Genomic DNA, 115,343 nt, shown 5'->3' with positions numbered 1-115,343 from the left:
GGCCATGCGGGCCTGGGCGGTCAGCAGCGCCTGTTCAGCCTGTTTCAGCTCGGTCAGCGCCTTGGGGGCGGCGGCAAACATCTGCAGCTCGGCCTGACCGTCCAGATAGTCCACCATGCGGGTACGCATGGCCGATTTCTCGGCGATCAGCCGACGACCGGGTTGGCGCCCGAGGAAGTAGAACACCAGCGGCAGGGCTATCATGCCAAACAGCAGTATGGCGCCCAGAGTCAGGGCGAGACGGCCGTCGAAGAAGGAGAGGAAGAACACCAGGCCGGCGCAGCTGAGCAGGGCCGCGCCTATGGGGGTGACCAGACGCAGATAGACGTGATCCATGGCGTCTATGTCGGCTACCAGCCGGTTGAGCAGATCCGCCTGGCGAAAGCCGGCCAGGGTGCCGGTGGAGAGCGGCGAGAGCTTTTGCCAGAACCAGACCCGCAACCGGGTCAGCACCCGGAAGGTGGCGTCGTGGCTCACCACTCGCTCGCCCCAGCGACCCGCGGTACGGATGATGGAGAAGAAACGTACCCCGCCAGCCGGGGTCATGTAGTTGAAGGTGTCGCGGCTGGCGACGGCCAGCCCCGCCACGGCGGCGGCGGAGAGGAACCAGCCGGAGAGCGACAGCAGTCCCATGCCGGCCACCAGGGTCACCAGGGCCAGTAGCAGGCCCAGCGAGAGGCTCAGCCAGTGCTGACGATAGAGGCGCAGAAACGGCAATAGATCAGTCATCGAGAGAATCCCCCGGGTGTTGGGACAAGAGGCGGGCGAACGGGCCCTGCGCCCTGCTCAGTTGCTGGAAGTTGCCTTGCTCCACCAGCTGGCCGCGCGCCAGCACCAGTATCTTGTCCATCTTGGTCAATTGATCGAGGCGGTGGGTGATCATCAGCAGGGTCTGGCCCGCCATCGCCTGCTCCAGCGTGGTCATGATGGCGCGCTCCGAGTGGCGGTCCAGGCTGGCGGTGGGCTCATCCAGTACCATCAGCTGGGTGGACTTGAGCAGGGTACGGGCCAGGGCGAGACGCTGGGCCTGACCGACCGAGAGGCCGCCCGCCTGATCCCCGACCGGATAGTCGAGCCCCTTCTCCATGGCAAATTCCCAGGCTTGTGCCCGTTTCAGGGCGGCTTCCAGCTCGGCATCGCTGGCTGACGGCTTGGCCAGCAGCAGGTTGTCGCGCAAGGAGGCGTGGAACAGCTGCGGGTTCTGGGAGAGCCAGCCCAGCTGCAGCCGCCACTGGCTCATGTCGAGGCTGGCCAGCTCCCGGCCGTTGACCTTGAGCTCACCACGATAGGGGGCAAAGCCGAGCAGGGCGTTGACGAGCGAGCTCTTGCCGGCGCCGCTGACACCGATGAGCGCCGTGCGTGAACCCGCCTCCAGGGTGAAGTCGATGGGGCCGACCAGCACCTTGCCTTCGGCACTCAGTACTTCAAGGTCTTTGGCTTCGACCTTGATGGGGGTGTCGGCATGGAAAGGGGCCTTGCCAGAGGCTGGCTCGCTCACGTCGGCCTCAAGGAATTCCAGCAACTGCTCGGCCGCGCCTATGGCCTGCGCCTTGGCGTGGTAGTGGGCGCCAAGCTCGCGCAGCGGGGCGTAGAACTCGGGGGCGAGGAAGAGCACGAACAGGCCGGTAAACAGGGTGACCTTGGTGCCATAGTGGCCGAAGTTCAGGTGATCTATGTAGGAGAAACCGAAGTAGACAGCCACCAGCGCCACCGAGATGGCGGCGAAGAATTCCAGCACGGCCGTGCTCAGGAAAGCGAGGCGCAGCACCTCCATGGTGCGCTCGCGAAAATCTTCCGAGGCATCGCGAATGGCATCCCCTTCCGCCTGGGTGCGCATGAAGAGTTGCAAAGTGCGCAGCCCCTTGAGGCGATCGAGGAAGTGGCCGGAGAGGCGCGCCAGCGCCTGGAAGTTGCGGCGGTTGGCATCGGCGGCGCCCACCCCCACCAGGATCATGAACAGCGGAATGAGGGGCGCCGTGCCCAGCAGGATCAGACCCGCCGCCCAGTTGACCGGGAACACGGCCACCAGGATCACCACGGGAATAAAGACGGCAATGGCCATCTGCGGCAGGTAACGGGAGAAGAAATCCTGCATGTTTTCAATTTGTTCCAGCAGCAGGCTGGCCCAGCTGCCGGCCGGGCGTCGCTGGATATAGGCGGGGCCGAGCCGGCCGAGGCGAGTGAGCACCAGCTCGCGAATGGCCTGGCGCACCGCGCTGCCCGCCTTGAAGCTGGTCACTTCACGGCCATAGGCCAGCGCCGCCTTGGTCAGGGTGACCAGCAGCAGGGTAATGAAGAGGGGAATGGATTGTTCCGGAGTGGCTCCCTCTATGATGAAGCCATGCAACAGGGTCGCCAGCAACCAGGCCTGTGCCACCATCAGTATGCCCTGACCCAGACCAAAGCCGATGGAGAGACCGATCCAGCGTCGGCCGTGGCTCGACTGGTTGCGCAACCAGCCATAGAGATGTTTCTGAGTTTTCTTGTCCATTACCACCATCCTCGCGTCGAGTGGCGCAAGACTATCCTCGGCCCCCGGCATTGGCAACCTTGTAAATTCCCGGTGTTGAAAATGTTTGATGGAAAAAACAGCTTGCTGCTCATTAGTTGGTCGAACAGCTTGATTTATGGTAAAAAACAGCACTGCGGTGATTGCGCTCGGCGGCAAAATGCATATAGTAGAGGCCCTGACGCGGGTGTAGTTCAATGGTAGAACGGTAGCTTCCCAAGCTGCATACGTGGGTTCGATTCCCATCACCCGCTCCACATTCTGATCCCCGGTAACCAAGCCGTCTTGTTATTAGCGCACTGCTTCTCGACGTTCGTTTGATGCCTGGTATCTGCTGCGATTTTGATGCCTAGCGGGCATCGTATAATGGCTATTACCTCAGCCTTCCAAGCTGATGATGCGGGTTCGATTCCCGCTGCCCGCTCCAGCTTTCATGCAAAAAGCCCACTCCTGCGAGTGGGCTTTTTGTTTTCTGGCTCATCGGGTGTTGCCCGCTGTGCTTGCCTCGATCGCCGTAAACGAAAGAGGCGCCAACGGCGCCTCTCTTACCACACTGGGATCCGACGAGCAGGGATTATTCCTGTTCCAGCTCGCCACAGAAGCGGTAGCCTTCGCCATGTATGGTGGCGATGATCTCCGGGGTGTCATTGACGCTTTCGAAGTGCTTGCGAATACGGCGTATGGTGACATCCACGGTACGGTCGTGAGGCTTGAGCTCGCGGCCTGTCATCTTCTTGAGCAGCTCGGCACGGGTCTGGATCTGGCCCGGGTTTTCGCAGAAGTGCAGCATGGCACGGAATTCGGAGCGCGGCAGCTTGAACATGTCGCCAGCCGGGCTGACCAGTGCGCGGCTGTTGATGTCCAGTGCCCAGCCGTTGAACAGGTAACGTTCAACCAGCTTCTTCTCTTCGCCACCGGCGGCCACATTCATGGTGCGGCTCAGCAGGTTGCGGGCACGGATAGTCAGTTCACGGGGGTTGAACGGCTTGGTGATGTAATCATCGGCGCCGATTTCCAGACCCAGGATCTTGTCCACTTCATTGTCACGGCCGGTCAGGAACATCAGGGCTATGTTGTCATCTTCACGCAGCTCGCGTGCCAGCAGCAGGCCATTCTTGCCCGGCAGGTTGATGTCCATGATCACCAGATTGATGGTGTGGGCGGTCAGGGCTTGATGCATCTCGTCGCCATTGTTGGCTTCGAGCACTATGTAGCCTTCGGCCTCGAAGATGCTTTTCAGGGTATTGCGGGTGACCAGTTCGTCTTCGACGATCAGAATGTGTGGTGTTTGCATGAGTATTCCCAGATTCTTATCAGTTAGTTATCTAAATTTTAACACTCTTTGGCGTTACCCGACCGGTCCTGAAAATTTATTACGTCATCCTGGGTATGAATGTCAGGTCGGATTATCGCGAATTTGGCATCAGCGTTGGCAAACATCCCTGTGCCACACATAGGCTCTCAACAAGTCTGATCGAGAGAAGCCTGGAAAGGTAGTCCATTACAAAAGTGGCTGCATTTTATCAGTTAACAGGCGCATAACAACACTCTTTGCCGTCAGATAGCAACTTTTTAACTCTGGTTTGATATAGGTCAAACCCTGAGTTCACAGCATGATACTTGGGGTTGCCCCCATTTTCGCCCTTATAAAATGTAATGGAATGTAACATGTGGTTGACATGAATTTGTGGGAAAACTACAGAAAAATTTGTTTTATTGCACCCTTTGCGGCGCCGCAATGGCCCGCCTACGCCATAGTGACGGCCTGGAATCCGGCCAGTCGCGAGGTGGGAATGCGTCGTAATACCCGGCGCCAGCGGGCTCTCTGGCGGGTGATCGCGGCATCTCCCCGCATGATGGCCATGGGGCCCTGCTGGGGGAGCTCGCCCGATGAAAGTTGGCGTGAATCGTCGCTGTTGCTGGCTTCCTCCCGCGCTGAGGCCATCGATCTGGCAGCCCGTTTCGGCCAGAACGCCCTCTATTGGGTGGAGCGGGGGGAGCTCTGGTTGTTGCCGGTATTGATGAAAGGCATACCTCTCCATCTGGGCAGAATTGAATCCCACTGGATTGTCAGAGACCCGGCTTGATGAAAGAATGAGCGAATTCATGTCCATGGAAGGAAGCTTATGATGCTGGATCTACTGCCCGACCTCTGCGATCAACACGGCGATGCCCTGCAAGTGGCCGATCCGCTGTTCCACAATTTTGGTGGCAAGCCGCTGTTTTATGGCCAGGCGGTTACCCTCTCCTGCTATGAAGACAACAGCCTGGTGCGGGAGCTGGTCACTCGGCCCGGCCAGGGGCGGGTGATGGTGATCGATGGCGGTGGTTCGTTGCGCCGCGCCCTGCTCGGTGATCAGCTGGCCATCAAGGCGGCGGAGCAGGGATGGGAGGGGATCCTGATCCACGGCGCCGTACGCGACGTGGGCACCTTGGCGACGCTGGCGCTGGGGGTCAAGGCGCTGGCGGCCTGCCCGGTCAAGACCGAGAAGCGGGGTCAGGGTGAGCTGGATGCCGTGGTGTCGTTTGCCGGGATGACCATACATCCGGGTGACTACGTCTACGCCGACCTCAACGGCGTACTGGTGAGCGCCACCCGGCTCATCTGAGCGGTCAGAAGTTGAGGCCGACGCCTATGCTGAGGGACTGTTCCGTGCTGAAGGCGCTGACGCCATAGTTGGCCGTGATGGCCAGCTGCGGGGTGAGCAGCAGGCTGGTGTTGAGCTCCAGCAGTGTGCTGGCCTTGTTCACTTCCAGCTGCTTGAGCTGGCTGCCGATGTTCAGCGAGGGGGAGAGCTGATAACGCACCCCCGAGCTGATATTGAAGCCAGTCTGCTCGCTGTGGGTACCCACAGCCGGCCCGGCTTCCATGTAGAGGCTGACATCATCCTGTACCGGATACTGGTAGCCGGTGTTGATGAGCCAGAGATCGAAATTGTCGCTGTGATGGGACTGGCTGCCGAGCAGCACGCCGGAATAGCTTTTTACGTAGAGCTGGCTGTTTGCCTCGCTCTTGAGGAAATCCCAGTCGGCGGCCTGGGCACCGAGGCTGAGGCATGAAGCGAGTGCGATGATGAGTGGTTTGACCATTCTTTTCCCCTCCCTGGGTCCGGAACAGGAATACAAGCATGGCACATGCCAGCTGCTAGTAAAGGCAACCCAGATCACAATAAAACAGTTTTAATCTGCCGCCGACTCATGATAAACAGGCCACCATCATCACTTTCCTTCCCCTATTTCTCTCACATCAAGAGGTGAACCCATGAACAAGAAACTGACCCTGCTGGCCGCACTGGCACTGGGAGGCTGCGCCATGGCAACTGGTTCCAATCTGGCTCAACTGCAAGCCTCCACCTGGCAGCTGCAGGGGGCGAGCGGCGATACCTTCACCCTGCAGGTTGCGGGTGACAAGGTGGCGGGCAAGGGCGGCTGCAACCGCTATTTTGGCGGCATCACCCAGCAGGGTGACGGTGTATTGACGCTGGGGGCCATGGGCTCGACCCGCATGATGTGCATGGGCGATCTGGCCGGCAAGGAGATGCTCTATCTGCAGAAACTGGAGAAGGTGGCAACCTTCAAGGTCAGCGGCCAACAGCTGGTGCTGAGTGATGCCAACAAGGTGGCGCTGCTCACCTTCGATGCCATGCCGGCCGCCAAGTAACTGATATTCCTGTCAGAGGCTGTCGTAGCGCGAGCAGGCAGCCGCGATCAGCAAGGGACGCCGCGGCGTCCCTTTTTCAATGCCGTTTTGCGGCTTGTGCCAGCAAGCATCGCAAGATGCATCGCATCTTGAGTCACCGGCAAGGCGCCACGAGCTAATCCTCATCCCCCCCGCTGGAACTTGAAGCGCTTCTTGCGTCGATAGGGATAGACATCCTCGAACACCCCCACCTTGATGTTGCTCTGCAGCATCTTCCAGTAGTTGGCGTCGAACATCTCCTTGTGCAGCTGCATCATGATCTCCCGCACCTGGGGCTTTTGCAGCAGGAAGGTGGCGAACTCCTCGGGGAAGATGTCGTTGGGGGCCACCGAATACCAGGGCTCGGCGCTCCATTCATCTTCCGGGTAGCGCGGTGGCGGGATCTGGCGGAAGTTGCACTCCGTCATGTAGCAGATCTCGTCGTAGTCGTAGAAGACCACCCGGCCGTGGCGGGTGACGCCGAAGTTCTTGAACAGCATGTCGCCGGGGAAGATGTTGGCCGCCGCCAGCTGTTTGATGGCGTTGCCGTACTCCTCCAATGCGAGCCGGGTCTGCTGCTCGTCCGCCTTGTCCAGATAGAGGTTGAGCGGGATCATCTTGCGCTCTGTGTAGAGGTGCTTGATCACCAGCTTGTCGCTGGTGATGGTGAGCGCCGAGGGGGCCACCGTTTTCAGCTCGGTGAGCAGCTCGGGGGAGATGCGATCCAGGGGAAACTCGAAGTTGGTGAACTCCTGGGTGTCGGCCATGCGACCGACCCTATCGTGCTGCTTTACCAGCCGGTACTTGGCCTTCACCTGCTCGTGGCTCACGTCCTTGGGCGGGGTGAACTCGTCTTTTATCACCTTGAACACAACGTCATAGGAGGGGAGGGTGAACACGCTCATCACCATCCCCTTGATGCCGGGGGCTATGACGAACTGCTCCCGGCTCTGGGCCAGGTGCTGCTGATAGTGACGATAGAGTTCTGTCTTGCCGTGCTTCTGGCAGCCGATGGCGTTGTAGATCTCGTAATCGGGCTTGTGGGGCATGATCTGGCGCAGAAACACCACAAACAGCGCCGGCACGGGGGCGTAGACCATGAAGTAGGCGCGGGCGAAACCGAATACGATGGAAGCCAGCTCAGGCTCGAAGATGACGGTATCCACATAGATGCTCTGGCCTGTGCTGAGCAGCGGCAGAATGAAGGGGAATACCTGTCCCTTCACCCGAATAAGCCCCACCAGATAAGCCCCCTTGTTGCGGTAGAACACCTCCTTGAGCAGCTCGATGGCGAACGGCTCTTCATGCAGGATCTGCGGGCCGTTCTCGGCAAGATGGCGGTGGATGTCGACAATGTCGCGCTGCTTGTCCTCGTAGGGGAGGGTGAAGCTGTAATCCCCCAGCATCTGGCTCAGGGTCTGCGGCAGGTGGGCCAGATCGGTGCGATAGACCCGCAGCAGGGCGCTCAAGTCGGGATGCTCTCCCCGGCTGCGAAACGGGTGGATGTAGAGGTTCTCGTCGCGAATGTTGCGATGGCGGAAGATGCGGCGATAGACGGAGTTGAAGAAGGACTCCGCTACCTCGAAGTTGTCACAGCGGGGCAGCAGATCGCTGAAGGCGCCCTTTACCCGCTTGAGCAGCTCCTGAGTGGCGTGATGCTCCCCCATCATCTGCTTGATCAGGGCCGTGGTGGCGCCCACGTGGTGGTCGTAGAGGCGAATGCGCTCGCGCCCGGCGAGCTGCACTCCCAGCCAGTCGCTGTTCTCGAAGCGGCTCTTGCTGCCCTGGGTTATCTCGAGAAATCGGCTGTAAAACGACTCGAAGCGCTGCAAGATAGTCTCGGCGACGGCCTGTTCCAATGGCTGCTGCATCTCTCTCTTCCTTGTGATGTGTCGGCCGGTATGGCGGCTGAGTCCGGGGCTGGTCTGTCGTCCTGTCCTTGCCCTGCAAGCGCTCAATCCCTCGCGGCATTCATGCCGAGAATGGCTGGCAGTTTGTTCACACGTCTGGCCACTATGGCAACATTCAAACGTCTGTTCAAGTGGCAATTTCGGGGGATAAACGGTAGATTGCGCCCCTGTTTTGCCGACCATTTGCCGCCTGTTCGAGCGGTCGGCCTGCCCAAGAGGAAACCCAATGAAACTCTATTTTGTGCTGGTGGCACCTGCCCGGGCACCCAACGTCGGGGCCGCCGCCCGCGCCATGAAAACCATGGGCTTCGATGCCATGCGACTGGTGGCGAGCCGGGTACACGAAGAGGAGGAGGCGAGCTGGGTAGCCCATGGGGCGCAGGACATTTTGACCAACGCCGAGGCATTCGACACCTTGCCGGAGGCGCTTGCCGACATGGATCTGGTGATCGCCACCACGGCCCGTCAGCGCGGCCGCTATCAGCACTACCTCACCCCGGGGGAGATCCGCGAGCAGATCCGCGCCAAGCCATCGCTCGGCAAGGTCGCCATCGTATTTGGCTGCGAGGAGTCGGGCCTCTCCAACGAGCAGCTGGCCCACGCCGACCTGCTGAGCTACCTGCCGCTCAAGGTGAGTTACCCGTCGCTGAACCTGGGGCAGGCGATCATGCTGTATGCCTACGAGATGAGCCAGTTGCTGGATGAGCCGCAGGCTGTAGCAGAAAATTTTGATAACGCCGGGCAGGTTCGTGTACTGAAACAAAAAACAGCAGAAATACTTGGTGAACTCGGAGTTTCTCAGGATGAAAAACTACATCAATGGGTAATGGACCGAGTGCCCATGCTGCCGCAGCGGGATTTGAATATGCTGCATCTGCTCTGTAAAGACCTCGCCCGCAAACTCGGCAAAGAGGTTTAGGTTGACAGCCTTGCTGTCGGCGCGGTATTGCTAAAAGCCAGCTTCGTTCAAGAGTGTTCGTCATGCAGTTATTCACCAACGTCATCACCACCATTATTACCGGTACCACCACAGGTGGCACTGGGGCCGGTTGATGCGCTGACGAACAAGCACAGAAATCAAAAAAGGCCCGTACCCACCCAGTACGGGCCTTTTTGTTGAGTTGTTTTTAGACCGTTTTCAGATCAATTTGCAGGGTTCACAGGGAGATAAGCGATGAGAGTGTTGAAGTTTGGCGGGTCGTCACTGGCCGACGCAGAGCGTTTTTTACGGGTAGCCGATATCGCGGTCAATACCCACGGCCAATCCCAGGTTGCCCTGGTGCTGTCGGCACCGGCCAAGGTGACCAATCACCTGGTCGCCCTGGTGGAGCAGACCAGTCGCGGCATGGATGCCAGTTCCACCCTGTTTGAAATCAACGGCATCTTCTCCCGCCTGCTGGCCGGCTTGAAGGCCGCGTATCCGGCGCTGGATGACAAGGCGCTGCAGGCCCGCCTCACCGCCGAGCTGGATCAGGTGGAGCGGCTGATGCAGGGCATCCGCCTGCTGGGGCTCTGCCCGGACAACGTGCAGGCCCGCATCCTGAGCCGCGGCGAGAACCTCTCCATCGCCTTCATGCACGAGTTGCTGCGAGTGCGCGGCCTCGAGCTGGATATCATAGTACCGGAGCAACTGTTGGCCACCGACGGCGGCTACCTCGAAGCTCACGTCGACATCGAGGCCTCCCGCCTGCGCTTTGCCGCCAAGGGGCTGCGTTCCGATTGTCTCTACCTGATGCCGGGCTTCACCGGCGGCAGCGACAAGGGTGAAACCGTGCTGCTGGGCCGCAATGGGTCGGATTACTCCGCCGCCGTGCTGGCCGCCTGCGTCGATGCCGAGTGCTGCGAGATCTGGACCGACGTGGAGGGCTGCTACAACTGCGACCCGCGCCTGGTGCCGGACGCCTATCTGCTGAAAACCCTCTCCTATAAAGAGGCGATGGAGCTCTCGTATTTTGGCGCCAAGGTGCTGCACCCGAAAACCATAGCGCCGGTGGCCCAGTTCCACATTCCCTGCCTCATCAAGAACAGCTTCAACCCGCAGGGGCCGGGCACTCTCATAGGTGTCGAGCAGGGGGATGACGACCTGAAGGTGAAAGCCATCTCGGATCTCTCCGGCATGTGCATGTTCAACGTCTCCGGCCCCGGCATGAAGGGCATGGTCGGCATGGCCGGCCGCATCTTCTCCGCCGTCTCCCGCGCCGGGGTCAGCATAGTCCTCATCACCCAGTCATCCTCCGAGTACAGCGTCAGCTTCTGTATCCACAGCTATGACAGCGACAAGACCCGCAAGGTGCTGGAGCGCGAGTTCGAGCTCGAATTCAAGAACCAGCTGCTGGATCCGCTGGAGATCATGAGCGATCTCGCCATCATCTCCCTGATCGGTGACGGCATGCGCACCAGCAAGGGGATGGCGGCGCGCTTCTTCACCTCATTGGCTCAGGCCTCCATCAATATCGTCGCCATCGCGCAGGGCTCGAGCGAGCGCTCCATCTCCGCCGTGGTGCGGGATCGCAAGGTAGCGGAAGCCATAAAGGCCTGCCACCAGAACTTCTTCGGCAGCCAGCAGTTCATCGATCTCTTCGTGGTCGGTATCGGCGGTGTCGGCGCGGCCCTGGTGGATCAGATTGCCCGCCAGCAGCCGGTATTGGCCGAGCAGGGCACAGGCCTGCGGGTAGTGGGCATCGCCAACAGCCGCCAGATGGCGGTCAACAAGGATGGGCTGAACCTCGCCAACTGGCGTGAACAGCTGGTGGAGGCCCGCGACAGCTTCAGTCTGGAAGCGGTGCAAAAGCTGGTGGAAGAGAGCCACCTCATCAACCCGGTGATCGTCGACTGCACCTCGAGCGAGGCCGTCGCCGTCCAGTACGCCGACTTCCTGGCCGCCGGTTTCCACGTGGTGACCCCGAACAAGAAGGCCAATACCGGGTCGCTCGATTACTACAAGGCGCTGCGCCGCACCGCCCGCCAGACTCGCCGCAAGTTCCTGTACGAAACCAACGTGGGTGCTGGCCTGCCGGTCATCGAGAACCTGCAGAACCTGATCAAGGCCGGCGACAAGCTGCGCGCCTTCGACGGTGTGCTGTCCGGGTCGCTCTCCTTTATCTTCGGCAAGCTGGACGAGGGGATGGCCTTCTCCGACGCCACCAAGATTGCCCGCGGCAACGGCTTTACTGAGCCGGATCCCCGCGACGATCTCAACGGCATGGACGTGGCCCGCAAGCTCTTGATCCTGGCCCGCGAGGCCGGCATGGCGCTGGAACTCTCCGATGTGGAAGTGGAGCAGGCACTGCCGCCGGGCTTTGACGTGAGCGGCGACGTGGAAGCCTTTATGGCCCGCCTGCCGGAAGCTGACGGCTGGTTCCGCGACCAGTTCGCGGCCGCCCAGCGTGAAGGCAAGGTGCTGCGCTATGTAGGCTCCATCGAGGGTGGCAAGTGCAAGGTCGCCATCAAGGCGGTCGGCGCTGACGAGCCGCTGTTCAAGGTGAAAGACGGGGAGAACGCGCTCGCCTTCTTCTCCACCTACTACCAGCCGATCCCGCTGGTGCTGCGCGGCTATGGCGCCGGTACCGAAGTGACCGCCGCCGGCGTCTTTGCCGACGTGCTGCGCACCCAGAACTGGAAGCAGGAGTTGTAAGCATGAGTTCAGACATGTACCAGAGCGGTAGCGTGGTGGCCTATGCCCCGGCCTCCAGCGCCAACCTGAGCGTGGGATTCGATGTGTTGGGGGCGGCGCTCGCCCCCGTGGATGGCTCCCTGTTGGGGGATCGGGTCCAGGTGAAGGCGGCTGACGTGGCGTTCGCCCTCTCTTCCGTGGGCCGCTATGCCCACAAGCTGCCCGACGATCCGAAAAAGAACATCCTCTATGATTGCTGGCTCGCCTATGGCGAGGCGCTGGAGAAGCGCGGCATCAAACTCAAGCCCCTCGAAATGGTGCTGGAGAAGAACCTGCCGGTGGGCTCGGGTCTGGGCTCCAGCGCCTGCAGCGTGGTGGCGGCACTCGAAGGCCTCAACGCCTTCCACGGCGCGCCGCTCAATGAGCACGACCTGCTGCTGCTGATGGGGGAGATGGAAGGCAAGATTTCCGGCTCGGTCCATTACGACAACGTGGCCCCCTGCTATCTCGGCGGCATGCAGCTGGTGCTGGAAGAGCACGGCGTCATCAGCCAGGGCATACCTGTGTTCGAGCAGTGGTACTGGGTGGTCTGCTATCCGGGTACTGTGGTGTCGACCGCCGCTGCCCGCGCCATACTGCCTGCGCAATATCGCCGTCAGGATTGCCTCACCTACGGTCGTCGGCTGGCTGCCTTTGTGCACGCCAGCTACACAGGGCAGGAGGGGTTGGCCGCGAGCGTATTGAAAGACGTGATTGCCGAACCTTACCGCGCGGCGCTGATCGAAGGTTTCAACGAGGTGCGGGCCCAGGCCGCCCAGAACGGGGCGCTGGCCACCGGCATCTCCGGCTCGGGCCCCAGCGTCTTCGTGGTGATGAAGGATCTGGCCCAGGCCGAGCGCATGAAGGATTGGATGGACGCACATTTTGTGCACAACGAAGATGGATTTGCCCGGGTCTGCAAACTGGACATGACCGGGGCACGGGTAACAGGAAGCGAGCTATGAATCTTTACAATATCAAGGACAAGAGTGAACAGGTGAGCTTCGCGCAGGCGGTGCGTCAGGGGCTGGGCCGCGATCAGGGTCTCTTCTTCCCCGAGGTGATTGCGCCGCTGGCCGATGTGGACGCCCTGCTGGCGCTGCCACTCGTGCCTCGCTCGGCACGCATCATCAGCCACCTGCTGGGGGACGAGGTGCCTGCGGCCAAGGTCAGCGAGCTGATCGACGCCGCCTTCACCTTCCCGGCACCCCTGGTGAAGCTCAAAGATGGCACTTATGCCCTTGAGCTGTTCCACGGCCCGACCCTGGCTTTCAAGGACTTCGGCGGCCGCTTTATGGCCCAGTGTTTGGCCGCGTTCAGAACCAACGACAAGATCACCATACTCACCGCCACTTCCGGTGACACAGGCGCCGCCGTGGCCCACGCCTTCTATGGCCTGGAGGGGATTGAAGTGGTCATTCTCTACCCCAAGGGCAAGATCAGCCCCTTGCAGGAGAAGCTCTTCTGCACCCTGGGCGGCAACATCCGCACCATCGCCATCGACGGCGACTTCGATGCCTGTCAGGCGCTGGTGAAAGATGCCTTCGACGACGAGGAGCTGAAAAAGGCGATTGGTCTGAACTCCGCCAACTCCATCAATATCAGCCGCTTGCTGGCCCAGGTCTGCTACTACTTCGAGGCGCTGGCCCAGCTGCCGAAAGCGGATCGTGCCAAGGCGGTCATCAGCGTACCGTCCGGCAACTTTGGCAACCTCACCGCAGGCCTGATTGCCAAGGCGCTGGGGCTGCCGGTGAAGCGCTTTATCGCCGCCACCAACGCCAACGACACAGTGCCGCGCTACCTGAAATCCGGTCAGTGGGAGCCGCACCAGACAGTGGCAACTCTGTCAAATGCCATGGATGTGAGCCGTCCCAACAACTGGCCACGGGTGGAAGAGCTGTGCCGCCGCAACGGCTGGGCGCTGGAGACTCTGGGATCCGGCATGCGTGACGATGCCCAGACTCGCGACGCGCTCAAGCGCCTGCATCAGCTCGATTACCTGTGCGAGCCCCACGGCGCCATTGCCTGGGATCTGCTGAACGAGCAGCTTGGGCAAGACGAGGTGGGGGTCTTCCTCTGCACCGCCCATCCCGCCAAGTTCAAGGAGTCGGTGGACGAGATCCTGGGTCTCGATGTGCCGCTGCCCGGCCCGCTCGCCAAGCACGCCGCCCTGCCGCTGCTCTCTCACAACCTGCCAGCGGAGTTTGCTCGCCTAAGGGCCTTCCTGCTCGGTTAAGTTGATTGCCAATCCCCCGACCTCGGGGGATTTTTCTATCCGTTACTTTCTATCCGTGACAGGGTGGGCAAGCCGCCCCATATAAGGAGTGAAGATGAGTCAGCATCCCCTTCGAACCCTCATTGAGACCTGCGACGCCGCCATCTCCCGGCGCGATTTCGACGCCCTGATGGCCTTCTACGCCGAGGACGCCGCCCTGGTGGTCAAACCCGGCATGGTGGTGCGCGGTATTCCCGCAATCCGCCGTGCCTTCACTGCGATCTCGGATTACTTTCAGGGGCAACTCAAGGTGGAGCAAGGCGCCATGGAGGTGATCGAGGGGGCCGACAATGCGCTGGTGATCATGGAGACCCGGCTCAATTACCCGGATAGTCAGGGGGGCCTGACTGATGAAACCCGCCGCGCCACCTATGTGTTTCGCAAAGAGGCCGATGGGCAGTGACGCTGCACCATAGATAGCGCCTACGGGACCTCGTTGTTGGATGTAATCCTATAAGTTACAGCATCCTGCTGATGGCGATGGTCCAACAGCCCGAGTTGCGGTTGCTAGATGAGCTGGACAGCCACCAGGATAACGCCTCTCGCCAGTTGCTCACACAGGTGCTGACTGATTACCCGGACACATTGCTGCTGCTCTCCCACGATCCCGAGTTTGTTACGGGAGTGGGGATTGGGCGGGAATATACCCTGGGTAGGGAAACTGGGGAATCGATAGTTTAGAAAATTAAGTGCCCGAAATTTTTCCCTAATATTCTGGATTATCCCCCCATATGGTTACGAAAAAATAGCTATTGGTTGACATACAAAGCATGGGTGAATACTATCCATGCAAAATGAAAATGATTATCATTTGCGGGGTCGTATGATTATGAATATACTTAGATTCATCCTTATTTTTTATTTTCAATCAGTGTTCATGCTTTTCCATTGACGGAGGAACAGCGTGCAAAACTACATCATGAGATAAGGATAAGCCCTATCAAAATAGCAATAGATCCTTTGCGATGTGGTTGGGTGGGGAAACCATACTTTATTTTGAAAGCTGGTAGTAAACGCTGTAAAATTTTTAACAGGCCACAAAATGATCATGTTCAGCCTGAAGTATATACACTGGTAAATATGACATCGGAGACTATAAAATTCGCATCTATTGCTGGCGCTGCATATTTATAACCCAATGATATGACAGTATCATATGGCCGTTTTATTTTAGATTCAGAGCGTGACCATGCAGTTTACAATATTTTTCCTAAGCTCAAGGAAAAGTTAATTTTGATTGGAGAAACATCATTTAAAGATGGTGATAGAGTAGCATATAAGGATAATAAAAACTTAACACTATCATACTTCCATGATGCTGTTAGGAGAAAAGAGTTGATGTATATAGAACCGAGTGGCATGCATCCTTCTGGGTATAGTAATGCATATGGTTATATTATTAGAGGCGCTGGCATGGTATTTGTTGCTGCTGCACAAGGAGCTTCGCTAGCAGCATTTGGGGCAATTGCAGAGTCGTATGCCTTTGGAGAAGATTTGGACATGTATAAACTATCCGTTTTAGCTACAGGAGGAGCTGCTGCCGGTGTAGTTGAAAAGTTCACAAATAACCCTAAGCTTGCCGCTGCTATTGGTGCCTCTGTTGTCGGTGGATGTGCATCTTGCCATCTAAAAAGTAATGAATGGCCAGAGTAGTATATTCTCCTATGGTCTTTCTATATTTTATGGTGGAGTGAGAATTGCTGGTTGCGCTATTTATTTTTGCTATTTACCTTGTCGTGAGCTGTATACTGAAATTTGTGTGTGTTCATCTTTTTAAAATGATGATGACAAGACAGTTGCAAGTGTATATATTTTACTTTTCAATCATTACTGGCTTTATTCTTGGGCTTCGAGTAGAGGCGTTCGTATGTTGTTTAGTGGGGGCTGGATAGTAATAGTTTCTGGGATAAATTGGGTCACCCACCTTTTTGGCAGCGGCGTAACCCTGTACTTGGCTTGAGATGAGAGGTCACTGTCGAGGGGTGAGCCATGACCATTGCCCGTTTACGTCAGATCAGCTTGCAGGATACGCCTTACTACCATGTGGTCAGTCGCTGTGTACGGCGGGCTTTTCTGTGCGGGGAGGATGTTCATTCTGGCCAGAGTTACGAGCATCGGCGCCAGTGGGTAGTCGACAAGCTGGGCCAGCTGTCGCGGCTGTTTGCCATCAGCGTCTGCGCCTATGCGGTGATGAGCAACCATTATCATCTGGTGCTCAAAGTGGAACCCGATACAGCTGCCAGCTGGAGCGAGCGGGAGGTGGCCGAGCGCTGGGCAGCGCTGTTCCAGTGGCCATTGTTGGTACGGCGCTGGTATCAAGGGGAATCCTTGATTGAGCCCGAACTTATGGTGGTGCAGCAACTGATAGAGGAATGGCGGGAGCGGCTTTATTCCATCAGCTGGTTTGTGCGGCTGCTCAATGAAACCCTGGCACGGCAGGCCAATCGGGAAGATGGCTGCAAGGGCCATTTCTGGGAAGGGCGCTTCAAAAGCCAAGCTCTGCTCACCGAGTCGGCCCTGCTCGCCTGCATGGCGTATGTGGACCTCAACCCGATACGGGCTGGATTGGCCGACCGGCCCGAGCAGAGCGATTACACCAGTATCAAACAGCGTCTCGAGAAAGATCCCGGCACCGATGTTTTGCCACCACTATTGCTGCCGTTTGCCAGTAAGTGCGAACCTGACGGCCTGCCCTATGCCTTTTCTGACTATCTGATGCTGGTTGACTGGACCGGCCGTGCAATTCGGACCGACAAGCGGGGTTATATTCCGGCCCGCCTGGCCCCAATCTTGGTGCGGTTGGGCCTTGATGGTGCCCGATGGCTGAAACAGGTGATGCTGTTTAGGCGACAAGGGCTCAGAGTTGTGGGAGACAAGGCACATTGTCAGCAGTTCGCCCACCACTGTGGTCAACAACGATGTCACCAGCCACCGTACTAATCCGCTAGACCCTGTCTTCTCCCCGTTTTTGGCATATGTTCCGGTGTCAGGCATTGCCATGTTTGTGCAAGTGATCTGTCAGGTAAAAACCACTCGCTTGTCCAATTTTTACTGTTTTCTTGGTGTCAGCATTCATGATTGCAGAGATAGCCAGCCGAGCAGTGGCTGCCTCAGAAAGGTGGGTGTCCTAGATTTTGCTCGGTGAAGATGAGGTTGGGGTCTTCCTCTGCACCGCCCATCCCGCCAAGTTCAAGGAGTCGGTGGACGAGATCCTGAATCTCGATGTGCCGCTACCCGGCCCGCTCGCCAAGCACGCCGAGCTGCCGTTGCTCTCCGTTAATTTGCCAGCGGAGTTTGCCCGATTAAGGGCATTCTTGGTTGAGTAAGGCAGGTTGAGCAAGACTGGTTAAGCAAGATAGCCGGGTGCTGAATGGCAGCCATAAAAAATCCCCCGATATCGGGGGATTTTTTTATTTTCTACCTTTGGCAAGGAAGGGGGACTCAAACTCTGCCAGTTTATGACTTCCCTCGATTCTGACTTTGTTACCTGAGTCTGGGATGTGTCATCAGAGAGGAGATAACTAGATCTGTACATATAATCTGTACAGATAATGTGGGCTGTATTGATAAATGTTTGCCACGCATAGGACTAGTTTAAATAATTTTTTGGGGGTACATTTAATCTGTCGAAATGTTTATTGGTAATTATATTGTTGTTTTATCTCGAGTTTTTTAATATGTGTCAATGCATGTATAAATTTTTTATTAGCGCTTAAAGTCAAACGTTTTGGTAAAAAAACGCTACAGCCTTAATTATGAAGTTTGCAGAAATATAAGAGCCATAGGAATGAATATTATCATTTTTTTCTGCGTTACCTAGATCAACAACAGTTTTAGCACATATACAAGGTGGATTGTATGGGGAAAGCTCAGCAGATCTTTTTATTGCAAAGACTTCCATGTCAAGAGCATTTACCTTTCTATGTAGCTCTTGAATTTCATCCATAACTTGTTGATTTGCTATAACAGCAGAACCACTAGTAAATATTCCTATTTCTGGTTGATGAGGTTCACTTGGCCGTGTACCCCTAAAACCATCTTCAAGATCCGTGAGTATATCGTCAGACTGTAAAAGAGACTGTAGCTTCATAAGGGTAATATTGTCAGTTGTAACTTGATATTGTTCATGTAAGAATTTATCTGATGTTCGTTTACCAGATTGATATTCATAAGCCATTTTAGAGATAAAGAGCTGTCCCATATTAGCTCGACCTTCAAAACCTCCACATATACCACTCATACATACAAGGGATGGTTTGAATCGTTCAATGCACAGGCTTGCGACAGCTGCAGCATTAACAAGTCCCATTTGAGGTAATAAGACAACACTTCCTTTCTTTTTGCCTATATTAATGTCATAACAGTCTACTCCACCTCTTAGAACACTATGGCCTGGAGTCAATACGATATAGGGTTTTCGTTCTTCATTCAAAGCACAAAAAACTAAAAAATCCAACTTTAAATTCTTATTGAGTTGAATAAGGAGGTGATTTAATGTGGATTTCCAACCATCCTCATTTGAATAGTCAGCCAAAATACACCCATGAGCTTCAAACTTGTTTCTTAACTCAGGGAAGTCATCTGGATATGAGCTTATTGCTAATAAAAGAGCGTTGTTATTTCCAGATTTTATTATCGACTCTAAAATTGCCTGACCATTTTGATATGCTGTGCCTTTGTCAAGGCTAGGAAGTTTACAATCTATAATAAATAGATCTATATCATTTTTTTGATATGCAGCAAAGTCAGTCATTGTACTTGCGCGAGTTATTTCTTGAGGTGAAATCCCTCTGGTTTTTAAATGATTTTCTATCTTTTTTGCTTTAATATTGTCATCTTCTATCAGCATTACTTTCATTGAATTCCCCTTAGTATTGATACGATTTTTTGCAATGTTGATACAGATTTATAATGGTATAATACAGCACCAATTACACTTTGGTTGTAACGCTCATTAATTATTTTAGGAGAGTCTTTGAGTTTAACTCTAGTTCCTCCAATATAAAAATCTGGGTACTGAGTGACAATTATTATTTTCGTGGATTTTTTCGTGGATTTTAAAGCACGGAGAACTTCAATACCACCTTGGACTTGATCGTGCCCTTTCTTATTATCATCAGAGCTTTCTCCAAAAGTAGAAAGTGCCATATCTAAAATGATTAAATCATAATCAGATTTCATTACGCTGAGGACTGCACTACTAACACCATCCACTATTTCAGGAGGAGAGTTATAAACATCAATAACACATTTGTATATTTCATCACGTTTATGTATCTCATCTTCAACCAGTAAAACTCTCATGTCATTACTCCGAATGTACGTCATCAGTTGCAGTTTCCATATGCATAATAAAACCTAGTTTCAATTGCCTTGTTTCATCGTTACCAGAACAGCTTATTGTATGATTACCTTCACTTGTTCGCGTGATGAATTTAATTTTTTTGATACCAGAATATCCTTCGGTAACCATATCTACACCAGTCTCTTCAGACTTAATAGCATTTAGTATTCGTTGTTTTGACTCTATATACATAGATTCGGAAACCGTAGACGATATATTAATTGATACAGCTTCCAGTATCGTTTCAGAATCTATTTTAATTACGCTGATATCAACAGATATTCGAGAGTTATCCTCACCATGTTTATGTGCATTTTGAAGTAGTACTGCTAAGCAGTCATATAGTCTATGAACGCTTATTCCAGTGTATTTAGTATCAATGGCCTCTCCAAAAAAATCTACTGAGTTTTGCCTATTAAGATCGATGAGAATTATTTGGCACAGATCTCTTACTGATGCAGATATGAATCCTGTTTGAGGTACTTGAAACCAGTCTGCGACCTTCCTAAATACCTCATTGACTGCTTCATGAAGCTCAGCCTTTATTTGTCCTTCAAGATGACCATCACTAGAAAAATATTTCTCTATAGAGGCGTTAGCTTCTTTCAATAGAGTTGTTTTGATAAATCTTGCAGCACTTTCAAGCTGGGGCGTAATTTGTCTCCAACAAAATGAAATGATTAAATCATTTAGGAGCTCACTACTACCGGCTGTCTGCAGTGTATTGGATAGCTTCCTAATATTATCTTTGGTCGTTGAGTCGTTTAAATCTAGTGTTGAATTAAAAAGTGATCCACTTGGTTTAAATTGAAGATGGTCACGTCTTAGCTTGTCTATTATTGATTTATAGGAGCTCATCCAAGCATCAACAGTTCTACGCATGGCGATGTTAGACATTATATTACGATACTCATTTTTTCTCAGTACTGAGTCTACAGTATCTATGGTTACACCATCTAGTGTATTGTGTCTAATTCGGCGACCTAAATATGATTGAATGCCAAATTCAGTATTCAAACAGAATTGTTCAAAGGCGTCTTTGGCAATTTGTGATATTAGTGGTTCACTTTGAGTATTTATTAATAGGACTAACACGCCAAGTTTACTTCTAGCTTCAATGCTTGGAAAAAGAGACCTATATTGCTCAGTTGAAACGGTAGGGTTGCTATCTAGCCATTTTTTCATTGCGATACTATCGACATACATTCGACTGCTATCAAAATATTTTTGAAGCTTTGATACTTTTGAGCGAGTTGTAATGCTGTCAGCTTCAATGATGTACTCTATCCTATTTAGTTTTTGGCCGACAGCTCTTAATATCTCACAGCGTATCTCTGCTGCTTGTGAAGCATTAGTTACTAACGTATACATTTTTTCCAAGGTTACTTCATCTAGTGAACTAACAATGTAGCTTGCAATCTGTGGTGAGTCGTTAAGTAGATAATTTATAAAATCTAAAATTGAACCATTATGTACACTATTCACGTGCCAAATAAAATCAGTTCTAAAATCAAAGTCTATGTCAGGATCTATAGATTTCTTTCTAAATAAAGCAAGGGCTAGAACTGCGACTAAACTTTTAGTTTCTTGTGGGGCTGTGTCATATATAGCCCTCATTTCCTCTTCGCTTAAAAGCGTCTCCAACTCAATAGTGTTTTCAAAAATAAACTTAACATCATCTTTTGACAGTTCTAATAAATTTGCCCTATCGTTGATCAACCGTAAAAACAAGTATGTTCTATAGACGACATCCATACTATTAATAGGTTTGTCTTTCAGGGGTGAGTTGTCCGGTAATAATAAAAGCGATTTGTCATAAAATGGAACCGATAATTTATAAGCCTTGTTTTCGAAAAAGTCAGCAAGTAGGCGAGCACCAATAACCCGGTCCATATTATTCCTATAAGTAGAATATCTTGGGTACTCTATAAAGGCGGCTGATGTACGATAGATATCTAGGGAGTCAACATGTTCTTCATTCTGCTGTTTGTAATATTCTGTGACAATGCATGTATCCATGCATTTATTCGATGTATTAATTAAGTGATGGATCTTTTCGAGAATGTTCCTGTCAAGATGTTGCTCAAAAATGTCAACTGCTAACTTAAATTCATTTTGGAGATTTAAAATTATTATCACAGAGTGAATTGTATCGATAAGGCATGATTGTGTGGCTCTAAGTAAAAAACTAGCAATATCACTATCATTTAAAGGGGTTGGGATGAAATTACTGAGAGTTATGAACTTTCTAATATCTCTACCAGTTTTCTCAATTAATGCACTTCCTCTTCTTTGAGCTACTTGGAAGAGTGATATTTTAGGGCTCAAATTTTCAAGTGCACTAAAATGTAATCCAGTGTTTTCTTTATGACATATGTTATCTTCTATTTTTGTGATTAACTCCAGAGATGTCGGCTCTAACTCTCTAGCACTTCTTACGTATGCTAACTTATATGATAAAAAATTGGATGCTCCATATCTTTCACTAAATTCCAATAATATCTGTAGTGCTGTGTCCGTATCCATTGTAGTTAATGGTAATAGCTTTTCCATGAATTTAAGAACTTCATCGGAATCATTCTGTTCGGAGTTAATATATCCAATGGTGTAACGAATTTCCTTTTTAAATTCCAATGGGGAAACTGACGTTAGTTTAAATAAGTCACTACTGGTTTTTTTTCTAGCACTACCTAGAAGACCATCTGAATTGTTTAAGATTGCACCTATTAATTCGCAATCATATAAATTGTTACCCCTTCTTATTTCATCTATTTCAATAGGGCCTACGTCTGTCTTTATTATATATCCTCGCAGAAGGTTTCTTTTTTCTGGATTCCTTATTTTTGATATGAGGTGGTATATTTTAGGTGTTCGAAAAACTTTAGGTGTATGGAATTCATTCATATGTATTAGAAGCCTTTTATAAGAGATGTATATGTAAATGTTTATCGAGCGTATAAAGGATGTTGAAATGCTAATGACATCGCAAAATTGTCTAATTTTAAGTTTTCTGAAAGAATTACTATCTCTGTTACCTTACCGGTAGCGAATAGAAACCCACGCTACCGCCCCTGGATTACAGCTTCCAGTGCGCTTCATCGGCCAGCGGGTGGGGCCCGGATGGTGCTGTAGGCGCCGAATGACCAGCATATGCCCAAGCCTCATACGCAAACCAGTCAAAAATTGACGTAACTATCAGGAATATCTGCGTTTTATGCGCCAGTTCAAGAAATCGCAGAGGCAGAGCACGGGATTCTCATGGCCCTTGATTTTATTGGGGTTGGCAGGCGTGTTGGGGAAGAGTGGGGCTGGCGTGCCGTTGGGGAGGCTGGCTGGGGGCAATCCCGCGCTGCCAATCGGCGTTATAGTGCGGGCGATGGTTGCCCGGCTTCCGGCCGCTTGGCTGGCGATGCGGGGGATCTGCGGCAACAATCAGCAGTTGCATATACATCACAATAAGGAACGTCATATGAAGCGTATTGCCATCCTGTTCGGCCTGTTTTGCAGCGGTGTACTGCTGACCAGCACGGCCTTTGCCCAAGATAGCGCCCAGTTGCAGTGTGCGGCGCAGGCTGCAGCCAAGAAGCTGAACGGCGCTGCCAAGACCAGCTTTATCGGCAAGTGCGTCAAGGATGCTGCCGCTACTGAACCGGCCAACGGCAAGGCAGCCCAGTGCGAAAAGGCGGCCGCCGACAAGAAGCTGGCTGGCGCCGCCAAAAACAGCTTTATCCAGAAGTGCGTGAAAACCGATGCGGCCACCGACAAGACTGCCCAATGCGAGAAGGCTGCCGCTGACAAGAAGCTGGCAGGCGCGGCCAAGAACAGCTTTGTCCAGAAGTGCGTCAAATCGGCATAAGCCGACAGGTTGACAGTGCATGCTAGCGGGGGCCATCAGGCCCCCGTGCTTTTTGGGGCGGGAATGACGAATGGAGCGGAGCACTAGGCTTGTACTGGGGCGGCAATAGCGACACTATTGACTCCTTTTATGGGTTCCGCAGAGGTGCAGCCATGACCTGTCGTGACCGGACGAGGCGTTGGCGAGCCACATTTGTGCGGGATTACGCGGGATAAAAGGGAGCAGAGCAGGATGATGGAAGGGACGGAATGGCGCTGGCTCAATGAACCGGCCCAGTGGCACCTGACCAGCGATGGCTTGCTGGTGGTGACGGACCAGCAGACCGATTTTTGGCGCAGCACCTGGTATGGCTTCGAGCGCCACAGCGGGCATCTCTATGGTTGTGAGGTGGCGGGGGAGTTTACCTTTCAGGTCTGCGTCGAGGGGGAGTTCACCACCCTCTACGATCAGGCGGGTCTGATGCTGCTGCAAGACGACGCGCACTGGCTCAAAGCGGGGATCGAGTACAACGATGCCCAGCCGATGATTGGCAGCGTGCTCACCAATCCGCGCTCTGACTGGGCCACCAGCATTTTCACCGGCAATCCGCGCCGCTTCTGGCTGCGGCTGACCCGGCTGGCCGACTGCCTGCGTTTGCAATACTCCACCGATGGCAAGGTGTGGCCGCTGCTGCGCCTCGCCCCTTTCCCGCCAAGCGAGCGCTGCTTTATCGGGGTGATGTGCTGCACCCCGGAGCGGCAGGGGCTGGCGGTGCGCTTCTCGGATCTGCGCCTCACGGCTCCTCTTGGCAAGGTGCTGCATGACCTGAGCTAGGTCAGCGTTTGTTGGCGCAGTGAAAGCGTTAACCGGCAGAACCAACAATGTCATCGGCCCGTTGCGCCAGTAGCAGGGTCTATCCAGCGGGAGGGCAGTCGCTCTCCCGCTTTTTTATGCCGGTTGCCCAGCGCGTCAGGAATGGCGGGTGACTGTGGCGGGCAAGCCGTAGCAAGCAACGTCGAAAAGCATGCAGCACGCAATGCAGCAGACAACAAGTTGCCGGAACTGGGATCTCGATCGGGGTAACAGGACTTTTGTCCTGCAAGGGGAGGCCGGGCGGGGGCTAGGATGCGCTCATCCACACGAGTCAAACTGGAGCACAACAACAATGACAGCTCATATCAATGCCAACCCGGGCGATTTCGCCGAGACCGTTATCATGCCGGGGGATCCGCTGCGGGCCCGCTATATCGCCGAGACCTTTCTGACCGATGCGCGCGAGGTGACCAATGTACGCAACATGCTGGGCTATACCGGCTACTACAACGGCCAGCGCATCTCTGTGATGGGCCACGGCATGGGGATCCCCTCCATGGTGCTCTACGCCCACGAGCTGGTGAACGACTTCGGGGTCAAGCGCATCATCCGTATCGGCAGTCTGGGGGCGACCCAGCGCCACGTGCAGATGCGCGATGTGATCCTGGCGCAGGCGGCGGGCACCGACTCCCCCACCAATGCCAAGCGCAGCGCCGGCTATCAGATGGCGACCTCGGCCGATTTTTCCCTGCTGCACAAGGCGTTCACCAAGGCGCAGGAGAAGTCGATTCCGGTCAAGGTGGGCAATATCTTCACCGGTGACCTCTATTACGATCCGGACGAAAACCTCATTCCGGCGCTGGAGAAGTTCGGCGTGCTCGGCATCGACATGGAGGTGGCCGGTCTCTACGGGCTGGCCCACCAGCAGGGGATCGAGGCGCTCGCCATCCTGACTGTCTCCGACCACTGCCTGACCGGTGAAGAGACTACGGCCGAAGAGCGGCAGCTCTCCTTCAACCAGATGATCGAGCTGGCGCTGCATACCGCGCTGTAAGCGCTGCCGCTCAGCCAGCCCTGCCCGCACCCTGTACCTTATGAGAGATCCAATATGAACAATAAGCTCTCCCTCACTGCCATCAGCTTCCTGGCCAACTTCGTGATGGCCGGTTTTGCGACCCAGTTCGGCATGCTGATCGAACCCATCGCCGCCAAGTTTGGCGCCGATGTCAATCAGGTGGCCTCCATCTTCTCCCTGCTCAACGGCGGGGCGCTGGCGGGCACCATTGCCGCCTTCTTCCTCATCGAGAAGGTGGGCCTCAAGCGGATGACGCTGCTCTGCTACGGCCTGATCGCGCTGGCGGCGGCCTCGCTCCATCTGACCGGTTCCCTCTATGTGGTTATGGCGGCCATGACGGTGATTGGCCTGTGTGGCGGGGTGGGGCTCTGCATTGCGGGAACCCTGGTGGTGAGCGTCTGGAAGGCGCGGATGCAGAGCACCATGCTGGTGGTGCAGGATGCTACCTTCAACGTGGCCGGGGTGGTCTTCCCGCTCATCACCACTTACACCCTGACCCACGCCATGGCGTGGAGCTGGAGCTATCTGGCGGTGGGCGTGGTGGCGCTGGCCACCATGCTGGTGGCGGTGCTGACCAATTTTCGCAGCTGCGAGGCGGGGGGCGAGAGCGCCGGTAACGAGCACTCGGAGTGGAACCTTGGCATCATCAGCGGCGGCTTGGGGCTCTTTCTCGGCATGTTGGCGCTTTACACCTTCCTCACCTGGGCGCCCATGTTCGTGAAGAACAAGTTCGGCATCCCCTTCGAGGAGGCGGGCAACATCATCACCCAGTACTGGACGGCGGCCCTGCTCGGCGCCCTGGTCTCGACCGCTATCGTGACCCGCATTCCGATCCGCACCTTCCTGCTGGTGATCATCACCCTGGCGATGGGGATGACGACCTTGATCGTTACCACCGACAACCTGAGCCAGCTGCCTTACCTCACCTATGGTTACGGCTTTGTCTGCGCCGCGCTCTACAACGCCTTTATCGCCTACGGGGTGTCGTTTGTGCGCCAGGCATCGAGCAAGAACGTCTCCTATATCCTTATCAGTGGCAGCGCGGGGGCCATGTTCAGCCCGGCCATCAGCGCCCTGCTGGAGCAGGTGATCGGCTTGCAGGCAGTGATGTACGCCATCCCGCTGATCTACGGCCTGATCCTCGCCATGCTGGTGGCCTCGCTGCGCATCGCCCGGCCCCAGCCCTGTCTGGCCTGAGTTGGGGAGTGAATAACAAGAGGGGCGGTATCGACCGCCCCTTTTTTATTTTGTGTTGGGCTGGGTGGTTATGGCTGTTCGAGAAACCCCTTGAGCCCCGCCAGATCGCGGATCTGCAACCCCTCTTCACCGCGCTCCACCAATCCCTGATCCATCAGCTCCTTTACTGCCCGTCGGTAGACGCGGTCCGTGGTGCCGAAGCGTTCCGCCTCCTGATACCCCTTGCGAAAGCCGCTCACCGGGTTGTGGTGACAGTGGCTGTGATAGAGGTCGAGGGCGATGTTGTAGCTGATGGGGTAGAGCATGCGGCAGGTGAAGATATCCACTGTGTCCTGATAGTCGATGGCAATCGCTGTGGCGAAGAAGAGCGCCACCTTGGGGTGGGCGACCAGCGCCTGCTCCAGCCGTTCGCCGTCGATGCGAGCCACCTGAAGCGGCTCCTCGGCCATGATGTCGAGCTGGCAGCGATAGCCGGTGAAGAACTCCATCTCGCCAAACAGCTGGTTGTCGCACTCCAGGGTGCCGAGTTGAAAGCGGCGGCCGTTCATGGCGGTGTGGCCCATGGCGATGCGGCCGTTTGGCACCAGCACCAGATCCCGCAACGGCTCCCCCTGGCGCATCAGAGGCTCCCCCTCGGAAATAAGGCGCCGCTCCATGATGCAGGAGCTGACCACCTGTTCGATGAGATCGTGGCCGGCTTGCCAGTGGGGCTGGAAGCGCCCCTTGAGAAGGGGTTTGAGTTGCATGAAGTGCGTGCGCCTGCTGAAAATAAGCGGCTATTACAGCACGTTAGCCAGGCCCGATTCCAGCACTGCCAAACAGACCCGGCCCCTGCTCAACGAGATCAGCCTATTCACTGCTGTTGTCGACGACGACTCTGGCGCGTCCCGCCTCCTTGGCTTGGTAGAGCTGGCGATCTGCGGCCTCAAGCAACTGCTGTGGCGAACTTGCCAGAGTGGGTATGCGGGTGACGACGCCCAGGGAGATGGTGACCACCTTGGCTACGTCCGAGGCGAGGTGCTCGATGGCCAGCTCGCGCACGGCGACGCACATGCTTTCGGCGATATGGACTGCACTGGCCAAGGGGGTGTTGGGCAGTATGCATGCAAACTCCTCGCCGCCGTAGCGAGCCACCAGGTCGTGTGGCCTGCCCACCCGTTCGGCCAGTACTGATGCGATGGCTTGCAGACATTGATCTCCGGCCTGATGGCCATAGTGGTCGTTGTAGCGTTTGAAATAATCGACATCGAGCATGATGAGGGAGAGTGGCGTGCGGTCACGACAACCCTGGCGCCACTGCAGCGCTAGACCATCATCGAACTGGCGCCGGTTTGGTATGCCGGTGAGGCCGTCCAGCATGGCGAGATTGCGTAGCAAGTCCCCCTGCATTTTCAGGGTCAGGTGGGCCTTGACTCTGGCCCTGACAATGTTGGGGCTGATGGGCTTGCTGATGAAATCAACTGCACCGAGTGCCAGACCATACTCCTCATCGGTCTCTTCCTGCTGGGCCGTGATGAAAATAATGGGAATGCTCTGGGTATCGGGATCCTCCTTGAGTCGCAGGCAGACTTCGTGACCGCTCAGACCTGCCATGATGACATCCAGCAGTATGAGGTCTGGCATCAGGTTGTGACAAAGCGCGATGGCCTGTTCCCCGCTGGTTGCCATGAAGACGTCGCACTCCTCGCGAAAGAGTTGGTGCAGTAACCGTATGTTGATCGCCTGATCATCAACAATCAGCAACTTGGGGCGGCGGGTGATGGGCAGGTTCCAGGGCATCAGTGCGGGCTCCGTGGCTGAAGATTCAACAGTGTGTGCCATAGGGTGAGGGCAGCGGTGAAGTCCAGATTGTCGATCAGGGTGGCGAATTGACTGAATGTGGTGCCCAGATGCGGTGGCGTCTTGCGCCCGAGCGCGTCAGCCAACTCGACAGCCTCCAGATTGCCACTCTCCAGCAAGCTCATGATCTCCTGCATGGCTGCCTGCCACTCGGCGAGTGGCAGGGCATCAGCCTGTGTCTGGAGGGGGCGCAGCAGCGGGGAGGTGAAGGTCCGGTTCAGCCGTTCAGTGCTGAGCCAGGCGGTCTCTTGCAACTGAATGAACCAGCTTTCGTCGTTCAAGATTTGCCTGGCCTGCTGCTCGTCTGCGTGCAGCAGGGTTTGCTCCTGTTCTCTGGCCTGGGCAGCCAGTCTGCTGGCCCCCATGGTACTGGCGCTGCCCTTGATGGCATGCAGTGTGGCGCAAACCTCTTTGACTTGTCCGGTCGTAATGGCCTGGTTCAAGGCGACCAGCTGTTCCGCCAGGTCCGGACCGAACAGGCTCAGGATCCGGTGTAGCAGTTCGATATCGTCATCAAAGCGCTGGCGTATGATGGACTCGGCCTCTAACAGGGCCTCACCCGTATCGGGTGTTTCTACCAAGGTCGGGGCCTGTGTGGCGGTCGCTACCCTGCCGGTTTGTACCAGCAAGGTCGAGACCAGCGGTTCCAGGGCGATGGGTTTACCCACGTGCTCATTCATGCCGGCGGCCAGGCAGAGTTGGCGATCCGTTTCCGATACATTGGCGGTCATGGCGATGATGGGCAGATTGGTAAACTGTGGATGGGCACGGATCTGACGTGTCGCTTCCAGTCCGTCGATATCCGGCATTTGCATATCGATCAGCACGGCGTCAAAAGCAGGGTTTTGCTGCAATACCATGGTCACGCCATCCCGCCCGCACTCGGCAAGTTGTACCCGGGCACCCTCGCAGCCAAGCAGCTCGAAGGCAACCTGGCGATTGAGAATATTGTCTTCCACCACCAGCAAGTGAAGGCCGCTCAGCCGCCGGGTATGCTGCATTGGCCCGCTTGGGGTGGTGTCGCGCCCATGGATCGCCTGATAAATGGTGTCTGCCAGCTGTTTTGGCGTCACCGGTTTGGTCAGCAGGCTGGTGAAGGGGGTAACACCTGACTGGTGAGACTCGGTAAGTATCTCGTGGCCATAGGCGGTGATCATGATGATCTTGGGCGCAGGATGCAACGCTGCCTGCTGTTGGATCCGTGCGGCGGCGCTCAGTCCATCCATATCCGGCATGCGCCAATCCATCAGGACAATGTCAAAGGGATGTCCCTGATCGTGAGCCTCGCTGACCCGCCGTATCGCATCTTCACCGGAGTGAACACACTCTGCCTGCCACCCCAATAACGACAGAGTGCGTTGCAGCAGCTCTGTTGCCATCTCACTGTCATCGGCAACCAGGATCTTCAACGAGGGGTCCAGACCGTGGCAGGCCTCTTTGATTGACTGGGATTCGGCCTGTGCCAGTGTGATGTCAAACCAGAAGTGACTGCCACGCCCCGGCTCGCTTTCGACCTGCAGCTCCCCTCCCATCAGGGTGATGAGGCGCTTGCAGATAACCAGCCCCAGCCCGGATCCGCCAAAACGGCGGCTGGTAGAGGTCTCGGCCTGGGTGAAGCTTTCAAAGATGCGTTCCAGCTGGTGGGGGCTGATCCCGATGCCACTGTCGGTCACAGACATGCGCAGGGTCACAGCCTGCTCATGATGGGCCAGCAGCGCTACTTTGATGATCACATGCCCCTTGAGGGTGAACTTGAGGGCATTGCCCGCCAGGTTGGTCAGGACCTGTTGCAACCGCATGCTGTCACCAATGAGGTGATTGGGCAGGCGGGGGTCGATATCAAACATGACGTCGATCTGCTTCTGACTTTGGTTGCCATCCAACACTATGGCCAGATCACGCATCAGGCTTTCGATGTCAAAGGCATGCAAATCGAGCTGCAACTTGCTGGCCTCGATCTTCGAGTAGTCGAGAATGTCGTTAAGTAGGCCCAGCAGGGATTTGGCTGCCGAGTGTGCCTTGACCACATAATCAAGTTGGCGAGAGGTCAGGTCTGTGTATTGGATCAGTTGCAACATACCCAGCACGGCATTGAGCGGAGTGCGTATCTCATGACTCATGTTGGCCAGGAAAGAAGACTTGGTCTGACTGGCCGCATCGGCCTGCTCCTTGGCATAGAGCAGGCGTGACTCCAGCTCGGTCTGGGCCGTAATGTCTCGGTTGAAACCTATGACGCGAAGGGCCTTGCCTGTGCTGTCTCTCTCCACCTTTGCGCCAGCTTGTATCACACGCTGTTCACCACTGGATAATGTTACCCTGAACACGGGGTCATAAACCCCGGTCCCGGCCACGGCCCGTTGCAGGCTGTCGGTAGTGGCCGCCACATCGTCCGGATGTACCCGGCTCGCCCAGTGCTGATAATCGAGCCCCTCATTTCTGAGTGCCAACGGCAGGTCATAGATCTCGAACATGCGGTCGCTCCAGATCAGGGCGTTGGTCTCAAGATCCCAGGACCAGATCCCCAGTTCGGCCACCTCTGCAGCCATTTGCAACTGATCACGGGTCGACAGGATCTCCTTGCGTTGTGCCAACTGCTGGGTCATGTCGGTGATGATGCAGACGAACATGGTGGAACCCGCGGCTTGCATCATCCCAATTGACATTTGCAGGGGGAACTCGGACCCATCATGCCGCAGACCAATAAACTCCTTGCTCATGATGCTGGCCAGATTGATCTGAGTGAATGAATGAAAAAATGGGACATCTGTCTCGGCGTTATCCGTTGCTTTCAACAAATCTTCAATCCGCTTGCCCTGGGCTTCTTGTGACTGATAGCCGAAGGTGCTCTGTCCGGCTGGGTTGAGGGACTGAATGATGCCCTCTTGATCTATGGTCAGGATGGGATTGACCGCCGTATCCAGGATGGCTCTAGTGATTTCAAGGCTCTCTGCCAGCTTTTTCTCGGCCGCCTTGCTCTGGGTTATATCCAGCCCTATGCCCAGATAGCCACGGCTTTCGCCCTGTGCATCGCGGATGGCCGTGATCACCAGGGTTACGGGGAAACGTGTGCCATTCTTGCGCACATAGGTCCATTCCCGGCTCTCGGCCCCATCCCGCTCAGGTTTATAGATGAACACCTGGAAGCCGCCGATTTGCTGGCCATACTCACTGCTCAGTTCGGTACCGCGTGCCATCACCTCATCACGAACGTGAAAAATGCCCGGTGTCTGCGTACCGACGACCTCGTCGGCACGGTAGCCAAGGAGTCTTTCTGCCCCTTCATTGAATAGTGTGATGGTGCCCTCAAGGTCGGTCGCTATGATGGAGATGGCAGAGGCTGAACGCAGCACATTGCTCAATAACACATTGATCTTGCTCAGTTCAGCCGTACGCTCCGCGACCTGATTCTCCAGATTGGCATTGAGCACCAGTATTTGCTCCTCTGCCTTCTTCTGCGCCGTGATGTCCCTGATGGTTTCTGAGATACCGACTATCTTGCCCCGGTTGTCATAAATGGGGGAGATGGAGATGGACAGATCCAGCATGTGTCCGTCTTTGTGCTGACGGCGGGTGTGGAAGCTGGGGATCTTTTGCCCCTGCCCAACGCTTGCCAGAAGGGCTTTCTCGTTGGCGTCATCATCACGGGTACCGAACAGTTCAGCACTGCTGTGCTCTAGGGCCTCCTCGGCCGAGTAACCAAACAGATCTTCTGCCCCCTTGTTCCAGCTCACGAGGATGCCATTCGGTGTCTTGGCGATGATGCCATCGCTGGCGCTGGCAACAATGGCTGCCAACTTGGCCTGGTTTTCAATGACCCTGAGGCGCTGTTGCTGACCAATAGCCCGCATGCGGAAGACCAGCATGGTCAGCAGGGTGATGATGCCGCCGGTGAACAATATGATTAACGGTGAGGTCTGCTGGAGTCGGGTCAGATAGAGGGCGTGAGCATTGAGGGAAATCAGCCAGAGGCGGCCATAAATGTTCCGCTCGGTGGTGTGTGTCATGACGATATGATGAGGATTGTTTGATTCTTGGGTGAGGGCGCTGGTGTAGAAGGGCTTTGCCTGTTGCGTTGCAGTGATATCACTGAGGCTGATGTGAAAGGTGTCGCTTTCCAGATGCAAGGCGCCTAGCACCTCCTCTGTCAGTAGAGGGGCGTAACTCCAGCCAAACCCTGCTTTTTCCCGCTCATTGCTGGTGGCGGGTGTGGTCACGGTGCGATAGATAGGCATCATGATCAGAAAGGACTGCAATGGCTTGCCCGTGGCTTGAATCAAGGTAATAGGGGCGGTCAGTCTGACTTCACCACTGCGAATGGCAGAGAGTGCGGCCTCGCGACGTGACGTTTCGGAGGCAATGTCCAGTCCGATTGCCGCCTGATTACGGGATTCCGGCTCTATGTATTGGATGATGAAATGCTCACCGTGATAGGCCGACAGCTGTTGAATGGTGAAACCTGGCCGCCCATCCTTCTGGACGTAGTTGATGAAGTTATCGAGGTCGGCATTGCTGACCCGTCTGATAAACCCGAAGCCGCGAGCGCCGGGAAATTCTTTGTCCACGTCTCGGGTCAGGCTATAGCGAACGAAGTCCTGATGACTGAAGTCATGTTCGCCAGCGGTTAAAATCGCACCACGTACCCCCCTCAGCCCATATTGATAAAGCTCTATCCGGGTCTTTATGGTGTCAGCGATGTCTTCCGTGGTGGCGGCGATGGCCACCTGAGCCTGCTTGTCATTGTTGTATTGGAGGAGAATTGCGCCAAGCAGGGAGAGCAGAAGGCCGAGGCATAAGATCAGGATCGCACTCCTGTTCAAGATAAAAAAGGGGTGGTGATTGCTCACGTGGAAGCCTCCCTGCTTCACTGGAACGCACCAGACATGTGCGCTCGGCCTTGTCAGCCAGAGTAACGTTAACTCATTGGAAGTAAAACTTAATATCCAGCATTTAGAGACAAGGGCGCGGAGAGTGGTGCCCGTGTCTGGTTAGAAGATGGTATCAAATGGGTTTCAACATAGCTTAATACCAATCGCCACCTTCCGCTCAGAGCAGAGGTTGCTGAGAAGCGGCCTGCATCCGGTCATGCAAACCGGTAAGAGCCCATATAGAGGCTGCCGCCATCCCAGCTGTCGTGCAGCTTGTGGGGCTTGTCCTGGCCGGCGGCCCCCAGGGCCACAAACAGCGGGCGCAGGTGATCGTCATGGGGGTGTGCTTCCACCGCTCCCGGGGCGCGCGTTCTGTACTCTTCCAGCGCGGGCCTGTCACCCTCGCTCATTGTCTGCTCCAGCCAGTTCACAAAATCGCTGGCCCAGCCGGGGACGGGCGAGTTGTCCGGCCCGAGAGCCCGCAGGTTGTGGGTAATAGCGCCGGAGGCCAGTATGCCTATCCCCTGTTCGCGCAGGCTCTGCAGTGCTTCCCCCAGTTGCCATAGCTGGGCTGGGCTGAAACTGGCCGGAATGGAGATCTGCACCAGGGGGATCTCGCTTGCCGGATCCATCAGGGAGAGCGGCGACCAGACGCCGTGATCCAGCTCGCGGCGCACCTGTGTAGCCGGCAAGCCCGCCAGCATCAGCTGATCGCCTACCGCCTCCTGCAACCACAGCGGACTCGTTGCCGGCCAGCGAATATGGTAGAGCGGCTCCGGAAAACCGTAGAAGTCATACATGAGCGCCGGATTGGGCTCGACGTTGATCTGCAGGTCGGTGCGGCTGAACCAGTGTGCCGAGATCACCACCAGTCCCTTGATATCGCCAAGGCGCAATGTTTTCAGGAAGTGGGTGGCCGGCTGGTCGCGCAGAACCAGATCCGGAGCGCCGTGAGAGATAAACCAGACGGGGGCGATAGACATGACAAGACTCCATATAAGCTGTGTCGGTACGCATTGCGTACCCGAAACCGGGGTCAGGGCGTCGGGCCACTGACGATGGGGTCATTATCTGCCTGGGATGCAAGGTTAACAATCTAGCGCTATGTATAAGCACTGTTCACCATTGGTTGATAGTAACAGTGGTTGGCGTGACAAGGCTGGGCCGCAGACAAGCAGAAACAACAAGGCCAGCGCAGTGCGCTGGCCTTGTCATAAGGCGCTGTCGAGGGACGGACTTACTGGATGCCCAGCAACTCAACGTTGAAGATCAGCACGGGCGCTCAGTGGGATCTTGCCAGCGGCACGATTGGCATAAGCCTGCTTATTGAATACCCAGCAGCTCAACGTTGAAGATCAGCACGGGCGCTCAGTGGGATCTTGCCAGCGGCGCGATTGGTATAAGCCTGCTTATTGAATACCCAGCAGCTCAACGTCGAAGGTCTGCACGGGCGTTCAGTGGGATCTTGCCAGCGGCGCGATTGGCATAAGCCTGCTTATTGGATACCCAGCAGCTCAACGTCAAAGATCAGCACGGATCCCGGCGGTATCTTGCCAGCAGCACGGTCGCCATAAGCCAGATTGGCGGGGATGTAGAAGCGGGTCTTCTCACCTTCCACCATCAGCTGTACCCCTTCGGTCCAGCCGGCGATCACCTGATTGAGGCCAAACTCGATGGGCTCGCCACGGGCGACCGAGCTGTCGAACACTGTGCCGTCCAGCAGCTTGCCCTCGTAGTGCACTTTCACCTTGCTGGTGGCGGTGGGGTGAACCGTGCCGCTGCCCGGGGTCAGCACCTCGTACTGCAGGCCGGAGGCCGTGGTGGTCACCAGGGGTTTGTCTTTGTTGCTGGCGAGGAACTCGGCGCCCTTGCGCACATTGTCTTGTGCCAGCTTTTTGTTGTTGCTGCTCGAGTAGAAGTAGTAGGCGACACCGGCAACCAGCAGCGCGATCAGAATGAATTTCATCAGTTTTTCCTTAAATGCAATGAAGGCGGCATCTTATCCCAGTCGGGGAGGGAGGGCGAGTCGGGACGCGGGAGGATGTGACGCAGCAGACAGACGACGAGGGGGCCAGGAACCGGCCCCCTCGCCCCATGAGGGCGGATTACTTCGCCGCCACCATCATCAGGGCGGGCAGGGCGAAGAAGAGGCCCGCCACGTAACCCAGCGCCAGCAGCTTGTTCTCGCTGCCCACCCGGGCCAGCCCCTCGGCGGCCCGCACCGGCAACTCGCGCAGGAAGGGCACGCCATAGATGAGCGCCACGGCGAACAGGTTGAACAGCACGTGCACCAGGGCTATGGTCAGCGCCAGCTTGGCCCCGGCGCCGCTGATGGCGGTGGCCGCCAGCAGGGCCGTGATGGTGGTGCCTATATTGGCGCCCAGGGTGAAGGGGTAGAGCTGACGGGTGCTGAACAGGCCGCTCCCCGCCAGCGGTATCATCAGGCTGGTGGTGGTGGAGGAGGATTGCACCATGACGGTGACCAGGGTGCCGGAGGCGATGCCGGTCAGCGGACCACGGCCCAGCGCCTTGTGCAGCAGATCCCGGGCACGCCCCACCAGCACCCGTTGCAGCACTTTGCCGAGCCAGGTGACGCAACCGAGGATCAGCAGTATGCCGATGAGGATGGTGGCGATGGCGCCGCCCTTGCCCGGCAGGAAGGCGACCAGGCCGTCGATGAAGGTGAGGGCGGGGGAGATGAGGGGCTTCATGAAATCCATCCCCTGCATCGAGATGTCGGCGGAGCCCACCAGCAGGTTGGCCAGCGCCTCGGCGCTCTTTTGCAGCAGGCCGAACATCAGCTCCAGCGGCAGGAAGATGAACACCGCCAGCAGGTTGAAGAAGTCGTGGACTGTGGCGGCGGCGAAGGCGCGGCGAAACTCGGCCCTGTCCCGGATATGGCCCATGGAGACTATGGTGTTGGTGATGGTGGTGCCGAGGTTCGCCCCCATCACCATGGGGATGGCCATGCCGATGGGCAGGCCGCCGGCCACCAGACCGACGATCACCGAGGTGACAGTGCTGGACGATTGCACCAGCGCCGTGGCCAGTATGCCGAGCAGCAGGGCGACGAAGGGGTTGCTCGCGAAGGCGAAGATCTGGGCCGCGCCCTCGGCGCCGCCGGAGAAGCCCTTGAAGCCGTGGGAGACGGCGCCGACGGCCACCAGGATCAGGTAGATCAGGGTGATGACAGCGAGCCAGTTGAACAGTGGGCCGGGACGACGGGTCTGCTGTTGTGCGAAAGATGGGGTGCTGTGCATGAAGCCTCTTGGGACAGTCTGCGTGAAAATGGACGGGCGCATTAGACCAAGGCTCCATGACAGAAATATGACAAAGTGACACTTTTATGATGGTTTGATGACATGGCGGCAGGGTGCCGTTCGCGGGGTAACGAGGGGCGTATCGCCGCCCATGGCGGACAACCGGTGTCGGAGCCGGAGCCGATTTTGGCCCGTTTGGCGGCGTGCGGGCCCAGGTGCTTGCACCCGGGAGTCAGGGTTATATGCTGGCCTCCTTTCCTTCCCTCAACGAGAGTGATGTTGTTATGCGAGCATGGGTACTGTGTCTTTCCCTGGGTCTGCTGTCTGCCGGTGCGCAGGCCAGCGTGTTCAAGTCCGAGTGCAACCTCGACAAGGCCGTCAAGAACGAGGCGCTCAATGCGACCCTGGGGGTCAAGGGCAACTGTGACACCGACAAGCTGGTGCGCCAGCAGAAAGAGAAAGCCAAGGCGGAAGTGAAGAAGAACACCACTGACGTGCTGGACAAGAAGACCGCCGGCCTCAAAGAGGGCAAGAGCGATGTGAAGGCGACCCAGCACAAGGTCAACCAGGCCGGGCAGCAGCTCAAGCAGACCCAGCAGGATGTGAAGGCGGTAGCCAAGGATCCGCTCAAGGCGGCCGCCACCGCCGTGATCAACCAGGGCTGATCAGCCGGCCAGCTGCGGGCATGGCAGGCCGGCGCTGGCTGGGTGAAAACAAGAAGGGGAGCCATGGCTCCCCTTCTGCTTTCTTGCTGTGTGGCTCGGTCCCTTATTGGGAGTCGGCAGTCTCTTCGTACTGACGGAATGGAATGCGGAACACGGCGAGGCGCAGGAACAGGTAGGTTACCCCGAGACCCGCCCAGATCAGGCCCAGCTCCAGCGAGCTCTGCTCCAGGTTAATCCAGAGCGCCCCGATAGTGGCGGCGCCGAGCAGCGGCAGCAGCAGGTAGAGCAGGTGATCCTTGATGCTCTTGTTGCGCTTCTCGCGTACCCAGAACTGGCCTATGACCGACAGGTTGACGAAGGTGAAGGCCACCAGGGCACCGAAGTTCACCAGCGCCAGCGCGGTATCCAGATCGAACGATACGGCGGAGAGGGCCAGGCCGCCCACCATCAGCACGTTGATGGCCGGGGTGCGGTATTTCGGGTGGATATAGCCAAACACCCGCTCCGGGATCATGCGATCGCGCCCCATCACGTAGAGGATGCGCGATACCCCTGCGTGCGCCGCCATGCCGGAGGCCAGCACGGCGACCGTGGTGCACACCAGCACCACGCTCTGGAAGAAGGCGCCGCCGACGTAGAGGGCGATCTCGGGCAGCACGGCATCGGGCTCCTTGAAACGGGCCAGATCCGGGAAGTAGAGCTGCAGGCAGTAGGAGACCACCACGAAGATGACGCCGCCGATGAGCGCGGTCAGCACTATGGCGCGCGGTATCACCTTGCCGGCGTTCGGGGTCTCTTCACTGAGCGAGCTCAGACCGTCGAAGCCGAGGAACGAGAAGCAGAGGATGGTGGCACCGGTAAACAGCGGCACCACGCTGGCGGATTCGAAGTGGAACGGCCGGCTGCTCATCAGGGTTGCCGCGCCTTCGCCGTGATAGATGCCCCAGCCCATCAGACCGATGAAGAGGGTGATGATGGCCAGCTGGATCACCACTATCAGGCCATTGAAGTTGGCCACCAGGTTGATGCCGCGCAGGTTGAGGAAGGTCATTACCGTCACCAGACCGAAGATGAAGATCCAGGGGTCGACACCCGGGAACATGGCGGTCAGGTAGATCTTGGCCAAGAGGATGTTGATCATCGGCATGAACATGTAGTCGAGCAGGGAAGACCAGCCCACCATGAAACCGACGTAGGGGTTGAACACCTTCTGGGCATAGGTATAGGCAGAGCCCGCAGAGGGGAACTTGCGCACCAGATGGCCATAGCTGAACGCGGTCAGCAGTATGCCGCCCAGCGCCAGCAGATAGGCGGTGGCGACCCGGCCCTCGGTGATGTCACCGACGATGGCGAAGGTATCGAACACGGCCATGGGGGTCAGATAGGCGAGGCCCATCACCACCACCTGCCACATGCTGAGGGTTTTCTTCAGACGAACGGGTTGCTGCTGGCTCATTCAGGCTTCCTCCTTGCACGGACGGCAGGAAGTGGAATGGCTTGAGGCCATGGGACCGGGTTCTCGCGTACTCACAACATCGGTATGCAAACCACAGACGTTGGTCGCGCGGCGACCAAAGCAGGTTCCGGTGGCGACCGGAGACAAAGCAAACAAGAGCCCCATGTTTTTCCTCATTGCGGCATTAGGTTCATCTGAACCTTGATATCATTTCCGGAATGGTTCCGGCCTCGAGTGGTATTGATTTTTTTTCAAAATGAAAATAACCGATGTGGGATCACATCGGTTATGAAAGCGGCGGGATTTTGCCCCAGATGGGGGGGGAAGACAAGCCACTAAGGCCATTCCAGGCAAGAGAATTATCAATGACCTGGTTTATATCAATAAATGGCGTCCGCTCCCGGGTGTGGGAGATGGACGCCAGCCCAGATGTGGCAGGGGTTGCGGCTCAATAGGTCGGCAAGGATACGCGCCAGAAGGTGGTGCGCAAAAACAGATAAATTCCCCCTATGGCAGCCCAGATAAGGCCGAGGATAAGGGAGGTTTGTTCCAGATTGAACCAGAGAACCGCGACAGTCCCTGCCCCGCACAGGGGCAGCACCAGATATTGCAGGTGATCCCTGAGGGTCTTGTTGCGCCCCTGACGCACGTAATAGCAGGCGATCACCGACAGATTGACCACGGTAAAGGCCACCAGGGCGCCGAAGTTGATCAGGGCCAGGGCGATTTCCAGATCGAAGCTGATGGCCGACAGCGCCAGCAGGCCCACCAGCAATATGTTGAACACCGGGGTCTGCCACTTGGGGTGTATGTAGCCGAAGGTGCGCTGGGGCAGCACCTTGTCCCGCCCCATCACGTAGAGGATGCGGGAGACCCCGGCGTGGGAGGAGAGCCCGGAGGCCAGCACGGCCACGCAGGCGCACACCAGCACCACGCTCTGGAACAGCTTGCCGCCCACGTAGAGGGCTATCTCGGGCAGCACGGCATCCGGCTCCTTGAAGCGGGAGGCATCCGGGAAGTAGAGCTGCAGGGCATAGGCCACCACCACGAAGATGAGGCCCCCCAGCAGCGCGGTCAGGAAGATGGCCTTGGGGATCACCTTGCCTGCCTCCGGCGTCTCTTCGCACAGGGCGCTCAGACTGTCAAAACCCAGGAAGGAGAAACAGAGGATGGTGGCGCCGGTCAGCAGCGGCAGCACCTCGGCGTTGGCGCTGTAGACGGGTTGCAGGCTGACGGCGCCGACCCCTTCACCCTGGGCTATGCCATAGCCAATCAGGGCCAGGAACACCACTATGATGGCGATCTGGATCAGGATTATGATGCCGTTGAGGTTGGCCACCAGATCGATGCCGCGCAGGTTGATGAGGGTCATCAGGGCCGTCATGGCGCAGATGAAGATCCAGGGCTCGACGCCGGGGAAGAGGGCGCTTAGATAGATCTTGGCCAGCAGCATGTTGATCATCGGTAGGAAGACATAGTCCAGCAGGGACGACCAGCCCACCATGAAGCCCACCACGGGGGAGAACTCCTTCTGGGCATAGGTGTAGGCCGAGCCCGCCGAAGGGTAGTGACGCACCATCTGGCTGTAGCTGGTGGCGGTAAAGAGCACGCCGACCAGGGCCAGCAGGTAGGCGGTGGTGACATGACCGTGGGTGATGTCGGTGACGATGCCGAAGGTATCGAACACCACCATGGGGGTCATGTAGGCCAATCCCATCACCACCACTTGCCACAGGGTGAGGGTTTGCTTCAATCGAGCCGGGCGTGGAGCCATTGGCCTATCTCCTTGAATTCGGTGCAGGTTTCCCGCGCAGCGGGCAGGCGCAGGATCCGTGACAGGGGGGCCTCGGCCTTGGAGGGAGCCAAGCGCTCCTGTCATCATTTTTTGGGGCGGCGATGATACCGTATGAGCAGGCCGTCCGCGATGGGCGGCCTGCGGTTATCTGACGGTATTTTTCGCACCGACTGGCAAAACGGCGCGGATCTAGCCTTGACTGGCGGCCGTGAGTGCCTGTTCCAGCAGACCCAGCCCTTCCTCGATCAAGGCCGGGGAGGCGGTGAGGGGGGCCAGGAAGCGGATGACGTTGGCCCGTACGCCGCAGGAGAGCAGCACCAGCCCGCGCTTGCCCGCCTCGGCCACCAGCCGTTTGGTGAGATCCGGATCGGGTTGGCCGGCATCGCGTCCCTTGACCAGCTCCATGGCCACCATGGCGCCGGGGCCTCGGATGTCGCCGATGCAGTCGAAGCGTTCCGCCAGCTGGTGCAGGCGGGCCTTGATCTGCTCACCCTGGGTCAGGGCTTGCTGGTTGAGCCGCTCCTCCTCGATCACCTCCAGCACCGCCAGGGCGGCGGCGCAGGCGATGGGCGAGCCCGCATAGGTGCCCCCCAGACCGCCCGGCTTGGCGGCGTTCATGATGGCCGCCTTGCCCACCACTGCCGAGAGCGGGAAGCCGCCGGCCAGGCTCTTGGCGAGCGTCATTATGTCCGGCTCTATGCCGCTGTACTCGGTGGCAAAGGTCTTGCCGGTACGACAGAAACCGCTCTGGATCTCGTCGCAGATGAGCACTATGCCGTGCTGATCGCACAGCTTGCGCAGGCTTTGCATGAAGCTTGGGGAGGCGGCATAGAAGCCACCCTCACCCTGCACGGGTTCGAGAATGATGGCCGCGACCCGGGCCGGCTCTATGTCCGAGCTGAAGCAGAGATCCAGCGCCGCCAGGGCGTCGGCCTCGCTCACCCCCAGGTAGTCGCTCGGGAAGGGCAGGTGATAGACCTCCCCCGGGAAGGGGCCGAAGCCGGTCTTGTAGGGCACTACCTTGCCGGTCAGCGCCATGCCCATCATGGTGCGGCCGTGAAAGCCCCCCTTGAAGGCGATGGTGCCGCTGCGACCCGTGTGGGCGCGGGCTATCTTGATGGCGTTTTCCACCGCCTCGGCGCCGGTGGAGAGAAACAGGGTGCGCTTGGGGGTGGATCCTGGCACCAGGGCGTTGAGCTTCTCGGCAAGCTCGATATAGCCGGGGTAGGGGGTGACCTGGAAGCAGGTGTGGCTGAACTTTTCGAGCTGTTCACGCACCGCCGCCACCACTTTCGGGTGGTTGTGGCCTGTGTTGAGCACGGCGATGCCGGAGGCAAAGTCGATGTAGCGGTTGCCCTCCACATCCCACAGCTCGGCGTTCTTCGCCCGCTCGATAAACACCGGCAGCAGGGTGCCGACGCCGTTGACCACGGCGGCTTCACGGCGGGCTTGCCAGGCCTGGTTGTTGTTTGCATGACTCATGTTTTCCTCCATGAGGGGCCAGGGGCCCCTGTCTCAATGATGGCGAGCCTCCCCGGCGGGGAGCACTCACTTCGTCCTTGTCTTGCTGTCTGTCTGCGCTGGCACTATCCCGCCCTGCAGGGCGGGCCCGGTTTGCTCTCCCCCTCGGGGAGACCGGGAGGGCCGGTATAAAACCGCCCCTAGCGAATGCCGCCAAAGCAGAGGTATTTGGTTTCGAGGTACTCCTCCAGCCCCTCGGCCGCGCCTTCACGACCGAGACCCGACTCCTTGATGCCGCCAAAGGGGGCCAGTTCGGTGGAGATGATCCCCTCGTTGATGCCCACCATGCCGTATTCCAGCTGCTCGGCCACCCGCCATACCCTGGCTATGTCGCGGCCATAGAAGTAGGCGGCGAGACCATAGGGGGTGTCGTTGGCGATGGCGATGGCCTCGGCTTCGGTCTCGAAACGCACCAGCGGGGCGACCGGGCCGAAGATCTCCTCCTGCAAAATGGGGTTGCGCTTGTCGACCTTGCCCAAAATGGTGGGCTGGTAGAAGAGCGGGCCGGCGGGATGGGCTTCGCCCCCCAGCAGCAGCTCGGCCCCGGCGGCGGTCGCCTGCCTGACCAGCTCGGCCACCTTGCTGGCGGCGGCCGGGTTGATCAGCGGGCCAATCTGGGTGCCCTCGCTCATGCCGTCCCCCACCTTGAAAGCCTTGACCGCGGCGGTGAGCTTCTCGGCGAAGGCGTCGTAGACACCGGCCTGCACCAGGATGCGGTTGGCGCAGACGCAGGTCTGGCCGGCGTTGCGGTATTTGGAGGCGAGCGCCCCGGCGATGGCGGCATCGAGATCGGCGTCGTCAAACACTATGAAGGGGGCGTTGCCACCCAGCTCCAGCGACAACTTCTTCATGGTGTCGGCGCACTGGCGCATCAACAGCTTGCCGATGCGGGTGGAGCCGGTGAAGGAGAGCTTGCGCACTGTCTTGTTGTTGCACAGCTCGTTGCCCACCGCGGCCGCCTGATGGCTGGTCACTATGTTGATGACCCCGGCAGGAATGCCCGCCTGCTCCGCCAGTGCCGCCAGCGCCAGCGCACAGAGCGGTGTCTCGGCGGCAGGCTTGATGACTATGGTGCAACCGGCGGCCAGCGCCGGGCCCGCCTTGCGGGTGATCATGGCGATGGGGAAGTTCCAGGGGGTGATGGCGGCGACCACGCCCACCGGCTGCTTGATGGTGGCCAGACGCCGGTCGCTGGAGAAACCCGGAATGGTGCGGCCATAGGCGCGCTTGCCCTCTTCCGCGAACCACTGGATGAAGCTGGCGCCATAGGCCACTTCCCCCTTGGCTTCGGCCAGCGGCTTGCCCTGCTCGCAGGTCATGATGCGGGCCAGCTCATCCTGGTTGGCCAGGATGAGCTCGAACCAGGCGTAGAGTTTGTTGCTGCGCTCCTTGGCGGTGAGCGCCGCCCAGGCCGGTTGGGCCGCGTGGGCTGCCTCGATGGCGCGGCGGGTGTCTGCCTCGTCCATGTCGGGCACCTGGGTGATGACCTGACCGGTGGCCGGGTTGTGCACCTCGAAGCGGTGCCCGCCATGGGCCTCGCACCAGCGGCCACCTATATAGGCAAGGGATTTGATCAAGGAGAGAGCAGGTTGTGATGCTGACATGAGAAGCCTCGATTGTGGGTCAGGGTGGTCACGTCATCCCGTGCTGCCACCGTATAGAATAATAAGCACAGGAAGACCATAAATTGAGCTGAAATGTTTTTCAAGTGTTAAATATATTTGAGTAAACTGGGCTGTACATGCTAGAAATGGAGCTGTCAGGGCGATTTTACCGGTTTTTGCGGTGTTGGGTGTGCAAAATAATGAACGGCATGCGCCGTGCAGGATAACGAACACACCCGACAGATTGACCCGTTATTTTAACCGGGTGCGCCATCGAACAGATCGGCCGCCACACATGTTCGCAGGCACACAAGGAGGTGGGCGATGCAGCAACCACAAGGAAAAGAGGCAAGGTGGCAGACCATGACGGATAACCCGTTGATGGGCAAGAGCATGGGGGAGCGCCTCGCCGCCACCCGCCGTCGTCTCGGGCTCTCCCAGCGGCGAGTCGCCGAGCTGAGCGGGCTGACCCATGGCGCCATCTGCATGATAGAGCAGGACAAGGTGAGCCCGTCGGTGGCCTCCCTGCAAAAATTGCTCAACGTCTATGAGCTGCCGCTGTCGCGCTTCTTCGCCGAGGAGGAGGGACGCACGCCGAGCGTGGTGATCAAGGCCGATCAGCTGATCGAGCTGGGCAGTCAGGGGGTTTCCATGAAGCTGGTGCACAACGGCAACAACCGTCGCCAGCTCGGCTTCATGCTGGAGACCTATGCCCCCGGCACTGACACCGGCGGTCAGGTCAAGCATCTGGGGGAGGAGGTCGGAACCGTGCTGGAAGGGGCCGTGACCCTGACGGTAGCCGGCCAGGCCTATCAACTCAGTGCCGGGGACAGCTACGTGATCGACACGGGCGAGCCCCACAGCTTCAGCAATCCGTCGGGGCAGGTCTGCCGCATCGTCAGCGCCCATACCCCGGCCAACTTCTAGTGTTGAGACTATGTCTCGTTTGGGAAAAGAACCGGTAAGGAAACAGGATCATGACCGAGCATGTAAACAGTTACTACGCAGCCAGTGCCAACAAACACGCGCCCTATCCGACCCTGACCGAGCAGCTTGAGTGTGATGTCTGCGTCATAGGCGCGGGTTACACCGGCCTCTCCAGCGCGCTGCATCTGGTGGAGAAGGGCTATTCGGTGGTGGTGCTGGAGGCGGCCCGGGTGGGTTTTGGCGCCAGCGGTCGCAACGGTGGCCAGATAGTCAACTCCTACAGCCGCGACATCGACACCATAGAAGCGAACTGCCCGCCGGATCAGGCCAGGCTGCTCGGCTCCATGTTGTTTGAGGGGGGCCAGATCATCCGCGAGCGGATCCAGCGCTACAACATCCAGTGCGACCTGCAGGAGGGCGGGGTTTTTGCCGCCGAGACCGAGCGTCAGCTGCATGAGCTCAAGGCCCAGCAGGCCCGTTGGCAGAAGTGGGGCAACGACAAGCTGGAGCTGCTGGACGGGGACGGGATCCGCGAGGTGGTCGCGAGTGATCGCTACGTCGGCGGCCTGCTCGACAAGAGCGGTGGCCATATCCACCCCCTCAACCTGGCGCTGGGGGAGGCGGAAGCCATCCGCATGCAGGGTGGCAGGATCTTCGAGCAATCCGCCGTCACCAGCATCACCCCGGGCCAGCCCGCCCTGGTCAAGACCGCCAAGGGGGCGGTGAAGGCGCGCTTCGTGGTGGTGGCCGGCAACGCCTATCTTGGCAACCTGGTGCCCGAGCTCGCCGGCAAGAGCATGCCCTGCGGCACTCAGGTGGTCGCCACCGAGGTGCTGGGGGAGGAGCGGGCCCGCTCCCTGTTGCCACAAAACTACTGCCTGGAAGATTGCAACTACCTGCTCGACTACTACCGTACCTCGGGCGATCACCGGCTGATCTACGGCGGCGGCGTTGTCTATGGCGCGCGGGATCCGGCGGATATCGAGCGGCTGATCATCCCCAAGATGCTGAAAACCTTCCCGCAGCTGGCGGACGTCAAGGTGGAGTACACCTGGACCGGCAACTTCCTGCTGACTCTGTCGCGCCTGCCGCAGTTTGGCCGCATCGGCCCCAACATCTATTACATGCAGGGTTACAGCGGTCACGGCGTCACCTGCACCCATCTGGCGGGTAAGCTGCTCTCCGAGGTATTGAGCGGTCAGGCGGAGCGCTTCGATGCCTTCGCCAAGCTGCCGCACTACCCCTTCCCCGGCGGTCGCCTGTTCCGCATCCCCTTCACCGCCGCCGGCGCCGCCTGGTATACCCTGCGCGACCGCTTGGGGGTGTAGGCGCCGCCGATTCTGCCGCAACTTATTGGTGTGGGCAGAAGCCAGAAACGACAAGGCCACCGGACGGTGGCCTTGTTTTTTACTCTGTTGGCGACAGGCGCCTGACTCACTTAGAGATAAAAGGCCTCAACGGTGCCTTTCAGAGTGATCAGAATGGGCTGACCGCGACGATCCAGCGCCTTGGGGGAGGGGATTTTTACCCAGCCTTCGCTGATGCAATACTCTTCGACGTTGGTGCGCTCTTTGCCATTGAGTCGAATACCAATCTGGTGTTCGAAACAGGCGGCGACATGGTGCGGGCTGCGCGGGTTGCCTGCAAGGCGATCCGGCAGGGCCGGCTTGGTGTTGGTATCGCTCATCAATATGACCTGAAATGGATAAAAAGTGCGTCATTGTAGAGAATGCAGCCATGGCATTCAAGGTGGCCAAAACGTGTGCAACCATCCCCTCTTCCATGCTGGATGCGAGATTGAACCTGTATATTCATGGGCGATGAGGCCGCCCTCTTCTGTGACTGCCAAGTCGCAGGCAGGCGGCTGTTTCATGCTTGCGATCATGCTCAACTGCGTATCACCTGAGCCGTGCCTCGCTCTGTTTTCTGAAGGCGCTGGGGGTCAGGCCGGCGATGCGGGAAAACTCGCGATTAAAGTTGGATTTGGTCTGAAAGCCTGCATTCATCAATATATGGGTAATGGTCTCATCCGTGGTGAGCAACGCCTGTTTTGCATGCTCGATTCGATATTCATTGACCACTCTGGAGATGCTCTTCTGGTGTATCTGGTTGACCGCCATCGAGATTTGCTTGGCGGGAATACCCAGCTTGCGTGACAGCGCTGCCAGGGTCAGATCCGGGTCAAGGTAGCTGGCTTTTTCTCGCATCAATCTATCCACTCTTGCCACGATCTCGTCGGCCCGCTCTTGTGTCAATAATGACTCCGAACTTGGTGCCCTGGGAATTTCCGGCTGGGCAATATCATCGACTGCGGGGGTATTGACGCTCACCATGATGACGGCAATTGCCAGCACGGGCAGCAGCACCAGGTGAGCGAGCGTCAAAATATAAAGGGAATATCCGCCCTGATTAACCGCAAGGTCGAGTGAGATAGCCGCATCTATCATGGCAGAGAACAACAGCATCCAGCCCGCCACCTGCTCTGCCCTTTTCACGGCTTCCCAATGGCTGAACGAGACATGGATAAGCAGCGGCTCTTTGGCGGAGTAGCGTACCAGCGCGATGCCATAAAACAGATAAATGGCTGTAATGATCCCATCCAGTGGCAAGGCGAGAAAGGGGTGAGTGAAGAGACTGACGGCAACCAATATAGGTCCCGCAACATGGTGATAAGCGACCCTGTGGGTGTCGGTGGCTGCATGGGTAAAAATGAGCCAGGCGGCCACAGGGATCAGTGAGGCAAGTAGTGGCTGGGCCATGCTGAAGAGCGCAACATCGAATGTCCAGCGCAGCCCAACCAGCCCGGTGGTGGCCGCACAGAGCGCCAAAAACAGGCAAGCCGCTTTTGCTTGGTCGGCCAATCGCACATACAGGATCACCGCCAGCAAGACCAGCAGCAAAGAGACAACAAAGGGTACGGGAATTGCGAGCATAACCGATCCGGATCCCAGTCATGGTGGTGAAAAGATAACGTCATGCCAGCATAACGATTTGCATCCAGGTAAAGAAGAATGTCGCGGACAAAGACGGGTTTTAGCACGTCCTAAAACCGGTTTCAGGACGTCTACCGCTGCGTTAGCCCCCAGGATGGGTGACCAAATAACGCTGGAGATAGCCTGAATGTGCTCTTTTTATTTACTCGCGTGGCGCCGCTATGCTGATTTTTCCGGTCGCTCCTCCAGAAAGGAGTTCTGGATGTTCATGCTGGTTCATGTGCTGGTTACCCTGATGTGCATCGCATTGGATGTGGGCATCAAGGGTCTGAGAGGCTTGGAGGTTGGTTATAGCGTGGTGAGTACCATCCCCATGGTCGCTGTTATAGTCCGCCGGCTGCACGATATTGATCGCTCGGGATGGTGGGGATGGATCTTTTTTGTCCCTGGCGTGGGTCCCTTTGTGTTGATCTATTTGCTTGCTCGGCAAGCTTGTTCAGGCCATCTATCCGTAAGGGGGGTATCATGAAACATTGCCTCTTGTTGCTCATGCTGATAAGTCCGGTCGCACTCGCTGACGCCGTCAATATTCACCCATTCCCCAAGGGGGCGCAGGGTATATTGTCGGTAGAGCGTCTGACCCAGGGGAAACTGTTGTGGCTGCAGGGCCGGGTTGGTGAGGGAAGCTATACCCGTGTTGATGGCGAAGGGCGTCACTGTACCATCAAGGTGCCGGTTGCAGTGGGTCGTGTTGCAAATACCGGGTTGGGGATAGACGCTGTGGAGGGACTGTCAATCATTGTGATGAATAAGCAGTTAAGCGAAGCCTTAATCAAGGGGGAGCGCATTAATAGCAACGAATGGCAGTTTGTTGCGCTGGCGGAACCTCGCGCCGCAGATGGCTACATAGTAAAAGGCATAGCGGCAGATGAAGGATTCGTGCTCAATTCAAAACGGCGCTGGATTTCCTGGCTATTGGATGAGGCGCCCATGCAGCATTGTCAGTAACCGCATGGAAAAACACCGCCTGTGGGCGGTGTTTGTCTATGGGCCTTATTGGGCCAGGGATTTTAGTTGCTGCTTGTCCGGCGGGTTATTCCAGTCGATGGGGCCGTGGGTGAAGCGGTACTGCAGGCGCGGCAGGCTGGTCTCCAGCCACTCTTCCCGAAAATAGGCATAGCCCTGATCCCAGTCAGGATCGTTCGCCCAGCCGGTTTGCAGGAAGTAGAGCCGGGTGCCCTGACCTTCCGGCACGAACCGCAGGCTGACCTGGGTCTTTTGCAGGCGAATGTGGGGCAGGGAGGGCGGGAAATTCCAGCTGAAGCTGAGCAGGTCATGGGGCATGACGGCCATCACCCGGCAGCCTTCGCTGCCACGTTCACCCAGTGGGGCATCGGGTCTGAAATAGATCTCGAACGGACCATTCGGTTCGGGCACCATCAGACATTCCGGCGCCAGGAAGCTGCGCAGGCCGCTCTCGGTTGTCCAGGCACGCCAGACATCGTCGATATGGGCCGGAACAAAGATGTTACCTTCTATCTGCTTGTTATCCATAAATCAGCGAGCCTCAAACCATCCATACATGGGACTCAGGCAGTATAGCCCCACGGGCGATAAAATGGACAGAGGTGTGTCACATCCGTGCCATCCGTCGGCCAGCCGTGCTGGTCTGGCAATTTGACATGATGTGGCGATCCATCGACAGTGGTGCCAGGTGATCATAGTGACGAGGAAGGCTTGATGATCAGAGTGATGCGAGAGACAGACACTCCCTACTTGGCGCAGTTGTTTCTGAAAGGGCGGCGTCAGACCTTTCACTGGGTCGATCCTTCCCACTTTCGGCTGGAGGATTTCGACGAGCAGACCCGGGGCGAGCAGATCTGGGTGGCCGAACAGGGCGGTGCCCCCTGCGGGTTTGTCTCCATCTGGGGGGATGAGAGCTTCGTGCATCATCTCTATGTGTCGGCCGACTGGCATGGGCAGGGGCTGGGGCGAGCCCTGCTTGCCCAGGGATTGGCGGCGTTCCAGAAACCGGCCTCGCTCAAGGTGGCGACCCATAATACGGCTGCCCTGGCCTTCTACCATCGCCTGGGCTGGCAGAACACGGAGGAGACGGGTCACTGCGAGATCACCGGCCCTTGGCGTCGACTCAGCCTCGAATAGTGCTCGTCAGCGGCAGGTAAAAATGAGGATGACGAATGTCAGGGGCCATGAGCCCCTGACGACAATATATAGCGTCAATCGTCTACCTTGAGTCTCGTGTGGGTGGCATGGGTTTTAACAGCCGTGGCCAATTGTAAAAATAGCTGACGCAAGTGTGATGAGAAATATACCTGGGCGGTCCATGCCTATTTGCCAGGCCGGTATGGGGGAATTGTGCCGAGCGTGATCAGCTGGCCTTGCGCAATGACCAATGGGTGAATAAAGTTGCTGACATATTCAGCCAATAGTTTTTTGTTAAGAAAGTGACAGCAGCTATAAAATCATTATGTTGTTATCAGACAGGCATGCTATTCTCAAGCTGTGTTATCCCTGTGACAAACAAAAATAATTCTGTGAGGAAGTAATGAACGAGTTTCTGAAAGTTCTGCTGAACATTCGCAGCCTGCGCGCTGCCATCCGTGAATTGCCGTTTGAACAGCTGCAAGAAGCAAAAGAAAAGTTTGAGCTGGTATATAACGAGCGTGCCGAGTCCGTTGAACAAGAGCGTGCCGAACAGGAAGAGCGTCAGCGCAAGCTGAGCGAGTTCACTGAAATGCTGCAGCAAGCCGGTATCGACCCGCGCGAGCTGATCAACAGCGCCGCCGCTCCGGCTGCCGCTGCTGGCGCGACCAAGAGCAAGCGTGCTCCGCGTCCTGCCAAGTACAAGTACCAGGAAGACGGCCAGGAGAAGACCTGGACCGGTCAGGGCCGTATGCCGAAAGCCATTGCCGAGCAAGTTGCGCTGGGCAAGGATCTGAATGATTTCCTGATCTGATCCATTGGATCTGTCATGAATGATGCCGCCCGCGAGGCGGCATTATTATTTGTGCTCACCGAAACTCTCTCCTGTCAATTCCCCACTCATTTTGTACCACCCCGTTTGTCGTCGTATGACGCATCGGTTCAGTCCATGTGTTTGCCTCCTTTATTGGCCGATTAATTGTGATCCGTCTGCATCTGAGTGGTGATGTTGCGCTCTATTTTATTGCAGCGTGCTTGTCGACCACTCGTGAGAGTCAATCTGTTGGACTCATATAGCCCGGTGCATATTCTTCTCTGCCATTCCCCAGAAAATTAGGGGGCATTAAGCTGCCCGCAAGCAAGCCGCGCTTCTTTTTTACTCATTGGGCTTGTCTGTGCCATTAAGCCAGCTGTTTTTCAGTTTTATCTGGTGCAGCATAATGGGGCGCCGCTATACCGTTGTTTATCATGGCTAGGGATATTTTCTTTATCCCCTGCGGACCCGGATATCCAGAATATTCAACCTGAACGGATCACCCGGGTCGTGCGGGCGTGGCGAGGGAAGGGGGAGAGACAGGGGAAATCAGGCTCCCGCGGGGGGAGCCTTCCCGGGTTCAACTGGCCAGCTGGGCATCCCAGATCGCCTTGCCAGGCTGGACTTTGACGCTGTGCTGGCGGCGGGCCTCCACGGCATCGGCCAGCATGGCGAGCAGGGTCTGGGTATCGTCCCAGCACAGGCAGGCGTCGGTGACCGATTGGCCGTAGGCGAGCTGGTTCAAGGGCGCAGGCTTCTGGCTGCCCCCTTGCAGGAAGCTTTCGACCATGACGGCGGCGATGGCGTCGCTGCCTTCTCCCAGTTGACGACAGAGCTCCCCCGCCACCCGGATCTGGTTCTTGTGCAGCTTCTGGCTGTTGCCGTGGCTGCAGTCCACCATCAGGCGGTGGCTGAGCCCCTGCCGCGTCAGTCGTTCGGCGGCATCCTCCACGTCGCTCTGGTGGTAATTGGGGCGCGTACCACCGCGCAATATGATGTGGCCGGCCGGGTTGCCTTCGCTCTTGATCACCACAATGCCGCCCTGACTGCCCGGCGCGGTGAACAGGTGGGAGGCTTCACTGGCCTGGATGGCATCGATGGCCACCCGGATATTGCCGTCCGTGCCGTTCTTGAAGCCGACGGGGCAGGGCAGGGCCGAGGCCAGCTGCCGGTGTACCTGGGACTCGGTGGTACGGGCGCCTATCGCCCCCCAGCTGATGAGATCGGCCAGATAGAGGAAGCTGGTGGTATCGAGAAACTCGGTGGCGGTGGCCAGCCCCAGCCGGTTGATGTCGAGCAGCAGCTGGCGCGCCAGCCGCAGGCCATGGCCTATGTCGTTGCTGCCATCAAGATGGGGGTCGAACACCAGTCCCTTCCAGCCGACCGTGGTGCGGGGCTTCTCGAAGTAGGTGCGCATTACTATCTGCAATCTGTCTTGATAGGCGTCGGCAAGTCGCGCCAGCCGCTGGGCGTAATCGAGGGCGGCGAGCGGATCATGGATGGAGCAGGGGCCTATCACCACCAGCAGACGATCGTCCTCTCCCGTCAGGATCTGGCGAACCTGCTGGCGATGGTGCGCGATCAGCGCCGTGGTCGGGGCGGGACAGGGATGAAGTGCCAACAGGTCGGCAGGAGTGGGGAGAGCCTCCACCGCGAAGGCGCGCATTACCGAGTTCAAAACTGCCATCTGGATTACCTTGCTGTGCAAACGGGAGTGAATGACGTGCGCGCCACGCCCGACCCCTGAGGTCATGGCGAGGGTGCTGCAATGGGGCATCATCACTGTTTATTGTTGAGAGTGATTATCATTATCTTGTTGTCTGTCTCAAATGCAAGCACAACCGAGCGGATCACCAGAATGGGGGGAGAGGGGTAAAAACGGGGGCGGGCAGATAGCCATCAAGCCCATGACCGGCAGGCCATGAGCTTGATAATGGGAGGAAAAATGTGGGGGATCAGCTGTCCATCACGTCGTGACGGGCGTGGTGATAGGCCTCTTCATCCTTGCCTTGACGCCAGTAGGGCACGGCGTAGACGCGCGTGCGATCCACCTCCAGGGTGCGCCTGACGTGACGGCGCAAGGGCACCACCAGCCCCTCTTCGCCGCCGAACCAGAAGTAGCTCGCCTGCTCCTGCATCGGCAGGGCGGTGAAATAGGCCACCAGCGGTTCGGTTTGTTCGGGGGTGCCGATAAACCAGCGCAGGCTGACGCCGGCCGGCAGCGACAGATCCTGTACATCTTCCTGATAGGGCACCAGCAGGGCGATATGGCCCTGGGCGTCGGCGGGCATCACCTCCGCCATGGCGCTGATGGCGGGCAGAGAAGTGAGATCCCCCGCCATGTAGTAGTGCCGGGCGGGTTGCAGCATGGGATCCGGGCCGCCCGGGCCCGAGATGGCCAGCAGATCGCCGGGTTGTGCCTCAAGGGCAAAGCGGCTGGCGGGGCCGGCATCGCCGTGCAGCGCGAAGTCGATGTCCAGCTCCAGCGCCTCGCGGCGAAACGCCCGTATGGTGAAGGTGCGCATGATGGGGCGCTGGCTCGGGTCTTCCCAGCGCGGCCCTTGCGGGGTGGGCGTGGGCAGCACGGCATGGGCCTGGCCTGGCTGGGGCAGCATGATCTTGATATGGGCGCCGCCGCAGGTGAAGGGGTAGTCAGCGAGTTCCGGGCTGGTCAGGCAGACTCGGCGCAGGTGCGGGCTCACATCCCGGATGTGTTTGACCGTGAGCAGACGAGGACGATTGACCGGGGCGGGCTGAGACATATGGATACTCCTGACTGATAATGGCGCCCATTTTTCATTAAATGAAAACTATTATCAATTGCTTTGTGTGGCAGTCCATCAGGAAGGGGGCATGAAAAGGGGGAAAAAACGCCGCCTCTCATGGCATGAGTGGCGGCGCCGCCAGGGCTTGGGTTAGCTGCGATCGCTGCCCCCCAGCGCCTTGTAGATCCTGGCCATGGTGTTGAGCTGCTCCTTCTGCTGACCGAGCAGGGCGAGCTCGGCATCCCACAACCGGTTCTGCTCATCCAGCCAGGCCTGCACTCCGGTGGCACCGGCCTGGAAACGGGCCTTGGCCAGCCGCTCCGCCTCTTTGGCAAACGCCAGCTGCTCGGCCAGATAGCTCAGGCGCTGCTCGCCATGATGGCGGGCGGCCAGGCCATCTTCCACTTCCACCAGGGCAGTGTAGAGCTGCTTGCGAAACTCGGACTCGGCGATCTGGTAGTCAAGCTCTGAGCCCGCGATGGCGAGCCGGGTCTTGTTGTATTCGAGGAAGGGCAGCGCCAGGGTGGCGCCCAGGGTGCCTACCGGGTTTTGCAGCACCTGGGTCAGGGTATCCGAGCTGGTGCTGGCCCCGCCGGTGAGGCTCAGGGTGGGGTAGAAACCTGTGCGGATCTCGTCCCCTTTCGCCAGTGTCTTGCGCAGCCGCAGCTCGGCGGCGCGCACGTCGGGGCGCCGTGCCAGCACATCTGCCGGTATACCGACTGCCAGCGACGGCGCGGGCGTCGTCGTCAGTGCGCTCGGGGCAAATGGCAGCGGGCCACTGCTGCGACCGAGCAACAGCCGCAGGGCGTTGCGGGCCTGTTCCTGCTGCATCAGGAGCGAGCTGAGTTCCGCCTGCTTGCCCGCCTTCTGCTGGCTGGCCTGCACCAGATCAAGCCGGGTGACGGCGCCGGCCTGGTATTTGGCCCGGGTCAGTTGCTCGGCGCGGGCATAGTTGGCCAGTTGTCGCTCGCCCAGACTGACGGCCGAGCCGAGATAGGCCAGTTGCCAGTACTGCTCCAGCGCCTTGCCGATCAGCATCAGACGGGTGGCCGTCAGATCCTGGGCGGAAGCCTGGGCTTCCCAGCTCGCCTGATCCCGCGCCGAGGCGAGCCGGCCCCACAGATCCACCTCGTAGCCGAGGGTCAGGGAGGGGCCCATGCTGCCGCTGGCCTTGCCACTCTTCAGATCCTTGGTGCCGTTGGCGCCCAGGCTGGCATTGACCGAGGGGGTCAGGTTGGTATCGGCGAGATCCGCACCCAGCAGTGCGCTTCTGAGCCTCAGTCCGGCGACCTGCATGTCGGGGTTGGCGGCCAGCACGGCCTCCACCAGCTGATCCAGCGCCGGATCATGAAACCCTTGCCACCAGAGGCCGGTTTGCTGCCGGGTGAGACCCTCGTCTGGCTGCTGCCAGCTCGGGGCCAGCGCCAGATCTTGTCTGTGATAGCTGCTCTGCTGGCTGCAGGCGCTCACGCCTGCGGCAAGGGCGAGGCAGAGCCCCAGTCTGGATAAGTTGTGCATCGTCATTCCCTCGCCAGCGCCTCGACCGGATCGAGCCGGGCGGCATTGCGGGCGGGCAGGTAACCAAACAGGATCCCGATGAGCGAGGAGCAGCCAAACGCCATCAGGATGGAAAAGAGCGAGAATTGCATCTGTATGCTCTCCACGAACAGGGAGAAGAGCAGGCCGATGAGCAGGGAGACGCCGACCCCGAGCATGCCGCCGAGCAGGCTCACCATCACCGCCTCGATCAGAAACTGCTGCAAAATGTCGGACTGGCGAGCGCCGACCGCGATGCGGATCCCTATCTCGCGGGTACGCTCTACAACTGAGACAAGCATGATGTTCATCACCCCGACCCCGCCGACGATGAGGGAGATCACCGCGATGGCGGAGACCAGCAGCGTCATGGTGGCCGTGGTCTTCTCCACCGATTTTATGATGCTGTCGCTGCTGAAGGTGAAGAAGTCCTTCACCCCGTGGCGCTGGGTCAGCAGCTCGATGGCAGCCTGTTCGGCAAGGGCGGGTTGCACCCCGTCCTTGACCCGTATGGTGAGCTGGCTGAAGTGGTTCTGGGAGATGAGGCGACTCATCACGGCGCTGTAGGGCAGCCAGACATTGACCGACTGGCTGCTGCGGCCAAACCCCGTCTCCTCTTCCACCACGCCTATGATGCGCACCGGCAGGGTGCCGACCAGCACCACCTGGCCGACGGGATCTTCCTCGCCGAGCAGGCTCTTTATGGTCTTGCCATCCACCACGGCCACCGCGGCCCGGTTCTGGATGTCGCGTTCGTCAAACAGGCGGCCGCTGGTGAGTTTCATCCCCTTGACCCGAAAGAAGTCGCTGCCGACTCCCACTATGCTGCCGCTGCTGGTCTTGTTGCGATAACGCAGCTGGCCGGGCGAGGCGATCTGGGGGCTGGCCCCTTCCAGATAAGGCTGGCCGAGCAGGGCATCGAGATCCCGCTTGTTGAGGGTCTGGATGCTGGCGGCCTTCTCATCCCCCCAATCCTTGCCGGGGAAGATGTCTATGGTGTTGGTGCCCATGGCGTTGATCTGATCGATCACCTTGGCACGGGCGCCCTGACCGAGCGCAACCACGCTCACCACGGCGGCTATGCCTATGATGATGCCGAGCATGGTGAGGAAGGTGCGCATGCGGTGGGCCAGCATGGCGTGCAGCGCCATGCGCCCCGCCTCGCGATAGCGATCCCAGTCGTTGCCACCGGCCCTGGCGGCGGGTGGGGCGGGCTGAAGGGGGGCTGTGGCCGTGGCCGGTTTGCCGCTGTCTTCCAGTACCCGGCCATCGCGCAGCGTGATGATACGATCCGCGTGGCTGGCCACCGCCATGTCGTGGGTCACCAGTATGATGGTGTGGCCCTGGGCGTGCAGCTCCTTGAGGATGGCCATCACCTCCTTGCCGCTCTGGCTGTCAAGGGCCCCCGTGGGTTCGTCCGCCAGGATCACCTCGCCGCCGTTGGCCAGCGCCCGGGCGATACTGACCCTCTGCTGCTGGCCGCCGGAGAGCTGGCCCGGGGTGTGATGGCTGCGATCGCTCAAGCCCAGCCGTGCCAGCAGGGCTTGGGAGCGCGCCTGCCGTTCGGGACGGGAGGCGCCGGCATAGACGGCCGGGATCTCCACGTTGGCGGCGGCATTGAGGTGCGGCAGCAGGTGGTAGCGCTGAAAGATGAAGCCAAAGTGGTGGCAGCGCAACCGGGCCAGGGAGAGGGCGTCCAGGGTGGCTGTGTCCTGGCCCCGGAACAGGTACTGGCCCGCGCTTGGACGATCGAGGCAGCCGAGCAGGTTCATCAGGGTGGATTTGCCGGAGCCGGAGGCGCCGACGATGGCGATCATCTCCCCCGCCTCTATGGTCAGATCCAGCGGATGCAGGACGGTAACCTCCTGCTCCCCGCTCTGATAGCGTCGCTCTATGCCCTTGAGCTGGATCAGCGGCTCGCTCACAGCATTATCTCCATGTCACCGTCGCTGACTGGCTTGCCCTGGCCCAGAGTGACCTTCTCCTGCTCGCTCAGGCCGCTGACCACCTCCACCTTGATGTCATCCTTCATGCCGGTCTTGATGCGGCGCGTCTCTTTCTGATCGTCATCCTTGAGCAGGGTGACCTCGTACTCGTTCTCCCCCAGCTTCTTGCCAAGGGCCGTCTGTGGAATGGTCAGCACCTGCTTGCGCTCGCCGAGCACTATGGTGACTTGCGTGGTCATGGCGACCCGCAGGGTGTGATCCAGGTTGGGCACGTCGAACAGGGCGTAGTAGTAGACGGCAGCATTGCTGGTAGCCGTGGTGCTGGTGGCCTGCTCGTTGATGTTGGTGGGGGCCAGCTCGACCGTGCGCAGGGTGCCGTGATAGCGGGTGTCCGCATCCCCCATCAGGGTGAAATAGACCGGCATGCCGGCCTTGACCCGGGTGACATCCGCCTCCGAGATCTGCGCCTTCACCGTCATTGTCTCCAGGTTGGCGAGCTTGAGCAGGGTGGGCACCGTCTGGCTGGCGGCCAGGGTCTGGCCCTGGCGGGTCACTATGCTGACGACTGTGCCATCCATGGGGGCCAGAATGCGGTTATAGCCCAGCTCCGTCTTGGTGCGATCCACCTTGATCAGCGCATTCTCGATCTCGGCCTGGGCGCTCTGCAGCTCGGCCCGGGTGACCGCCAGCTGGGCTTCGGCGCTCTCCAGATCGGCGCGGGAGCTGGCTTCCTGCCTGAACATCTGCTGCTGACGACGCCAGGCCAGTTCGTTTTGCTTGAGCTGCGCCTGCTTGATCTTGAGCTGGGCGCGGCGACTGGCGAGATCCGCCTCGGCGGTCTTGAGGTTGTTCTGGGCGAGCAGCGGGTCTATCTCGGCCAGCAGCTCCCCCTGCTTGACGCTCTGCCCTGCCTCGACCGCCAGATAGGTCACCTGACCCGAGACCTGGGCACCCACATCCACCTGCTCTATGGCCTGCAGTACGCCGCTGGCCAGCACAGTCTGCTCCACATCCTGACGAGTCACTGGCGCGCTCAGCACGGGCTCGGGGGCCTTGTTCGGCCAGGCCAGCCAGGAGATGGCAGCCAGCGGGAGCAGGATGAGCAGGGCGAATTTTCGCTGCTTGGGGGTTATGTTCATTTATCACCTGAAAGAAACGTGCGAAGGCGTGCAAGGGCAATATCCTGCAGCAAACGAGGCTTAAAAAACAGCGATGAATATGTAAGGAAACATGTAGATAGCCTTGTCATTACCGGCCTTGCCTGCCGTCAGGACAGTGGCTGGGGGGCGGCCTGGATGGACAGGGGGGCGAGGTGCAAGGGCGTGCGGCGAGGGGGAATAACGCGAGGCGATGCCGTGTTGGCAAGCGGCGCCCACCCGTGGGGTGGGCGCCAGGCAGATCAGCCGACGGCCTTGAGCTGTTCGGCGTAGGGTTCGTGGCAGATCTGGATATCGATCGGCAGCTTGTAGATGAGCAGGCGGGCCAGTGACCCTTCCATCCAGTGGTGGCGGCTGCCCACCAGCAACAGATCCGCCGGGTGCGCGTCCAGCCAGCGCTTCAGATCGGGCACCACGTCATCGACCACCAGACACTGGTAATCCACCGGGTGCTGCAGGGTGGTGATGAGCTCGCTGATGATGGCCTTGGCATCCAGGGTACCCTGGGCACTGCGTTCCTCCTCGGACAGTGACAGGCTCTTGCGGCGCATCTTGCTGCTGTGGGTCAGGTGCAGCAGGGTCAACTCACCGCCCATTCCCTGTACCAACCGGCTTGCTTTGGCCAGTGTCTCCTGCTCGTAATCCTTGCCTTCCAGCAACAGCACAATATGGGTTGAGGTCATAAGCAGTTCTCCTTGGCATGGCGCGGGGCACCGGGGACAAATTGTCTGTCCCCTACCACTGTGTTCCCGCTATGTGTCGCATAGAACGAACCGGTTTCGCGCGTCTGGCGTCACTCTTTGTCGGTGATGCATCGCAAAGCCATGTTCGTTCACATCATCATAACAGACTGAGTTGAATGGAAAATGAAGGGAACCCTGCTTTTTGACGGTTCATTGGTCTGTTGGCAGTGAAAAACCTGACAGGGCAGCATGTTTGCACTGTGGATGGGCGTCAAAAACCAGGATCCTGTGGTTTGGCATCGATGAGATTACGGGGGGAGGGGGACGGTTTGGGGCGTGCGGGAGGCGGTGGTAAGAGTGGGCGATTGAGAGTGGAGAGGGAGCCGGCCCTGGGCCGGCGCCCTCTCCACTGAACTCAAACCGGGTCTGAGGAGAGATACTGGGTCAGCCAGGGCAGCCCCTCTTTCTTGCGGCTGACGGCGCCGGCCAGATGAGTCGGCTGCTCGGGCAGTATGCCCTTGCTGGCGAAGTAGAGCAGGCTGCCGCCCTTGGCCAGATCGGTCAGCATCAGCACATAGGCATCCAGCTCATCTTGCTCCAGCCGGTCTTGCATGGCCTGCGCCAGCTCGGCCTGGCGGGTGTGGATCTGCGCCGGATCCATCACGCAGATCTGGCTGATATAGAGCTTGTAACCGGCGATCTGGTACGCCTTCTCGTCGGCGACGAGCAGCTCTGTCATAGGGGCGTCACCGAGCTGGGTACGCCGCTCCAGCAGGGTCTGGGCGAAGGGCTCCAGCGCCAGATCGGCCAGGGGCAGCAGCGCATTGACGGCGGCGCGATCACGGGCCGTGGTGGTCGGCGAGGTGAGGCTGAAGGTGTCGCTGATGATGGCCCCTAGCAGCAGGCGAGCCTGGGTGCGAGAGAGGGTGTCATAGCCCATCAGCTCCAGCAGGACGGTGGCGCTGCAACCCACGGCCCGGATCCAGGCATCGAGCGGGCCCCGGGTGATAAGTGTGCCTATCCTGTGGTGATCGATCAGCCCCTGCACGTCGGCCTCGGCCAGCCCCTCCGGCCCCTGCTCCAGCTCGCTGAAATCCACCAGAAACACAGATTTGTTGGCCACGCTGCCTTGCAGCAGGGGCGGGGCATCGACCCCGGCAGTTTCCAGAATGAAGCGGGTTTCGGCTATGGGCTCACCCAGGGCATAGGCCTGGGCCTGCCGGCCCTGACGATTGAGCCAGTCGGCGGTGACCAGGGCGGTACAGATGCTGTCGCTATCGGGGTTCTTGTGGCCAAACACATGGAGCATAAAGACATTCCTGACGTTGGAGGCTAGCCTGGCCGAGATCGCGATGACGCAGATCGGGCAGGGGGCGCGGATAAGATGGCTAAACGGAGTGAGGGCTTGCCCCCAGTCTGGTTTCACTCTATGCAGCTGTGCTACTTCTGGCAACCAGGCTGATCCGCTAGCCCCTTGCTGCCCCCTGTCGTGCGGGTGGGCGGAGCCGGTCATGGCGAGCACCTTGTTGCAGACCCAGACCCAGACCCAGACCCAGACCCAGACCCAGACCCAGACCCAGACCCAGACCCAGACCCAGACCCAGACCCAGACCCAGGAACTTGGCTGCAGCTCAGGTGTTGTCCTGTCTACCGCTGGCGCCAGTGCCGGATCCGGGTCAGAGAGGCTGCTCTGATATTGGTTGGCCAGCCAGAGGAAGGGATTGTGGGAGAGGAAAAGAGCATGAGGCAATGAGGGCGGAGCAACAAAAAAGGGAGAGCCCAACCCTGCGGGTCTGGCGCTCCCTTTTACTGCCTGCCTGGAGATGCTTGCTCAGGAGGCCAGCAGCTCGCGGGCGTTGGCCAGGGTATTGTCCGTGATATGGTCGCCGCCCAGCAAACGAGCCAGCTCCTTGAGGCGGGCTCCCTGATCCAGCGCCTGCATCTGGGTCTCAGTTGTCTTGCCGTCCGTGTGCTTGCTCACCACCATGTGCTGGTGGCCCTTGCCTGCCACCTGCGGCAGATGGGTCACCACCATGACCTGAGTGGATTCACCGAGCTGGCGCAGCAGACGACCCACCACGGCGGCGGTGGGGCCGCTGATCCCCACGTCCACCTCATCGAAAATCAGGGTCGGGGTCGAGACCTTGCGGGCGCTGATCACCACTATGGCCAGGCTGATCCGAGACAGTTCACCCCCCGAGGCCACCTTGCCGAGCGGCTGGATCGGTTGCCCCGGGTTGGTGGTGACCATAAATTCCACCCGATCGATGCCGAGTGGTGACAGGCTGCTCTGGGCATCCGGTCGCACCTCGATGGCGAAGCGACCGTCCGGCATCGCCAGCTCGTGCATGCTGGCGGTCACCTTGGTGCCTAGCTCCTGGGCGTAACGCTGACGGCTCTGGCTCAGGGCCTCGGCGGCCTGCACGAAGGCGAGGCGGGCCTCGGCCAGTTCATCTTCCATGCCCTCGAGGCGCTCCTCGTCGGAGTTGAGGCGGGCGAGATCACTGGCCAGATCCTGATGATGCAGGGCCAGCTCGGCCGGTTTGACATGGTGCTTGCGGGCCAGATTGATGGCTTTGGAGAGGCGGGCTTCCAGCTCGTTGAAGCGTTCGGGATCCAGTTCAAGCCGATCCAGATAGCTGCGCAGCTCGCTGTGGCTCTCCTGCACGCCTATCATCGCCTCGTTCAGCATCTCCAGCACAGGGGTGAGGCGGCTGTCCATGCCCACCAGACCCTCGGCCTTGTCGACGGCGACCTGCAACAGGCCGGCGATGGTGGTCTCTTCGTTGTCATAGAGCAGATCGAGACAGGCGCCGCACTCCTGCATCAGCTCGGTGCCGTTGGCGAGCCGCTGATGTTCCTCTTCGATCGCCTCGAACTCTCCCGGTTGCAGGGCGAATTCGTCCAGCTCCTGTACCTGATATTCGATGAGCTGGCGGCGGGCCTCCCGCTGTTGCTGTTCGGCCTTGAGGCGATTGAGCTCGTTTTGCAGCTGGCGCCACAGCTGATAGTGCTGGCGCACTTCGTCCAGCAGCAGGTGATGGCCGGCGTAGCCATCCAGCAAGCTGAGCTGGTAGTCGGGTTTGAGCAGGAGCTGGTGGGCGTGCTGGCCGTGGACGTTGACCAGCAGTTGACCCAGATTCTTGAGCTGGGTCAGGGGGACGGGCACCCCGTTGATGTAGCTGCGGGAGCGCCCCTCGGCGGAGAGCACCCGCCGCACTATGCATTCGCCTTCGTTGTCCAGCTCGTTGGCGGCGAGCCAGGCGCGGGCGGCCGGGTTGCCGTCCAGCAGGAAACGGGCGCTGACCTCTGTCTTGTCGCTATCGGGGCGCACCATGCTGGCCTCGGCCCGCTCGCCGAGGCAGAGGCCGAGCGCGTCTATGGCGATGGATTTACCGGCACCCGTCTCACCCGTGATGCAGGTCATGCCGGGTTGCAGATCGAGTTCGAGAAACTTGACGATGGCGAAGTTGTTGACGGTCAGCTGGGTCAGCATGGTCTCATCCTGTATGGGCCAACATTACTGTGTATGCATCCAGTATATACTGGTTTTACATACAGTAAAGAGTCGGCCCGCAACAGGATGGACAAGGAAGGGTTGAAAAGCGGCTTAGAACAGCTTGCTGCCCCAGCCGAGCTTGTTGCGCAGCACGTGGAAGTAGCTGTAGTCGAGCGGGTGCACCAGGTGCAGCTTGTGGCTGCTCTTCTTGATGAGGATCTCGTCACCCGGGTGCACCGCCAGGGTGACCTGACCGTCGCAGCTCACCTGCATGGCGTCATCCTGGTTGTCCGGCGAGACCAGCAGCCGTACCTCGCTGTCCGCATCCAGCACTATGGGGCGGCTGCTGAGGGTATGCGGAAACATGGGCACCAGTGTGATGGCGTTGAGCTTGGGGGTGAGGATGGCGCCGCCCGCCGACAATGAGTAGGCGGTGGAGCCGGTCGGAGTGGCGACTATGATGCCGTCCGAGCGCTGGCTGTACATGAAGCTGCCATCGATATAGACCTCGAACTCGATCATGTGGGCTATTTTGCCGGGGTGCAGCACGGCCTCGTTCACCGCCAGGTTGCTTGATTTACGCTCCCCGTGGCGATAAACGGCGGCCTCCAGCAGGAAGCGGTGTTCACTCTTGTAGTGGCCGGAGAGCACCTGTTCCAGCGGCAGCAGGTAATCCTGCGGCGACAGGTCGGTCAAAAAGCCGAGATTGCCCCGGTTGACGCCGATCACCGCCACATCGAACCGTGACAGCACCCGGGCCGCCCCCAGCATGTTGCCGTCGCCGCCGACGACGATGGCCAGATCCGCCTGCTCACCGAGCTGGACCAGATCCATCACGTTCTCATCCATGATGCCGAGGGTGTGGGCCACCCGGCTCTCCACCAGCACCCGAAAACCTCGGGTAGTGAGATATTGATGCAGACCGGTCAGGGTCTGGTTGGCCCCTTCGTGGTGGGGTTTGCCAATCAGGGCAATGGTTTTGAACGGAGAATCCATATGCTGTCGGGTCTGGGATGAGTATTGGGGGGAGTATACCGCGCTTTGTGGGGGATTTGTCTGCTGCCGGCGTCTACTGGTGGGCATAGCGCCATGAAAAGTGGCAATTTGGCCGTTGGCTCGGCTCATTGGCGACGATAGCGCCCTTTTCCCCTTGAAAGCCGGGGCTGCGTCCCCATAATAGCGCCATTACAGGGTCTGTTAGCGACTTGTCGCGCACCCGAACGTCAACAGACCCTAACAAGCAACCCTGAAATTGGAGATGTCATGAACCACGAAGAACAAAAGGTTGAAGCGATGGAGCAAGTGGAAGTCCAGCCAGTCGAGCCGACCGATGTAGACAGTGAAGTGACAGCCGAGCAGGCCCGCATTGCCGAGCTGGAGGCCCAACTGGACGCCGCCCGGCTGGCGTCCAATGAAGAGCGCGAGCGTGCCATTCGTGCCGTCGCCGAGATGGAAAACCTGCGTCGCCGCGCCGCCCAGGACGTGGAGAAGGCTCACAAGTTTGCGCTGGAGAAATTCGCCGCCGAACTGCTGCCGGTACTGGACAACCTGGAGCGCGCCATCGAGCTGGCGGACAAAGAGAACGATGCCCTCAAGCCCATGATCGAAGGGGTCGAGCTGACCCTCAAATCCATGCAGAGCTCGGTGGGCAAGTTTGGCCTGAATCCGCTGGATCCGCTCAATCAGCCGTTCGATCCCAACGCCCATCAGGCGATGAGCATGATCGAAAATGGCGAGCTGGCACCGAACACCGTCATCGCCGTGATGCAGAAGGGCTACGAGCTCAACGGCCGGGTGATCCGTCCGGCCATGGTGATGGTCTCCAAGGCGCCGGCCTGAGAGTCATCGCTGTGCTGAGCCCGCCGCTCGGCGGGCTTTTTATTGATAGCGGCGCCATTCTGCGTATTCAGTGGCGCCATTTGGCAAGCATTCAGCCGTAAACAGGGCAAGAATGCGCGGTTTTTTGAGGGCGGGGCTTGAAGCGACAACTTGAGACCCCATATAGGTTGCAAGGCCGCGGCGGCACAAAAAATTTGATGCCGGGAGCTTGAAAGCCACTCTGGCTGCCCCCACCTAGCCGTTAACGCATTAAGGCGAGTTCCTCGCCAGTTTATTCAAAGTATTTGGAGATTCGTCAAATGGGTAAAATCATCGGTATTGACCTGGGTACTACCAACTCCTGCGTCGCTATTCTGGATGGCGACACCGCTCGCGTGATCGAGAACGCAGAAGGCGATCGTACTACTCCGTCCATCATTGCCTATGCCGATGATGGCGAGATCCTGGTTGGTCAGCCGGCCAAGCGTCAGGCCATCACCAACCCGAAGAACACCCTGTTCGCCATCAAGCGTCTGATCGGTCGCCGTTTCGAAGATGAAGAAGTGCAGCGTGACCTGAAGATCATGCCGTACGCCATCGCCAAGGCTGACAACGGTGATGCTTGGGTTGAAGTGAAGGGCAAGAAAATGGCACCGCCGCAGATCTCTGCCGAAGTGCTCAAAAAAATGAAGAAGACCGCCGAGGATTACCTGGGCGAGCCGGTGACCGAAGCTGTCATCACAGTACCGGCCTACTTCAACGATGCCCAGCGTCAGGCTACCAAGGATGCCGGTCGCATCGCGGGTCTGGATGTAAAACGCATCATCAACGAACCGACTGCCGCGGCTTTCGCCTACGGCGTGAACAAGGTCAAGGGCGAGCGCAAGGTTGCCGTGTATGACTTGGGTGGCGGTACTTTCGATATCTCCATCATCGAGATCGACGAAGTCGAAGGGGAAACCACCTTCGAAGTACTGGCGACCAACGGTAACACCCACCTGGGTGGTGAAGACTTTGACAACCGCGTCATCAACTATCTGGTAGACGAGTTCAAGCGTGAGCAGGGCATCGACCTGCGCAACGACCAGCTGGCCCTGCAGCGTCTGAAAGATGCCGCCGAGAAAGCCAAGATCGAGCTCTCTTCCGCCCAGCAGACCGACGTGAACCTGCCGTACATCACCGCAGATGCCACAGGTCCCAAGCACATGAACATCAAGGTGACCCGCGCCAAGCTGGAGTCCTTGGTGGAAGACATGGTGAAAGACTCGCTCGAGCCGGTCCGTACCGCCCTGAAAGACTCTGGTCTGGCCGTTGGCGAGATCGACGACGTCATCCTGGTAGGCGGTCAGACCCGCATGCCTATGGTGCAGAAGACAGTTGCCGAGTTCTTTGGCAAAGAGCCGCGCAAAGACGTCAACCCGGACGAAGCCGTGGCCATGGGTGCTGCCATCCAGGGTGCCGTACTGTCCGGTGACAAGACAGACGTACTGCTGCTGGACGTCACCCCGCTCTCCTTAGGGATTGAAACCATGGGCAGCGTGATGACGGCGCTGATCGAGAAGAACACCACCATCCCGACCAAGAAGTCCCAGGTGTTCTCCACCGCCGAAGACAACCAGTCTGCCGTGACCATTCACGTGCTGCAGGGTGAGCGCAAGCGCGCCAGCGACAACAAGTCCCTGGGCCAGTTCAACCTGGAAGGTATCCGTCCGGCTCAGCGTGGCCTGCCGCAGATCGAAGTGACCTTCGACATCGATGCCAACGGTATCCTGCACGTCTCTGCCAAAGACAAGGAGACCAACAAGGAGCAGAAGATCACCATCCAGGCTTCCTCCGGTCTGTCTGATGAAGAGATCGAACGCATGGTACGCGAGGCGGAAGCCAACGCGGCCGAAGACAAGAAGTTTGAAGAGCTGGTGCAGACCCGCAACCAGGCTGACGGTCTGGTCCACTCGGTCCGCAAGCAGGTAGCCGAAGCCGGTGAAGCCCTGCCTGCCGACGACAAGACCAAGATCGAAACCGCATTGAGCGAGCTGGAAGCCGTCATCAAGGGTGACGACAAGGCGGTCATCGAAGCCAAGCAACAGGCGCTGATGGAAGCCTCCCAGAAGCTGATGGAGATTGCCCAGCAGCAAGCCCAGGCTCAGGGCGCTGGCGCCGATGCCGGTCAGTCCTCTTCTTCCGCCAAGGCTGACGACGACGTGGTCGATGCCGAGTTCGAAGAAGTGAAAGACGACAAGAAATAAGCCACACCCAGATGGGCAGAGTCCGCTCTGCCCATCGGCTTGAACGATGAATTTACGGGCGTTGGGTGACCAACGCCCGTCTGCATAACTGTTTACGTAGCAACAGGATCAGTATGTCAAAGCGCGATTTCTATGAAGTGCTCGGGGTATCGAAAGATGCCGACGAGCGCGAGATCAAGAAGGCGTACAAGCGTCTGGCGATGAAGTTTCACCCGGATCGCAACCAGGGTGATGCCGCCTCCGAAGAGAAGTTCAAAGAGGTCAAGGAAGCCTATGAGGTCCTGACCGATGCCAACTTGCGCGCCCGTTATGACCAGTACGGTCATGCCGGCGTGGATCAGAGCCAGGGTGGCGGTGGCCACGGTGGCTTTGGCGGCGGAGCCGATTTCGGTGATGCGTTCGGCGACATCTTTGGCGACATCTTTGGCGGTCGCAACGGCGGCGGTCGTCGTGGTCCGGCCCGGGGTTCCGACCTGCGCTACACCATGGAGCTGACCCTGGAAGAAGCGGTGCGCGGCGTCTCCAAGGAGATCAAGGTACCGACCCTGGTCCACTGCGAGGTCTGCAACGGTTCCGGCGCCCACACCGGCAGCAGTGCCCAGACCTGCCCGACCTGCCACGGTGCCGGTCAGGTGCAGATGCGCCAGGGCTTCTTCGCGGTGCAGCAAGCCTGTCCGCACTGTCACGGTCGCGGCAAGATCATCAAGGATCCGTGCCGCAAGTGCCATGGCGAGGGTCGCTACCAGAAGACCAAGACACTGTCGGTGAAAATTCCGGCGGGCGTCGATACCGGCGATCGCATCCGTCTCTCCGGCGAAGGGGAAGCGGGGGAAGCCGGGGCTCCGGCCGGGGATCTCTACGTACAGGTGCACGTCAAGGAGCACGAAATCTTCGTGCGTGACGGCAACAACCTCTACTGCGAAGTGCCCATCAGCTTCACCGCCGCCGCACTCGGTGGCGAGATCGAAGTGCCGACCCTGGATGGCCGCGTCAAGCTCAAGGTCACTCCCGAGACCCAGACCGGCAAGATGTTCCGCATGCGGGGCAAGGGCGTCAAGTCCGTGCGCTCCGGCCAGGTGGGGGATCTGATGTGCAAGGTGGTGGTCGAGACCCCGGTCAAGCTGACCGAGTCCCAGAAAGAGCTGCTGCGCCAGCTGGACGAGTCGTTCAGCGGTGCCGCCGCCAAGACCCACAAGCCGAGATCGGAAGGCTTCTTCGAAGGGGTGAAACGCTTCTTCGACGACCTGACCCGCTGATGGCAGCCGGTCCGGCACCAAGATAGAAAGAGGGAGGCATGATGCCTCCCTCTTTTTTTTGTCGTCTTGATCCGAGCGCTATCGCGACCCGTCATCCCGATGTGCAGAGCTGTCCATATCAGGCGCCGACCAGCGTGCTGCCGAGGAAGGCATAGGCGAAGCCAAAATAGATCAACACACCCAGCAGATCCATGATCGAGGTGAGCATGGGGGAGCTGAGGGTGGCCGGGTCAGTGCCTATCTTGCGCGCCACGAATGGCAGAGCCAAACCGAGCAGGCTGCCAACGACGGTCACCGTCATGGCCGACAGGCTGACGATCAGCACTATGTCCCAACCTATGCTCTTGCTCCAGAATGCCATCACGCCTTCCAGCACGGCGACACCCACCCCCAGCGCCACGGCCACGGGCAGATCGCGACGCAGTACGAAGAAGAAGTCACGCAAGCTCAGCTTGAGCTGCCCCATGCCCATAGAGCGGATCACCAGGGTGGCAGACTGGCTGCCCGCGTTGCCGCCCATGTCGATGATGGGGGCAATGAAGGCGGCGAGGATCAGGACCTCGCTGAGCAGATCCTCCTGGGCCGCGACCAGATTGCTGGTGAGAATGCCAAAGATGGTCAGTACCGCCAGCCAGAAGAAACGGGCATTGAACATGCTCAGTGTGCTGGATGCGCGAAGATCGAGTTCGGGGCCACCCAGAGCCGCCGTGCCACCGAAACGGGCAATGCGGTTGGCGTCCTCTTCCTCGGCCACATCCATCGCATCATCCACAGTGACCATGCCGAGCAGCTGCCGGTCATTATTCAACACCGGCAGGGCCAGCAGGTTATAGCGGGCTATCATGTCCGCGGCGGCTCCCTTGTGGGCATCTGCCTGAATACTCACCAGCTCCCGCTGCATGATGCTTGATATGGGGGCCTTGCTGTCGGCCAAAAAGAGCTCTCGCAGCGAGACAACCCCGATGAGGCGGCGCATTTCATCCACGACATACAGGGTGTAGATGCTTTCTCTGTCAGCGGCTGTGCTGCGCAGGCGCTGCAGCCCCTCGCCCACTGTGATGTCGGCTGGCAGGCTGGCACAATCCGAGCTCATGATGGAGCCGACCAGGCTGTCGGAGTAAGAGGCCAGTCGTTGGGTATCCTCCCGCTCTTCCTCCGTCATCGCATCGAGCAGTATCTGGCGCAAGGCGGCGGGCAGACGATTGTAGAGGTCGGCCCTGTCATCGGGGGAGAGGCGGGTGCACAGCTCCTCCAGCTGGGTCTTGGCCATGGAGCGCACCAGACTGGCCTGAATGTCGCTGGGCAGATGGCGGAAGATGCGAGCGGCCCGCAATGCAGGCACCAGGCTGAGGAAGGTGTGAATATGCTTGTCTGTCAGGCGCTTTATCGCTTGAGCCAAATCGACTTCATGAATATTCAGGCTCAGGCTCTGGATCCCCATGCGATCCTTGTTTTGCAGCAGTACGTACAGCTGTTGGTGAATATCTTGGTATTGCATTTATATATCCTTTATTACATCAGCCGGAAAAATGGCAAATAGAGTCCCGACTGACATCACATCAGCAAAAATAGATAAAGAAATAACACCCGAAAATTAACTCGGGCTAGTCGCCAGTACAGGCTCCAGGGTCAGGGTCCATAAGGCACCTCCTGATTGATGTAGAAAACGGCCATATTCTTGCCCGTCATGGGCAACGAAGGGGGAACTGAACAGGTGCAACGCTCGGCAAGCGTGCAGCAAGGGAGACCGGATGGCGAGACGGACGCAACCCGGTGAGCGGCGGCTGCCATGTCCCCTGCGGTTTCGCCGGCAAGCCGCATGGCCACTGACCCTCGGCAAACCGGGCTCGCCATTGGCAACTCGCGCCATGGGCGGAGCAACATGGGTTGATGGGTAGACAGCGGTAATGACATGCGGATCCTGATATCAGGAGAAGATCCATGCAGGCATGATTGACGGCATCCAGCGGGTGACCCTGGATGGCGCAAGTAATAGACATCGAGTGAATACAGGGAAGGGGTGCACTCAGGTGCAAATAAACCGCTCTCCGCATAGCGCGAGATAGCGGCAGAAGACTCTGCGGGATCTCGCGACTCAGGTATTGGCTGACGAGCTCAACAACCTACTGTCATCTGATGAATTGCCCACTGATGGTCTCCGTTATTAATCAATGCGGCGATGCTACTGGAATGACACTTATTGGTAAATAATTAATCCACCGACAGAAACATTTAGAAACAACTTTATTGATATCATGATGATTAATGGGTGATGTCAGTGTACTCAGGTGAGTATAGTTTTGGCGTCTATCTTGTTATGGACAAACAGGTTGCAATAAAAGCAGTCAAGCTTTTTATTTAAAGGACTATTTTATGAAAAAATGTATTTTGGCAATTGCTTTATTCCATTTGATGTCTGCAAATGCTTTTGCTGGGAATAAAGACGATACATGCAAAGCCTATCGTGATGCGGCAGCACAGAGTTGCAATGCCGGATCTGGTGGCATTTCAGATGGTTCCATGGGTGCCTGTTTTGGAGCGCAACTCGGGCTGATTTTTCGCGGCTGTTGAGAAAGCTGGCAGCCAGGATCTGAACTGATAGGTTGACCCCGCCGAGTGGCGGGGTCAATTTTTTAGCGTGTATCGTATGTCTTCGACTTGCCTACTGGCTTCTGTCGGGCGTGTCAGCTAAATCAGGTCGCTTCAATCTGATCTTGCAACATATGAGACGTTAACGTAACCGTTCACCGGCAGGGGCTTGATGCACACAACTCGGCAGGGAGGGGGTAATCCGTTTTCTCGATGCAAGCTCGGACGACTGCGCGAAGCCATTCCTGAGGACAACGCCCCAGTCGTTTGGCTGTCTCCACCAACGACAGTATTCGCTGTGGCGAAACAATTCCCCACGATGTGAACACATGCCGTAGCTCCCTTTACGCCATAGCACATAGCCGCGTAGCGCCCGTTCCGCCTCGTTATTCGTCAGCGGGATATCGTCATCACTCATAAACCGCCACAGCATCTCGTCATCCTTGATTAGCCACTCACTGCGGCCCCGGTAGCGCTTCGAGCACAGCACGGTTCCTTGCGCTAGCTCTGCCGATAGCGTCTGAGTCGGTGCAGATACGGCTCCTTGCCGAGGTCGCCATTCTCATAACGGTTACTTTGGATCCGCCCTATTGAGTGGATCCCGATGAGGGATCCACCTCACAACTCCCGCCAATTTCCCCTGTACAAATGTTATCCCGCTCACAGAGTGGCTGAAACGGTTTAGCTGTCGTATTGAGTTAGCTAAAGCGGTTTAGCTATGCTCTCTTCGCCGATAAAAACAGAGCCCGATCGGGCAACACACGACAGGTGAGGAAGATGATGATGTTCAAGAGCAGATTGGCGCTGGCGGTAGCGCTGGGATTGGGGATGAGCGGCCCGCTGTGGGCGGCCGAGGGCGGTATCGAAGCCAGGCTGGCGGCGCTGGAGGCGCGGGTACAGGCGGCCGAAGCGCGAGCCGAGGCGGCGGAAAGTCGTGCCAGTCAGGCCGAGGTGAAGGCGAGTGCGGCAAGTGAGCAGGCCCAGGTCGCCAACAGCCGCAGCCAGAAGGTGGATGAGAAGACGGCGGGGGCGCAGGGCTTCGAGTTTCACGGCTATGCCCGCTCGGGCCTGCTGGTCAACGGCAATGGCAACGGCGGGCGCGGCGGCCCTTACATCACGCCGGCCGGATCGGTGGGCGGGGCTGTTGGCCGGCTTGGCAACGAGGATGACACCTACATGGAGGCCAACCTGCAGAAGACCCAGACCTTCGCCGATGGCAGCTGGGCCCGCTACAAGCTGATGCTGGCCGATGGCGTGGAGACCAGCAACGACTGGACCGCCAGCGATTCGAGCCTCAATACCCGCCAGGTGTTTGCCGAAATCGGCAATCTGGCGAGCTTCGACGGCCCCTTCAAGCATGCGGTGTTGTGGGCGGGCAAGCGCTTCGATCGGGACAACTTCGACATCCACTGGCTCGACTCGGACGTGGTGTTCCTGGCCGGGACCGGCGGTGGCGTCTACGACGTGCAGCTGGCCGACAGCTGGAAGGCGAACTTCTCCCTCTATGGTCGCGACTATGGCGACATCAGCGCCAGCGGCCTGTCGGACATAGAGAGCCATATCCTCACCATGAACAACCGCTTTGGCAACTGGCAGTGGATGCTGAACGGCCTCTCGGCCAAGGACAACGAGGCGCGCATCAACGACGGTGGCAAGGGAAGCGAGGCGGCGAACAAGGGGGCGCACACCCTGCTGGCCTATCATGCCGACAGCTTCTTTGGCATCAACCCCGGCTTCTCCAAGGCGGCGATCCTCTACGGTCATGGCCTGGGGGCCGAGCTCAAGGGGCTGGGCTCCGACAGCGAGCTGCTGCCGGATGCCGATGCGGTGCGAGTCGCCGTGTTTGGCGCCACGGATCTCAACCCGCGCTGGCGTTTCGCCCCGGCCCTGCTGGCAGAGCAGAGCCAGGATCGTTACGTAAAGGGGGATGAATACCAGTGGCTGACCCTCAATACCCGGGTGGCCCAGGTGCTGAGCCAGAACGTCGAGCTGGTCTACGAGGCAAGCTGGCAGTACATGGATCTCGATCCCAAGGGCTACAAGGGCCGCCAGGCGGTGAGCGGCAACTTCACCAAGCTCACCTTCGCCCCCACCTTCAAGGCGCAGACTGCCGGTTTCTTCGAGCGCCCCGAACTGCGGGTGTTCGCCAGCTGGATGGACTGGTCATCCGAGCTCGACAACTACGCCAGCGACGACGCCATGGGCCAGAGCAACTTCACCGCCGGTGGCGAGTGGAACTTTGGCGTGCAGATGGAAACCTGGTTCTAGTTCGTTATCCCGATCACAAAAATGGCAGCCGGTGCCGAGATCTGTTGGTTGGCTAAATCGGTTTAGCTGATAATGAAAGCCAAGAGATGAGGGCCTGGCCCCGTCAATGAATCCTGTGCAGCAGTGGAGTAGCAAGGTGACGAATCGTGTGTGGGTAATGGGGGATGCCGTGGTGGACTTGATCCCGGAAGGGGAACTGCACTACCTCAAGTGTCCGGGCGGCGCCCCCGCCAATGTGGCGGTCGGGGTGGCACGGCTTGGCGGTGATGCGGCCTTTATCGGCCGGGTCGGTGCCGATCCCTTCGGTCGCTTCATGGCCGAGACCCTGGCGACCGAGGGGGTCGATATCGGTCACCTGACTCAGGATCCGGCCCATAACACCTCGACCGTGCTGGTGGCGCTCGATGAGGCAGGAGAGCGCAGCTTCACCTTCATGGTGCGCCCCAGTGCCGACCAGTTCCTCGAACCGGCTGACTTGCCCCGCTTCGAGGCAGGGCAGTGGCTGCTCACCTGCTCCATCGCGCTCGCCAACGAGCCGGTGCGCACCAGTTGCCTGCATGCCATGGCAGCCATCAAGGCAGCAGGCGGACGGGTCTGCTTCGACCCCAACCTGAGGCCCGAGGTGTGGGGCAAGCCCGCCGAGATGCTGCCGCAGGTAAGCGCGGCCATCGCCCTGGCGGACGTGGTCAAGCTCTCCGGCGAGGAGCTGCAACTGCTGAGTGGCGAGGATGAGCTGGCCGCGGGGCTCGCCACCCTCTCGGGCCCGGCGCTGGTGCTGGTGACCCGAGGGGCGGCCGGAGTGGTGGCCCGCCTGGATGGCGAGTTGCTGGAGTGGGTGGGGCAAAAAGTGACCCCGCTCGACACCACGGGGGCGGGGGATGCCTTCGTCGCCGGTCTCCTGGCCGCGCTGGCGCAGGGTGAGCGATTGCCCACGCTGGCCGAGCTGCCCGCCATCCTGGCCCAGGCTCACGGCTGCGGGGCGCTCGCCACCACCGCCAAGGGGGCCATGACGGCGCTGCCGACCCGCACAGAACTGGATGCCTTTTTGCGATCAGGCGCAAGCGGCTGTTGATCTGCGGCTAGAAGCCCGGGTCGACAGCCCCTACTCTCATGTGACAAGGGCCCGCCAGCATGGCGGGTCATAAGAGGAAGAATATGAATATCAGTGCGATAGCCAAGGATCTGGTGCCCCTGCTCGGGGGCAAGGAGAACATCGTCAGCGCCGCTCACTGTGCCACCCGGCTGCGGCTGGTGCTGGCCGACGACAGCAAGGTGAACAAGGCCGCCATTGACAAGCTGGACGGGGTAAAAGGCTGCTTCAGCAACGCGGGTCAAATTCAGGTGATCTTCGGCACAGGTCTGGTCAACAAGGTCTATGCCGAGTTCGTCGCCCTGACCGGTACCGGCACCGCCAGCAAGTCAGAGCTGACCGACATGGCGACGGCCAAGCTTAATGTGGCCCAGCGGCTGGCGCGGACGCTCTCCAACATCTTCGTGCCCATCATTCCGGCAATCGTCGCGTCCGGACTGCTGATGGGGCTGCTCGGCATGGTGCGCACCTACGGCTGGGTCAACGCCGACAGTGCCCTCTTCGTCATGCTCGACATGTTCAGCTCGGCGGCCTTCATCATTTTGCCGATCCTGATCGGATTTACGGCGGCGCGTGAGTTTGGCGGCAACCCCTATCTGGGGGCCACCATGGGGGGCATCCTCACCCATCCGGCGCTGACCAACGCCTGGGGTGTGGCCGGTGGTTTCAAGACCATGGATTTCTTCGGTCTCGATGTCGCCATGATCGGCTATCAGGGTACCGTCTTCCCTGTGCTGCTGGCGGTCTGGTTCATGTCCCATCTGGAGAAGCAGTTGCGCAAGCGCATTCCGGACGCGCTGGATCTGATCCTCACGCCGTTTCTCACCGTCATCATCACAGGTTTCGTGGCGCTGCTCTTTATCGGCCCGGCGGGTCGAGTGCTGGGGGACGGCATCTCCTTCGGTCTGAGTGCGCTTTATGAGCAGGCAGGCTGGCTGGCGGGGCTGGTGTTTGGCGGCACCTATTCCCTCATCGTCATCACCGGCATCCACCACAGCTTCCATGCCATAGAGGCGGGGCTGCTCACCAATCCGGCCATAGGCGTCAACTTCCTGTTGCCCATCTGGGCCATGGCCAACGTGGCGCAGGGGGGGGCCTGTCTGGCTGTCTACTTCAAGACCCGGGATCCGAAAATCAAGGCGATTACCGTGCCGGCGGCCATGTCCTGCCTGCTCGGCATCACGGAGGCGGCGATCTTCGGCGTCAACCTGCGTTACATCAAGCCCTTCCTGGCCGGTCTGCTCGGCGGTGCCCTGGGCGGTGCCTACGTGGTGGCGGCCAAGGTGGGCATGACGGCGGTGGGGCTGACCGGCATTCCGGGCATGGCCATAGTCCAGCCCATGAGCCTCATCCACTACGTCATCGGGCTGGTGATCGCCTTTGGCGCCGCCTTCGCCGCCTCCTGGCTGCTCAAGTACAAGGTGGAGTGATGAAGGAAGTCGATCTCCTCAACCAGGTTGTCCGGTCCTTGCTGGCCGGACAGCTCAAGGCGGCGGCCGATCCCCATAGGCCCCGCTGGCATCTGGCAGCCCCGGTGGGGCTGCTCAACGACCCCAACGGCTTCATCGAGCACGACGGGCGCTACCACCTCTTCTACCAGTGGAATCCGCTCGGCTGCAGCCACAGCAACAAAGGGTGGGGTCACGTCACCTCGACCGATCTGCTGCACTGGCAGCACGAGCCGGTGGCGCTCTTGCCCACCGAAGTCTATGAGAGCCACGGCTGCTACTCGGGCTCGGCGGTGAGCGACGAGCAGGGGCACCTGACCCTCATCTACACAGGCAACGTCAAATACCCGGATGGCAGCCGCACCGCCTATCAGTGTCTGGCCCGCGCCGACGGTGAGGGCGGTTTTGCCAAGCTGGGTCCCGTGCTGGAACTGCCCGCAGGCTACAGCGGCCATGTGCGCGATCCCAAGGTGTGGCACGACGGCCAGCAGTGGCTCATGGTGCTGGGGGCCCGCACTCTGGATGACAGGGGCGAGGTGCTGCTCTATCGCGGCGAGACGCTGGACAAGTGGCAACTGGTGGGCCCCATCGCCGGCAGCGGGCGCGGTGGTCTGGGGGACTTTGGCTATATGTGGGAGTGCCCGGATCTCTTCCCGCTGGCCGATCGCCATCTGCTGATCAGCTGCCCGCAAGGGATTGCCCCGGTGGGGGAGGATTATCGCAATCTCTACCAGTGCGGCTGGCTGGCGGGCCATTTCGACGGGATGCAGTTTGCCCACGGGGATTTTCACGAGCTGGACAGAGGCTTTGAGTTCTATGCACCGCAAACCACCCTGGACAGTCAGGGGCGCCGCCTGCTGTTTGGCTGGCTGGGGCTGCCGGAGGAGAACGAGATGAGCCAGCCCACCATCCCCTATGGCTGGATCCATCAGATGAGCTGCCCGCGGGAGCTGTTCTGGCAAGACGACTGGCTCTGCCAGCGGCCGGTGGCCGAGCTTGCCGCTCTCAAGGGGGAGTTGACCCGGTTCGACGGGACGCCCGGCGAATTTGTGGGGCTGGCCATTGACTCGGCCTGGCTCGATCTGGATCTGTGCGGTGAGGGGAGCCTCTGGTTTGGCGCCGTGGCCGAGCTGGTGTGGCAGCCGGGGCGCATCACCCTGCGGCGCCAGAACTGGCAGAGCGGGGAATGGGAGACGCGATCCACCCCCTGGCTGGGTGGGCGGATCACTGTGCTGTGCGATCGTTCCAGTCTGGAGTGTTTCATCGATGGCGGTCGCCACAGCCTGTCGGCCCGCTACTTCCCCGGTGAAAAGCCGCAGCTATCGGCAGGGAACGCGGGCGGGGGCTGCAAAATTTGCCTCAATCACTGGCCGCTGTCGGCCTGCCTAGTACAATAGCCCGGTGCTAGTCAGCCGGGAGGCCAGGTGGAGAAGAAGAAACGGATCACGATTGCCCAGATAGCCGAGTTGGCGGGGGTGTCCAAGGCGACCGCCAGTCTGGTGCTCAACGGCAAGAGTGCTGAGTACCGGATTGCCGATCAGACCCAAAAGCGGATCCAGGCGGTGGCGGATGAGTGCCACTACCAGCCGAGCTTTCATGCCCGCGCCCTGCGCGAAACCCGCAGTTACACCTGGGGTCTGGTGATCCCCGATCTCACCAACTTCGGTTTTGCCCGCATCGCCCGTGCCCTCGAGGCTCACTGCCGGGAGGCGGGCATCCAGCTGCTGATCGCCTGCTCCGAGGATGATCCCACCCTGGAGCAGACGGTAGTGGACAACCTCATCAGCCGTCAGGTGGATGGCCTCATCGTCGCCTCCAGCGGCCACAGCGACGATATCTATGCCCGCATTCACGACCGGCTGCCGGTGGTGCAGCTGGATCGCCACATAGGCGAGTCGCGCCTGCCCATGGTGATTTCGGACGCCTGCAAGGCCACCGCCGAGCTGGTGCGGGATATGGCTGGCGAATGCGGCGAGGAGATCTACTACTTCGGCGGTTTGCTGGATCTCTCCCCCAGCCGCCACCGGCTGGCGGGCTATGAGCTGGGGCTGCATCGGGCCGGGCTTGAGGCGGACGCCATCCGGGTGCGCCATCGCGACTATCAGCCGAGCTCGGGTTATCAGCTGATGGCCGAGCTGGTGGCCGAGCTGGGGGCGCCGCCCCGCGGGCTCTTCACCGCTTCTTTTACCCTGCTGGAAGGGGTGCTGCGCTACCTCAACGAAGCGGGGCTGATGGAGACGGGCATGCGGTTGTGCACCTTCGATGATCACGACCTGCTCGACTGCATACCGATGCGCATCGACTCGGTGGCGCAGGATTGTCCGGCGCTGGCTCGCGCCGCCTTCGAGCTGATGCAGCAACTGATCGCGGGCAATCCCCCCGCGCAGACCGCCCAGGTGATCAGCCCCAGGGTACGCTGGCGCACCCGCCGCTAGTCGCGCAGGTTCACTTCCATAGAAAAGCCCCGCCAGAATTGGCGGGGCTTTTTGTTTATCGGGGGAGGGCGCACAGACATGCCCAGCCGGTTCAATCCGTGGTGCTGGCGCGCCAGAATACCTGCTTGATATGGGGATGAATGGCCAGCTTCACCATCAGGGCATCCAGTTCGTCGCCATCGATGGAGGTGGCCAGCAGCACGGCCGAGATCTCCAGATCCTGTTCACCGAACGGCTCTATGTCCAGTTCGCTCAGAGGGTAGTTGGCCTGCTCCATCATCTCTTCGAGCCAGTGCAGCACCTCCTTCTGATACTCGCGCTGGGCGAGGGCCGTGACCCTGTAGGTCACCTCGGTATCTGTATTGTCCACCGGGCGGCGGTTGATCTGGTTGACCAGCGGTCGCAGCAGGGTGTTGGCGGCCAGCACGAACAGGGCGCCGAGCACTGCCTCCATGGCGAGCCCGGCCCCGCTGGCCGCGCCCACAGCCGCCACGCCCCACAGGGTGGCGGCCGTGTTGATGCCGCGGATATTGCCAGACTCGCGCATGATGACACCGGCGCCGAGAAAGCCGATGCCGGAGACGATATAGGCCACCACATGGACCACGTTGTAGTTGCCGCCGTGCAGGTCATAGATGCGCTGTGCCAGGCTGACGAACAGGGCGGCCCCCACGGCGACCAGCACGTTGGTGCGAAGGCCGGCGGTACGCTGGCGGTACTGGCGCTCCAGCCCGACCAGGCTGCCCAGCACGAAGGCCAGCAACAGGCTGGCCAGGGTGTCGAGCAGGGAAATCATGTCAAATTGCTGCCACATTCTCATGGCGTACTCCTTCTGGTTTGAGATGGCCTTCGGGATACAGGATAGAAGGCCCAGTGAGCATTCCTGATGAATCGCAGAGGTGCGCGCGGTGAAGGCCATCATGGGAAATGAAAGCGGGCGCACGGTCAAACGGGCCCGCGCACTCAGAATGGCGAGCAGATAGCCGGGCCAGATGGAAAGGGGCCAGCATGGCTGGCCCCCGATCTACGCGATCCCGGTTAGTTGAGCAGCGGCTCGGCGTCGCGACGGGGACGCAGCTCCCAGCGAACCGGGTGGGCGACCCCGACCTGATGCACGAACTGCACCAGATAACGGCGCTGTGGCGGGGTGCAGTGCAGATTGAGCACCAGCTCCCGACCTCCGCTGCGCCCTGGCCTCAGGGACTGCATGGGACGCAGCCCGGCCGGTTGCAGGGTATGAGTCACCATGTCGAGCACCTGCTCCATGTCGGCGCGATCCTGGCAACGGATCTGCAACCTGTAGTGGTGCTGACTCGGCTTGGCGCGCAGCCAGAGTGGCAACAAACCACGGCCCAGCTTGCTCAGCAGGGGGTGAGCCTGGGTGGATCCGGACTTGGTTGAAATAAAACGCATAGCAGCCTCCTTGTGGGAAGCAGAAACTATGCAGGCAAGGTGTCCAGGCCTGGGCTTGGGTCACCTGACGTCAAGTGTAAAAAGAGAAGAGGGGAGTGGATTTCCGCTTCTCGCAGGGTTGCGAGAACGCGGCAGAGGAAGACCTGCGGCTATCTCGCGACCTGGGTGCCGACTGACTGGGTCGGCCTACAACTGTCACTTGATGAATTGCCCACTGATGGTCTCCGCTGTTGATGAACGGCCAGATGGTACTCATCCAGAGCGATGAGGTAAAGCCTTATCCGCGTTCAGCAACATTTAGATACAAGTTTGTCAATAACCTGAGCCACTTGGCTACATCCATACCAGCCCGGCCAAGGCCGGCGCCATCCCAGGCGCCGGGCCAGTGGCCGCGGCAGCCTGCGCCGTGATCCACGGCCATGCTTAGGGTTCACTCCCATATAAAATTAGATATTGCTAATTTAGGTTTTATTTATAGAATGAAGCTTAATATAAGCAACTGCTAATTTATTCCTATGGCCCCTTTCGATGAGATGACCCGGCATGCCAGCGAGGCGGCCGCCCTGCTCAAGGCGCTGGCCCATCCCGAGCGGTTGCTGGTGCTCTGCCAGCTGCTTGATGGCGAGAAAGGCGTTGGTGAACTGCTGGTGCACAGTGCGCTGGGGCAGTCGGCATTTTCCCAGCAGCTGGCGGTGCTCAGGCGCAGCGGCCTGATCCGATCGCGCAAGGTTGGCCAGCAGATCTACTGCTCGCTGGCGAACGAGGCGGCGGCGGATGTACTGGCCGTGTTGCGCACCCATTTTTGCCACTCCCAAGACGACGAGGTGTCCTGATGTTTGAAACCCAATGGTTGCTTGCCCTGGCCGGGGGCATGCTGGTGGGGCTCTCCGCCCTGATGCTGATGCTGTTCAACGGCAAGGTGGCCGGGATCAGCGGCATTCTGGCGGGCGCCATGCAACACAGGCACGCCTGGCGCTGGTTGTTTCTGCTGGGACTGGGGGCGGGTGCCTGGCTGGCATTTTCCCTGGACTGGGCCAGGCTGCCGCGCTTCGACACCCTGCCGGCCTGGCCGCTGGTGTTGCTGGCTGGGCTGCTGGTCGGGATCGGTACCCGTCTTGGCAATGGTTGCACCAGTGGTCACGGCATCTGCGGCATGGGTCGGCTTTCTGTGCGCTCCATCCTTGCCACCCTCACCTTCATGGCAACCGGTGCTCTCACCGTGTTTGTCACCCTGCATCTGTTGTAACGAGGCGATGAGATGAAACTCTTTATCAGTCTGTTGGCCGGCCTCTTGTTCGGGATCGGCCTTGCCATCTCCGGCATGGTGGATCCGGCCCGGGTCATCGGCTTTCTCGACGTGGCGGGGGCCTGGGATCCCAGCCTGGCCTTCGTGATGGGGGGGGCCTTGCTGGTGTTCATGCCGGGCTACTTTCTGCTGGTCAAACCGAGCCGCCAGAGCCTGCTCGGTGAGCCATATTCGTTCAGCCAGGCCCGGCAGGTGGACAGTCGCCTCCTCGGTGGCTCGGCCCTGTTCGGCATCGGCTGGGGCCTGGTGGGCATCTGCCCAGGGCCTGCCTTGAGCCTCATCTCCAGCGGTCAGCCCATGATACTGCTGTTCGTGGCGGCCATGGTGAGCGGGATCTTGCTGGTGGACAGGGTATGGCCGATGCTGTGGCCCGCCCGCAGCGCCTGATCCCCCGGCGCCATGAGCCCGCAGTCCCGGCATCCGTGCCGGAGTCAGGCAGGCGCAATAGCGAGAGGGCCACCTGGGTGGCCCTCCTCTTTTCACACGTTCAGGTGGCTGGCGCGCTGAGTCAGCGTCCTTTCATCAGCGGGAAGTAGCGTCGGTCGGCCTGGCTCATGTGGCCGACAACCAGCTCCTGAATGATGAAGTTGAGCAATTCGTCGTTGCCAAGCTCGCCGGCCCTGGCGGCGGTCATCAGCTGGCTTGCCCTGTGCAGCAGCCGCTGGTGGTCCTGCTGGTGGCTGGCCAGCTCGGCATACTCCAGCTCGGCCAGCATCTGCTCCTCGAAGGCGAAGTGGTGGCGCGCCATCTCGAACAAGCCTTCCAGACTCTCCAGATAGAGGGCAGGGTGTTCACTGTTGTCTTTCATGCGCTCCAGCAGCCGGTTGGTCAGCACGAAGAGCTGACGATGCTCGGCATCGATGCGGGGGTGGCCGCACTCGTGGCTGTTTTGCCACAGCAGTGAGCCCAGCTCGGGATCCAGCCCGGCGGTAAACAGGCAGACCCGGCCACGGCCTCGTCCCTTGGCCTGATACATGGCCTGATCGGCATGGTGCATCAGGGTCTTGGGATCCGTGCCATGTTCCGGGTAGAGCGCCACCCCTATGCTGCTGGAGATCCGTAACTCCTGCTCTTCATCCACCCGGAACGGATGACGCAGGCTCTGGTGCAGATGATCCGCCACCGCCAGCGCCTCGTCACTGATATCGGGCAGCAGGATCACGAACTCATCGCCCCCGAGGCGGGCCACCAGATCCTGTTCCCGCACGCAGTGGCGCATGCGCTCGGCCACCATGTTGAGCAGCACATCGCCGGTTTCATGGCCGAAGGTGTCGTTGATCGGCTTGAAGTGATCCAGATCGATGAACATCAGCGCCAGCTCTCTCCCCTCGTCGGCCATGGCCTCCTTCAGCCGCAGTTGCAGCAGGCGACGGTTGGGCAGGTTGGTGAGCGGATCATAGAAGGCGAGGCGGTGCATCATCTCCTCGCTGGCGGCGCGTTCCGTGATGTCGCGGGTGACCCCCAGGATGGCATCGGGCTGGCCTTTCTCGTTGCCGTGCAAGGTGGTGATGGTCTCGGTCGCGACCAGATGCCCCTCCCTGTGCCGCAACTGGGTGCGGATCACGCAGCGGGTCTGCTCGTGGTCGCCCCGTTGCCAGGCAGCGAGGGAGTCACTGAGCTCATCGCGCAGCTGTTTTCTGGAGGTTTCCGGGATCAGCTGCTTGAGGGGCAGGCTGAGGATGTCGATCGCCTCGTAACCGCTGAGCGGCAGAATGGCCGGGCTGACGTAGCGAAAGCGCAGGGTGGCGGTATCCATGGTCCAGATGACGTCAGCGCTGTTCTCCGCCACGAACCGGTAGTGCTGTTCGCTCTGGGCCAGTTCACGGGTGAGCCGCAGCCGATCCCGGGCTTCCTGGCGCAGGCGCAGGTAGAGATGGCAGAAGATGCCGAGCAGGGTCAGCAGGGTGAAGGTGATCAGCATGGCGACGGCCACGCTCTTGTCGAACAGCTGCCGCTGCTGGCGCATCCGCTCCCGGTCCGGGTTGTAGAGGAAGCGTTCCAGATCGGGCAGGGAGCTGAGCAAGCCCGCCTCCAGGTAGGTCCTGGCGATCTGCTGCCATCGCTCGGGTTGCATGTAGCCGGGCTCGATAAGATCCGGCTGCATCAGCTCCCTGGTTTCACGGGCCTCGAACTCCAGCTGCTCACGGCCGTAACCGCTGGGATAGTTCTCCATGATCCAGCTGATCATCTCCTCCGGGTTTTCCATGGCATAGCGCCATCCCTTGAGGCTGGCCTGCTGGAACGCATAGACCCGCTCCGGCCTGCCCGCCAGCTCACGCTCAGAGGTAAACAGATTGTCACCGTAGAAGTCGAAGTCGATGTCGCGGGGGGAGAATACCCGGTAGGGGATCCCCAGCTGGGCCAGATAGAAGGGCTCGGTGGTGCTGTAGGCGCTGATGGCATCCACCTGTCCGGTCAGCAAGGCCTGCAGCCCCTGTTCATAGGGCAGTTTGGTCCAGCTCTGTGGCTGGGCGTGGCGGCCGAGATAGACCTGCAACTCCCTTGAGCCTGGTTCCAGCATCAGGCGCTTGCCCGCCAGATCCGAGGGTTGCAGTATGTCGGGCCGTTCCAGCGAGAGCAGGACCAGCGGCGAGTGCTGCAGCATGGCCGCCAGTACCACGACCGGACGGCCTGCGGCACGGGCGAGCAGCAAGTCGCTGCCGCTGATCCCGAACTGGGCATTGCCCGACACCACCTCGTTGACCACATTGGTCTGCGGCGTGGCGGCGCGCAGCGCGACATTCAGACCGGCATCGCGATAAAAGCCCTTGAACTGGGCTGCGTAATAACCGGCGAACTGGAACTGATGTTGCCATGGCAGTTGCACCACTATCTGATCTGCCGCCCTCAGGGGCAGAGAGGTGACGCTGTAGCAGATCGCCATACCCAGCATTGGCAGATACCAGAGCAAGCGATGAAGGGAGGAATTTACGCCTGTCATATACATTCCTCTCGGGAGACGGGTTCGATCCTAGAGTCAAACAATTCCTTGTTGCCCGCAAGGGGGCGAAAGGCCGCTGGAATGGGGGATGGGTGACAAAAAAAGTGATTTCTGTGTCGTTTATCACATTTGGCTTTCATGCTCGGTATTTTTGTCAATTATGCGAATAATTAAGGAGCCATATGGCCTATAAAAACGGTCGCATTTTAGTCGTATTTACCTGTTGTTTACCTCAGTAATAGTGAGTGATTGCTTTTTTCACGGTGCAATGCGTCAACCTGTGTCGCCGTATCAAAAGATACTTTTCTGATGCTGTGGGAATGTATCCGGATTGATTCTATTAGGTTGTTAATCGGTAACGATGGAGCCCAGCTGGCAAGGGCCCAAATCCGGTCGCCAGCGGTGGTATGATAGCGGCTCTTCCTTCTCGTTGAGGCTCTCTCATGTCCCGATTGCGTCTGTTGTTGTCCGACTCTCACGATCCCCTGTTCAACCTGGCGGTGGAGGAGTGCATCTTTCGCCAGATGGACCCGAACCAGCGGGTGCTCTTCCTGTGGCGCAACGCCAATACTGTAGTGATTGGCCGCGCCCAGAATCCCTGGAAGGAGTGCAACACCCGTCGCATGGAAGAGGATGGAATAACCCTGGCCCGGCGCAGCAGCGGGGGCGGCGCCGTGTTTCACGACCTTGGCAACAGCTGCTTCACCTTCATGGCGGGCAAGCCCGGCTATGACAAGAGCATCTCCACCGCCATAGTGCTGGATGCGCTCAAGCGGCTCGGGGTGAGCGCCTTCGCCTCCGGGCGCAACGATCTGCTGGTGGCAACCCAGGACGGGGAGCGCAAGGTGTCGGGCTCGGCGTATCGGGAGACCCAGGATCGCGGCTTTCATCACGGCACCCTGCTGCTGGACGCCGATCTGGGCCGGCTCGCCAACTACCTCAACCCGGACCCCAAGAAGCTGGCAGCCAAGGGCATTGCCTCGGTGCGCAGCCGGGTGGCCAACCTGTGCGAGCTGCTGCCGGGCATTGACCACAACCAGCTGAGCCACGCTCTCTGCGAGGCCTTCTTTGCCCATTACGGCGGGCGGGTTCTGCCCGAGCACATCTCTCCGAGCCAACTGCCCGACCTGCCCGGCTTTGCCGACACCTTCGCCCGCCAGCGCAGCTGGGAGTGGAACTTCGGCCATGCGCCTGCGTTCAGCCATCAGCTGGACGAGCGCTTCGGCTGGGGCGGGGTCGAGCTGCACTTCGATGTGGAGAAGGGGGTCATAGGCCGGGCGCAGATCTTCAGCGACAGCCTGGATCCGGCGCCGCTGGATGCGCTGGCCGAACGGCTGGTTGGCCTCGCCTATCGCCGCGAGGCCATAGCGGCGCTGCTGCCGCAACTGCGGGCCGATTTCCCGGCCCAGCAAGCCGAGCTGGACGAGCTCTCCCGCTGGCTGCTGGCCGCCCTGCGCTGAAGTTTTTTCCTGTCCGATCACGAAATCAAAAGAGGCGCCCAAAAGGCGCCTTTTTGCCAGCCCACGCCACGGCTCATCATGACAAAAAGTAGGGGAGGCCATTAGATATTGTCGCTGTTTCAAACAGCGGCTCAGGGGTATAAGGGCAGCACACTTGCTGTACTAATGGTATAAAAATGAGTGACTTAGTTTATCTGAAAGATGAAGGCGTCAACGCCGTCCACCCCGAGTTCTCCGCCCGTTTCGCCACAGTCAAAGCCAACTTTTTCTCGCGCAATCCCGATCTCTGGCCGGTGTTTCGCGAGCCCGGTTTCGCCACCCTCAACGAGTTTCGTGCCCGTGGCCTGGCGCCGGATGCCCGCCTGAACGCCTGGCCCGATGGCCGCGCCCGCCTCGCCGATCTCTGCGAGACCATGCCGGTGCCCGCACAGATGCGCACTCCGGGCGAGCCCATGACCGAGCTGCTGTTCGCCGGCGCCCTGTCGAAAGACTGGGAGAACCCCTCCAGCGTCGAGAACGTCATCACAATGTCGGCGGATCCCGCCATCTACGGCGCCCAGATGGGCATATTGGCCAACCCCAACCTGGTCTACTCCGAGTATGCCGGGGTGGCCGAGGAGCTGGAGAAGAAGGTGGTGCGCCAGATAGCCCTGCTGGCTGGCTATGATCCGGCCCGCGCCACCGGCATCTTCACCCAGGGGGGGACCTTCTGTAACCTCTACGGCTACCTGCTCGGCATTCGCAAGAGCCTGCCGGAGGCCAAGCACAAGGGGCTCGGCCACTATCAGGACTACCGCATCATCAACTCCCAGGGCGGCCACTACTCCAACATCACCAACCTCTCCCTGCTCGGGGTCGACATAGAGAACAAGACCATCCGCATTCAGGTTGGCGAGAACAACGACATCGATCTCGATCATCTGGAACGCACCCTGACCGCCTGTTTTGCCCTCAAACATGTGGTGCCCACCATCATGCTCACCATGGGTACCACGGACACCTTCGGGGTGGACCAGGTCAAACCCGTGGTCGAGCTGCGGGATCGCCTCTGCGAGCGCTTCGAGGTGGCGGTCAAGCCGCACATCCACGTGGATGCCGCCATCGGCTGGTCGATGATCTTCTTCCTGGATTACGATTTTGGCGCCAACCCGCTCGCCATCAACGGCGCTACCCTGGCGGGGATCGAGCGCAACGTGGCCCGCTTCGCCGAGCTGAAATACGCCGACTCCTTCACCGTCGATTTCCAGAAGTGGGGCTATGTGCCCTACACCTCCAGCCTGGTGATGATCAAGGAGCAGGACGATCTCAAGGCGATGGAGAACGACCCGGAGAACTTCTCCTATTTTGAGCGGGACATTCAGGGCCAGACCCACCTGCAGTCCACCATAGAGTGTTCCCGCGGGGCGAGCGGTCTGTTCGGTGCCTATGCGGCGCTCAACTACCTGGGGGTCGAGGGTTATCGCACCGTGCTGGCCCACTGCCTGCAAAATGCCAACTATTTCCGTTTCCGGTTAAGCCAGCTTGGCAACGTCAAGCTGGTGGCCCAGGAGAATCAGGGGCCGAGCGTGGGCTTCAAGATCTACAACCCCGAGTGGGTGCAGGATCCGGACGCCGAGTTCGCCTTCGAGCTGGCACGCAGCCCGGATGCGGCCTACAAGGCGCGGCTGCAACGCAACACCGACTATCACCGCGGCCTCTTTACCGGGCGTGGCAAGGTGGGACTCTACACCAACTGGGTAGAGGCCATAGCCCACTCCGACTACGACGCCCGCGGCAAATACTCCTACATCGCAGGGGAGAAGGCGGTCTTCATGAACCCCGCCTGCGGCCGTGAACAGATCGATGCCTTCATCGCGCACATTCGCGGCTGATGGCGGATGAATGACGGGGCGCAGGCGGGTCTCCTCCTGCGCCCTGCTTTTTTGATACGTCAATCAATTGAATCAAAAGGGATTGCTTGCGAATCCCCCGGGAAATGTGAAGCTCTGCACGTTACGCCCCTCTGCATCCCTTTCTGACTTTTCTCGCCCTGTTTTTTCCGTACGGTATGGACTCCAACGGGCTGACTTTCAGCCTTGGATATCAACAAAAGGAGCCGTTATGGACAAGCACAGACGCAGAGTCACCCTGGGATTGTTGAGTGCCCCCCTGGTCGCCACCCTGGCCGGGTGCAACAGCAGCAACGACAGCGAAGGGAGCCCGGTCGACTTTAGCACCACCCTGACAGACCGGCTGAGCGCCGAATTGCACGACGAGCAGACTGCCCGCCGGCTGGCCCCCTTCATCGAGGAGGCCTGCTTCAACATGACGCCGTCCCGGGTCGTCATCGACAGCGTCAACTGCGTAATAGCCTTTGCCTTTGGCAACCGCCCCAATGCCTCGGGCAACCCGGATGAGCTGGCCGAACCCGGCCCCATGAATGAGGCCCTGGCCGCCTGTTGCGCCGCCCTCTATCGGCAAAAGCCGGTACCCATGTATGTGCAGTGGGAGATAGCCCGCTTCCTCGACTCGGCCCGCTATCCCGATATCCCGGCCCGGGATGTCATCTCCATCGAGCCTTACTGGGATAATGAGGGCAAGCTGATCTACCTCAGCACGGACGGAGTGGTGGAGGCCATCGTCAGGGATTACGCAGGCGGAGATGCCGCCGCCCTCGGCATGGCGGCCGTTATAGGTCACCGCGACCACGTCAAACGCTGCATCATCACCTGCCGTGCCCGCAAGGTGGCGAGCCATGCCCCGGAGGGGATCGAACTGCCCGTCTGGTATGACGAGCAATCCGATCAACCCTGGACCCGCCGCCGCGACCTCTATGTGCTGCAGGATATCTCGGCCCAGCTGATGGGGGTGGCGCAGGCCAACATAGCCCAGGCTTATCCGAACGGGTGAGCCGCGCTGATGGCACAATGCAAGCCGGGTCAGGGGCCCGGCCTGTTTGTCATCAGGACGGGCGAGGCGCCAAGGTATCGGATGGATTGCCTCTGCGGGCTCACACCGGCCTGGATAATATCGGCTTGTGCCCGAATGTGGCGTCATTAGTGCGGCGTAATAGAGACATGCCGGTGCAAGGTGCGCCGGCATGATGTGATCAAGGTATGTTGAAGGTGACGGGGTCAGGGAGTCGGCACCGTACTGGCGCAATCATATTGTTCGCCACTTAATCCCATGATGTGACAGGTTGCGGTCAACACATCATTGGGACGGGCCCATGCAGGATCCCAGCCACCCATAGGTTCATCATGGCGTTTGTCTTTATACAGATCCCACATGATCATGCCGGAGGGGGAATATCTGGCCGTGCGCGTGGCGATATCCGTGAGGAGATCCTTGCTCAGCAGTAAATTGCCTGTCGCCGGTCTGCCAACTTCAAATCCGACCGTGATGGCTGGACTTATCAGCAATTTTTGCGGTTGAATGGCGGCGCTGGCATAACTCGGCGATCCTTTTACCACTGCGTGTCCGGGTCGTATGGTGTCACCGGATTTAAGCCAGCTGAAGAAGGCCCCGTAATAATAATCAACCTGCCCTGCCAGATCGCACGGAATATTGGTGTCGCCCCCACAGTCTGTTTCGCTCAGGTCATATGACATTATGCCAATGGTACTGAGTCGATCGACCAGATCTGGATATTGCAGAGCGGTATTGTAAATCAGGCCATATAAATTACCGCCCCACCAAGCACCACCATAGGTATTGCTGGTATAGGCATTGCTGCCCCAGTTGGCCGACATGTTTGGGATACCGCCGGTTGCGGGGGCCGCCGTGCTCAGTGCCAGCTCGGGGTTGATGGCATCGATGGCCTGGTAGAGGGAGCGCATGATGGCCGCAAACTTGTCGACCGTGTCCGGCATGATCCTGGGATAGGGCTGCTCGGCGGGATTGAGTTGCATGCTGTCGTTGTAGACCCGTACTCCCTTGCCTCTGCTCATCAGGGTAGCCGTGTCCAGGTATTCCACATTGCTGGCCGGCGGCTGCACCGAATCCGGCGTCAGCCGCCAGCTGTAGGCGTTGAGATCCGCGTGCCAGAACTCCTCGTAGTCCAGATCAATGCCTGCCACGCCGAGGTCATTGGCCAGCTGCACCACGTTGCGATACGCCTGATCCGCGGCCTGGCCGGATATCGGGTTGTCGAAGCGGTTGCGGGGGCCCGGGTTGGGGAAGGAGTCGTATTGCTCTCCGGCCGGGCCACAGGCATCCACCTTGCCCGCCGTGACATCGTAGTATTCCGGGATGCAGCTGAAGTTCCAGCCACCGACGGCAATATAGGTCTCGACGCCATGGAGTTTGAAGGTGTTGATAATATCCCTGAGCTGGGAAAAGTCGGCGATGGATTTATTATCTTTTGGCGCCTTATTAACGGTGGCAGTGTCGCAGACATAACCAAATAACCCGGTGCAGGCCAGGTCATTTTGCGTGTAATTGACCAGGCTGGGTTGGACAAATGACAGTACCAGCTTGTTGAAATTGCTCTTTTGACTGGCCACCTGATTACTCAAGGTTTCCAGATTGTCCAGTGATGCATAGTAGCCAGGTGTATTGGCCGGGGCATCCGAGCCACTCAGATAGTAGGCGGTTATTTCTGGTGTTTGTGCCATGGCCGCGCCGGCAAACAGCAGCGGGATCGCGCCGAACAGGGTGTGATGTTTCATATAATATCCTTATTGATCTCTACAAGAGCACAGTAGAGCCGAAAGCAATATCCTTGCTCTCATACAGGGTTATCTTGGATGACATTATCGGTGGTATATTTTATTGGTCTGATGTGACTCCAGTTATGAATAATGAGCCCTGATAATAAGGTGAGATGACTGTTTTTTGCTGAATATAAACTGAATGGCTGTCAAGCTTGTTTTATTAACTTTGTTGTCAGTGTTTCATCATTGTTTTAAATGCAAATAACTGCTCGTGGTTATATATCCAGCCTGCTTGCCAAGGTCTTTGTTGAATTATATTTGGATGTTTGACCATAATCCGACTGGGGTGGCATCAAGAATAAAGAAAGGGAATATGAAAGACGGAGGGTGTCCGCCTTCCATATTCCAGTTTCACGTCGGTCGTTTTACCGCTTCTGCAACTGGGTGACCGTCAGCTTGCCGGCCGGGTTTTCGGCGTGAAAGCGTACCGCATCCCCCACCTTGAGCCCCTTGGTCAGGGCGGGATCGGCCAGCAGGAACACCATTGTCATGGGGGGCATCTTGAGGTTGTCGATGGCCTCGTGTTTGATCCCCACCTTGCCGTTGGCCTCGTCGATACGGCTGATGACCCCCTTGGTCATCACGCTCTCTCCCATCGCCTGCATATCCATCCCCTCCATCTGGGCCATATCGTGCCCCTCGTGGCTCATGGTCATTTCGGCCTGGGCCTGGAGAGAGGCGAGGCCAAGCAGCAATGTCAGGGTCAGCGTCTTGTAATTCATGATGTTTTCCTTCAGTCGTTTATTCAAAATCGGTTGTAAGTTCGGGTTATTCGGCTGCCTGGTGCGCGGTCTTGCCAAGGCCTCGGCTGCGCCACAGGTAGTAGGCGGCGGGCAGCACCAGCAGGGTCAGCACCAGGGCGCTCACCATGCCGCCTATCATGGGGGCGGCGATGCGCTGCATCACCTCCGAGCCGGTGCCCTGGCTCCACATGATGGGCAAGAGACCCGCGATAATGGTCACCACAGTCATCATCTTGGGGCGCAGGCGCAGGGCGGCGCCGTGGATCACGGCCTGGTGCAGGCCCGCCTTGTCCGGTTTGCCCTTGGCTACCAGGTCATCCCAGGCGTGGTTGAGGTAGACCAGCATCAGCACGCCCGTCTCCACCGCCACCCCGGCCAGGGCGATAAAGCCCACTCCCACCGCCACCGAGAGGTTGAAATCCAGCAGCCATATGGTCCAGATCCCGCCCACCACGGCGAGCGGCAGCGTGGTGAGGATGAGCAACACCTCCTGCATGCGGCGAAACGCCAGATAGAGCAGCAGCACGATAATGGCGATGGTTAACGGCACCACGTAGGCGAGGCGCGCCTTGGCCCGCTCCATGTATTCGTACTGACCGGACCAGGTGAGGGCGTAGCCGGCCGGCAGCACCAGCTGCTTGGCCACTTCGGCCTTGGCCTCTGCGACGAAGGTGCCGATGTCGCGACCGCGAATATCCACGTAGACCCAGCCGTTCAGGCGCGCATTTTCACTGCGCAGCATGGGGGCCTCGTCACTGATGTAGACGCGGGCCACGTCCGCCAGCGCGATCCGCTCCCCCTTGGGTGTGATCAGCGGCAGCAGTTCGAGGCTTGCCACTGAATCGCGATAGCTCTGGGGATAGCGCAGGTTGATGGGGTAGCGCTCGCGCCCCTCTATGGTCTGGCCCACGTCCATGCCGCCCACTGCGGTGGCGAGCACCGCCTGCACGTCGGCGATGTTGAGGCCATAACGGGCGGCATTGAGCCGGTCTATATCCACCTTCACATAGCGGCCACCGGCCACCCGTTCGGCGTAGACAGACGCTGCCCCCGCCACCTTGCCGACGATCTGCTCGAGCTGCTGGCCGACTTGCTGGATCACCTTGAGGTCGGGCCCGGCTATCTTGATGCCGACCGGGGTCTTGATGCCGGTAGCCAGCATGTCGATGCGGGTCTTGATGGGAGGCACCCAGGCGTTGGTGAGGCCGGGGAAGCGAATCAGGGAGTCTAGCTCCTCTTTCAGCTTCTCCGGTGTCATGCCGGGGCGCCACTGGTCGCGCGGCTTGAGCTGTATGCTGGTCTCCATCATTACCAGGTCGGCGGGGTCTGTGGCCGAATCGGCGCGGCCCGCCTTGCCGAACACGTTCTGCACCTCGGGCACGGTGCGGATCAGCTTGTCGGTTTGCTGCAATATTTCCCGCGCCTTGCCCACCGAGATGTTGGCCGCCGTGGTGGGCATGTACATTATGTCCCCCTCATCGAGCGGCGGTATGAACTCCGAGCCCAGATACTGGAGTGGCCAGAAGCCCGCCACAGTCACCAGCAGTGCGGCGGCCAGCGTGGTTTTGGGGCGCGCCAGCACGGCCTTGAGCAGCGGGATATAGGCCTGGCTCAAGCCACGGTTGAGGGGGTTGGCCTGTTCGGCCAGCACCTTGCCACGGATGAAATACCCCATGATCACCGGCACCAGCGTGATGGAGAGCCCGGCCGCCGCCGCCATGGCGTAGGTCTTGGTGTAGGCCAGCGGATGGAACATGCGTCCCTCCTGCGCCTCCAGTGCAAACACCGGCAAGAAGCTCATGGTGATGATGAGCAGGGAGAAGAAGATGGCGGGCCCCACTTCGATGCTTGCCTCGGTGATGATGCGCCAGCGGTTCTTGTCCGTTAATGCCTCCCGTTCCATATGCTTGTGCACGTTTTCGATCATCACTATGGCGCCGTCCACCATGGCACCGATGGCGATGGCGATGCCGCCAAGGGACATGATGTTGGCGTTGATCCCCTGCAGGTGCATGACGATAAAGGCGGTCAGGATGGCGATGGGCAAGGTGATGACCACCACCAGAGACGAGCGCAGGTGGAACAGGAAGGCCAGACAGACCAGCACCACTACGGCGAACTCCTCCAGCAGCTTGCCGGAGAGGTTGTCGATGGCGCGCTGGATAAGATCGGATCTGTCGTAGACGGTGACGATCTCCACCCCCTCTGGCAGGCTGCTCTTCAGCTCTGCCAGCCGTGCCTTGACCCCGTCTATGGTGTGCTGGGCATTCTCTCCATAGCGCATGACTATGATGCCGCCCACCACTTCCCCTTCGCCGTTGAGCTCGGCGATACCGCGCCGGCTCTGGGGGCCCGTGACCACATCCGCCACATCGCCGAGCAGCAGGGGAGCGCCCCTGACCTGGGTGCCGAGCGGGATCTGCTTGAGGTCTTCGACGCTCTTCAGATAGCCGTTGGAGCGCACCATGTACTCCGCTTCCGCCATCTCGATGACGGAGGCGCCTGTCTCCTGGTTGCCCTGCTCGATGGCGGTCTGGATGAGGGAGAGGGGGATGCCGTAGGCGCGCAGCTTGTCCGGATCGACCCGCACCTGATACTGGCGCACCATGCCGCCGACGGTGGCGACTTCGGAGACGCCGTTGACGGTCTGCAGCTCGTATTTCAGGAACCAGTTCTGCAACGAGGTGAGCTCGCTGAGATCGTGCTTGCCGCTTCTGTCTACCAGGGCGTACTGATAGACCCAGCCCACCCCGGTGGCATCCGGGCCCAGCTGGGGTTTCGCCTCGGCCGGCAGATTGGGGGCGACCTGGCTCAGATACTCCAGCACCCGGGCGCGGGCCCAGTAGAGATCCGTGTTGTCGTCAAACAGCACGTAGACGAAGGAGTCGCCGAAGAAGGAGTAGCCGCGTACCGTGGTGGAGCCCGGCACCGCCAGCATGGCGGTGGTGAGCGGGTAGGTGACCTGATCCTCCACCACCTGGGGCGCTTGACCCGGGTAGGAGGTCTTGATGATCACCTGCACGTCGGAGAGATCCGGCAGGGCGTCTACCGGGGTCTGTTTGACCGACCAGAGCCCCCAGGCGGTGAGCATGACGGTCAGCAGCAACACCAGAAAGCGGTTGCCCACCGACCAGCGAATGATGGAAGGGATCATTGCTTGGCTCCCATATCATGCTGGCTATGGTCCATGTCTTCCATGTCTTCCATGTCTTCCATGTCCGTCATGTCATCGTTGGCTGGCGCGGCGCTGTTGGCGGGGGCATTCTCGATATGGATGCTGGTGATGCGGTACTCGTCCCCCTGCTGTTCCACCTGCAGATGCAGGGTCTGACCCGATGCGAGCTTGGTCATGTCGACGCCGTCCGCCACGGTGAAATCCATCTCCATGGCGGGCCACTGCCACTCGGGGATAGGCTGGTGGGAGACCGTCAGGGTACGGTTGGCAAGAGTGATCCCCTGTATCTCGCCCTGGGTCCACACCTGGGTGGGACGTACCGCCGTCATGCGCTGGAAGTCCGAGTCGATGGCCGATTCTGAGTCGAGCAGGAACTGGGCCGAGCTGACTATGCTATCACCCGTTTCCACCCCCTCCTCGATGGCGACCTTGTCACCAAACTGGGCGCCCAGGGTGACGGCCACCGACTTGAAGTTGCCATCCCCCAGCGCCAGTACCAGCCGGTTCTGGTTGCCGGTGCGGATCACAGCTTCGCTCGGTACCACCATTTGGGGCTCACCCTTGCCGGTGCGGATGCTCACCTTGGCGAACATGTTGGGTTTCAGGAACTCGTCCGGGTTGTCAAAGCGCAGCCGAACCTTGAGGGTGCGGGTGGCGGCATCCAGGGTCGGATAGAGGTAATCCACCCGACCCTGCCAGCTGCGACCGGGGGCGTAATCCAGGGTCATGGTGACAGGATCTCCCACCTTCAGCTGGGCCGCCTGGCGCTCGAACACCTCGGCGCTCACCCACACCTGCTGCAGGGTGCTGATGTTGAACAGCGCCGCGGCGGGCTCCACGTACTGGCCCTCGCGTACCTTCAGCTCCGACACATAACCGCTGCTGGGGGCATAGATGCTGATGGTGTCACGCACCTGGCGGCTGCGCTTGAGGGCGGCTATCTGGTCCGCCGGTACCTGCAGGGACTTGAGCTTGCCCTCGGCGGCGCGCAGCAGCAGCGGGTTGGCGGTGCCTTTTGTATTGCTTACGCCGAGCGCCAGCAGGTATTCGTGCTGGGCGTTGACCAGATCCGGGGCGTAGAGCTCGTAAATCAGGCTTCCCTTGGTCACCTTCTGCCCCTCGCTCTTGATGGCGAGGGTGCGGATCCAGCCCGCCATGCGGGCGTTGACCGCCTCCAGCCTGTCTTCGTCATAACCGACGTAACCCACGGTCTCGATCTGCTGGTGGATGGGGAGCTTCTCCACCTTGGCGAGCCGCACCCCCAGGTTCTGCTGGATCTCGGGGCTGATGGTGATGGTGCCCGGCGAGCCGCCCTGTTTCTCCTCATAGACGGGGATGAAGTCCATCCCCATGTTGTCCTTGGCGGGGGCATCGCGCTTGTCGCGGGGATCCATGGGGTTGACCCATGCGATCGGCATCTTCTCCTTGGCGCTGGCGCCGTCGGTCGTCTGTTTGGCTACCCAGTAGCCGCCACCGGCCCCGAGGGCGAGCAGCAGGGCAGCGACCAGCAGTTTCTGGCTCATCGCACACCTCCTGTCTGCGGGAGGCGGGTGGCACTTGGTTCGACGCAGTGCTTGGCGCTGTGTCCGGGAATACGGGCAGATGACATCATATGTCTTCTCTTCTGTCAGGCCGCCGGGCTGTCGTGGTGACAAGTGCGCCAGAGTGGCACCTGGCTGTCGTTATCACGACAGCACACACGGGCAGGGCGGCAAACGGGGCGCAGCTGTGTCAGCGCGCACGGCTCCCTGTGGTGACTGGCATGGCCAGTCGTGACAGGGTCAGGCAAGGGCGTGCGCAGGCGACAAGATGAGCCTTGCCGCGAGCACGCGAGAGAAGTGCTTTCTAATGGCGCAACACCGACAGCATCAGATGTCGGCGGGGCCAGGAGGGAGGGTGAGTACCGCGAGATCGCAGGAAGGGATCCCGCAGCCAGTGATCGAACAGATGGCTGGCGACCCCCAGATGGGGCAGCAGCAACAAAGGGAGAACGAGCAGAGTCAGCAGCGCGGCCAGCAGTGGCAGGCCGGCGCCGGTTGGCGAGGTGAGGCCGCCGTGCATCTGGCACTCCCCCTGGCTCATGGCATCGCCCTGAGTGCCATCATCGGGTGTCATTGTGTGGCAGGCGAGCCCCTGCATGGCGGTCGCGCTCATGGTTGCGTCGTCGCTGCCGGTCGCCATGGCGGGGGAGATGATCTCGGCCCCGTGCCAGCTGATGCAGAGGGTGAGATTGCAGACGAGCATGAGCGCCAGCAACAGCCGGGCAATACGCTCAGTGGGCAATCTCGATGACAGCATGGACATGTCCTGATGATGATTGGGGTCACTGTAAACCTTACCTTGAGAGTAAGGTCAAGGTGAGTACAAGCCAATCGGCGTGGTTGTGTGCGTGGATGGGAGGCGCAGATGGAAGCGCAAGGAGGGGGCGACAGATGAGCCGCGTAGGTATAGAAAAGCCCCCGCATCGGCGGGGGCTTGTGTCACTGTTTCTGCTGGGGCGCGGGGGCGCGGGGTCGCTCCGATCGCTTCATGATGAGGCGGAAGAAGAGCGGGATGAAGAAGATGGCGATGAAGGTCGCCGCCAGCATGCCGCCGATGACCGGCCAGCCGAGGGCGTGACGGCTCGCCGCGCCGGCGCCGCTCGAAGTCACCAGCGGCACACAGCCGAGGATGAAGGCGAGCGACGTCATGACGATGGGGCGAAAACGCAGCCGTGCCGCCTCCAGTGCCGACTCGATGAGGCTCATTCCCTCCTCGTGTTTCATCACAGCGAACTCCACGATCAGGATGGCGTTCTTGGCCGCCAGCCCGACGAGCGTCACCAGCCCTATCTGGAAGTAGACGTTGTTGGTGAGCCCGACCAGCCAGGTGGCCAGCAGGGCGCCGAACAGGGCGAACGGCACGGCGGTGATCACCGCAAACGGCAGGCTCCAGCGCTCGTACTGGGCCGCCAGGATGAGGAAGATCATCACTATGCCGAAGCCGAACGCGGTGCCCGCACTGCCGGCGGCCGCCTTCTCCTGATAGGCGGAGCCGGTCCACTCCAGCTTGGCGTCGTTGCCGAGGGACTCGTCGGCCACGGCTTCCAGCGCCGCTATGGCCTGGCCCGAGCTGTAGCTCGGCGCCGGCTGCGCCATGATCTTGGCCGCCTGGAAGATGTTGAAGCGCTCCACCAGTTCGGGGCCTGTGGCATCACGCACCGTCACCAGGCTGCTGAGCGGTATCATCTCCCCCTTGTCGGAGCGTACATAGACGTTGCGGATGTCGCTCTTCTTGGCGCGGTAGTCCGCCTCTGACTGCAACTGCACCCGGTAGGTACGACCGAACTGGTTGAAGTCGTTGACATAGACCTGACCGAAGGTGGCCTGCATGGTGTCGAACACCGCATTGATGGGCAGCCCCAGCGCCTTGGCCTTCTCGCGATCCAGATCCAGGTAGACCTGGGGCACGTTGGCGCGATAGGTGGAGGTGACGCTGGCGAACTCGGGACGCTCTTTGGCCGCCTCAAGGAAGCGCTGCACCTCGGCCGAGAAGGCCTGGGCATTGCCGGTGCTGCGGTTTTGCAGATAGGCCTCCAGCCCGCCTGTGGTGGACATGCCGGTGATGGGGGGCGGGTTGAAGGAAGCGACGAAGCCATCCGCCAGCCCCATCAGGCTCATGCCCTGGAAGGTTTTGGCCAGGGAGAAGGAGTCCTGCCCCGCGCCCTGGCGCTCGCTCCAGTCCTTGAGGGTGATGAAGCTGATGCCGCTGTTGCTGATGATGGCGTTGGAGAGGATGTCAAAGCCCGAGAAGGTGATGACGTCCTTGACGTTGGGGTTGGCCATCGCCATCCGGTCGAAGTCGTTCGCCACCGCCTGGGTGCGGGTGAGGGAGGCTGCATCCGGCAGCATGACGGCGGAGAGCAGGTAGCCCTGATCTTCGTTCGGTACCAGCTCACCGGGCACCTTCAGCAGCAAGCCGTAGATGGAGACCAGGATGAAGGCGATGATGGTGAACGCCACCCCGACCCGACGGTTGAGGAAGGCGACCCCGCGCACGTAGCGACGGGTCAGGCCATCGAAGGCGTTGTTGAACCAGACGAAGAAGCGGGCCGGTTTGTGGTGCCCCTCTTTCAGCAGCACGGCGCACAGGGCCGGTGACAGGGTCAGCGCCACCAGGCCTGAGATGGCCACCGACACGGCGACCGTGATGGCGAACTGCTTGTACATGACCCCCGTCATGCCGCCCATGAAGGCGACCGGCAGGAAGACGGCGCACAGCACCAGCACGATGGCGATGACGGGGCCCGATACCTCCTGCATGGCGAGGATGGCGGCCTTCTTGGGCGAGCACTTCTTCTCCTGCATGATCCGCTCGACGTTCTCCAGCACTACGATGGCGTCATCCACCACGATACCGATGGCGAGCACCATGCCGAACAGGGTCAGCAGGTTGATGGAGAAGCCCAGCACCAGCATGCCGGCGAAGGTGCCGATCAGCGATACCGGCACAGCGATGCAGGGGATCAGGGTGGCACGGAAGTTCTGCAGGAAGAGGTAGACCACCACGAATACCAGCAGGATCGCCTCGAACAGGGTGTGTACCACCTCCTCGATGGAGATCTTCACGAACTCTGTGGTGTCGTAGGGGATCTGGTACTCGATGTCCTGGGGGAAGCGCTCCTTGAGGCGCAGCATGGTGGCATGCACCTGATCGGCCACCGCCACGGCGTTGGCGCCCGGTTGCAGGTAGGTGGCGATGCCGATGGCGGGTTTGCCGTTGGCCTTGGCCAGCAGGTCGTAGTCCTTGCCGCCGAGCTCGACCCGGGCCACGTCCTTGACCCGGATTTTCGAGCCGTCCGGCATGGAGCGGATGATGATGTTCTGGAACTCTTTCACATCCTCGAGGCGCCCCTTGGTCTGCACCGTGTAGGTGAAGTCGATGGGGGCCGTGGTGGGCTGGGCGCCTATCTTGCCGGCCGCGAACTGGGTGTTCTGCTCGCGGATGGCGCCGATCACGTCGCTCGGGGTGAGTTCGAGCTGGGCCAGCCGGTCCGGCCGCAGCCAGATGCGCATGGCGTAGTCGGTGCCGCCGAACAGAGTGGTATCACCGACCCCGGGAATCCGCTTGAGCTCATCTATGATGTTGAGCAGGGCGTAGTTCGACAGATAGGTGGTGTCAAAGGTGCCGCCCGGGGATTGCAGGGTCACTACCTGCAGGATCGAGGTCGATTTCTTCTTGACCGTCACCCCCTGCTTTTTGACCTCTTCCGGCAGCTGGGCCATGGCGGCCGAGACCCGGTTGTTGACGTTGATGGTGGCCTGATCCGGATCGGTACCGATCTCGAAATAGATGTTGAGGTTCATCTGGCCGTTGGAGGCCGAACCGGATTGCATGTAGAGCATCCGCTCCACGCCGTTGATCTGCTGCTCCAGTGGCGCGGCCACCGTCTGGGAGATCACCTCGGGGGTGGCGCCCGGGTAGAAGGCAGTCACCGACACCACGGGCGGCGTTATCTGCGGATACTGCTCTATGGGCAGGGATCGCATCGCCGCCAATCCAGCCAGCACTATGATGATGGAGATCACGCTGGCGAAGATGGGGCGTTCGATGAAGAACTTGGAAAACATACGAACTCCTTACTTGGCCGCGGCCTGGCTGACCATATTGGCGCTGATGGCCTTCATCTCGGCGGCCGAAACCGGCTTGACCACGGAACCGGGACGGGCCTTCATCAACCCCTCGACTATGTAGCGTTCGCCGGGCGCGAGCCCGCTGTCGATCAGCACGCCGCTGTCGACCACGGAACCCAGCTTGACCGGCCTTGGCACCACCTTGTTGTCGGCATCCACCACCATCACCATGCGGTCGGCCTGGGACTGGACTATGGCGCGCGGCGGTACCAGGATGGCGTTCTTGCGAAGCCCCAGATCGATGGTCATGCGCACGAACTGGCCGGGCAGCAGGGCGCCCTTCTTGTTGTCGAAGATGGCACGGGCACGTATGGTGCCGGTCTGGGGATCGACCCGGCTGTCGGAGAAGTTGAGCTTGCCCGCCTCTGGATAGACGGAGCCGTCAGCCAGCCGGATGTGGGTGCGCCAGTTGGTGGCATCCCTGGCCTCAATCAATCCCTTTTTCACCGAGTTCTCGAAGTTGAGACGATCCTGCTCCGAGTAGGAGAAGTTGACGTAGAGCGGGTCGAACTGGGTGATGGTGGTGAGCAGGCCATTTTCGCCGCTGGTGGAGATGAGGCTGCCTTCGGACTGGGAGCTCTTGCTCGCCATGCCGTTGATGGGGGCCGTGACCTGGGTGTAGCTGAGGTTGAGATCCGCCTCCTTCACCTTGGCCTGGGCCGCCTGATGGCTGGCGATGGCGGCCTCGTAGTTGGCTATGGTGTCGTCATAGTCCTTGCGACTCACCACCTGGCGTTTGAACAGGGGGATGATGCGATCCCGATCGGCGCGGGCCTTGTTGAGACGGGCCTGCTCCTGGGCAAGTGTGCCTCTGGATTGCTCCAGCGCCACCTTGTAGGGCTCGGGGTCGATCAGGAACAGCTCCTGGCCGGCGCTGACCGGCTGGCCTTCCACATAGGTGCGTTTGAGCAGTATGCCGCTCACCCGGGAGCGGACATCGATCTCGCGAAAACCGGCGGTTTCACCCACCATCTCGGCGGTCAGGGGCACATCGGTCAGCTTGACCTCGGCCACCACCACGGGCACGGGAGGCAGTGCCTGGGCACCGGCGGTCGGCTCGTCGCCACAGGCGGTCAACAGGCTGGCCAGTGCCAGGGCAATACCACAACGCTTGAACCTATCTTCCCTGACGTTTTGCACCTTCATCATCACACTCCTGTTGGATGGATCGCGATCGCCGTGCACACCTTTCTTCTGAACTGACATCATCAACAGCATGGTTACAAATTCAACTCATTGGATTACTGACAATTTTTCATGATAGAGCACGAATATTGAACCCAAGCTGCTCGGGGATGGAAGTTATCAGTGCCAATGGCGGCAGAGAGGCGAGCCAGCGACAACTTGTGTCCCGGTGACGGACGCACTCACTATAAGCGTTGTGCGCGGCACGGGTGGTCTGGTGGGCATTATAAGAAGGAAAAGGGCGGGGAAGTGGGGGCCGGGTCACAGTGGGGGCGTCAAACGTCCCCACTGTGTGTCGTCATCAGGCGAAGCAGGCCCAGATGGGGGCGTGGTCCGAGGGTTTCTCGATGCCGCGCAGTTCGTAGTCGATGCCGGTCTCGGTCACAGCGTCCTTGAGGGCGTTGGAGGCCATGATGAGGTCGATGCGCAGGCCGCGATTCTCGTCAAAGCCCTTGGAGCGGTAATCAAACCAGGAGAAACGCTCGCACTCCGTGGGGTTGGCGGCGCGGAAGGTGTCGGTCAGGCCGAACCCTTTCAGCCGTTCCATCCATTCCCGCTCTATGGGCAGGAAGGAGCATTTGCCATCCCGCAGCCAGCGCTTGCGGTTCGCCTCGCCGATACCGATGTCGAGATCTGTGGGGGAGATGTTCACGTCGCCGATCAGCACCAGTTGATCGTCCGGGGTGTGATGGGTCTCCAGATAGTGCTGCAGATCCTCGTAGAACTTCTGCTTGGCCGGGAACTTGGTCTCGTGGTCCTGGCTCTCGCCCTGGGGGAAGTAGCCGTTCATCACCTTGATGAGGGAGCCATCTTCGCGCTTGAAGGTGGCCATGATCATGCGGCGCTGGGCATCTTCCGGATCCGTGGGGAAGCCTTTTTGCACCTCGACCGGTTTCTGCTTGCTCATGATGGCCACCCCGTAGTGGGCTTTCTGGCCGTGGAACTCCACGTGATACCCCATGGCCTCCACATCCGCCAGCGGGAAGGCCTCGTCGTGCACCTTGATCTCCTGCAGGCCGATCACATCCGGCTGGTGTTTGTCGATGATGGCTTGCAGCTGATGAAGACGGGCGCGCAGGCCATTGATATTGAAAGAGATGATCTTCATGTCCGGGATGCTCATGTCATTTTTATAAGTCGCTATTGGACTAGGAATCCGCCCTGGATGCAAGTTCAGGTGCCGGGCTATCGGTAACCTGTTCACGATCTGTCGCGAGAGGCTGTCAGCAAGGTGAAGCGCAGCGCAGGAACCGGAATGTATATGGATACATGAGGATTCCGAGCAGCACATGAGCCTTGATCACGGCCTCGCAGCAAGATCGTGGATAGGTTTTTAGCGAGTCATCTTCTTGACAAACACCACCACAAACAGCGCCAGCGTGAAGCTGCCGGTGAAGGCCTCGAAGGCGGCGAAGAGCCGTGACAGGCCTATGGGGGTGAAGTCCCCGTAACCCAGGGTGGTGAAGGTCACCACGCTGTAATAGAGGCACTCGAGCAGGAAGATGGCGTTCTGCTCCAGGGGGGCGTCTGGCCGGTAGATGAGGTGGTTGCCGTTGAAGCTCAGGCCAAAGAAGAAGTAGAAGATGCTGCAGATGAAGATGAGCAGCAGGGAGAAGAGCACCACCCGCATGGGCGCCTCGCCGTAGCCGCAGAAGAGATCGACGATCCAGGAGGTGAAACGCTGGGTCGACCAGAGCGGCAGCTGCAGCCGGCGCATGGTGAGCTCCTGCTGTATGTAGCGGCCGGACATGGTGAAGATGCCTTGGGCCTCCGAGGCCTTGCGCAGATCCCGGTAGGTCTCCTCGGCCTCCTTCAGCCAGATGCGGGCCTGCACGGGATCGCGCTCCTTGCGGCCGCGACGCTCCTGCATCAGCCGTTTGCCGGTATTGAGGTTGTCGAGGCGGGTGTTGTGCCAGCGAATGCCGAGCAGGTTGACGTCGTCGAGCTCGGCGCAGTGCAGGTTGGCTTCGCTGAGATCCGCTTTCATCAGGCTGCCGCCCTTGATGCGGATGCCGTAGAGGTGAGCTCCCTGCAGGTTGGCGCGATAGAAGTTGCACTGTTCCAGCAAGAAGCCCTGCGGGGCCCCCTTCTTCACCAGGTTGAGGCCGGCCAGGTTGGCGCGGGCCAGTTGCAGGCCGTGGCACAGACCCCCTTGCTGGATGTAGTGCTCCAGCTCGCGAGCGGTATGGGGACTCTGATGATCGGCGTGGGGATCGTGCCAGCGGCACAGTTCGTGCTCCTCCGCCTCCTCGCTGCAGTGGCGCCCGTCCGCCACCAGATATCGACACATGGCCATCGTCTGTTTCCTCCCCTCGCCGAGTCTGTATCAGCATAGGCGAGCGGGCCGTGGCCGGGGTCAACTGAGCTGGGTAAACTCCTGACGCAGTTTGCGAAAACGATCCTGCTGTGCCGGGTTCAAGGGGATGCCGTCCAGCACCTCCAGGGTCTCCTTGCACTCGGCGCCAAACTCCGGGCTCTTGCGGTTCTTCTGCATCAGTTGCAGCAGCACCTGGATCTTGTTGAGGGCGGCACCTGTATTGGCGGGGGCCCGGCGCAGCGCCTCGCGAAAGTGGCCCAGGGCCTGCTCCAGTTCGCCGCTCTGGTAGGCCTTGATGCCCAGTTCGTTGAGCTGCTGGTAACGCTGGCGGCGTTCGAGCACCGTCTTGTCGTCGCGAGTGGCCTGGATGCAGGTGGTGAGCAGCCTGTCTTCATCCTCCGCCAGCAGTGCCTGCAGCGTCTCGGCATATTCGAATTCGCCGAGCTGGTAGAGGGCGAGTATGGTCTCGCCCAGCAGGCTGGGGGGCATGGTACCCGGCTGATCGAGCCAGTTCTGGTTGGCGCGATAGAGCATCTTCTTGCCCTTGAGCAGCTCGCCCAGGGCGATCTGCACCCTGGCCTGGCAGATCTGCTCGAACACCGGGTAGTTGAACTCCGACATCATCAGCGAATCGCGAATGCGCGAGAGGGCCGAATTCACCTGCTTTTGCAGGTTGGCTATGTGGTAGATGTCGTTGCTGTTGAGGGCGTACAGGGTCAGCGCCTGGATATAGGCCCCCAGATAGTGGGGGGTGCGATGGATGGAGTTGCGCGACAAGTCGATGAGCGACAGCAGCACGTCCTTGGCCTGGGCGTAGTCGTGGCGCAGCAGGCACACCTCCGCCAGCCGGCGGGAGAGCTGTACCGACTGGGGGGAGATGTCCACCGCCCGTCTGAGCTCCTGCTGGGCCTGCTCGTCATTGCCGAGTGCCAGCTGGGATTCCGCCAGCCAGAGGTGGGCCTCCACCATCAGCGGGGTATTCTTGAGGGTCGCCTGCAGGTGGCTCACCGCCTCCTCATTAAGTCCGAGCGTATGGCACGCCTTGCCCAGGGTCAGTCGGGCCCAGCTGTTCTCCTGGCCGGCCAGCAGCTGGCGCATCAGGCTGCGCGCCTCCTTGGCCTGCCCCAGCTTGAGCTGGGTATCGGCCTGCAGGCAGCGGCAGAAGTTGGCAAAGCGCGGCACCGCATCGGCCCGTTCGGCGCAGGCGGCCAGCAGGGTGGGCAGATCGTCCTGGGCGAGGGCGATGAAGACGCTCTCCAGCGCCAGGCGACGGGCGAGGGCGCGTTTGAGACGAAACGAGAACTGCTCCTGGGAGAAGGGCTTCATCAGGTATTCGTCGGGCTCGGCCTCCAGCGCGCTCAACACCATGGCGCGGGAGCTGTCGCCGCTCACCATGATCACCACGCTCTGGGGGGGAATGAGCTTCTGATCCCGCAGGCTCTCCAGCAACTGGCGGCCGTTCTCGCCGACCCCCAGTTCGTAATCGAGCAGGTAGATGTCAAAGGTCTCTTTCTGACAGCGACGTCTGGCCTCCTCGGCCGAATTGACATAGGTGATGCGACTGATGCCGATGTTGATCAGCATCGCCTTCATCATCACCTGAAAGGATCGCTGTTCGTTGACCAGCAGAATGCGCTTGGGCTTGGGCGGGGCTTTTTTTTCTGGCTCGGGTTCCGGTGTCTGCATCTGTCTGGGTCAGGGCGCTACGGGCGGATAACAGAAGTGTGCCACCAAAGCGCGCAGACAGGCAATTGAACATGGGGTGGCGCCGCGGTTTTTCCGCGAAGTTCCGCCGTTCATTATTTCTTCTGGACCAGAGAGGGGGGTGAACCGGGGGGGATGACGGGCGGCGGATCCCTGTTCGGTCTTGACGATGAGGTCGCCTGCCGGTCCTCTCAGAGAGCATCCCTTTGGGCGGCTTTTTTCATGGTAGGGCTTGTGTCGATAGGTGCCTTTTGATACCACTGAATGCTTTCCCCTGCGAATATGCTGTCATTGCGTGACAAGGAGTTCCCATGCGCCTACCTCCCTTTCCTCCGCTAGTCTGGATCGTGATCCTGGGCACCTTCATGGTGCGCACCAGCTTCTTCATGGTTTGGCCCTTCCTCTCTATTCTGCTCTACCGGGAGTATGGCCTGTCGGCGTCCGGCATCGGGATGCTGCTGGGCGGTGCGGCTGTGCTCTCCTGCCTCATTGGTTTCTATGTTGGCTGGCTCTCCGACAGGCTCGGCAGGCGCACCATACTGTTGCTCGGCTGCGCCCTGTCGTGCGGCGCCTACCTGCTGCTTGGGTTTGGTCACTCCCTCTGGCTCATTGCCCTCGGGGTATTCGGCTCCGGCCTCTCTTATGCCTTCATCGACACCCCGGGCAAGGCGCTGATGGGGGATCTGCTGCCTGAGAAGGCGCAGCGGGAGCTGGCTCAGCACTTGCGTTACTTCCTGCTCAATGTGGGGGCGGGAGTGGGGCCCCTCATCGGCGTGATGGTAGGGCTAGGCGCGCGCCAGGAGACCTTCGTGGTGACGGCCGTCAGCTATGGTCTGCTCGGCATCGCCTTCCTGCTCGGCTTTCGCCGCGAGTGCGTCGGCCGGCCGGATGCGGGCCTCACGCTGGGGGCCATGCTCAAGGTGGTGGGACGGGATCGGGCCTTCATGCTATTTATCCTCGCCAATCTGCTGATGATGCTGGTCTACGCCCAGGTGGAGTCGCCGCTGATCCAGTACCTGACCCGCGCCGGTGCCCCTGAGGTAGAAACCCTGGTGGCCCTGCTGGTGGCTACCAATGCAGTGACCATCATCACCCTGCAATTTCCGTTGCTGCACCTGACCCGGCGCTGGCGGGTGAGCCTGCGGTTGCAGTTCTCCATTCTGCTGATGGCGGCCGCCCAGGTGCTGTTCGCCATGTCTAGTCCGGCCCTGCTGTGGCCCTGGCTGGTGGCGGTGTTCGTGCTGAGCGTGGGGGAGGCGGTGCTGTTCCCGCTCTTCAACGTGCTCATCGACGAGATGGCGCCGGCCCACCTCAAGGGGAGCTACTTTGGCGCAAGTGCCCTGGCCGGGCTCGGTTGGGCGCTCTCGCCTCTGGTGGGGGGCTGGCTCTTGCAGGTGTGGGGCGGCCCGGCCCTGTTCGCCGTGATGACCGCGATGTGCGTGCTGGTGTTTGCCCTCTACGGGGCGGGCAGCCGGGTGGCACGTCCGTCGGCCGAGCCGGCCGGCTGCGGGGATTAGCATGGAAGCACCTTGTTGGCGGTCACTGGCTTGATGTCGCCGAGAATACATGCCAGTACCAGGCCGAGCTGCCCAAACAGACGGTGACCCCGGCGCCTCACCACATTCCCATCGTGCAGTGCCAACTTGAAAACAGCGAGGCCCCGCACGGCGGGGCCTCGTTTTTATGGCTGTTTGGGGATCAGATAGGGGGCGAATTGGGGGGTGAATCTGGCTTCGAATCCCTGCTCTGTCTTGACGATAAGGTAGACTGCCAGTTGATGTTCCCTGGCGAAGGCCATCGCCTGCTCGGGCCCCATCACCATGAGCGCCGTGTCGAGGGCGTCGGCTTCCAGTGCGGTCGGGGTGATCACGCTGGCGGAGACCAGCTTGTGGGTCACAGGTGCGCCCGTGGCGGGATCTATGATGTGGGAGTAGCGCTGGCCATCGAGCTCGTAATAGTTGCGATAACTGCCGGCGGTGCTGAGCGCCATGCCGTTCGGGCTCACCACGTCCGAGAAGGCCCCCGGTTGATCGGACGGCTCGACTATGGCCACCCGCCAGGGGTTGCCCTTGCCGTTGTTGCCCTTGCTGCGCACGGCACCGGCCACTTCGATCAGGTAGTTGTGTACCCCCTTGCTCTCGAGCAGGCCGGCTATCTCGTCCGAGGCGGCCCCCTCACCCAGGGTGGAGAGATCGAGGTAGAGCGCCGGGATTGCCTTGCCGAGCAGGAAGTGATCCCCCTCCGGCGTCAGGCTCAGCTTGTCTATGCCTACCTTGAGGCGGGCTGCGGCAATTTGCCCGGCATCTGGCCGCTTGAGCGGGCGCTTGTCCGGGCCGAATCCCCACAGGTTGACCAGCGGCCCCACTGTGACGTCCAGCTTGCCCTGGGTGAGGTGCCCGGCATCCATGCCCTGCTGCACTATCCTGGCCATGGCCGCCGGAATGACAGTGGGCTGCTTGCCCGTGCTCTGATTGAAGCGGGAGATGAGGGAATTCGGATCGTAGGTGGAGATCTCGTGATTCATGCGCGCCAGCAGGGAATCGACCTCCTGTTGCAGCGCAGGTTCGCCCCCCGGGAAGGGATCGCTCACAGTCACCACATAATAGGTACCCATGGTCTTGCCCTGAATGCGGGTCTGGGTCGGTGCTGGCTGGCAGGCGGTCAGCGCCAGTACCAGGGTCAGCAGGAGGCCGCGCAGGGCCAATACCGGGGGAAACGACATAAGCAATATCTCTATCTTGAACAGGGCCTGGTGCCATGGGCCGCCAGCTTAGCCAAGCGGCTGGCGGCTGGCGAGTGGCCGTGTGGAAAATGGCGGGAGAAAATTAAACAGGGGTGGGCCGGGAGAGGGGTTGATGCGTATCCATTCAGGTTCAGCGTCTGTTGTGAACAAGGTCAATCTGGTGACCTGACCCGCAGCTTTGCACTAAAGCCATAGCCGATTGACTACATTTGAGTAGAATAAGGTCGATTTTGACAGCATCTTTGCCAGTCCGGCGCCAGCCTGCAGGCAATCGTGTTGCCATCTATTGCCAATCAAAGGAGAGGATGATGAAAAAGGCGATTACCCTGCTGTTTCTGAGTACCCTGGCTGCCCCGGCTCTGGCCGATGAGTGCGCGTTGGTCATCGAAGGCAATGATGCCATGCAGTACAACCTCAAAGAGATGAGCGTACCTGCCACCTGCAAAGAGGTGACTGTGACCCTCAATCACACCGGCAAGATGCCGGTGACCGCCATGGGCCACAACTGGGCGCTGGCGAATACCGCCGACTATCAGGCCGTGGCCACCGCAGGCATGAGTGCCGGTGCCGACAATAACTACCTGCCCAAGGATGATCCGCGCGTGCTGGCCCACACCAAGCTGGTGGGCGGTGGCGAGAGCACCAGCGTCACCTTCAAGACCGATGGTCTGGCCGGCAAAGACCTCACCTTCTTCTGCTCCTTCCCCGGCCACTTCGCCATGATGAAGGGCACCTTCAAGATCGGTTAAGCCGCTTGTCGGGTGGTCATGAAGAAAAAAGCCGGGCTGCCCCGGCTTTTTTTATGATGCGGATACCTGGTGTCGATCGCGCGGTGCAGAGGAGCCAAGCGATTGAATGAATGGTGCATTTCGTGATCTGGCGAGGAGTGGTCGCGTCCTGGACGGGATAGAATAGGCCGCAAGCGGGGCCTGTTGCCCCAGACTCAGAATGGATGTGGGTGATGAGAGCAGTCAAATGGGTGGTCAGCTGTTGCCTGCTGCTGGTGTGCGCCCTGGCGCTGGCGGCAGAGCCCCCGGTCAAGAAGAGCAGGAGCGGCATCTGCCACCCCCAGGGCGGCACCTACTACAGCCGCACCAAGCATTATGTTCCCTACGACAGCATGCAGGCCTGTCTCGACAGCGGGGGCCGCGCCCCCAAGCGCTGATCTAAGAGGTCAGAGCCAAAGTGCAAATTCTGCCAAGTCATAGCATTTGATATTTTTGGTGGTGTATTTGGCTGATTCAGATTTTAACCATTCGAAGGCGGCCTTTTTATGGCCTTGGCCTTCGATTAAAATAATGACATTTGGTTCGGGGGCTTTATACGCACTTTGTAAAAAGAAAGGAAATTTGCGGTCAACAGAGCCGGAGACTTGTTGTTGATGAGGCTCTATTCGAGTTAATCCATCAACTGGGTGGTTAATTACAAAAGCACTTATGGCTTTAAGTCCATAGAGATCTTCATAAGGCACTCTAGACTTGAATGTTTTGTGTGTCGATAGATGATTATCTTCAACATATTGAAATTCTTCTAGAATATCTCTCATTCTTTTCTGAAGTTGTTGATTGCTTTTTTCTTCTTCAGTGGTGAGTTCAGGTGGTGTTTCAAACCCATCAAATGTGTATTGCATAGGATCTCTCATCACAAAAACATAGAGAGATCCATATTACTCCACCATTAATAAGATTCAATATGGTGGAGTGTTTTTTGACCATGGCCCCAAAGGTTAAATTTATTAAATAATTGATTGTAAGGTAAAGAAGGCGATGGCCGTTTTCTTCTGGCACTCCAGTCTTATGCTCTCTTCCCCCGTGACCACCAGCGTCTCGTTGACCGCGACGGCTTGGCCCTCAACGTCGAGCTGGCCGCTCAGCAGGTGGCAGAGGTAGGTCTTGTCTGTATCCAGACTGAGGCTAAGCGGGAAGGGCAGATTGAGCACCCGCACGTTGGCGCCGATGCGTGCGGGATCGTAGATGAGCCCCAGATCCGTCACCTCTTTTTTCAGCAGCTCGCAGTGGGTCTCATCGTCTCCGCTGAAGTGGGCCGCCTCTAAGGTGGCATAGGGGTGGCCATTGAGCACGAAGCCGGCGCCGCTGATGGGCAGCAGGATGCGTTGATAGCCGGGAAATTTGGAGAAGGGGCCGGCGCCCTTGATGGGGGCCGAGCTCAGCCGGTAGTCAAAGTCGAGCTTGTCCAGGGTGGCGCCCTTGGGGGCGATGAGGATCTGGGCTGTGGTGCCCTGCTTGTTCTTCCAGGGCATCTTCAGCTGGTCAGACTCTTTAATCAGGGTGATCACTATGGCGCCTCGGCAGTGGAGTGAGAGAAGGGGCAATGAGGCCAAGTGATACCATCCCCCAGGCCGGCTCACAAGGCGGTGGCGCTTCGCGTTTGTCCGGTTGGCCACTATTTAGGCGCATTGGCCCGTCTGCCACCCGACCTGCTCAAAATGCCGCCACTCGACGGGGCCGGGTAGGGTGAAACCCTCAGGCTGTGATCCCTGCGCTGTTAAACGGGCGGGAGGTCGCTACACTGGCAACTCTCTTGCTGTCTGGAGGCCCCATGGCCCACAAAATCATTCTGGATACGGATCCCGGTATCGACGATGCCATGGCAATACTGTTTGCCGAGGCGCACCCCGCCATCGAGCTGCTCGCCATCACCACTGTGTTTGGCAATGCCACCATAGACAACGGCACCCGCAACGCGCTCTGGCTCAAGCAGAAATATGGCATGAAGGCGGACGTGGCCAAGGGAGCCGTGGCCCCGCTGCGCCGCGAGCCGGTGGGGCCGACCACGGTCGTGCACGGCCCGAGCGGGCTGGGGGACGTGGAGGCGGGGGAGGTGACCATCACGGCGGATCCCAGACCCGCCTGGCAATATATCGTCGAGGCGGTGAAGGCCGCGCCTGGCGAGATCACCCTGGTCACCATAGGACCGCTCACCAACCTGGCGCTGGCACTGCAGGAGGCGCCGGAGATCACCAGCCTGGTGAAGCAGGTGGTGGTGATGGGGGGCGCCTTTGGCATCAACGGCCATCGCGGCAACGTGACCCCCTATGCCGAGGCCAACATTCACGACGATCCCGATGCCGCCGACCGGGTGTTTACCGCCGACTGGCCCGTGGTGATCATAGGGCTGGACGTGACCCAGCAGAGTTTCTTCAGCAGTGCCTATCTGGATGCGCTGCGCGATGACGCGGGCGAGCCGGGCCGCTTCCTGTGGGATGTGAGCCGCTTCTATCTGCGCTTCTACTCGGAGCGCATCGGTCTGGATGGCTGCCACGTGCACGATCCCTCCGCCATCGCCTACGTGATAGATCCGACCCTGTTCACCCTGCGGGAAGGGCCGGTGCGGGTCATCAACGAGGGTCCGGCCATCGGCCATACCCTGCAAAAATTCGATGGCAAGTCCCATCCCCACGACGGCTGGGCCGACTATCGTGCCCAGCAGGTCGGGGTGGCGGTGCGGGATCAGGCCTTGCTGGCACTCTATCGCGAGACGCTGGTGGCCTGGGGCAAGGATTGCTGAGTGGCGCCCAAATGACGCTGCGGCTGTGATCCCCGCCAAACAATCGGGGGCCATGGCGGCTTATACTGGCAGCCATGGCGCGACCGGGAGGGCACGAGATGGCCTGATCTGCGCGCGGATATCGAGTCGTTAGGAGGGAAATAGATGGCCTGGTTATCCTTGTTGGTGGCGATTGCCCTGATCTGGTGGTTGATGAAGCTGGGACGGGGCGCCCTGTTCGAGATCCGGCTTGCGCCGGGCAAGCTGGTGGTCAAACGGGGCAAGCTGCCTCCCGCATTCATTGAGCATGCCAAGCAGATACTGCGCCACGAGACGGTGCGGGGCCGCATTCTGGGTCAGCGTGACGGAGACGGCGTCAAGCTGGTCTTCTCCCGCTCCATCCCCGAGCCGGTGGCCCAGCGTTTTCGCAACATCTTCCCCTATGCCGATTACCGCCAGCCGGCGGCGCCCCTGCCGGGGTCAAAACCGCGCAAGGGTTGACGCCGCGCTCGCACACAACAAACGGGCCTCCACTGGAGGCCCGTTTTTTTATGGCAGAGGTGGTGCGGCGCAGGCTTATTCGTGCAGCGCGCGCTGGGCCTTGACGGTGGCCGGCTTGATGGCCACCCCTTCATTGCCCCAGGAGGCGCGCAATGTGTTGACCAGCCCGGCCACCTGTTCGTCGTTGAGGGTCCAGCCATAACCCGGCATGCGGTAGCCGATATGACCCTGGGTAATGGGGGTCTCGGCGCCGTACAGCAGCACGTTGAGCAGGCTGGCTGGATCGTCGGCCAGCACTGTCTGGTTGCCCACCAGAGATGGAATCACTCCATCATTGCCCTGACCGTTGACGCCGTGGCAGGTGGAGCAGTACATGGCATAGTCCGCCTTGCCGCCCGCATTGGCGTAGGCCCGGTTGCCCTGGGCTGGCGGCGTATGGTCTCCGATCTCGATAAGATAGGTGGCTATGCTGGCCAGATCCGCATCGCTGAAGTACTGGCTGCTGTGAGTGATCACTTCCGCCATGGGGCCGGAGACGGCCTGATGCTGGCTGCGACCGGTTTTCAGCAGATCGATCAGCGCCTGCTTGTCGTAGCGGGTGCCGCGGATGTCGGGGGCATACCAGCCATCCAGGGTGGCGCCGCTCAGATAGAGGGGGTCCGCCTCGGTCAGCGCCTTCTCCTGCATGCCGAGTCCGCGCGGGGTGTGGCAACTGCCGCAGTGACCGGCACCCTGCACCAGATAGGCGCCGCGATTCCACTGCTCGCTCTTGCCCGCCACCGGGGTGAAGCGGCTGTCATCGTGATAGACCCAGTTCCAGCCCATCAGCGGCCAGCGCATGTTGAGCGGCCAGGGGATGTCGCTCTCCTTGTTGGCCACCGCCAGCGGCTGCACCTCCTTCATCAGATGCTGGTAGAGATCCCCGAGATCTGTGTCGCTCATCTTGGCGTAGGCGGTGTAGGGCATGGCCGGATAGAGCCGATGACCATCCCGGGCCACCCCTTCGCGCATCACCTTGATGAACTCCGGCAGGCTGTAGTTGCCGATGCCGTGGCTCTTGTCGGGGGTGATGTTGGTGGAAAAGACTGTGCCGATCGGGGTCGGGAAGCCCTTGCCGCCAGCCAGCGGCTGGCTGGTTTCGCTGGTGTGGCAGGCGGCGCAATCCCCCAGCTTGGCCACGTATTCCCCCGCCGACATGGCAGGCGTTGCCTGTGCAGCCAGGGCGGGCAGGGCCAGCAGCAGGGCGCTGGCGGTCAGTGACAGGGCGCTGTTCATTGGGCACCTCCTTTCTGCATGGCGACCAGCTCGTTGACCGCGCGCCAGGCCTGATCGATGGCGGAGTGGGCGTAGGGGCTCCAGTCCGAGTCGGAGTTGGCTATGGTGATGTTGCCTATGGGCTGACGACCCAGCTCAATCCATTTTTCGCACTGGGCCTCGTCATCGAACAGGGTGTTGGTGATGTAGGAGTAGCCGTGGGACCAGCGGTTGACCGTGATGGCGAGGATATCCTGCTCATGGTTGAAACCGGCACTGCCCAGCATCCCCTGCAACTGCTCGCGGATCATCTGCTCGTGCTGCTCGAACGGCATGCCGAGGATCATGGCGCGCCCCTTGCGGGACTGCTCGCGGGACGAGAGGCCGCTGCCCGGCAGGGTCGGCACATAGACCATGTGCAGGCACATGGGCTGATCCGGGCTCTTGGGATGCTCGTAGCCGCCGAGGTTGACCGGGTAGTCCAGCTTGACCCGGCTGTAGGGGGCCGCCGGTGAATAGACCTCATGCACGCCGAGCTTGACGAAGGCGTGCCAGTTCTTGATCACCACCTTGGTGTAGACCAGCGGCGCCTTGGCGTTCTGGCGCAGCGCCTCCTTCTGGGGCTCTGGCAGCTCGGGCACCATGTAGGGGATCATCATGTTGTAACCGGCCATGACGGACTGTTTGGCCCGCACTCTATGCAGTTTCCCTTCCTTGATGTAGGTGACATCCACCGCCGACTTGCCATCGGCGAGGCGGACGTTTTTGGCCTGCAGCGCCGTGCTGCCAAGGCGCAGTTGCACCTTGTGCTCCGGCAGGTCGAGCTTGCCGTAGTCAAACTTGGCCAGCACCACGTCCTGCATGGTGTGGCCGGGGGCCACCTGCGGAATGAGCTTGCGCACCATCAAGCGGGTCAGCCCGGCGTTGCCGTCCGGGAAGTGGAAGATGTAAGGATCGTCCAGCTCCGCCTGCTCCTCGGCATCGAGGGGAGTGAGATCCAGCCCGTCGAAGCCCGGCAGGGCACAGAGGCGCGCATCGGCGCAGGCGGTGGCGTCTATGCCGACCGCCTGGAAGTCGTTGGTGCGCTGCTGGAAGTAAGTGATCGCCCGCTCGCTGAGCCCCACCTTGTCGCGCAGGAAGCTGGTGTAGCTGTTGCGGGTCATCCAGAGGTCTTTCTCCTCCCGGCTCATGCCGCTCAGGTAGTCGATCTTCTCTTCGTGCAGGGCCAGCAGGGCCGCACGGTCGCTCTCGTCGAGCGGGAAGTCACCGATGAACTGTGCCAGCGGGCGGCCGTTCAAGCGATCGCGGGGGATGTCGTCGGCCACGTTGTGGCCCGGATCGCCGCTCACCACCTTGTTGACGCCAAAGTGCTGCTCGTCGAAGTAGACGCCGCGGCTGAGCCCCAGATCCGGGTAGAAGGTCTGCTGGAAGCCCTTGGCCAGCTCGTCGATGTTGACTTCGAGCGCCTTGAGCAGCCCGAGCGCAATGGGGCTGTAGACGGAGCGCGGCGATTGCAGGGATTCGCTGCCGCCGTAGCCCAGCCGCAGCCCATCGGGGGTGGTGAACTCGTTGCGCTTGGCGTGGCCGCCAAAATCGTCGTGGTTGTCGAGCAGCAGGATCTTTTTGTCCGCGCCGAGCAATTGCTGATAGAAGCAGGCGGCCGCCAGGCCGCTGATGCCGGCACCGACGATCACCAGATCGTACTCCCCCTCGAGGGGGACATTGGCGAAGTCATACTGCTTGCCGTCGCGGGCTATGCTGTGGGCCGGCTCGAAGGAGCCCGGATGGTTGCCGCGCAGGCCGGTGAGGGCGGGCGGATAGGCCAGCGTCTTGTCGGCCAGCGCGTTGCCGCCTTGCGCCGCTTGCAGCAGATTGATGGGGGCGACACCGGCCGCAATCGCTATGGCTACGCCGTTGAGAAAGTCTCTGCGTGTGATACTCATGGCAATCCCTGTTGTATGAAGAGTCAAATGGGAAATGGGATAGGGTTGAATTCGTGACTGGCTTGGTAACGAAGGGGCGCAACCTAACGCCATATCCGGATGGAGTCCATGGCTTTGATAATAACTTATTAAACAAAATGATGAGTCCTGTGATGGATCCGGCCCCTGGAAATGCATGCAATATGCATCTTTGCGGACTATGGCCCCATCAAATCCATGGAATTAATTAGAGTTTAATTTGATTAATTATGGTCCGGATTGAGTTCCACTAAATGATCTGTCTGTTCGGCGGCGGCGCCGAAAATAGCGTCGATATTTTATACAAATAGCAACGAGCGGGGCGATTTAACCCTGCCAAATATAGGGTGAAGCAGCTATCTGTCTATTCAATCAACAACAATTGGATGAAATATGGTCGGTTAATGATTAATTTGTGATTTGCGGGATTTGATAAATGCCTTGCCGTCAAGGCATTAACATGCTTCACAGGGAAATCCCAAACCGCACACAAGTTCGGGATTAATTTTTCATGTTGTTCACATCCCCCCCCGATGCAATAGAATGATGCGTTTTTATTACAACTTTACGCCTTGCGAAGATGAGGAAACGGCATGAGACCTGATGTAAAAAGGGGCTTGGGCGCCTTGCTGTTGCTCGCGACAACCGGCTTGCTCAGTGGTTGCGACATGGCTCTAATGAGCCCCAAAGGGCAGATTGGTCTGGAACAGAAATCACTGATATTAACGGCCATCGGGCTGATGTTAATTGTAGTGATCCCTGTGATTATTATGGCAGTGGTATTCTCTCGTAAATACAGAGCATCCAATACCAATGCCAAATACACCCCGGATTGGTCTCACTCCAACAAGATTGAAGCGGTCGTCTGGACTGTACCCGTCATTATTGTCGCCATCCTGGCGGTCATTACCTGGAAAACATCCCACTCGCTGGATCCTTATAAACCGCTGGAATCGGACGTCAAACCGATCCAGGTCGATGTTATTTCCCTCGACTGGAAGTGGTTGTTCGTCTATCCGGAACTGGGTATCGCCTCGGTCAATGAACTGGCCTTCCCGGTCAATACCCCGGTCAATTTCCGGGTGACCTCCGACACTGTGATGAACTCCTTCTTCATTCCCCAGCTGGGCGGTCAGATCTACGCCATGGCGGGCATGCAGACCAAGTTGCATCTCATCGCCAACGAGGCGGGCCAGTACAAGGGGATCTCCGGCAGTTACAGCGGCGCCGGTTTCTCCGGCATGAAGTTCCAGGCCATCGCCACGCGGGATCAGGCCGACTTCGATGCCTGGGTCGCCAAGGTGAAACAGTCACCCAAGATGCTCGCCACCATGGCCGAGTTCGAGGCCCTGGCCAAGCAGAGCCAGAACAATCCGGTGGAGTATTTCGCCAGTGCCGACCCGGCCCTGTTCGTCAACGTGATCAACAAGTTCATGGGTGACATGAAACCGGGTGAGCACCAGGGCATGGCCCACGAAGGTGCCATGCAGCATGGCGACACCCTGGATCATCAAGCAATGGACCATGACGAGATGACCCATGATGCACAAATGGATCATGCCGGGCATATGGCCATGCCGATGGATGACAAGAGTGTGAAAGCAGGATCCGAGGAATAATTGATGTTTGGAAAATTAACGCTCGACGCTGTCCCGTACCATGAACCCATTATCATGGTCACGATAGCCGCTATCTTATTGGGCGGGCTGGCCATCGCCGGGCTGATCACCTATTTCGGCAAGTGGCAGTATCTGTGGCAAGAGTGGTTCACCTCTGTGGATCACAAGCGTCTCGGTATCATGTATCTCATCCTGGGCATGATCATGCTGCTGCGCGGCTTTGCCGATGCGGTCATGATGCGTACCCAGCAGGTGATGGCCTCGGCCGGTGGCGAAGGCAT

The 115,343-nt window shown here is 59.5% G+C and carries 92 protein-coding genes, 2 tRNA genes and 3 pseudogenes (2 of these 97 only partly in view); 47 read left to right on the top strand and 50 right to left on the bottom strand.

From position 1 onward, the window contains the following. Together cydC and cydD are read right to left on the bottom strand one after the other, a co-directional pair. Positions 1–729, bottom strand: the 5' portion of a protein-coding gene (gene cydC, locus AACQ95_RS09355; protein ID WP_241278417.1) for a heme ABC transporter ATP-binding protein/permease CydC. Its footprint begins 1,017 nt before the window's first position; 729 of the gene's 1,746 nt are visible here — the first part of the coding sequence; its start codon is at positions 727–729; the stop codon falls past the left edge of the window. Continuing rightward, a complete protein-coding gene (cydD, locus tag AACQ95_RS09350) occupies positions 722–2,491 on the bottom strand; it encodes a heme ABC transporter permease/ATP-binding protein CydD (protein WP_241278416.1) in 1,770 nt (589 codons plus the stop codon). The genes cydC and cydD overlap by 8 nt, the downstream gene beginning before the upstream one ends. Positions 2,492–2,692: 201 nt before the next feature. Between cydD and AACQ95_RS09345 the strand changes: the two genes are divergently transcribed. Both AACQ95_RS09345 and AACQ95_RS09340 read left to right on the top strand, forming a co-directional pair. Further along, positions 2,693–2,766, top strand: a tRNA-Gly gene (locus AACQ95_RS09345). A gap of 95 nt (positions 2,767–2,861) precedes the next feature. Further along, a tRNA-Gly gene (locus AACQ95_RS09340) sits at positions 2,862–2,936 on the top strand. A 147-nt stretch (positions 2,937–3,083) separates the two neighbouring features. Here the strand turns inward: AACQ95_RS09340 and arcA are convergent. Next, the gene (gene arcA, locus AACQ95_RS09335; RefSeq protein WP_010633329.1) at positions 3,084–3,803 is read right to left on the bottom strand and encodes a two-component system response regulator ArcA; all 720 of its coding nucleotides are present in this window, start codon (positions 3,801–3,803) and stop codon (positions 3,084–3,086) included. A gap of 376 nt (positions 3,804–4,179) precedes the next feature. On the opposite strand from arcA, the gene AACQ95_RS09330 reads away from it, so the two are divergent. Then, the gene (locus AACQ95_RS09330) at positions 4,180–4,596 is read left to right on the top strand and encodes a DUF3293 domain-containing protein (RefSeq protein ID WP_098983218.1); all 417 of its coding nucleotides are present in this window, start codon (positions 4,180–4,182) and stop codon (positions 4,594–4,596) included. Positions 4,597–4,638: 42 nt separating this feature from the next. Continuing rightward, entirely contained in the window at positions 4,639–5,118 is a 480-nt protein-coding gene (locus tag AACQ95_RS09325) for a putative 4-hydroxy-4-methyl-2-oxoglutarate aldolase (protein WP_098985066.1), read from the top strand. Between the two features lie 4 nt (positions 5,119–5,122). On the opposite strand, the gene AACQ95_RS09320 is transcribed toward AACQ95_RS09325, so the two are convergent. Next, positions 5,123–5,599 carry a hypothetical protein gene (locus AACQ95_RS09320; protein WP_042871036.1) on the bottom strand — a complete coding sequence of 159 codons (477 nt, stop codon included), beginning with the start codon at positions 5,597–5,599 and terminating at the stop codon, positions 5,123–5,125. Between the two features lie 172 nt (positions 5,600–5,771). On the opposite strand from AACQ95_RS09320, the gene AACQ95_RS09315 reads away from it, so the two are divergent. Then, a complete protein-coding gene (locus tag AACQ95_RS09315) occupies positions 5,772–6,170 on the top strand; it encodes an META domain-containing protein (RefSeq protein WP_042871037.1) in 399 nt (132 codons plus the stop codon). 161 nt (positions 6,171–6,331) lie between these two features. On the opposite strand, the gene aceK is transcribed toward AACQ95_RS09315, so the two are convergent. Continuing rightward, positions 6,332–8,059, bottom strand: coding sequence for a bifunctional isocitrate dehydrogenase kinase/phosphatase (gene aceK / locus AACQ95_RS09310; RefSeq protein ID WP_098983220.1), 1,728 nt, complete (start codon positions 8,057–8,059; stop codon positions 6,332–6,334). A 265-nt stretch (positions 8,060–8,324) separates the two neighbouring features. Between aceK and AACQ95_RS09305 the strand changes: the two genes are divergently transcribed. The 8 genes and pseudogenes from AACQ95_RS09305 to AACQ95_RS09265 all read left to right on the top strand — a co-directional run. Beyond that, complete coding sequence (locus AACQ95_RS09305) at positions 8,325–9,017, top strand: tRNA/rRNA methyltransferase (RefSeq protein WP_241278415.1); 693 nt, start codon at positions 8,325–8,327, stop codon at positions 9,015–9,017. A 255-nt stretch (positions 9,018–9,272) separates the two neighbouring features. Further along, positions 9,273–11,732 carry a bifunctional aspartate kinase/homoserine dehydrogenase I gene (gene thrA, locus AACQ95_RS09300; RefSeq protein ID WP_241278414.1) on the top strand — a complete coding sequence of 820 codons (2,460 nt, stop codon included), beginning with the start codon at positions 9,273–9,275 and terminating at the stop codon, positions 11,730–11,732. A 2-nt stretch (positions 11,733–11,734) separates the two neighbouring features. Then, positions 11,735–12,715 (top strand): homoserine kinase, encoded by a 981-nt coding sequence (gene thrB, locus AACQ95_RS09295; protein WP_098983228.1) that lies wholly within the window; start codon positions 11,735–11,737, stop codon positions 12,713–12,715. Next, the gene (gene thrC / locus AACQ95_RS09290) at positions 12,712–13,986 is read left to right on the top strand and encodes a threonine synthase (RefSeq protein WP_241278413.1); all 1,275 of its coding nucleotides are present in this window, start codon (positions 12,712–12,714) and stop codon (positions 13,984–13,986) included. The genes thrB and thrC overlap by 4 nt, the downstream gene beginning before the upstream one ends. A 94-nt stretch (positions 13,987–14,080) precedes the next feature. Beyond that, positions 14,081–14,425 (top strand): annotated as a pseudogene (locus AACQ95_RS09285) (YybH family protein); the annotation flags it as partial. A gap of 743 nt (positions 14,426–15,168) precedes the next feature. After that, entirely contained in the window at positions 15,169–15,678 is a 510-nt protein-coding gene (locus AACQ95_RS09275; RefSeq protein ID WP_241278411.1) for a hypothetical protein, read from the top strand. A gap of 336 nt (positions 15,679–16,014) precedes the next feature. Further along, positions 16,015–16,965, top strand: coding sequence for a transposase (locus AACQ95_RS09270; RefSeq protein WP_241278410.1), 951 nt, complete (start codon positions 16,015–16,017; stop codon positions 16,963–16,965). 197 nt (positions 16,966–17,162) lie between these two features. Next, positions 17,163–17,351 (top strand): annotated as a pseudogene (locus AACQ95_RS09265) (threonine synthase); the annotation flags it as partial. A 392-nt stretch (positions 17,352–17,743) separates the two neighbouring features. Here AACQ95_RS09265 and AACQ95_RS09260 read toward each other — a convergent pair. Genes AACQ95_RS09260 through AACQ95_RS09250 form a run of 3 tightly spaced genes read right to left on the bottom strand, consistent with a single transcriptional unit; the run spans position 17,744 to position 22,273 of the window. Then, complete coding sequence (locus AACQ95_RS09260; protein WP_241278409.1) at positions 17,744–18,883, bottom strand: phosphorylase family protein; 1,140 nt, start codon at positions 18,881–18,883, stop codon at positions 17,744–17,746. Beyond that, positions 18,880–19,329, bottom strand: a complete 450-nt coding sequence (locus tag AACQ95_RS09255) for a response regulator (protein WP_241278408.1) — start codon at positions 19,327–19,329, stop codon at positions 18,880–18,882. The genes AACQ95_RS09260 and AACQ95_RS09255 overlap by 4 nt, the downstream gene beginning before the upstream one ends. 4 nt (positions 19,330–19,333) lie before the next feature. After that, the gene (locus AACQ95_RS09250; protein ID WP_241278407.1) at positions 19,334–22,273 is read right to left on the bottom strand and encodes a hypothetical protein; all 2,940 of its coding nucleotides are present in this window, start codon (positions 22,271–22,273) and stop codon (positions 19,334–19,336) included. A 565-nt stretch (positions 22,274–22,838) separates the two neighbouring features. On the opposite strand from AACQ95_RS09250, the gene AACQ95_RS09245 reads away from it, so the two are divergent. The 4 genes from AACQ95_RS09245 (at position 22,839) to tsgA (ending at position 26,289) form a co-directional block, all read left to right on the top strand. Further along, positions 22,839–23,225 carry a hypothetical protein gene (locus tag AACQ95_RS09245; RefSeq protein ID WP_241278406.1) on the top strand — a complete coding sequence of 129 codons (387 nt, stop codon included), beginning with the start codon at positions 22,839–22,841 and terminating at the stop codon, positions 23,223–23,225. 231 nt (positions 23,226–23,456) lie between these two features. Further along, a complete protein-coding gene (locus AACQ95_RS09240; protein ID WP_241278405.1) occupies positions 23,457–24,038 on the top strand; it encodes a DUF1349 domain-containing protein in 582 nt (193 codons plus the stop codon). 331 nt (positions 24,039–24,369) lie between these two features. Continuing rightward, positions 24,370–25,071, top strand: a complete 702-nt coding sequence (gene deoD, locus AACQ95_RS09235) for a purine-nucleoside phosphorylase (RefSeq protein ID WP_065401553.1) — start codon at positions 24,370–24,372, stop codon at positions 25,069–25,071. A gap of 54 nt (positions 25,072–25,125) precedes the next feature. Continuing rightward, entirely contained in the window at positions 25,126–26,289 is a 1,164-nt protein-coding gene (tsgA, locus tag AACQ95_RS09230; RefSeq protein WP_241278404.1) for an MFS transporter TsgA, read from the top strand. A gap of 68 nt (positions 26,290–26,357) precedes the next feature. Here the strand turns inward: tsgA and AACQ95_RS09225 are convergent, their stop codons facing one another. The 6 genes from AACQ95_RS09225 to AACQ95_RS09200 all read right to left on the bottom strand — a co-directional run bounded on the left by AACQ95_RS09225 (position 26,358) and on the right by AACQ95_RS09200 (position 36,253). Next, complete coding sequence (locus AACQ95_RS09225) at positions 26,358–27,035, bottom strand: Crp/Fnr family transcriptional regulator (RefSeq protein ID WP_111588126.1); 678 nt, start codon at positions 27,033–27,035, stop codon at positions 26,358–26,360. A 103-nt stretch (positions 27,036–27,138) separates the two neighbouring features. Next, positions 27,139–28,071 carry a diguanylate cyclase gene (locus AACQ95_RS09220; protein WP_339357892.1) on the bottom strand — a complete coding sequence of 311 codons (933 nt, stop codon included), beginning with the start codon at positions 28,069–28,071 and terminating at the stop codon, positions 27,139–27,141. After that, positions 28,068–32,972 (bottom strand): PAS domain S-box protein, encoded by a 4,905-nt coding sequence (locus AACQ95_RS09215; RefSeq protein ID WP_241278402.1) that lies wholly within the window; start codon positions 32,970–32,972, stop codon positions 28,068–28,070. Before AACQ95_RS09215 ends, AACQ95_RS09220 begins: the two co-directional genes overlap by 4 nt. A gap of 236 nt (positions 32,973–33,208) precedes the next feature. Next, the gene (locus AACQ95_RS09210; RefSeq protein WP_241278401.1) at positions 33,209–33,976 is read right to left on the bottom strand and encodes a DODA-type extradiol aromatic ring-opening family dioxygenase; all 768 of its coding nucleotides are present in this window, start codon (positions 33,974–33,976) and stop codon (positions 33,209–33,211) included. 512 nt (positions 33,977–34,488) lie between these two features. Then, the gene (locus AACQ95_RS09205) at positions 34,489–34,959 is read right to left on the bottom strand and encodes an FKBP-type peptidyl-prolyl cis-trans isomerase (protein ID WP_241278400.1); all 471 of its coding nucleotides are present in this window, start codon (positions 34,957–34,959) and stop codon (positions 34,489–34,491) included. A gap of 139 nt (positions 34,960–35,098) precedes the next feature. Beyond that, complete coding sequence (locus tag AACQ95_RS09200; RefSeq protein ID WP_241278399.1) at positions 35,099–36,253, bottom strand: Na/Pi cotransporter family protein; 1,155 nt, start codon at positions 36,251–36,253, stop codon at positions 35,099–35,101. Positions 36,254–36,537: 284 nt separating this feature from the next. On the opposite strand from AACQ95_RS09200, the gene AACQ95_RS09195 reads away from it, so the two are divergent. After that, positions 36,538–36,918, top strand: a complete 381-nt coding sequence (locus AACQ95_RS09195; protein ID WP_043134353.1) for a hypothetical protein — start codon at positions 36,538–36,540, stop codon at positions 36,916–36,918. 103 nt (positions 36,919–37,021) lie between these two features. Here AACQ95_RS09195 and AACQ95_RS09190 read toward each other — a convergent pair whose 3' ends face one another. From AACQ95_RS09190 to AACQ95_RS09175, 4 genes are all read right to left on the bottom strand, one after another. Beyond that, on the bottom strand, positions 37,022–38,374 hold the full coding sequence (locus AACQ95_RS09190; RefSeq protein WP_043134350.1) for an APC family permease: 1,353 nt from the start codon (positions 38,372–38,374) through the stop codon (positions 37,022–37,024). Positions 38,375–38,822: 448 nt separating this feature from the next. Beyond that, positions 38,823–40,148, bottom strand: a complete 1,326-nt coding sequence (locus AACQ95_RS09185; RefSeq protein WP_043134347.1) for an APC family permease — start codon at positions 40,146–40,148, stop codon at positions 38,823–38,825. Between the two features lie 210 nt (positions 40,149–40,358). Further along, a complete protein-coding gene (gene gabT / locus AACQ95_RS09180) occupies positions 40,359–41,651 on the bottom strand; it encodes a 4-aminobutyrate--2-oxoglutarate transaminase (RefSeq protein WP_103471110.1) in 1,293 nt (430 codons plus the stop codon). A gap of 179 nt (positions 41,652–41,830) precedes the next feature. Beyond that, on the bottom strand, positions 41,831–43,294 hold the full coding sequence (locus AACQ95_RS09175; protein WP_241278398.1) for an NAD-dependent succinate-semialdehyde dehydrogenase: 1,464 nt from the start codon (positions 43,292–43,294) through the stop codon (positions 41,831–41,833). Positions 43,295–43,618: 324 nt separating this feature from the next. On the opposite strand from AACQ95_RS09175, the gene puuR reads away from it, so the two are divergent. Together puuR and AACQ95_RS09165 are read left to right on the top strand one after the other, a co-directional pair. After that, positions 43,619–44,221: an HTH-type transcriptional regulator PuuR gene (puuR, locus tag AACQ95_RS09170; RefSeq protein WP_043556802.1), complete on the top strand. Its 603-nt coding sequence runs from the start codon at positions 43,619–43,621 to the stop codon at positions 44,219–44,221. A gap of 50 nt (positions 44,222–44,271) precedes the next feature. Beyond that, on the top strand, positions 44,272–45,549 hold the full coding sequence (locus AACQ95_RS09165; protein WP_241278397.1) for an NAD(P)/FAD-dependent oxidoreductase: 1,278 nt from the start codon (positions 44,272–44,274) through the stop codon (positions 45,547–45,549). Positions 45,550–45,659: 110 nt separating this feature from the next. On the opposite strand, the gene AACQ95_RS09160 is transcribed toward AACQ95_RS09165, so the two are convergent. Both AACQ95_RS09160 and AACQ95_RS09155 read right to left on the bottom strand, forming a co-directional pair. Next, the gene (locus AACQ95_RS09160) at positions 45,660–45,908 is read right to left on the bottom strand and encodes a DUF3297 family protein (RefSeq protein ID WP_042034019.1); all 249 of its coding nucleotides are present in this window, start codon (positions 45,906–45,908) and stop codon (positions 45,660–45,662) included. A 211-nt stretch (positions 45,909–46,119) separates the two neighbouring features. Next, a complete protein-coding gene (locus tag AACQ95_RS09155; RefSeq protein ID WP_241278396.1) occupies positions 46,120–47,154 on the bottom strand; it encodes a helix-turn-helix domain-containing protein in 1,035 nt (344 codons plus the stop codon). Positions 47,155–47,341: 187 nt separating this feature from the next. On the opposite strand from AACQ95_RS09155, the gene AACQ95_RS09150 reads away from it, so the two are divergent. Together AACQ95_RS09150 and AACQ95_RS09145 are read left to right on the top strand one after the other, a co-directional pair. Further along, the gene (locus AACQ95_RS09150; protein ID WP_277604309.1) at positions 47,342–47,683 is read left to right on the top strand and encodes a DUF805 domain-containing protein; all 342 of its coding nucleotides are present in this window, start codon (positions 47,342–47,344) and stop codon (positions 47,681–47,683) included. Then, positions 47,680–48,162, top strand: coding sequence for a hypothetical protein (locus AACQ95_RS09145; protein ID WP_241278394.1), 483 nt, complete (start codon positions 47,680–47,682; stop codon positions 48,160–48,162). The genes AACQ95_RS09150 and AACQ95_RS09145 overlap by 4 nt, the downstream gene beginning before the upstream one ends. A 45-nt stretch (positions 48,163–48,207) precedes the next feature. Here AACQ95_RS09145 and AACQ95_RS09140 read toward each other — a convergent pair whose 3' ends face one another. Beyond that, positions 48,208–48,708: an SRPBCC family protein gene (locus AACQ95_RS09140; protein WP_011706794.1), complete on the bottom strand. Its 501-nt coding sequence runs from the start codon at positions 48,706–48,708 to the stop codon at positions 48,208–48,210. Positions 48,709–48,894: 186 nt separating this feature from the next. Here AACQ95_RS09140 and AACQ95_RS09135 point away from each other — a divergent pair, with 186 nt between their 5' ends. After that, complete coding sequence (locus AACQ95_RS09135) at positions 48,895–49,317, top strand: GNAT family N-acetyltransferase (protein WP_043556796.1); 423 nt, start codon at positions 48,895–48,897, stop codon at positions 49,315–49,317. Between the two features lie 403 nt (positions 49,318–49,720). Then, positions 49,721–50,131, top strand: coding sequence for an H-NS family histone-like protein (locus AACQ95_RS09130; protein WP_043134332.1), 411 nt, complete (start codon positions 49,721–49,723; stop codon positions 50,129–50,131). Between the two features lie 580 nt (positions 50,132–50,711). On the opposite strand, the gene AACQ95_RS09125 is transcribed toward AACQ95_RS09130, so the two are convergent. From AACQ95_RS09125 to AACQ95_RS09095, 7 genes are all read right to left on the bottom strand, one after another. Continuing rightward, positions 50,712–51,818, bottom strand: a complete 1,107-nt coding sequence (locus tag AACQ95_RS09125; protein ID WP_043134364.1) for a 3-deoxy-7-phosphoheptulonate synthase — start codon at positions 51,816–51,818, stop codon at positions 50,712–50,714. A gap of 268 nt (positions 51,819–52,086) precedes the next feature. Further along, positions 52,087–52,893 carry a siderophore-interacting protein gene (locus tag AACQ95_RS09120; RefSeq protein ID WP_043134329.1) on the bottom strand — a complete coding sequence of 269 codons (807 nt, stop codon included), beginning with the start codon at positions 52,891–52,893 and terminating at the stop codon, positions 52,087–52,089. A 153-nt stretch (positions 52,894–53,046) separates the two neighbouring features. Beyond that, positions 53,047–54,420 (bottom strand): efflux transporter outer membrane subunit, encoded by a 1,374-nt coding sequence (locus tag AACQ95_RS09115; protein WP_241278393.1) that lies wholly within the window; start codon positions 54,418–54,420, stop codon positions 53,047–53,049. Further along, the gene (locus AACQ95_RS09110; protein WP_241278392.1) at positions 54,417–56,357 is read right to left on the bottom strand and encodes a MacB family efflux pump subunit; all 1,941 of its coding nucleotides are present in this window, start codon (positions 56,355–56,357) and stop codon (positions 54,417–54,419) included. Before AACQ95_RS09110 ends, AACQ95_RS09115 begins: the two co-directional genes overlap by 4 nt. Continuing rightward, entirely contained in the window at positions 56,354–57,517 is a 1,164-nt protein-coding gene (locus tag AACQ95_RS09105) for an efflux RND transporter periplasmic adaptor subunit (protein ID WP_241278391.1), read from the bottom strand. The genes AACQ95_RS09110 and AACQ95_RS09105 overlap by 4 nt, the downstream gene beginning before the upstream one ends. 260 nt (positions 57,518–57,777) lie before the next feature. After that, a complete protein-coding gene (locus tag AACQ95_RS09100; protein ID WP_043134323.1) occupies positions 57,778–58,218 on the bottom strand; it encodes a universal stress protein in 441 nt (146 codons plus the stop codon). A 415-nt stretch (positions 58,219–58,633) separates the two neighbouring features. Beyond that, positions 58,634–59,527, bottom strand: a complete 894-nt coding sequence (locus AACQ95_RS09095) for a DHHA2 domain-containing protein (protein WP_241278390.1) — start codon at positions 59,525–59,527, stop codon at positions 58,634–58,636. A gap of 202 nt (positions 59,528–59,729) precedes the next feature. Between AACQ95_RS09095 and AACQ95_RS09090 the strand changes: the two genes are divergently transcribed. Continuing rightward, entirely contained in the window at positions 59,730–59,912 is a 183-nt protein-coding gene (locus AACQ95_RS09090; RefSeq protein ID WP_241278389.1) for a hypothetical protein, read from the top strand. Between the two features lie 137 nt (positions 59,913–60,049). Here the strand turns inward: AACQ95_RS09090 and recN are convergent, their stop codons facing one another. Both recN and nadK read right to left on the bottom strand, forming a co-directional pair. After that, entirely contained in the window at positions 60,050–61,714 is a 1,665-nt protein-coding gene (gene recN / locus AACQ95_RS09085) for a DNA repair protein RecN (protein WP_098983297.1), read from the bottom strand. 114 nt (positions 61,715–61,828) lie between these two features. Next, positions 61,829–62,713 (bottom strand): NAD(+) kinase, encoded by an 885-nt coding sequence (gene nadK, locus AACQ95_RS09080; RefSeq protein WP_042871168.1) that lies wholly within the window; start codon positions 62,711–62,713, stop codon positions 61,829–61,831. 267 nt (positions 62,714–62,980) lie between these two features. Between nadK and grpE the strand changes: the two genes are divergently transcribed. The 3 genes from grpE to dnaJ all read left to right on the top strand — a co-directional run bounded on the left by grpE (position 62,981) and on the right by dnaJ (position 67,037). Continuing rightward, positions 62,981–63,556 (top strand): nucleotide exchange factor GrpE, encoded by a 576-nt coding sequence (grpE, locus tag AACQ95_RS09075; RefSeq protein ID WP_043556786.1) that lies wholly within the window; start codon positions 62,981–62,983, stop codon positions 63,554–63,556. 299 nt (positions 63,557–63,855) lie between these two features. Beyond that, positions 63,856–65,781, top strand: a complete 1,926-nt coding sequence (gene dnaK, locus AACQ95_RS09070; RefSeq protein ID WP_043556785.1) for a molecular chaperone DnaK — start codon at positions 63,856–63,858, stop codon at positions 65,779–65,781. A 113-nt stretch (positions 65,782–65,894) separates the two neighbouring features. After that, on the top strand, positions 65,895–67,037 hold the full coding sequence (gene dnaJ / locus AACQ95_RS09065) for a molecular chaperone DnaJ (protein ID WP_042871174.1): 1,143 nt from the start codon (positions 65,895–65,897) through the stop codon (positions 67,035–67,037). Positions 67,038–67,155: 118 nt separating this feature from the next. Here the strand turns inward: dnaJ and mgtE are convergent, their stop codons facing one another. Continuing rightward, positions 67,156–68,535, bottom strand: coding sequence for a magnesium transporter (gene mgtE / locus AACQ95_RS09060; protein ID WP_043134317.1), 1,380 nt, complete (start codon positions 68,533–68,535; stop codon positions 67,156–67,158). Positions 68,536–69,410: 875 nt separating this feature from the next. Between mgtE and AACQ95_RS09055 the strand changes: the two genes are divergently transcribed. Then, positions 69,411–69,608 (top strand): hypothetical protein, encoded by a 198-nt coding sequence (locus AACQ95_RS09055; RefSeq protein ID WP_241278388.1) that lies wholly within the window; start codon positions 69,411–69,413, stop codon positions 69,606–69,608. Between the two features lie 173 nt (positions 69,609–69,781). On the opposite strand, the pseudogene AACQ95_RS09050 reads toward AACQ95_RS09055, so the two are convergent. Continuing rightward, positions 69,782–70,199, bottom strand: a pseudogene (locus AACQ95_RS09050) (IS66 family transposase); the annotation flags it as partial. A gap of 204 nt (positions 70,200–70,403) precedes the next feature. Between AACQ95_RS09050 and AACQ95_RS09045 the strand changes: the two are divergent. The 5 genes from AACQ95_RS09045 (at position 70,404) to AACQ95_RS09025 (ending at position 76,867) form a co-directional block, all read left to right on the top strand. Continuing rightward, positions 70,404–71,894 carry a carbohydrate porin gene (locus AACQ95_RS09045; RefSeq protein ID WP_241278387.1) on the top strand — a complete coding sequence of 497 codons (1,491 nt, stop codon included), beginning with the start codon at positions 70,404–70,406 and terminating at the stop codon, positions 71,892–71,894. 157 nt (positions 71,895–72,051) lie between these two features. Further along, positions 72,052–72,966: an aminoimidazole riboside kinase gene (locus AACQ95_RS09040; protein ID WP_241278664.1), complete on the top strand. Its 915-nt coding sequence runs from the start codon at positions 72,052–72,054 to the stop codon at positions 72,964–72,966. Positions 72,967–73,049: 83 nt separating this feature from the next. Next, on the top strand, positions 73,050–74,414 hold the full coding sequence (locus AACQ95_RS09035) for a sucrose-specific PTS transporter subunit IIBC (protein WP_241278386.1): 1,365 nt from the start codon (positions 73,050–73,052) through the stop codon (positions 74,412–74,414). Further along, positions 74,414–75,829 (top strand): glycoside hydrolase family 32 protein, encoded by a 1,416-nt coding sequence (locus AACQ95_RS09030; RefSeq protein WP_241278385.1) that lies wholly within the window; start codon positions 74,414–74,416, stop codon positions 75,827–75,829. Before AACQ95_RS09035 ends, AACQ95_RS09030 begins: the two co-directional genes overlap by 1 nt. A gap of 27 nt (positions 75,830–75,856) precedes the next feature. Beyond that, complete coding sequence (locus AACQ95_RS09025) at positions 75,857–76,867, top strand: substrate-binding domain-containing protein (protein WP_043134305.1); 1,011 nt, start codon at positions 75,857–75,859, stop codon at positions 76,865–76,867. A 91-nt stretch (positions 76,868–76,958) separates the two neighbouring features. Here the strand turns inward: AACQ95_RS09025 and AACQ95_RS09020 are convergent, their stop codons facing one another. Both AACQ95_RS09020 and AACQ95_RS09015 read right to left on the bottom strand, forming a co-directional pair. Further along, entirely contained in the window at positions 76,959–77,687 is a 729-nt protein-coding gene (locus AACQ95_RS09020) for an MgtC/SapB family protein (protein WP_043134302.1), read from the bottom strand. 218 nt (positions 77,688–77,905) lie between these two features. Then, the gene (locus tag AACQ95_RS09015) at positions 77,906–78,280 is read right to left on the bottom strand and encodes a hypothetical protein (RefSeq protein ID WP_043556778.1); all 375 of its coding nucleotides are present in this window, start codon (positions 78,278–78,280) and stop codon (positions 77,906–77,908) included. Positions 78,281–78,795: 515 nt separating this feature from the next. On the opposite strand from AACQ95_RS09015, the gene AACQ95_RS09010 reads away from it, so the two are divergent. Genes AACQ95_RS09010 through AACQ95_RS09000 form a run of 3 tightly spaced genes read left to right on the top strand, consistent with a single transcriptional unit; the run spans position 78,796 to position 79,973 of the window. Beyond that, the gene (locus AACQ95_RS09010; RefSeq protein ID WP_241278384.1) at positions 78,796–79,113 is read left to right on the top strand and encodes an ArsR/SmtB family transcription factor; all 318 of its coding nucleotides are present in this window, start codon (positions 78,796–78,798) and stop codon (positions 79,111–79,113) included. Continuing rightward, positions 79,113–79,526: a YeeE/YedE family protein gene (locus tag AACQ95_RS09005; protein WP_043556773.1), complete on the top strand. Its 414-nt coding sequence runs from the start codon at positions 79,113–79,115 to the stop codon at positions 79,524–79,526. Before AACQ95_RS09010 ends, AACQ95_RS09005 begins: the two co-directional genes overlap by 1 nt. Positions 79,527–79,538: 12 nt before the next feature. Continuing rightward, positions 79,539–79,973: a YeeE/YedE family protein gene (locus AACQ95_RS09000; protein WP_241278383.1), complete on the top strand. Its 435-nt coding sequence runs from the start codon at positions 79,539–79,541 to the stop codon at positions 79,971–79,973. A gap of 121 nt (positions 79,974–80,094) precedes the next feature. Here AACQ95_RS09000 and AACQ95_RS08995 read toward each other — a convergent pair whose 3' ends face one another. Next, positions 80,095–82,527 (bottom strand): diguanylate cyclase domain-containing protein, encoded by a 2,433-nt coding sequence (locus AACQ95_RS08995; RefSeq protein ID WP_241278382.1) that lies wholly within the window; start codon positions 82,525–82,527, stop codon positions 80,095–80,097. A gap of 443 nt (positions 82,528–82,970) precedes the next feature. Between AACQ95_RS08995 and AACQ95_RS08990 the strand changes: the two genes are divergently transcribed. The 3 genes from AACQ95_RS08990 (at position 82,971) to AACQ95_RS08980 (ending at position 86,876) form a co-directional block, all read left to right on the top strand. Further along, on the top strand, positions 82,971–83,987 hold the full coding sequence (locus AACQ95_RS08990; RefSeq protein WP_241278381.1) for a lipoate--protein ligase A: 1,017 nt from the start codon (positions 82,971–82,973) through the stop codon (positions 83,985–83,987). Between the two features lie 176 nt (positions 83,988–84,163). Next, positions 84,164–85,858, top strand: coding sequence for a pyridoxal phosphate-dependent decarboxylase family protein (locus AACQ95_RS08985; protein WP_241278380.1), 1,695 nt, complete (start codon positions 84,164–84,166; stop codon positions 85,856–85,858). Between the two features lie 229 nt (positions 85,859–86,087). Next, complete coding sequence (locus AACQ95_RS08980; RefSeq protein WP_241278379.1) at positions 86,088–86,876, top strand: hypothetical protein; 789 nt, start codon at positions 86,088–86,090, stop codon at positions 86,874–86,876. 224 nt (positions 86,877–87,100) lie between these two features. On the opposite strand, the gene AACQ95_RS08975 is transcribed toward AACQ95_RS08980, so the two are convergent. The 10 genes from AACQ95_RS08975 to AACQ95_RS08930 all read right to left on the bottom strand — a co-directional run bounded on the left by AACQ95_RS08975 (position 87,101) and on the right by AACQ95_RS08930 (position 103,459). After that, the gene (locus AACQ95_RS08975; protein ID WP_241278378.1) at positions 87,101–88,636 is read right to left on the bottom strand and encodes a glycosyl hydrolase family 18 protein; all 1,536 of its coding nucleotides are present in this window, start codon (positions 88,634–88,636) and stop codon (positions 87,101–87,103) included. 410 nt (positions 88,637–89,046) lie between these two features. Then, entirely contained in the window at positions 89,047–89,403 is a 357-nt protein-coding gene (locus AACQ95_RS08970; protein WP_241278377.1) for a copper-binding protein, read from the bottom strand. Between the two features lie 46 nt (positions 89,404–89,449). After that, a complete protein-coding gene (locus tag AACQ95_RS08965; protein WP_241278376.1) occupies positions 89,450–92,578 on the bottom strand; it encodes an efflux RND transporter permease subunit in 3,129 nt (1,042 codons plus the stop codon). After that, entirely contained in the window at positions 92,575–94,122 is a 1,548-nt protein-coding gene (locus AACQ95_RS08960) for an efflux RND transporter periplasmic adaptor subunit (protein WP_241278375.1), read from the bottom strand. Before AACQ95_RS08960 ends, AACQ95_RS08965 begins: the two co-directional genes overlap by 4 nt. Before the next feature lie 322 nt (positions 94,123–94,444). After that, a complete protein-coding gene (locus AACQ95_RS08955) occupies positions 94,445–94,897 on the bottom strand; it encodes a hypothetical protein (RefSeq protein ID WP_241278374.1) in 453 nt (150 codons plus the stop codon). Positions 94,898–95,079: 182 nt separating this feature from the next. Then, positions 95,080–98,208 carry an efflux RND transporter permease subunit gene (locus AACQ95_RS08950; RefSeq protein WP_241278373.1) on the bottom strand — a complete coding sequence of 1,043 codons (3,129 nt, stop codon included), beginning with the start codon at positions 98,206–98,208 and terminating at the stop codon, positions 95,080–95,082. A gap of 9 nt (positions 98,209–98,217) precedes the next feature. Next, on the bottom strand, positions 98,218–99,417 hold the full coding sequence (locus AACQ95_RS08945; RefSeq protein ID WP_103471133.1) for an efflux RND transporter periplasmic adaptor subunit: 1,200 nt from the start codon (positions 99,415–99,417) through the stop codon (positions 98,218–98,220). A 340-nt stretch (positions 99,418–99,757) separates the two neighbouring features. Next, positions 99,758–100,564: an exodeoxyribonuclease III gene (gene xthA / locus AACQ95_RS08940; RefSeq protein WP_042871215.1), complete on the bottom strand. Its 807-nt coding sequence runs from the start codon at positions 100,562–100,564 to the stop codon at positions 99,758–99,760. 225 nt (positions 100,565–100,789) lie between these two features. After that, positions 100,790–101,752, bottom strand: coding sequence for an ion channel (locus tag AACQ95_RS08935; RefSeq protein WP_043134271.1), 963 nt, complete (start codon positions 101,750–101,752; stop codon positions 100,790–100,792). 60 nt (positions 101,753–101,812) lie between these two features. After that, the gene (locus AACQ95_RS08930; RefSeq protein WP_043134270.1) at positions 101,813–103,459 is read right to left on the bottom strand and encodes a tetratricopeptide repeat-containing response regulator; all 1,647 of its coding nucleotides are present in this window, start codon (positions 103,457–103,459) and stop codon (positions 101,813–101,815) included. Between the two features lie 329 nt (positions 103,460–103,788). Here AACQ95_RS08930 and AACQ95_RS08925 point away from each other — a divergent pair, with 329 nt between their 5' ends. Further along, complete coding sequence (locus AACQ95_RS08925) at positions 103,789–104,994, top strand: MDR family MFS transporter (protein ID WP_241278372.1); 1,206 nt, start codon at positions 103,789–103,791, stop codon at positions 104,992–104,994. Positions 104,995–105,158: 164 nt separating this feature from the next. Here AACQ95_RS08925 and AACQ95_RS08920 read toward each other — a convergent pair whose 3' ends face one another. Then, positions 105,159–106,199: an FAD:protein FMN transferase gene (locus AACQ95_RS08920; RefSeq protein ID WP_241278371.1), complete on the bottom strand. Its 1,041-nt coding sequence runs from the start codon at positions 106,197–106,199 to the stop codon at positions 105,159–105,161. Positions 106,200–106,528: 329 nt separating this feature from the next. Between AACQ95_RS08920 and azu the strand changes: the two genes are divergently transcribed. Both azu and AACQ95_RS08910 read left to right on the top strand, forming a co-directional pair. Next, positions 106,529–106,969, top strand: coding sequence for an azurin (gene azu / locus AACQ95_RS08915; protein WP_042871224.1), 441 nt, complete (start codon positions 106,529–106,531; stop codon positions 106,967–106,969). Between the two features lie 212 nt (positions 106,970–107,181). Further along, positions 107,182–107,385: a hypothetical protein gene (locus AACQ95_RS08910; protein ID WP_043556742.1), complete on the top strand. Its 204-nt coding sequence runs from the start codon at positions 107,182–107,184 to the stop codon at positions 107,383–107,385. Positions 107,386–107,394: 9 nt separating this feature from the next. On the opposite strand, the gene AACQ95_RS08905 is transcribed toward AACQ95_RS08910, so the two are convergent. After that, positions 107,395–107,850, bottom strand: a complete 456-nt coding sequence (locus AACQ95_RS08905) for a PD-(D/E)XK nuclease superfamily protein (RefSeq protein ID WP_241278370.1) — start codon at positions 107,848–107,850, stop codon at positions 107,395–107,397. Between the two features lie 105 nt (positions 107,851–107,955). Then, a complete protein-coding gene (locus AACQ95_RS08900) occupies positions 107,956–108,516 on the bottom strand; it encodes a HutD family protein (RefSeq protein ID WP_241278369.1) in 561 nt (186 codons plus the stop codon). Between the two features lie 263 nt (positions 108,517–108,779). Between AACQ95_RS08900 and AACQ95_RS08895 the strand changes: the two genes are divergently transcribed. Then, complete coding sequence (locus tag AACQ95_RS08895; RefSeq protein ID WP_241278368.1) at positions 108,780–109,748, top strand: nucleoside hydrolase; 969 nt, start codon at positions 108,780–108,782, stop codon at positions 109,746–109,748. 144 nt (positions 109,749–109,892) lie between these two features. Next, positions 109,893–110,228 (top strand): DUF3634 family protein, encoded by a 336-nt coding sequence (locus AACQ95_RS08890; RefSeq protein WP_241278367.1) that lies wholly within the window; start codon positions 109,893–109,895, stop codon positions 110,226–110,228. A gap of 75 nt (positions 110,229–110,303) precedes the next feature. Here the strand turns inward: AACQ95_RS08890 and AACQ95_RS08885 are convergent, their stop codons facing one another. Together AACQ95_RS08885 and AACQ95_RS08880 are read right to left on the bottom strand one after the other, a co-directional pair. Beyond that, entirely contained in the window at positions 110,304–111,503 is a 1,200-nt protein-coding gene (locus tag AACQ95_RS08885; RefSeq protein ID WP_241278366.1) for a c-type cytochrome, read from the bottom strand. Next, positions 111,500–113,425, bottom strand: coding sequence for an NAD(P)-binding protein (locus AACQ95_RS08880; RefSeq protein WP_241278365.1), 1,926 nt, complete (start codon positions 113,423–113,425; stop codon positions 111,500–111,502). Before AACQ95_RS08880 ends, AACQ95_RS08885 begins: the two co-directional genes overlap by 4 nt. Before the next feature lie 611 nt (positions 113,426–114,036). Between AACQ95_RS08880 and cyoA the strand changes: the two genes are divergently transcribed. Both cyoA and cyoB read left to right on the top strand, forming a co-directional pair. Further along, positions 114,037–115,062 carry a cytochrome o ubiquinol oxidase subunit II gene (gene cyoA, locus AACQ95_RS08875; protein WP_084214134.1) on the top strand — a complete coding sequence of 342 codons (1,026 nt, stop codon included), beginning with the start codon at positions 114,037–114,039 and terminating at the stop codon, positions 115,060–115,062. A 3-nt stretch (positions 115,063–115,065) separates the two neighbouring features. Then, on the top strand, positions 115,066–115,343 hold the beginning of the coding sequence (gene cyoB / locus AACQ95_RS08870; RefSeq protein ID WP_241278364.1) for a cytochrome o ubiquinol oxidase subunit I. The gene runs 1,699 nt beyond the window's last position; the window shows 278 of its 1,977 coding nt (coding positions 1–278); the start codon lies at positions 115,066–115,068; its stop codon lies beyond the right edge, outside the window.

This window comes from Aeromonas sp. MR19 (assembly GCF_963899305.1).
In the GTDB taxonomy this organism is placed as follows: Bacteria; Pseudomonadota; Gammaproteobacteria; order Enterobacterales; family Aeromonadaceae; genus Aeromonas; species Aeromonas bestiarum.
This window is presented reverse-complemented; position numbering and strand designations above follow the sequence as displayed.

Bases quoted from the DNA above. Each gene is read 5' to 3' on its own strand.
- cydD (WP_241278416.1), bottom strand. From the start codon at position 2,491: ATGGACAAGAAAACTCAGAAACATCTCTATGGCTGGTTGCGCAACCAG.
- arcA (WP_010633329.1), bottom strand. From the start codon at position 3,803: ATGCAAACACCACACATTCTGATCGTCGAAGACGAACTGGTCACCCGC.
- AACQ95_RS09325 (WP_098985066.1), top strand. From the start codon at position 4,639: ATGCTGGATCTACTGCCCGACCTCTGCGATCAACACGGCGATGCCCTG.
- AACQ95_RS09320 (WP_042871036.1), bottom strand. From the start codon at position 5,599: ATGGTCAAACCACTCATCATCGCACTCGCTTCATGCCTCAGCCTCGGT.
- AACQ95_RS09315 (WP_042871037.1), top strand. From the start codon at position 5,772: ATGAACAAGAAACTGACCCTGCTGGCCGCACTGGCACTGGGAGGCTGC.
- aceK (WP_098983220.1), bottom strand. From the start codon at position 8,059: ATGCAGCAGCCATTGGAACAGGCCGTCGCCGAGACTATCTTGCAGCGC.
- AACQ95_RS09305 (WP_241278415.1), top strand. From the start codon at position 8,325: ATGAAACTCTATTTTGTGCTGGTGGCACCTGCCCGGGCACCCAACGTC.
- thrA (WP_241278414.1), top strand. From the start codon at position 9,273: ATGAGAGTGTTGAAGTTTGGCGGGTCGTCACTGGCCGACGCAGAGCGT.
- thrB (WP_098983228.1), top strand. From the start codon at position 11,735: ATGAGTTCAGACATGTACCAGAGCGGTAGCGTGGTGGCCTATGCCCCG.
- thrC (WP_241278413.1), top strand. From the start codon at position 12,712: ATGAATCTTTACAATATCAAGGACAAGAGTGAACAGGTGAGCTTCGCG.
- AACQ95_RS09275 (WP_241278411.1), top strand. From the start codon at position 15,169: ATGACAGTATCATATGGCCGTTTTATTTTAGATTCAGAGCGTGACCAT.
- AACQ95_RS09270 (WP_241278410.1), top strand. From the start codon at position 16,015: ATGACCATTGCCCGTTTACGTCAGATCAGCTTGCAGGATACGCCTTAC.
- AACQ95_RS09260 (WP_241278409.1), bottom strand. From the start codon at position 18,883: ATGAAAGTAATGCTGATAGAAGATGACAATATTAAAGCAAAAAAGATA.
- AACQ95_RS09255 (WP_241278408.1), bottom strand. From the start codon at position 19,329: ATGAGAGTTTTACTGGTTGAAGATGAGATACATAAACGTGATGAAATA.
- AACQ95_RS09250 (WP_241278407.1), bottom strand. From the start codon at position 22,273: ATGAATGAATTCCATACACCTAAAGTTTTTCGAACACCTAAAATATAC.
- AACQ95_RS09245 (WP_241278406.1), top strand. From the start codon at position 22,839: ATGAAGCGTATTGCCATCCTGTTCGGCCTGTTTTGCAGCGGTGTACTG.
- AACQ95_RS09240 (WP_241278405.1), top strand. From the start codon at position 23,457: ATGATGGAAGGGACGGAATGGCGCTGGCTCAATGAACCGGCCCAGTGG.
- deoD (WP_065401553.1), top strand. From the start codon at position 24,370: ATGACAGCTCATATCAATGCCAACCCGGGCGATTTCGCCGAGACCGTT.
- tsgA (WP_241278404.1), top strand. From the start codon at position 25,126: ATGAACAATAAGCTCTCCCTCACTGCCATCAGCTTCCTGGCCAACTTC.
- AACQ95_RS09225 (WP_111588126.1), bottom strand. From the start codon at position 27,035: ATGCAACTCAAACCCCTTCTCAAGGGGCGCTTCCAGCCCCACTGGCAA.
- AACQ95_RS09210 (WP_241278401.1), bottom strand. From the start codon at position 33,976: ATGTCTATCGCCCCCGTCTGGTTTATCTCTCACGGCGCTCCGGATCTG.
- AACQ95_RS09205 (WP_241278400.1), bottom strand. From the start codon at position 34,959: ATGAAATTCATTCTGATCGCGCTGCTGGTTGCCGGTGTCGCCTACTAC.
- AACQ95_RS09200 (WP_241278399.1), bottom strand. From the start codon at position 36,253: ATGCACAGCACCCCATCTTTCGCACAACAGCAGACCCGTCGTCCCGGC.
- AACQ95_RS09195 (WP_043134353.1), top strand. From the start codon at position 36,538: ATGCGAGCATGGGTACTGTGTCTTTCCCTGGGTCTGCTGTCTGCCGGT.
- AACQ95_RS09190 (WP_043134350.1), bottom strand. From the start codon at position 38,374: ATGAGCCAGCAGCAACCCGTTCGTCTGAAGAAAACCCTCAGCATGTGG.
- AACQ95_RS09185 (WP_043134347.1), bottom strand. From the start codon at position 40,148: ATGGCTCCACGCCCGGCTCGATTGAAGCAAACCCTCACCCTGTGGCAA.
- gabT (WP_103471110.1), bottom strand. From the start codon at position 41,651: ATGAGTCATGCAAACAACAACCAGGCCTGGCAAGCCCGCCGTGAAGCC.
- AACQ95_RS09175 (WP_241278398.1), bottom strand. From the start codon at position 43,294: ATGTCAGCATCACAACCTGCTCTCTCCTTGATCAAATCCCTTGCCTAT.
- puuR (WP_043556802.1), top strand. From the start codon at position 43,619: ATGCAGCAACCACAAGGAAAAGAGGCAAGGTGGCAGACCATGACGGAT.
- AACQ95_RS09165 (WP_241278397.1), top strand. From the start codon at position 44,272: ATGACCGAGCATGTAAACAGTTACTACGCAGCCAGTGCCAACAAACAC.
- AACQ95_RS09160 (WP_042034019.1), bottom strand. From the start codon at position 45,908: ATGAGCGATACCAACACCAAGCCGGCCCTGCCGGATCGCCTTGCAGGC.
- AACQ95_RS09155 (WP_241278396.1), bottom strand. From the start codon at position 47,154: ATGCTCGCAATTCCCGTACCCTTTGTTGTCTCTTTGCTGCTGGTCTTG.
- AACQ95_RS09150 (WP_277604309.1), top strand. From the start codon at position 47,342: ATGTGCTCTTTTTATTTACTCGCGTGGCGCCGCTATGCTGATTTTTCC.
- AACQ95_RS09145 (WP_241278394.1), top strand. From the start codon at position 47,680: ATGAAACATTGCCTCTTGTTGCTCATGCTGATAAGTCCGGTCGCACTC.
- AACQ95_RS09140 (WP_011706794.1), bottom strand. From the start codon at position 48,708: ATGGATAACAAGCAGATAGAAGGTAACATCTTTGTTCCGGCCCATATC.
- AACQ95_RS09135 (WP_043556796.1), top strand. From the start codon at position 48,895: ATGATCAGAGTGATGCGAGAGACAGACACTCCCTACTTGGCGCAGTTG.
- AACQ95_RS09130 (WP_043134332.1), top strand. From the start codon at position 49,721: ATGAACGAGTTTCTGAAAGTTCTGCTGAACATTCGCAGCCTGCGCGCT.
- AACQ95_RS09125 (WP_043134364.1), bottom strand. From the start codon at position 51,818: ATGGCAGTTTTGAACTCGGTAATGCGCGCCTTCGCGGTGGAGGCTCTC.
- AACQ95_RS09120 (WP_043134329.1), bottom strand. From the start codon at position 52,893: ATGTCTCAGCCCGCCCCGGTCAATCGTCCTCGTCTGCTCACGGTCAAA.
- AACQ95_RS09115 (WP_241278393.1), bottom strand. From the start codon at position 54,420: ATGACGATGCACAACTTATCCAGACTGGGGCTCTGCCTCGCCCTTGCC.
- AACQ95_RS09105 (WP_241278391.1), bottom strand. From the start codon at position 57,517: ATGAACATAACCCCCAAGCAGCGAAAATTCGCCCTGCTCATCCTGCTC.
- AACQ95_RS09100 (WP_043134323.1), bottom strand. From the start codon at position 58,218: ATGACCTCAACCCATATTGTGCTGTTGCTGGAAGGCAAGGATTACGAG.
- AACQ95_RS09095 (WP_241278390.1), bottom strand. From the start codon at position 59,527: ATGCTCCATGTGTTTGGCCACAAGAACCCCGATAGCGACAGCATCTGT.
- AACQ95_RS09090 (WP_241278389.1), top strand. From the start codon at position 59,730: ATGGCGAGCACCTTGTTGCAGACCCAGACCCAGACCCAGACCCAGACC.
- recN (WP_098983297.1), bottom strand. From the start codon at position 61,714: ATGCTGACCCAGCTGACCGTCAACAACTTCGCCATCGTCAAGTTTCTC.
- nadK (WP_042871168.1), bottom strand. From the start codon at position 62,713: ATGGATTCTCCGTTCAAAACCATTGCCCTGATTGGCAAACCCCACCAC.
- grpE (WP_043556786.1), top strand. From the start codon at position 62,981: ATGAACCACGAAGAACAAAAGGTTGAAGCGATGGAGCAAGTGGAAGTC.
- dnaK (WP_043556785.1), top strand. From the start codon at position 63,856: ATGGGTAAAATCATCGGTATTGACCTGGGTACTACCAACTCCTGCGTC.
- dnaJ (WP_042871174.1), top strand. From the start codon at position 65,895: ATGTCAAAGCGCGATTTCTATGAAGTGCTCGGGGTATCGAAAGATGCC.
- mgtE (WP_043134317.1), bottom strand. From the start codon at position 68,535: ATGCAATACCAAGATATTCACCAACAGCTGTACGTACTGCTGCAAAAC.
- AACQ95_RS09055 (WP_241278388.1), top strand. From the start codon at position 69,411: ATGAAAAAATGTATTTTGGCAATTGCTTTATTCCATTTGATGTCTGCA.
- AACQ95_RS09045 (WP_241278387.1), top strand. From the start codon at position 70,404: ATGATGATGTTCAAGAGCAGATTGGCGCTGGCGGTAGCGCTGGGATTG.
- AACQ95_RS09040 (WP_241278664.1), top strand. From the start codon at position 72,052: ATGGGGGATGCCGTGGTGGACTTGATCCCGGAAGGGGAACTGCACTAC.
- AACQ95_RS09035 (WP_241278386.1), top strand. From the start codon at position 73,050: ATGAATATCAGTGCGATAGCCAAGGATCTGGTGCCCCTGCTCGGGGGC.
- AACQ95_RS09030 (WP_241278385.1), top strand. From the start codon at position 74,414: ATGAAGGAAGTCGATCTCCTCAACCAGGTTGTCCGGTCCTTGCTGGCC.
- AACQ95_RS09020 (WP_043134302.1), bottom strand. From the start codon at position 77,687: ATGAGAATGTGGCAGCAATTTGACATGATTTCCCTGCTCGACACCCTG.
- AACQ95_RS09015 (WP_043556778.1), bottom strand. From the start codon at position 78,280: ATGCGTTTTATTTCAACCAAGTCCGGATCCACCCAGGCTCACCCCCTG.
- AACQ95_RS09010 (WP_241278384.1), top strand. From the start codon at position 78,796: ATGGCCCCTTTCGATGAGATGACCCGGCATGCCAGCGAGGCGGCCGCC.
- AACQ95_RS09005 (WP_043556773.1), top strand. From the start codon at position 79,113: ATGTTTGAAACCCAATGGTTGCTTGCCCTGGCCGGGGGCATGCTGGTG.
- AACQ95_RS09000 (WP_241278383.1), top strand. From the start codon at position 79,539: ATGAAACTCTTTATCAGTCTGTTGGCCGGCCTCTTGTTCGGGATCGGC.
- AACQ95_RS08995 (WP_241278382.1), bottom strand. From the start codon at position 82,527: ATGACAGGCGTAAATTCCTCCCTTCATCGCTTGCTCTGGTATCTGCCA.
- AACQ95_RS08990 (WP_241278381.1), top strand. From the start codon at position 82,971: ATGTCCCGATTGCGTCTGTTGTTGTCCGACTCTCACGATCCCCTGTTC.
- AACQ95_RS08985 (WP_241278380.1), top strand. From the start codon at position 84,164: ATGAGTGACTTAGTTTATCTGAAAGATGAAGGCGTCAACGCCGTCCAC.
- AACQ95_RS08980 (WP_241278379.1), top strand. From the start codon at position 86,088: ATGGACAAGCACAGACGCAGAGTCACCCTGGGATTGTTGAGTGCCCCC.
- AACQ95_RS08975 (WP_241278378.1), bottom strand. From the start codon at position 88,636: ATGAAACATCACACCCTGTTCGGCGCGATCCCGCTGCTGTTTGCCGGC.
- AACQ95_RS08970 (WP_241278377.1), bottom strand. From the start codon at position 89,403: ATGAATTACAAGACGCTGACCCTGACATTGCTGCTTGGCCTCGCCTCT.
- AACQ95_RS08965 (WP_241278376.1), bottom strand. From the start codon at position 92,578: ATGATCCCTTCCATCATTCGCTGGTCGGTGGGCAACCGCTTTCTGGTG.
- AACQ95_RS08960 (WP_241278375.1), bottom strand. From the start codon at position 94,122: ATGAGCCAGAAACTGCTGGTCGCTGCCCTGCTGCTCGCCCTCGGGGCC.
- AACQ95_RS08955 (WP_241278374.1), bottom strand. From the start codon at position 94,897: ATGCTGTCATCGAGATTGCCCACTGAGCGTATTGCCCGGCTGTTGCTG.
- AACQ95_RS08950 (WP_241278373.1), bottom strand. From the start codon at position 98,208: ATGTTTTCCAAGTTCTTCATCGAACGCCCCATCTTCGCCAGCGTGATC.
- AACQ95_RS08945 (WP_103471133.1), bottom strand. From the start codon at position 99,417: ATGAAGGTGCAAAACGTCAGGGAAGATAGGTTCAAGCGTTGTGGTATT.
- xthA (WP_042871215.1), bottom strand. From the start codon at position 100,564: ATGAAGATCATCTCTTTCAATATCAATGGCCTGCGCGCCCGTCTTCAT.
- AACQ95_RS08935 (WP_043134271.1), bottom strand. From the start codon at position 101,752: ATGGCCATGTGTCGATATCTGGTGGCGGACGGGCGCCACTGCAGCGAG.
- AACQ95_RS08930 (WP_043134270.1), bottom strand. From the start codon at position 103,459: ATGCAGACACCGGAACCCGAGCCAGAAAAAAAAGCCCCGCCCAAGCCC.
- AACQ95_RS08925 (WP_241278372.1), top strand. From the start codon at position 103,789: ATGCGCCTACCTCCCTTTCCTCCGCTAGTCTGGATCGTGATCCTGGGC.
- AACQ95_RS08920 (WP_241278371.1), bottom strand. From the start codon at position 106,199: ATGTCGTTTCCCCCGGTATTGGCCCTGCGCGGCCTCCTGCTGACCCTG.
- azu (WP_042871224.1), top strand. From the start codon at position 106,529: ATGAAAAAGGCGATTACCCTGCTGTTTCTGAGTACCCTGGCTGCCCCG.
- AACQ95_RS08910 (WP_043556742.1), top strand. From the start codon at position 107,182: ATGAGAGCAGTCAAATGGGTGGTCAGCTGTTGCCTGCTGCTGGTGTGC.
- AACQ95_RS08905 (WP_241278370.1), bottom strand. From the start codon at position 107,850: ATGCAATACACATTTGATGGGTTTGAAACACCACCTGAACTCACCACT.
- AACQ95_RS08895 (WP_241278368.1), top strand. From the start codon at position 108,780: ATGGCCCACAAAATCATTCTGGATACGGATCCCGGTATCGACGATGCC.
- AACQ95_RS08890 (WP_241278367.1), top strand. From the start codon at position 109,893: ATGGCCTGGTTATCCTTGTTGGTGGCGATTGCCCTGATCTGGTGGTTG.
- AACQ95_RS08885 (WP_241278366.1), bottom strand. From the start codon at position 111,503: ATGAACAGCGCCCTGTCACTGACCGCCAGCGCCCTGCTGCTGGCCCTG.
- AACQ95_RS08880 (WP_241278365.1), bottom strand. From the start codon at position 113,425: ATGAGTATCACACGCAGAGACTTTCTCAACGGCGTAGCCATAGCGATT.
- cyoA (WP_084214134.1), top strand. From the start codon at position 114,037: ATGAGACCTGATGTAAAAAGGGGCTTGGGCGCCTTGCTGTTGCTCGCG.